107 protein-coding genes, 1 tRNA gene and 1 CRISPR repeat array (2 of these 109 cut by a window edge) are annotated in these 114505 nt (G+C 66.1%); of the genes, 66 read left to right on the top strand and 42 right to left on the bottom strand.

Annotated features, from left to right (window positions below; translation table 11 throughout):
• The 21 genes from rpsN to N825_RS15715 form a co-directional block, all read left to right on the top strand.
• Nucleotides 1-56 carry the 3' portion of a 30S ribosomal protein S14 gene (rpsN, locus tag N825_RS15815; protein WP_037453579.1) on the top strand. Its footprint begins 250 nt before the window's first position, so 56 of the gene's 306 nt are visible here — the last part of the coding sequence; its start codon lies beyond the left edge, outside the window; the stop codon is at nt 54-56.
• A 14-nt stretch (nt 57-70) separates the two neighbouring features.
• On the top strand, nt 71-469 hold the full coding sequence (gene rpsH, locus N825_RS15810) for a 30S ribosomal protein S8 (protein ID WP_037453576.1): 399 nt from the start codon (nt 71-73) through the stop codon (nt 467-469).
• 9 nt (nt 470-478) lie between these two features.
• Nucleotides 479-1015, top strand: a complete 537-nt coding sequence (rplF, locus tag N825_RS15805; protein WP_037453574.1) for a 50S ribosomal protein L6 — start codon at nt 479-481, stop codon at nt 1013-1015.
• Nucleotides 1016-1026: 11 nt separating this feature from the next.
• Nucleotides 1027-1389: a 50S ribosomal protein L18 gene (gene rplR, locus N825_RS15800; protein ID WP_037453570.1), complete on the top strand. Its 363-nt coding sequence runs from the start codon at nt 1027-1029 to the stop codon at nt 1387-1389.
• A gap of 14 nt (nt 1390-1403) precedes the next feature.
• Nucleotides 1404-2006, top strand: a complete 603-nt coding sequence (gene rpsE / locus N825_RS15795; protein WP_037453567.1) for a 30S ribosomal protein S5 — start codon at nt 1404-1406, stop codon at nt 2004-2006.
• Between the two features lie 2 nt (nt 2007-2008).
• Nucleotides 2009-2206 (top strand): 50S ribosomal protein L30, encoded by a 198-nt coding sequence (gene rpmD / locus N825_RS15790; protein ID WP_037453564.1) that lies wholly within the window; start codon nt 2009-2011, stop codon nt 2204-2206.
• A 25-nt stretch (nt 2207-2231) separates the two neighbouring features.
• Nucleotides 2232-2723 carry a 50S ribosomal protein L15 gene (rplO, locus tag N825_RS15785; protein WP_037453561.1) on the top strand — a complete coding sequence of 164 codons (492 nt, stop codon included), beginning with the start codon at nt 2232-2234 and terminating at the stop codon, nt 2721-2723.
• Between the two features lie 94 nt (nt 2724-2817).
• Nucleotides 2818-4161, top strand: coding sequence for a preprotein translocase subunit SecY (secY, locus tag N825_RS15780; RefSeq protein WP_037453558.1), 1344 nt, complete (start codon nt 2818-2820; stop codon nt 4159-4161).
• Nucleotides 4158-4814 carry an adenylate kinase gene (locus tag N825_RS15775; protein WP_037453556.1) on the top strand — a complete coding sequence of 219 codons (657 nt, stop codon included), beginning with the start codon at nt 4158-4160 and terminating at the stop codon, nt 4812-4814. The genes secY and N825_RS15775 overlap by 4 nt, the downstream gene beginning before the upstream one ends.
• Nucleotides 4815-5000: 186 nt before the next feature.
• Entirely contained in the window at nt 5001-5369 is a 369-nt protein-coding gene (rpsM, locus tag N825_RS15770) for a 30S ribosomal protein S13 (protein WP_037453553.1), read from the top strand.
• A 21-nt stretch (nt 5370-5390) separates the two neighbouring features.
• Nucleotides 5391-5789, top strand: coding sequence for a 30S ribosomal protein S11 (rpsK, locus tag N825_RS15765; protein WP_037453551.1), 399 nt, complete (start codon nt 5391-5393; stop codon nt 5787-5789).
• A 237-nt stretch (nt 5790-6026) separates the two neighbouring features.
• Nucleotides 6027-7043 carry a DNA-directed RNA polymerase subunit alpha gene (locus N825_RS15760; RefSeq protein WP_037453549.1) on the top strand — a complete coding sequence of 339 codons (1017 nt, stop codon included), beginning with the start codon at nt 6027-6029 and terminating at the stop codon, nt 7041-7043.
• A 123-nt stretch (nt 7044-7166) separates the two neighbouring features.
• Nucleotides 7167-7589, top strand: a complete 423-nt coding sequence (rplQ, locus tag N825_RS15755; protein ID WP_037453547.1) for a 50S ribosomal protein L17 — start codon at nt 7167-7169, stop codon at nt 7587-7589.
• Between the two features lie 512 nt (nt 7590-8101).
• On the top strand, nt 8102-9523 hold the full coding sequence (locus N825_RS15750; RefSeq protein ID WP_037453545.1) for a DegQ family serine endoprotease: 1422 nt from the start codon (nt 8102-8104) through the stop codon (nt 9521-9523).
• On the top strand, nt 9520-10821 hold the full coding sequence (locus N825_RS15745) for a replication-associated recombination protein A (RefSeq protein ID WP_037453542.1): 1302 nt from the start codon (nt 9520-9522) through the stop codon (nt 10819-10821). Before N825_RS15750 ends, N825_RS15745 begins: the two co-directional genes overlap by 4 nt.
• Nucleotides 10818-11699 (top strand): hypothetical protein, encoded by an 882-nt coding sequence (locus N825_RS15740; protein ID WP_037453539.1) that lies wholly within the window; start codon nt 10818-10820, stop codon nt 11697-11699. The genes N825_RS15745 and N825_RS15740 overlap by 4 nt, the downstream gene beginning before the upstream one ends.
• 68 nt (nt 11700-11767) lie before the next feature.
• Entirely contained in the window at nt 11768-12160 is a 393-nt protein-coding gene (gene crcB / locus N825_RS15735; RefSeq protein WP_037453536.1) for a fluoride efflux transporter CrcB, read from the top strand.
• Nucleotides 12157-13143, top strand: a complete 987-nt coding sequence (locus N825_RS15730; protein ID WP_037453533.1) for an RluA family pseudouridine synthase — start codon at nt 12157-12159, stop codon at nt 13141-13143. The genes crcB and N825_RS15730 overlap by 4 nt, the downstream gene beginning before the upstream one ends.
• 82 nt (nt 13144-13225) lie before the next feature.
• Nucleotides 13226-13942 (top strand): HAD-IA family hydrolase, encoded by a 717-nt coding sequence (locus tag N825_RS15725; protein ID WP_037453531.1) that lies wholly within the window; start codon nt 13226-13228, stop codon nt 13940-13942.
• 3 nt (nt 13943-13945) lie between these two features.
• Nucleotides 13946-14641, top strand: coding sequence for an ATP12 family chaperone protein (locus N825_RS15720; protein ID WP_037453529.1), 696 nt, complete (start codon nt 13946-13948; stop codon nt 14639-14641).
• Complete coding sequence (locus N825_RS15715) at nt 14638-14991, top strand: SCP2 sterol-binding domain-containing protein (protein WP_245613132.1); 354 nt, start codon at nt 14638-14640, stop codon at nt 14989-14991. Before N825_RS15720 ends, N825_RS15715 begins: the two co-directional genes overlap by 4 nt.
• On the opposite strand, the gene N825_RS15710 is transcribed toward N825_RS15715, so the two are convergent.
• The gene (locus tag N825_RS15710) at nt 14963-15919 is read right to left on the bottom strand and encodes a LysR family transcriptional regulator (RefSeq protein WP_037453527.1); all 957 of its coding nucleotides are present in this window, start codon (nt 15917-15919) and stop codon (nt 14963-14965) included. The two genes, N825_RS15715 and N825_RS15710, sit on opposite strands and share 29 nt — an antisense overlap.
• A 161-nt stretch (nt 15920-16080) precedes the next feature.
• Between N825_RS15710 and N825_RS15705 the strand changes: the two genes are divergently transcribed.
• The 4 genes from N825_RS15705 to N825_RS15690 all read left to right on the top strand — a co-directional run bounded on the left by N825_RS15705 (nt 16081) and on the right by N825_RS15690 (nt 19460).
• On the top strand, nt 16081-17424 hold the full coding sequence (locus N825_RS15705) for a CitMHS family transporter (protein ID WP_037453525.1): 1344 nt from the start codon (nt 16081-16083) through the stop codon (nt 17422-17424).
• 34 nt (nt 17425-17458) lie between these two features.
• A complete protein-coding gene (locus N825_RS15700; protein ID WP_037453522.1) occupies nt 17459-18793 on the top strand; it encodes an acyclic terpene utilization AtuA family protein in 1335 nt (444 codons plus the stop codon).
• Nucleotides 18790-19110 carry an AtuA-related protein gene (locus N825_RS15695; RefSeq protein ID WP_037453519.1) on the top strand — a complete coding sequence of 107 codons (321 nt, stop codon included), beginning with the start codon at nt 18790-18792 and terminating at the stop codon, nt 19108-19110. Before N825_RS15700 ends, N825_RS15695 begins: the two co-directional genes overlap by 4 nt.
• A 116-nt stretch (nt 19111-19226) precedes the next feature.
• Nucleotides 19227-19460 (top strand): hypothetical protein, encoded by a 234-nt coding sequence (locus N825_RS15690; RefSeq protein ID WP_157619261.1) that lies wholly within the window; start codon nt 19227-19229, stop codon nt 19458-19460.
• A gap of 27 nt (nt 19461-19487) precedes the next feature.
• Here N825_RS15690 and N825_RS36570 read toward each other — a convergent pair whose 3' ends face one another.
• Complete coding sequence (locus N825_RS36570; protein ID WP_051512428.1) at nt 19488-23036, bottom strand: PAS domain S-box protein; 3549 nt, start codon at nt 23034-23036, stop codon at nt 19488-19490.
• Nucleotides 23037-23268: 232 nt separating this feature from the next.
• Here N825_RS36570 and N825_RS15680 point away from each other — a divergent pair, with 232 nt between their 5' ends.
• Complete coding sequence (locus tag N825_RS15680; RefSeq protein WP_037453515.1) at nt 23269-25185, top strand: glycosyltransferase 61 family protein; 1917 nt, start codon at nt 23269-23271, stop codon at nt 25183-25185.
• Nucleotides 25186-25203: 18 nt separating this feature from the next.
• Here N825_RS15680 and N825_RS38925 read toward each other — a convergent pair whose 3' ends face one another.
• From N825_RS38925 to N825_RS15655, 6 genes are all read right to left on the bottom strand, one after another.
• Nucleotides 25204-25344: a hypothetical protein gene (locus tag N825_RS38925; RefSeq protein ID WP_157619259.1), complete on the bottom strand. Its 141-nt coding sequence runs from the start codon at nt 25342-25344 to the stop codon at nt 25204-25206.
• A 37-nt stretch (nt 25345-25381) separates the two neighbouring features.
• Nucleotides 25382-26257 carry a YihY/virulence factor BrkB family protein gene (locus N825_RS15675; protein ID WP_198038346.1) on the bottom strand — a complete coding sequence of 292 codons (876 nt, stop codon included), beginning with the start codon at nt 26255-26257 and terminating at the stop codon, nt 25382-25384.
• Nucleotides 26258-26364: 107 nt separating this feature from the next.
• The gene (locus tag N825_RS15670) at nt 26365-27372 is read right to left on the bottom strand and encodes a YsnF/AvaK domain-containing protein (protein WP_051512426.1); all 1008 of its coding nucleotides are present in this window, start codon (nt 27370-27372) and stop codon (nt 26365-26367) included.
• Between the two features lie 36 nt (nt 27373-27408).
• Nucleotides 27409-27834 carry a YsnF/AvaK domain-containing protein gene (locus N825_RS15665; RefSeq protein WP_037453513.1) on the bottom strand — a complete coding sequence of 142 codons (426 nt, stop codon included), beginning with the start codon at nt 27832-27834 and terminating at the stop codon, nt 27409-27411.
• A 13-nt stretch (nt 27835-27847) separates the two neighbouring features.
• On the bottom strand, nt 27848-28075 hold the full coding sequence (locus N825_RS15660; protein ID WP_037453510.1) for a hypothetical protein: 228 nt from the start codon (nt 28073-28075) through the stop codon (nt 27848-27850).
• 372 nt (nt 28076-28447) lie between these two features.
• Nucleotides 28448-28723, bottom strand: a complete 276-nt coding sequence (locus N825_RS15655; RefSeq protein WP_037453506.1) for an HU family DNA-binding protein — start codon at nt 28721-28723, stop codon at nt 28448-28450.
• Nucleotides 28724-29068: 345 nt separating this feature from the next.
• Here N825_RS15655 and N825_RS15650 point away from each other — a divergent pair, with 345 nt between their 5' ends.
• The gene (locus N825_RS15650) at nt 29069-29371 is read left to right on the top strand and encodes a hypothetical protein (RefSeq protein WP_198038345.1); all 303 of its coding nucleotides are present in this window, start codon (nt 29069-29071) and stop codon (nt 29369-29371) included.
• Between the two features lie 30 nt (nt 29372-29401).
• On the opposite strand, the gene N825_RS15645 is transcribed toward N825_RS15650, so the two are convergent.
• Nucleotides 29402-30637, bottom strand: coding sequence for a lactonase family protein (locus tag N825_RS15645; protein WP_084164774.1), 1236 nt, complete (start codon nt 30635-30637; stop codon nt 29402-29404).
• A gap of 493 nt (nt 30638-31130) precedes the next feature.
• Here N825_RS15645 and N825_RS15640 point away from each other — a divergent pair, with 493 nt between their 5' ends.
• Entirely contained in the window at nt 31131-31343 is a 213-nt protein-coding gene (locus N825_RS15640; protein WP_037453500.1) for a hypothetical protein, read from the top strand.
• A gap of 120 nt (nt 31344-31463) precedes the next feature.
• Here N825_RS15640 and N825_RS36565 read toward each other — a convergent pair whose 3' ends face one another.
• Entirely contained in the window at nt 31464-32474 is a 1011-nt protein-coding gene (locus N825_RS36565; protein ID WP_051512425.1) for a glycosyltransferase family 2 protein, read from the bottom strand.
• 1347 nt (nt 32475-33821) lie between these two features.
• Between N825_RS36565 and N825_RS15630 the strand changes: the two genes are divergently transcribed.
• Nucleotides 33822-35033: a GMC oxidoreductase gene (locus N825_RS15630; RefSeq protein WP_198038344.1), complete on the top strand. Its 1212-nt coding sequence runs from the start codon at nt 33822-33824 to the stop codon at nt 35031-35033.
• Between the two features lie 14 nt (nt 35034-35047).
• On the top strand, nt 35048-35431 hold the full coding sequence (locus N825_RS15625) for a hypothetical protein (RefSeq protein WP_037453497.1): 384 nt from the start codon (nt 35048-35050) through the stop codon (nt 35429-35431).
• Between the two features lie 49 nt (nt 35432-35480).
• Here the strand turns inward: N825_RS15625 and N825_RS15620 are convergent.
• A tRNA-Leu gene (locus N825_RS15620) sits at nt 35481-35566 on the bottom strand.
• An 86-nt stretch (nt 35567-35652) separates the two neighbouring features.
• Between N825_RS15620 and N825_RS39775 the strand changes: the two genes are divergently transcribed.
• Nucleotides 35653-35823: a hypothetical protein gene (locus tag N825_RS39775; RefSeq protein WP_198038343.1), complete on the top strand. Its 171-nt coding sequence runs from the start codon at nt 35653-35655 to the stop codon at nt 35821-35823.
• A gap of 41 nt (nt 35824-35864) precedes the next feature.
• Here N825_RS39775 and N825_RS15615 read toward each other — a convergent pair whose 3' ends face one another.
• The 4 genes from N825_RS15615 to N825_RS15600 all read right to left on the bottom strand — a co-directional run bounded on the left by N825_RS15615 (nt 35865) and on the right by N825_RS15600 (nt 39926).
• Nucleotides 35865-36113: a hypothetical protein gene (locus N825_RS15615; protein ID WP_037453783.1), complete on the bottom strand. Its 249-nt coding sequence runs from the start codon at nt 36111-36113 to the stop codon at nt 35865-35867.
• A gap of 96 nt (nt 36114-36209) precedes the next feature.
• Nucleotides 36210-36980 (bottom strand): competence/damage-inducible protein A, encoded by a 771-nt coding sequence (locus N825_RS15610; protein WP_037453495.1) that lies wholly within the window; start codon nt 36978-36980, stop codon nt 36210-36212.
• A 106-nt stretch (nt 36981-37086) separates the two neighbouring features.
• Nucleotides 37087-39261 carry a hybrid sensor histidine kinase/response regulator gene (locus N825_RS15605; RefSeq protein WP_157619257.1) on the bottom strand — a complete coding sequence of 725 codons (2175 nt, stop codon included), beginning with the start codon at nt 39259-39261 and terminating at the stop codon, nt 37087-37089.
• A gap of 44 nt (nt 39262-39305) precedes the next feature.
• Entirely contained in the window at nt 39306-39926 is a 621-nt protein-coding gene (locus N825_RS15600) for a response regulator (RefSeq protein WP_037453490.1), read from the bottom strand.
• A 142-nt stretch (nt 39927-40068) separates the two neighbouring features.
• Here N825_RS15600 and N825_RS15595 point away from each other — a divergent pair, with 142 nt between their 5' ends.
• The 14 genes from N825_RS15595 to N825_RS15530 all read left to right on the top strand — a co-directional run bounded on the left by N825_RS15595 (nt 40069) and on the right by N825_RS15530 (nt 54447).
• Complete coding sequence (locus N825_RS15595) at nt 40069-40587, top strand: mismatch-specific DNA-glycosylase (RefSeq protein ID WP_037453487.1); 519 nt, start codon at nt 40069-40071, stop codon at nt 40585-40587.
• A gap of 217 nt (nt 40588-40804) precedes the next feature.
• Nucleotides 40805-41128 (top strand): STAS domain-containing protein, encoded by a 324-nt coding sequence (locus N825_RS15590; protein ID WP_245613131.1) that lies wholly within the window; start codon nt 40805-40807, stop codon nt 41126-41128.
• On the top strand, nt 41125-41490 hold the full coding sequence (locus tag N825_RS15585) for a response regulator (RefSeq protein WP_037453484.1): 366 nt from the start codon (nt 41125-41127) through the stop codon (nt 41488-41490). The genes N825_RS15590 and N825_RS15585 overlap by 4 nt, the downstream gene beginning before the upstream one ends.
• A 7-nt stretch (nt 41491-41497) precedes the next feature.
• Nucleotides 41498-43696 (top strand): chemotaxis protein CheA, encoded by a 2199-nt coding sequence (locus N825_RS15580; protein ID WP_051512423.1) that lies wholly within the window; start codon nt 41498-41500, stop codon nt 43694-43696.
• A gap of 12 nt (nt 43697-43708) precedes the next feature.
• Nucleotides 43709-44251 (top strand): chemotaxis protein CheW, encoded by a 543-nt coding sequence (locus N825_RS15575; protein WP_051512422.1) that lies wholly within the window; start codon nt 43709-43711, stop codon nt 44249-44251.
• 26 nt (nt 44252-44277) lie between these two features.
• Nucleotides 44278-46992, top strand: coding sequence for a methyl-accepting chemotaxis protein (locus N825_RS15570; protein WP_063833821.1), 2715 nt, complete (start codon nt 44278-44280; stop codon nt 46990-46992).
• An 82-nt stretch (nt 46993-47074) separates the two neighbouring features.
• A complete protein-coding gene (locus N825_RS15565) occupies nt 47075-47983 on the top strand; it encodes a CheR family methyltransferase (protein ID WP_051512421.1) in 909 nt (302 codons plus the stop codon).
• Nucleotides 47980-48651 carry a chemotaxis protein gene (locus N825_RS15560; protein ID WP_245613130.1) on the top strand — a complete coding sequence of 224 codons (672 nt, stop codon included), beginning with the start codon at nt 47980-47982 and terminating at the stop codon, nt 48649-48651. The genes N825_RS15565 and N825_RS15560 overlap by 4 nt, the downstream gene beginning before the upstream one ends.
• Complete coding sequence (locus tag N825_RS15555) at nt 48651-49706, top strand: protein-glutamate methylesterase/protein-glutamine glutaminase (protein ID WP_281174365.1); 1056 nt, start codon at nt 48651-48653, stop codon at nt 49704-49706. Before N825_RS15560 ends, N825_RS15555 begins: the two co-directional genes overlap by 1 nt.
• Before the next feature lie 3 nt (nt 49707-49709).
• Nucleotides 49710-50924, top strand: a complete 1215-nt coding sequence (locus tag N825_RS15550) for a methyl-accepting chemotaxis protein (RefSeq protein ID WP_084164763.1) — start codon at nt 49710-49712, stop codon at nt 50922-50924.
• 60 nt (nt 50925-50984) lie between these two features.
• Nucleotides 50985-51290 carry an STAS domain-containing protein gene (locus N825_RS15545; protein ID WP_037453478.1) on the top strand — a complete coding sequence of 102 codons (306 nt, stop codon included), beginning with the start codon at nt 50985-50987 and terminating at the stop codon, nt 51288-51290.
• A 23-nt stretch (nt 51291-51313) separates the two neighbouring features.
• Entirely contained in the window at nt 51314-52036 is a 723-nt protein-coding gene (locus N825_RS36560; RefSeq protein ID WP_051512419.1) for an ATP-binding protein, read from the top strand.
• Complete coding sequence (locus tag N825_RS15535) at nt 52033-53265, top strand: fused response regulator/phosphatase (protein ID WP_084164762.1); 1233 nt, start codon at nt 52033-52035, stop codon at nt 53263-53265. Before N825_RS36560 ends, N825_RS15535 begins: the two co-directional genes overlap by 4 nt.
• A 3-nt stretch (nt 53266-53268) precedes the next feature.
• Complete coding sequence (locus N825_RS15530) at nt 53269-54447, top strand: PP2C family protein-serine/threonine phosphatase (RefSeq protein ID WP_037453475.1); 1179 nt, start codon at nt 53269-53271, stop codon at nt 54445-54447.
• On the opposite strand, the gene N825_RS15525 is transcribed toward N825_RS15530, so the two are convergent.
• From N825_RS15525 to N825_RS15515, 3 genes are all read right to left on the bottom strand, one after another.
• Nucleotides 54444-55253 carry a ferritin-like domain-containing protein gene (locus N825_RS15525; protein ID WP_037453472.1) on the bottom strand — a complete coding sequence of 270 codons (810 nt, stop codon included), beginning with the start codon at nt 55251-55253 and terminating at the stop codon, nt 54444-54446. The two genes, N825_RS15530 and N825_RS15525, sit on opposite strands and share 4 nt — an antisense overlap.
• The gene (cysQ, locus tag N825_RS15520) at nt 55250-56038 is read right to left on the bottom strand and encodes a 3'(2'),5'-bisphosphate nucleotidase CysQ (protein WP_051512418.1); all 789 of its coding nucleotides are present in this window, start codon (nt 56036-56038) and stop codon (nt 55250-55252) included. Before cysQ ends, N825_RS15525 begins: the two co-directional genes overlap by 4 nt.
• Before the next feature lie 100 nt (nt 56039-56138).
• Nucleotides 56139-58463: a xanthine dehydrogenase family protein molybdopterin-binding subunit gene (locus N825_RS15515; protein WP_037453469.1), complete on the bottom strand. Its 2325-nt coding sequence runs from the start codon at nt 58461-58463 to the stop codon at nt 56139-56141.
• Between the two features lie 199 nt (nt 58464-58662).
• Between N825_RS15515 and N825_RS15510 the strand changes: the two genes are divergently transcribed.
• Complete coding sequence (locus N825_RS15510; RefSeq protein ID WP_037453467.1) at nt 58663-59436, top strand: SOS response-associated peptidase; 774 nt, start codon at nt 58663-58665, stop codon at nt 59434-59436.
• Between the two features lie 453 nt (nt 59437-59889).
• A CRISPR array of direct repeats spans nt 59890-61112; the repeat unit is 32 nt; unit sequence GTTTCAATCCACGCCCCCGCACGGGGGGCGAC.
• A gap of 196 nt (nt 61113-61308) precedes the next feature.
• On the opposite strand, the gene cas2 is transcribed toward N825_RS15510, so the two are convergent.
• The 7 genes from cas2 to N825_RS15475 all read right to left on the bottom strand — a co-directional run bounded on the left by cas2 (nt 61309) and on the right by N825_RS15475 (nt 70435).
• On the bottom strand, nt 61309-61599 hold the full coding sequence (cas2, locus tag N825_RS15505) for a CRISPR-associated endonuclease Cas2 (RefSeq protein ID WP_037453464.1): 291 nt from the start codon (nt 61597-61599) through the stop codon (nt 61309-61311).
• A 7-nt stretch (nt 61600-61606) separates the two neighbouring features.
• Nucleotides 61607-62647 (bottom strand): type I-C CRISPR-associated endonuclease Cas1c, encoded by a 1041-nt coding sequence (gene cas1c / locus N825_RS15500; protein WP_037453461.1) that lies wholly within the window; start codon nt 62645-62647, stop codon nt 61607-61609.
• Between the two features lie 12 nt (nt 62648-62659).
• Nucleotides 62660-63283 carry a CRISPR-associated protein Cas4 gene (gene cas4, locus N825_RS15495; RefSeq protein WP_037453756.1) on the bottom strand — a complete coding sequence of 208 codons (624 nt, stop codon included), beginning with the start codon at nt 63281-63283 and terminating at the stop codon, nt 62660-62662.
• Between the two features lie 38 nt (nt 63284-63321).
• Nucleotides 63322-64269, bottom strand: coding sequence for a type I-C CRISPR-associated protein Cas7/Csd2 (gene cas7c / locus N825_RS15490; RefSeq protein WP_037453753.1), 948 nt, complete (start codon nt 64267-64269; stop codon nt 63322-63324).
• A 114-nt stretch (nt 64270-64383) separates the two neighbouring features.
• A complete protein-coding gene (gene cas8c, locus N825_RS15485; protein WP_198038342.1) occupies nt 64384-66300 on the bottom strand; it encodes a type I-C CRISPR-associated protein Cas8c/Csd1 in 1917 nt (638 codons plus the stop codon).
• Nucleotides 66297-66968, bottom strand: a complete 672-nt coding sequence (cas5c, locus tag N825_RS15480) for a type I-C CRISPR-associated protein Cas5c (RefSeq protein ID WP_037453456.1) — start codon at nt 66966-66968, stop codon at nt 66297-66299. Before cas5c ends, cas8c begins: the two co-directional genes overlap by 4 nt.
• 1184 nt (nt 66969-68152) lie before the next feature.
• On the bottom strand, nt 68153-70435 hold the full coding sequence (locus N825_RS15475; RefSeq protein WP_037453453.1) for a CRISPR-associated helicase/endonuclease Cas3: 2283 nt from the start codon (nt 70433-70435) through the stop codon (nt 68153-68155).
• 152 nt (nt 70436-70587) lie between these two features.
• Between N825_RS15475 and N825_RS36555 the strand changes: the two genes are divergently transcribed.
• Nucleotides 70588-71376 (top strand): hypothetical protein, encoded by a 789-nt coding sequence (locus tag N825_RS36555; protein WP_051512417.1) that lies wholly within the window; start codon nt 70588-70590, stop codon nt 71374-71376.
• On the opposite strand, the gene N825_RS15465 is transcribed toward N825_RS36555, so the two are convergent.
• The 6 genes from N825_RS15465 to N825_RS36550 form a co-directional block, all read right to left on the bottom strand.
• Nucleotides 71339-72628, bottom strand: a complete 1290-nt coding sequence (locus N825_RS15465; RefSeq protein ID WP_037453450.1) for an MFS transporter — start codon at nt 72626-72628, stop codon at nt 71339-71341. The two genes, N825_RS36555 and N825_RS15465, sit on opposite strands and share 38 nt — an antisense overlap.
• A 27-nt stretch (nt 72629-72655) precedes the next feature.
• Nucleotides 72656-74179: a SulP family inorganic anion transporter gene (locus tag N825_RS15460; protein ID WP_051512416.1), complete on the bottom strand. Its 1524-nt coding sequence runs from the start codon at nt 74177-74179 to the stop codon at nt 72656-72658.
• A 166-nt stretch (nt 74180-74345) separates the two neighbouring features.
• Nucleotides 74346-77474 carry an efflux RND transporter permease subunit gene (locus N825_RS15455; protein WP_037453447.1) on the bottom strand — a complete coding sequence of 1043 codons (3129 nt, stop codon included), beginning with the start codon at nt 77472-77474 and terminating at the stop codon, nt 74346-74348.
• Between the two features lie 39 nt (nt 77475-77513).
• On the bottom strand, nt 77514-78752 hold the full coding sequence (locus N825_RS15450; protein WP_084164771.1) for an efflux RND transporter periplasmic adaptor subunit: 1239 nt from the start codon (nt 78750-78752) through the stop codon (nt 77514-77516).
• A gap of 10 nt (nt 78753-78762) precedes the next feature.
• A complete protein-coding gene (locus N825_RS15445) occupies nt 78763-79488 on the bottom strand; it encodes a TetR/AcrR family transcriptional regulator (protein WP_084164761.1) in 726 nt (241 codons plus the stop codon).
• 142 nt (nt 79489-79630) lie between these two features.
• On the bottom strand, nt 79631-81022 hold the full coding sequence (locus N825_RS36550) for a fasciclin domain-containing protein (protein ID WP_051512414.1): 1392 nt from the start codon (nt 81020-81022) through the stop codon (nt 79631-79633).
• A 449-nt stretch (nt 81023-81471) separates the two neighbouring features.
• Between N825_RS36550 and N825_RS15435 the strand changes: the two genes are divergently transcribed.
• Both N825_RS15435 and N825_RS15430 read left to right on the top strand, forming a co-directional pair.
• Entirely contained in the window at nt 81472-83286 is a 1815-nt protein-coding gene (locus N825_RS15435; RefSeq protein WP_037453444.1) for a hypothetical protein, read from the top strand.
• Nucleotides 83287-83380: 94 nt separating this feature from the next.
• Complete coding sequence (locus N825_RS15430; protein WP_037453441.1) at nt 83381-84286, top strand: hypothetical protein; 906 nt, start codon at nt 83381-83383, stop codon at nt 84284-84286.
• Between the two features lie 58 nt (nt 84287-84344).
• On the opposite strand, the gene N825_RS15425 is transcribed toward N825_RS15430, so the two are convergent.
• Nucleotides 84345-85271, bottom strand: coding sequence for a LysR family transcriptional regulator (locus N825_RS15425; protein WP_037453439.1), 927 nt, complete (start codon nt 85269-85271; stop codon nt 84345-84347).
• Nucleotides 85272-85439: 168 nt separating this feature from the next.
• Between N825_RS15425 and wrbA the strand changes: the two genes are divergently transcribed.
• The 4 genes from wrbA (at nt 85440) to N825_RS15405 (ending at nt 88675) form a co-directional block, all read left to right on the top strand.
• Nucleotides 85440-86042, top strand: a complete 603-nt coding sequence (gene wrbA, locus N825_RS15420) for an NAD(P)H:quinone oxidoreductase (RefSeq protein ID WP_037453436.1) — start codon at nt 85440-85442, stop codon at nt 86040-86042.
• Between the two features lie 79 nt (nt 86043-86121).
• On the top strand, nt 86122-87069 hold the full coding sequence (locus N825_RS15415; protein ID WP_037453434.1) for a glutathione S-transferase family protein: 948 nt from the start codon (nt 86122-86124) through the stop codon (nt 87067-87069).
• Nucleotides 87070-87111: 42 nt separating this feature from the next.
• A complete protein-coding gene (locus N825_RS15410; RefSeq protein ID WP_037453431.1) occupies nt 87112-87816 on the top strand; it encodes a pirin family protein in 705 nt (234 codons plus the stop codon).
• A 79-nt stretch (nt 87817-87895) separates the two neighbouring features.
• Entirely contained in the window at nt 87896-88675 is a 780-nt protein-coding gene (locus N825_RS15405) for a protein phosphatase CheZ (RefSeq protein ID WP_051512413.1), read from the top strand.
• Between the two features lie 176 nt (nt 88676-88851).
• On the opposite strand, the gene N825_RS15400 is transcribed toward N825_RS15405, so the two are convergent.
• Complete coding sequence (locus tag N825_RS15400) at nt 88852-90357, bottom strand: ATP-binding protein (RefSeq protein ID WP_051512412.1); 1506 nt, start codon at nt 90355-90357, stop codon at nt 88852-88854.
• A 236-nt stretch (nt 90358-90593) separates the two neighbouring features.
• Here N825_RS15400 and N825_RS15395 point away from each other — a divergent pair, with 236 nt between their 5' ends.
• Nucleotides 90594-91007, top strand: coding sequence for a DUF423 domain-containing protein (locus tag N825_RS15395; protein WP_037453429.1), 414 nt, complete (start codon nt 90594-90596; stop codon nt 91005-91007).
• Between the two features lie 19 nt (nt 91008-91026).
• Here the strand turns inward: N825_RS15395 and N825_RS15390 are convergent, their stop codons facing one another.
• Nucleotides 91027-91365 (bottom strand): ArsR/SmtB family transcription factor, encoded by a 339-nt coding sequence (locus N825_RS15390; protein WP_037453427.1) that lies wholly within the window; start codon nt 91363-91365, stop codon nt 91027-91029.
• A 179-nt stretch (nt 91366-91544) separates the two neighbouring features.
• On the opposite strand from N825_RS15390, the gene N825_RS15385 reads away from it, so the two are divergent.
• The 8 genes from N825_RS15385 (at nt 91545) to N825_RS15350 (ending at nt 101011) form a co-directional block, all read left to right on the top strand.
• Nucleotides 91545-91787 (top strand): sulfurtransferase TusA family protein, encoded by a 243-nt coding sequence (locus N825_RS15385; protein WP_037453425.1) that lies wholly within the window; start codon nt 91545-91547, stop codon nt 91785-91787.
• 275 nt (nt 91788-92062) lie between these two features.
• Entirely contained in the window at nt 92063-92992 is a 930-nt protein-coding gene (locus tag N825_RS15380; protein ID WP_037453424.1) for a histone deacetylase family protein, read from the top strand.
• A gap of 117 nt (nt 92993-93109) precedes the next feature.
• Nucleotides 93110-93361 (top strand): exodeoxyribonuclease VII small subunit, encoded by a 252-nt coding sequence (locus N825_RS15375; RefSeq protein WP_084164770.1) that lies wholly within the window; start codon nt 93110-93112, stop codon nt 93359-93361.
• Nucleotides 93361-94275 (top strand): polyprenyl synthetase family protein, encoded by a 915-nt coding sequence (locus N825_RS15370; RefSeq protein WP_037453728.1) that lies wholly within the window; start codon nt 93361-93363, stop codon nt 94273-94275. The genes N825_RS15375 and N825_RS15370 overlap by 1 nt, the downstream gene beginning before the upstream one ends.
• A 28-nt stretch (nt 94276-94303) precedes the next feature.
• Nucleotides 94304-96232 (top strand): 1-deoxy-D-xylulose-5-phosphate synthase, encoded by a 1929-nt coding sequence (gene dxs / locus N825_RS15365; protein ID WP_037453422.1) that lies wholly within the window; start codon nt 94304-94306, stop codon nt 96230-96232.
• A gap of 108 nt (nt 96233-96340) precedes the next feature.
• Nucleotides 96341-98422: a hypothetical protein gene (locus N825_RS15360; protein WP_051512411.1), complete on the top strand. Its 2082-nt coding sequence runs from the start codon at nt 96341-96343 to the stop codon at nt 98420-98422.
• Nucleotides 98423-98462: 40 nt separating this feature from the next.
• Nucleotides 98463-99221, top strand: a complete 759-nt coding sequence (locus N825_RS15355) for a TlyA family RNA methyltransferase (RefSeq protein ID WP_037453419.1) — start codon at nt 98463-98465, stop codon at nt 99219-99221.
• Between the two features lie 110 nt (nt 99222-99331).
• Nucleotides 99332-101011 (top strand): hypothetical protein, encoded by a 1680-nt coding sequence (locus tag N825_RS15350; RefSeq protein WP_037453416.1) that lies wholly within the window; start codon nt 99332-99334, stop codon nt 101009-101011.
• A 6-nt stretch (nt 101012-101017) separates the two neighbouring features.
• On the opposite strand, the gene sppA is transcribed toward N825_RS15350, so the two are convergent.
• Nucleotides 101018-102787 carry a signal peptide peptidase SppA gene (gene sppA / locus N825_RS15345; protein ID WP_245613129.1) on the bottom strand — a complete coding sequence of 590 codons (1770 nt, stop codon included), beginning with the start codon at nt 102785-102787 and terminating at the stop codon, nt 101018-101020.
• 43 nt (nt 102788-102830) lie between these two features.
• Nucleotides 102831-103403, bottom strand: a complete 573-nt coding sequence (locus N825_RS15340) for a peroxidase-related enzyme (protein ID WP_037453413.1) — start codon at nt 103401-103403, stop codon at nt 102831-102833.
• 238 nt (nt 103404-103641) lie between these two features.
• On the opposite strand from N825_RS15340, the gene N825_RS15335 reads away from it, so the two are divergent.
• Nucleotides 103642-104280, top strand: coding sequence for an exopolysaccharide biosynthesis protein (locus tag N825_RS15335; protein ID WP_051512410.1), 639 nt, complete (start codon nt 103642-103644; stop codon nt 104278-104280).
• On the opposite strand, the gene N825_RS15330 is transcribed toward N825_RS15335, so the two are convergent.
• The 3 genes from N825_RS15330 to fabI all read right to left on the bottom strand — a co-directional run bounded on the left by N825_RS15330 (nt 104227) and on the right by fabI (nt 107918).
• The gene (locus N825_RS15330) at nt 104227-105825 is read right to left on the bottom strand and encodes an ATP-binding response regulator (RefSeq protein ID WP_198038341.1); all 1599 of its coding nucleotides are present in this window, start codon (nt 105823-105825) and stop codon (nt 104227-104229) included. The two genes, N825_RS15335 and N825_RS15330, sit on opposite strands and share 54 nt — an antisense overlap.
• 163 nt (nt 105826-105988) lie before the next feature.
• On the bottom strand, nt 105989-107065 hold the full coding sequence (gene aroC, locus N825_RS15325; protein ID WP_037453410.1) for a chorismate synthase: 1077 nt from the start codon (nt 107063-107065) through the stop codon (nt 105989-105991).
• Nucleotides 107066-107069: 4 nt separating this feature from the next.
• Nucleotides 107070-107918: an enoyl-ACP reductase FabI gene (gene fabI / locus N825_RS15320; RefSeq protein WP_037453714.1), complete on the bottom strand. Its 849-nt coding sequence runs from the start codon at nt 107916-107918 to the stop codon at nt 107070-107072.
• 125 nt (nt 107919-108043) lie between these two features.
• Here fabI and N825_RS15315 point away from each other — a divergent pair, with 125 nt between their 5' ends.
• The 3 genes from N825_RS15315 (at nt 108044) to N825_RS15305 (ending at nt 112241) form a co-directional block, all read left to right on the top strand.
• The gene (locus tag N825_RS15315; protein WP_051512408.1) at nt 108044-109363 is read left to right on the top strand and encodes a YihY family inner membrane protein; all 1320 of its coding nucleotides are present in this window, start codon (nt 108044-108046) and stop codon (nt 109361-109363) included.
• Between the two features lie 178 nt (nt 109364-109541).
• Complete coding sequence (locus N825_RS15310; RefSeq protein ID WP_037453408.1) at nt 109542-110003, top strand: (2Fe-2S)-binding protein; 462 nt, start codon at nt 109542-109544, stop codon at nt 110001-110003.
• Between the two features lie 3 nt (nt 110004-110006).
• Nucleotides 110007-112241, top strand: coding sequence for a xanthine dehydrogenase family protein molybdopterin-binding subunit (locus N825_RS15305; protein WP_051512407.1), 2235 nt, complete (start codon nt 110007-110009; stop codon nt 112239-112241).
• 30 nt (nt 112242-112271) lie between these two features.
• Here N825_RS15305 and N825_RS40790 read toward each other — a convergent pair whose 3' ends face one another.
• From N825_RS40790 to N825_RS15295, 3 genes are all read right to left on the bottom strand, one after another.
• Nucleotides 112272-112403, bottom strand: coding sequence for a hypothetical protein (locus N825_RS40790; RefSeq protein WP_281174364.1), 132 nt, complete (start codon nt 112401-112403; stop codon nt 112272-112274).
• 453 nt (nt 112404-112856) lie between these two features.
• Complete coding sequence (locus N825_RS36545; protein ID WP_051512406.1) at nt 112857-114101, bottom strand: sensor histidine kinase; 1245 nt, start codon at nt 114099-114101, stop codon at nt 112857-112859.
• Nucleotides 114102-114123: 22 nt separating this feature from the next.
• Nucleotides 114124-114505, bottom strand: the 3' portion of a protein-coding gene (locus N825_RS15295; protein WP_037453702.1) for a hypothetical protein. Its footprint extends 233 nt past the window's final position; 382 of the gene's 615 nt are visible here — the last part of the coding sequence; its start codon lies beyond the right edge, outside the window; its stop codon occupies nt 114124-114126.

The following is a 114505-nucleotide window of genomic DNA, read 5'->3' as shown; positions in this document are numbered from 1 at the left end:
TCCGTGACCTGGCCTCCAACGGCCAGATCCCGGGCATGACGAAGTCGAGCTGGTAAGGGGGATCGGAAAGATGTCTTTGAGCGATCCTTTGGGCGATATGCTGACCCGCATCCGCAATGGTCAGCGTGCCCACATGACCAGTGTCGACAGCCCGGCTTCGAAGCTTCGGACGAGCGTTCTGGAAGTGTTGAAGCGCGAGGGTTACATCCGCGGCTACTTCCAGGAGGAACTGCGTCCGGGTATCGCGCAACTCCGCATCGAGCTGAAGTATCACGAGGGTGAGCCGGTCATCAAGACCATCAGCCGCGTGTCCAAGCCCGGTCGCCGCGTCTACTCGAAGATCAAGGACCTGCCCCGCGTCTACAACGGCCTCGGGATCTCGATCCTGTCGACGCCCCGCGGTGTGATGTCCGACAACGAAGCCCGCGCCGCCAATGTTGGCGGTGAAGTGCTTTGCCGCGTGTTCTAAGAGGCAGCCATGTCACGAATTGGTAAACACCCCGTGCCGGTCCCGACTGGAGTTGACGTCGCCGTCAACGGCCAGATCCTGACGGCCAAGGGCAAGCTGGGTCAGCTCAGCTTGACCCTGATCGATGACATCGCGGCCACGCTGGACGAAGGCAAGGTCGTCATCAAGCCGCGCCACGCGGACAGCAAGCGTGGCAAGGTGATGTGGGCGACTTCGCGGACGCTCGTGGCCAACATGGTCAAGGGCGTGAGCGAGGGCTTCACGGTCAACCTCGAAATCAACGGCGTCGGCTATCGCGCGGCCGTGCAGGGTAGCGATCTGGTTCTCCAGCTCGGCTACTCGCACGACGTGACCTATCCGATTCCCGCCGGGATCACGATCAAGGCCGAGCGTCCGACCGCGATCTCCGTTTCCGGGGCCGACCGTCAGAAGGTTGGTCAAGTCGCAGCCGAAATCCGTCAGTTCCGGAAGCCGGAGCCCTACAAGGGCAAGGGCATCAAGTACTCGACGGAGACTCTGCTGCGCAAGGAAGGCAAGAAGAAGTAGGGGCACGGCCGATGAAAACGTCAAAAGAACTGAACGCACGCCGCAAACAGCGGGTGCGTACGCAGATCAGGAAGAAGGCGGGCGGCCGGCCCAGATTGTCGGTTTTCCGGTCCAGCAAGCACATCTATGTCCAGCTGATCGACGACAGCGAGGGCAAGACCCTCGCCGCCGCGTCGAGCATCGACAAGGATCTGCGCGAGTCGCTGAAGACCGGCGCCGACATCGAAGCCGCGAAGCTGGTCGGCAAGATGATCGCCGAGCGGGCCACCGCCGCGGGTGTCACGGAAGTCGTCTTCGATCGTGGCGGCTATCTCTTCCACGGGCGCGTCAAGGCGCTTGCCGACGCCGCGCGTGAAGCCGGCCTGTCGTTCTAAGGGGACCCGAGAATATGGCACGCAATGAAAGAGGCGGCGAGCGCGACCAGCGCGGCGGCGACAACCGGGGCCAGAACCGGGGCGGTGGCGACCGCGAAGAGAGCGATCTGGTGGAGAAGCTGGTTGGCATCAACCGCGTCGCCAAGGTGGTCAAGGGTGGCCGCCGGTTCGGCTTCGCGGCGCTGGTGGTGGTTGGCGACGCCAAGGGCCGCGTCGGCGTCGGATCGGGCAAGGCCCGTGAGGTGCCGGAGGCGATCCGCAAGGCGACCGACCAGGCCAAGCGCACGATGATCCGAGTTCCGCTCCGCGAGGGTCGGACGCTGCATCACGACGTGCACGGTCACTTCGGTGCCGGGCGTGTCGTTCTGCGGGCGGCGCCGACGGGTACCGGCATCATCGCCGGTGGTCCGATGCGCGCGATCTTCGAGGCGTTGGGTGTGCAGGACGTGGTGACGAAGTCGATCGGCACCTCCAATCCGCACAACATGATCAAGGCGACCTTCGACGCCCTGGCCCAGGTGGTCAGCCCGCGCGCGGTGGCCGCCCGTCGTGGCCGCCGTGTCAGCGACATCCTGGGCCGTCGCGACGCGACCGGCACCGAGATCAAGGAGGCTTGATCATGGCTGACGAGCAGAAGAGCACCGTCTTCGTGACGCAGGTCGGTAGCCCGATCGGTCGCAAGAAGGATCAGCGCGAGACCCTGGTGGGTCTCGGGCTCAACAAGCTGCACCGCACGCGGGAGCTGGAGGACACCCCTTCCGTCCGCGGCATGATCGCCAAGGTTCAGCATCTGGTTCGCGTCGAGAGCCAGGGCTGAGAACGGGCGAGGGGATATCCGAACTATGAAACTCAACGAGATCCGGGACAATCCCGGCGCCCGCAAGAACCGCACCCGGGTCGGGCGCGGTATCGGCTCCGGCAAGGGCAAGACCGGTGGTCGCGGCGTGAAGGGTCAGACCTCGCGCAGCGGCGTCGCGATCAAGGGCTTCGAAGGCGGTCAGATGCCTCTGCATCGCCGTCTGCCCAAGCGCGGCTTCGTCAACATCTTCGCCAAGGACTACTCGGTCGCCAATCTGGGCAAGATCCAGGAAGCCATCGAGTCCGGCAAGCTGGACGCCGCCCAGTTGATCACCGGGGAGATCCTGGTGGCGGCGGGCATCGCCCAGGACAGCCGGGACGGCGTCCGCCTGCTCGCCAAGGGTGAGTTGACGACCAAGGCCAGCTTCAAGGTGGCCGGCGCCTCGGCGTCCGCCATCAAGGCGGTCGAAAACTTCGGCGGCACCGTGGAAGTCACGGTTCCGAAGAAGGTTCAGGAAGCTCCCGCGACCGAGTGATCGATCGCGGACACCAATGGCCGGCGCCTCATTTCGGGGCGCCGGCCATATCTGTCACGACAAAGCTTCGCATGTGAGCGTCGAGGAATAGAATATGGCATCAGCGGCCGAACAGCTCGCCGCCAATATCAACTTTGGCGCCTTCGCGAAGGCTACCGAGCTGAAGAAGCGGATCTGGTTCACCCTCGGGGCCCTGATCATCTACCGGCTCGGCACCTATATACCGCTTCCCGGCATTGATCCAAGCATCATGGCCGACATCTTCCGCCAGAACTCCGGCGGCATCCTTGACATGTTCAACATGTTCTCGGGTGGCGCCCTGTCGCGGATGACCATCTTCGCCCTCAACATCATGCCGTACATCTCGGCGTCGATCATCATCCAGCTCATGACGGCGGTCTCGCCGACCCTTGAGACGATGAAGAAGGAGGGGGAGAGCGGCAGGAAGAAGCTCAACCAATACACCCGCTACCTGACGGTGCTGCTGGCGACTGTTCAGGCCTATGGCATGGCGGTCGGACTGCAGGGCATGACGGGATCGAGCGGACCCGCCGTCCACAGTCCCGGCGTCTTCTTCCTGGCGACCACCGTCATCACGCTGGTGGGTGGCACCGTCTTCCTGATGTGGCTGGGCGAGCAGATCACTGCGCGGGGCGTCGGCAACGGCATCTCCCTGATCATCTTCGCCGGCATCGTCGCGGAGTTGCCGCGCGCCTTGGTGGGAACGCTGGAACTGGGGCGCACGGGCGCGCTGTCGACCTTCTTCATCATCTTCCTGCTGCTGATGGCGGTCGCGGTGATCTTCTTCATCGTGTTCATGGAGCGGGCGCAGCGCCGGTTGCTGGTCCAGTACCCCAAGCGCCAGGTCGGCAACAGGATGTTTGGGGGCGAGAGCTCGCACCTGCCGCTGAAGCTCAACACCTCGGGCGTGATCCCGCCAATCTTCGCCAGCTCGTTGCTGTTGCTGCCGCTGACCGTGGCCGGCTTCTCGGGCGGGCAGGGGCCGGAGTGGCTGACGGCCGTCACGACATATCTCGGCCACGGCCAGCCGCTGTACATCCTGCTGTACGTCGCGCTGATCGTGTTCTTCTGCTTCTTCTATACGGCGATCGTCTTCAATCCGACGGAGACGGCCGACAATCTGAAGAAGTATGGCGGGTTCATCCCCGGCATCCGCCCCGGCAAGAACACGGCGGACTACCTGGACTACGTGCTCACCCGGCTGACCGTTGTGGGTGCGGCATATTTGTCCGTGGTCTGCCTATTGCCAGAAATCCTGATTTCGCAGTACGCCGTCCCGTTCTATTTTGGCGGCACCAGCCTGTTGATCGTCGTCACCGTCACGATGGACACCGTCGCGCAGATACATTCGCATCTGCTGGCGCATCAGTACGAAGGCCTGATCAAGAAGGCTAAGCTGCGGGGGAGGAGAGGATGAACTTAATTCTGCTGGGACCGCCGGGGGCCGGTAAGGGAACCCAGGCGAAGCGTCTCGAGGATCGGCACGGGCTCGTACAGCTGTCGACCGGGGACATGCTGCGCGCGGTCGTCGCCAGCGGTGCGCCGCTGGGCCAGCAGGCCAAGGAGATCATGGCCGCCGGCAAGTTGATGCCGGACGAGCTGATGATCGAGATGATCGCCGATCGAATCTCCCAGTCCGATTGCGCGGCCGGGTTCATCCTCGATGGATTTCCGCGGACGGTGCCACAGGCGGAAGCGCTTGACCGGATGCTGGCGGACAAGGGGCTGAGGCTCGACCACGTCATCGAGATGAAGGTGGACGACGCGGCCCTGGTCGACCGGATCACCGGGCGCTACACCTGCGCCAAGTGCGGCCGGGGCTATCACGACACGTTCCAGAAGCCAAGTGTCGACGGTGTCTGCGACGCGTGCGGTTCGACCGAGTTCACCCGGCGGGCCGACGACAACGCGGAGACCGTCAGCACGCGGCTGGCGGCTTACCACAAGCAGACGGCGCCGATCCTTCCCTACTACAGGGAGCGGGGAGTCCTGGAGACGGTGGACGGCATGGCCGACATCGACGAGGTGACCGACCAGATCGAGGCCCTGCTCAAAGACAAGGTGTCCTAGGACTAACCTGACGGTTGTGTGACAGACATCGGTTGACTCAAGGGGCGCGGTGAGTATACTCCGCGCTCCTTGGTTCCTGTGGAAACCGAGACCCAATACTCGTCCTGATTCGGCACGGCTGGACAGGACCGTGACCGAGACGGACGGCCCCTTACGGGCCACATATCAAAAGCTAAGGAGACGAGCGTGGCGCGTATTGCTGGCGTCAATATCCCGGCGCAGAAGCGCGTGGAGATCGGCCTGACCTACATCCATGGTATTGGACATTCCAAGGCCAAGGAAATCTGCGGTAAGGTCGCCATCCCGTCCGAGCGCCGGGTCAACGAGTTGACCGACGACGAGATCTTGAAGATCCGTGAAGTCATCGACAGCGACTATCGCGTCGAGGGTGACCTTCGTCGTCAGGTCGCCATGAACATCAAGCGGTTGATGGACCTGGGTTGCTACCGGGGTCTGCGGCACCGTAAGGGCCTGCCGGTCCGCGGCCAGCGCACGCACACCAACGCGCGCACCCGCAAGGGTCCGGCCAAGCCGATCGCTGGCAAGAAGAAGTAAGAGATAGGACGGACAGGACCCATGGCCAAGCCTTCTGCGGCATCCGCGCGCCTTCGTCGTCGCGAGCGCAAGAACATCACTTCGGGCGTCGCTCACGTCAACGCGTCGTTCAACAACACCATGATCACCATCACCGACGCGCAGGGCAACACGATCGCCTGGTCGTCGTCGGGCTCCCAGGGCTTCAAGGGCTCGCGGAAGTCGACGCCGTACGCCGCGCAGATGGCTGCCGAGGATGCGGGCCGCAAGGCCCAGGAACACGGCATGAAGACCCTCGAGGTCGAGGTCAAGGGTCCCGGTTCGGGGCGCGAGTCGGCGCTCCGCGCGCTTCAGTCGGTCGGTTTCGCGATCACGTCGATCCGTGACGTCACGCCGATCCCGCACAACGGCGTCCGTCCGCCGAAGAAGCGTCGCGTCTGATTTCCTGAGCGGATTTCTACGACGGACACTTTCATCGAAAGTGTCCTGGAGGCGTTTGCTACCGCGCCTCCGGTTGCCCGCCGTTCCGGGAAAATCGCCCATAGAGCCATCATGGGGGATCAAGCATGGGGACGGCGGCCGAGTTTGCCGAAACCCTTCCTGTCGAGGGAAGGGATTCGGCATCTCTGCGTTGGCACACCGGAATCGCGCGTCAACCCGATGGCATGAGGTCAAGACGTGATTCAGAAGAATTGGCAGGAGCTGATCAAGCCCAACAAGCTCGACATCCAGCCGGGGGACGATCCGCAGCGGACCGCCACCGTGGTTGCCGAACCCCTTGAACGCGGTTTTGGTCTCACGCTCGGCAACGCGCTCCGCCGCGTCCTGCTGTCGTCGCTTCAAGGCGCCGCAGTCACCTCGATCCAGATCGAAGGCGTGCTGCACGAGTTCTCGTCGATTCCCGGCGTTCGCGAGGATGTCACCGACATCGTCCTGAACATCAAGACCATGGGCCTGCGTCTGCATGGCGATGGTCCGAAGCGGATGCGCCTGCGCGCCGACGGCCCCGGCGAGGTTACCGCCGGCATGATCGAGACCGGACCGGACATCGAGGTGATGGACCCGGAACTGGTGATCTGCACCCTCGACACCGCCGCCCGTCTGGTGATGGAGTTGACGGTGGAGAGCGGCAAGGGATATGTCCCGGCCAGCCAGAACCGTCCCGAGGACGCGCCGATCGGCCTGATCCCGGTCGATGCGCTGTTCGCGCCGATCCGCAAGGTCTCGTACAAGGTCGACAACACCCGCGTTGGGCAGGTCACCGACTATGACCGGTTGTCGATGCAGGTCGAGACCAACGGCGCCGTGTCGCCGGAGGACGCGGTGGCCCTGGCCGCCCGCATCCTGCAGGACCAGTTGCAGCTCTTCATCAACTTCGAGGAGCCGACCCACGCGGTCGCCGAGGAGCGTGGCGAGGAGCCGCCGTTCAACAAGAACCTCCTGCGCAAGGTGGACGAACTGGAACTGTCGGTCCGGTCGGCCAACTGCCTGAAGAACGACAACATCGTCTACATCGGCGATTTGGTCCAGAAGACCGAGGCGGAAATGCTCCGCACTCCCAACTTCGGTCGGAAGTCGTTGAACGAGATCAAGGAAGTCCTGTCCCAGATGGGTCTCCACCTGGGCATGGAAATCCCGAATTGGCCGCCCGAGAACATCGAGGAACTGGCCAAGCGTCTCGAAGAGCCGTACTAAGCGTCACCCATCGGACGTTCGTTTTTCGTCGGCCGTACCGGCACCCGCCCCAAGCGGGCCGGGCGGTCGATATCACCATCGGTCCCGTGAGCGGGGCCAAGCCAGAGGAAGGAGTACGCAACCATGCGTCACGGTATGAGCGGCCGGAAATTCAATCGGACCTCCAGCCACCGGAAGGCCATGTTCAGCAACATGGCGGCCGCGCTGATCAAGCACGAGCAGATCAAGACCACCCTTCCGAAGGCGAAGGACCTGCGTCCGATCGTCGAGAAGCTGATCACGCTCGGCAAGAAGGGCGGCCTGCACAATCGACGTCTGGCCTACGCGCAGCTGCGTGACGACGCCATCGTCGCCAAGCTGTTCGGCCCGCTGGCCGAACGCTATGCCGGCCGTCCGGGCGGCTACAGCCGCGTTCTGAAAGCCGGCTTCCGCTATGGCGACGCCGCGCCGTTGGCCTTCATCGAATTGGTCGAGCGGGACACCGCCGCCAAGGGCTTGGATAGCGGCCCGGTGATGATCAACGACGAGGACGAAGCCGAGGGTTGATCGGTTCAGTCCCAAGGTGAGAGAAACGAAAGGCAGCCTCCGGGCTGCCTTTCGCGTTTACGCCAACATCGTCCCGTCCTTCGGAGTGCCGGTCATGGTGTCAAAGTCGAATTCCATGCGTCGCGTCGCCCTGGCGCTCTGCTGCCTGGTCTTGGCGGCATGCGGCACCCCCGATCGCCCACCCCGCGGGGAGGCGTCGCCGCCACCGCCTCGCGGTTCCGGGATGCCCGTTCCGCAGCCCAATGGCGGGACGTGGGCCAATCCCCAGGGAGATGACTCGCGGGCGAACTCCACACGGGACGACCGCTATTCCTGCAGACGAGCCTGTGAGCGTGACTACTCCATCTGCATGGATACCGAGGCGGCGAGCCGGGGCGGCCTCACCGGCACCTCATCCTACGCCGCCCAGACCTGCGAGCGGCGGCTTGGCATGTGCAACGTTCGATGCAATTAGCGCGGAGCCAGTCTCCAGCCTCTTCCTCAAGGCGAGGCGAATACCCAGATCTCGGTTCATGATGCCGCAGCTTTTCCTTTCCCGTTTCGTCCTCGCAATGGTGGTGTGCTTGGGGTTCGCCAGCCCCACGATCGCCCAGCAACGCGCCATTCCCGACTCGCGTCAGCAGATCTCGCTGTCCTTCGCGCCACTGGTCAAGCAGACGGCACCCGCCGTGGTGAACATCTATACCCGTAGGGTGATCCAGCAGCGCGCTTCCCCCCTGTTCGACGATCCATTCTTCCAGCGATTCTTTGGCCAGTCCGCGCCCCGGGGACTGCCCCGCGAGCGGGTGGAGCGGTCGCTGGGCTCCGGCGTCATCGTGGCGCCGGACGGGCTGATCGTCACCAACGACCATGTCGTCAAGGACAGCGACCAGATCACGGTCGTCCTCGCCGACCGGCGCGAGTTCGAGGCGCGGGTGGTGTCCACCGATGGCAAGACCGACCTGGCGATCCTCAGGATCACGCCGCCGCGCGGCGAGCGGCTGCCCTTCCTGGCGCTGCACGACAGCGACGAGTTGGAGGTCGGCGATCTTGTGCTCGCGATCGGCAATCCGTTCGGCGTTGGTCAGACCGTGACCAGCGGCATCGTCTCCGCCTTGGCGCGGACGGCGGTGGGGGTCAGCGATTTCAATTTCTTCATTCAGACCGACGCGGCGATCAACCCCGGTAATTCCGGCGGTGCCCTGGTGGCGATGGATGGCCGGCTGGTCGGCATCAATTCGGCGATCTACTCGCGCAGTGGCGGATCAATCGGCATTGGCTTCGCGATCCCGTCGAACATGGTCCGCACCGTCATCGACGCGGTCAACAGCGGTGGCAAACTGGTGCGGCCCTGGCTGGGTATCGATGGCCAGCAGGTCACCGGCGACATCGCCAGTTCATTGGGGCTGGCCCGCCCCGCCGGCGTCCTGGTCAACGCGATCGATCCCAAGAGCCCCGCGGCACAGGCGGGACTTCGAGTAGGCGACGTCATCTCGGCGATCAACGGCCGCGAGGTCGACGATCCCGACTCGCTGCGCTTCCGCGTCGCGACCCTGCCGGTCGGCAGTCAGGTCGCCTTGACGGTGGCCCGCCGGGGAACCAACCAGAGCGTGGCCTTCAAGGCGATAGCACCCCCGGAGAACCCGCCGCGCGACACGACGCCGCTCGGCGGACGTCAACCGCTGGCCGGCGCCACCGTCGCCAACCTCTCGCCGGCCCTGGCGGAGGAGATCGGCTTCTCCGGGGTGGCCCAAGGTGTCGTGATCCTGGAGGTGGCGCGCAACAGTCCGGCGGCCCGCGTCGGCGTCGAACCCGGTGACGTGGTGCTTCGGATCGATGAGCGCGAGGTCTCCAGCGTCAGCCAGTTGGGCAGATTGATCGCGCGCCCGCAGCAAACCTGGAAGGTGACGGTCCGGCGGGGTGACAAGGTGCTGACATCGACGGTGGCGGGATGACGCTGTTCTCGGCGTCCGCCCCACGTCCGCTGGCCGACCGGCTGCGCCCCAGGACCTTGGCCGAGGTCGTTGGACAGGATCATCTGCTGAAACCGTCCGGGCCAGTCGGCCGGATGGTCGCCAGCCACCGCTTGGCGTCGATGATCCTGTGGGGGCCGCCGGGCTGTGGCAAGACGACGATCGCGCGCCTGCTGGCCGATCAGACCGAGTTCCATTTCGAACCGCTGTCGGCCGTTTTTTCCGGTGTCGCCGACCTGCGGAAGGTGTTCGACGCCGCCAAGCAGCGGCGCGGCGCCGGGCGCGGCACCCTGTTGTTCATCGACGAGATCCACCGCTTCAACCGCAGCCAGCAGGACGGCTTCCTGCCCTATGTCGAGGACGGCACCGTCACGCTGGTTGGCGCCACCACCGAAAACCCGTCGTTCGAACTGAACGCGGCGCTGCTGTCGCGCGCCCAGGTGTTCGTGCTCAATCGGCTCGACGACGCGGCGCTCGAACTGCTGCTGACCCGTGCCGAGGCGGAGACCAGGAAGAAGCTGCCGCTCGATCCCGACGCGCGGCAGGCGGTCAAGGCGATGGCGGACGGTGATGGACGGTTCCTGCTGAACCTGTGCGAGGAGTTGTTCGCGCTGGCTCCGGACAAGCCGCTCGACACGACGACCTTGATTGGCACCATCCAGCGGCGGGCTCCCCTCTACGACAAGTCGCAGGAGGGCCATTACAACCTGATCAGCGCCCTGCACAAATCGGTGCGCGGGTCCGACACCGACGCGGCGCTGTATTGGCTGGCCCGCATGCTGGCCGGCGGCGAGGACCCGCGCTTCATCGCGCGGCGCTTGGTCCGGATGGCGGTCGAGGACATCGGTCTCGCCGATCCGCAGGCGCTTCCCCAGGCGCTCGCCGCTTGGGAGACCTATGAGCGGCTGGGGTCGCCCGAGGGTGAGTTGGCCTTGACCCAATGCGTGATCTACATGGCGACGGCGCCCAAATCCAACGCCGCCTACAGCGCTTCCAAGGCGGCGATGCGGTCGGCTAGGGAGACCGGGTCGCTGATGCCGCCGATGCACATCCTCAACGCGCCGACCAAGCTCATGAAGGGATTGGGTTACGGCAAGGGGTACGAGTACGACCACGACACGCCGGAAGGTTTCAGCGGCCAGAACTACTTCCCCGACGGCATGCCGCGCCAGAACTTCTACCGGCCGCCCGAGCGCGGCTTCGAGCGGGAAATCCGTAAGCGGCTGGATTACTGGAGCAAGCTGCGCGCCCAGAAAGCAGCCGATCCGGATGCGGAATGACGGGCAGCTTCGATAGCTTCATCGGCATCGACTGGTCTGGGGCCACCGGCAAACGCTACCAGGGCATCGCCGTCGCCGAATGTGGGCGCGGCAGGGCGGCTCCCCACCTCATCCGACCCCCCACGGCCGGACGGGTCTGGACACGGACCCAGGTGCTGGATTGGCTCGACCAGCGCGTCGATCAGGGTGGCAGGCTATTGATCGGCATCGACTGTGCCTTCTCCCTGCCATTCGATACGGCGGCGGCATGGTTGCCCAGGGGTGCGGGCGATGTCTTCGCGTTGTGGGATCTGGTCGAGCGGGCGTGCCAAGCCGATGCCGATCTGTTCGGCGGCGCCTTCCCGCGCGATCCGGCCTACGCGGCGGGTTACTGGACGGCTGGGCCCCGGGTCGAGAGCTTCCACCTCGGCCGCAGGGCCACGGAGGACGCTTGCCGAGCGGGTGGGTACGGCTCGCCGGAAAGTCCGTTCAAGCTGATCGGGGCGAAGCAGGTGGGGAAGGGTGCCCTGGCCGGCATGCGCTTGCTCCGGGCGCTCCGGGCGCGTCGGAACGATGTCAAGGTCTGGCCCTTCGAGCCGCCGAGCAGCGGCGCCACCATCGTGGAGATCTATCCGCGCTTGTTCCTGATGCGGGTCGGCTGGGGCACGCGCAAGGTACGCAGTTGGGCCGACCTGAACGCTTGCCTAGATCGTCTCGATACCGATCCAATCGAGGACAACCAGTCACAGCCCACCGATCATGAAACCGACGCCCTGGTCTCCGCCGCTGGGTTGCGGGCTTTGTCCCACGACCCTCGGGTCTGGGCACCTCCGGGGCTGAACGATCGCGCGCGCCGCCAGGAAGGCTGGATCTTCGGTGTTGGACAGTCGAAACGTTAACCGCCATCGCTTGCCGTGGGCCCTCCGTCCGGCTACGGTGCGCCCCTTCACTGAGGAAAACGGGTCGCATGACGTTCTCTCCAGCCCTGCTGCTCGCGGTCGCCGCTGGTGGAGCCGCGGGATCGGTCGCGCGCTTCATGGCCCTGATGGTGATCGGCCGGTGGCTCGACGGAGGGTTTCCCTTCGGCACGCTGGTGGTCAACGTCATCGGCTCGTTCGTCATGGGCGTGTTGGTCGAACTGTTCGCGCTGGCCTGGAACCCCTCGATGGAGATACGGGCGTTCCTGACCATCGGGGTGCTTGGCGGGTTCACGACCTTTTCCACGTTCTCGCTGGATGTCGCGGTGCTGATGCAGCGGGGCGAACTGGCGTCCGCCGCGCTCTATACGGTCGTTTCGGTGTTGTTTTCGGTCGGCGGATTGTTCGCCGGCTTGTATTTGATCAGGGGCATTGTCGGGTGAGCGAAGTCGAAACACGGATCGTCCAGGCCGAGGAGTCGGAGATCCGGCTCGACCGCTGGTTCAAGCGGCATTTCCCGCAGGTCAACCACGGTCACTTGGAAAAGCTGCTGCGCACCGGGCAAGTCCGCGTCGACGGCAAGCGGGCGAAGGCCAATGTCCGGCTGGAGACCGGCCAGTCGGTCCGTGTCCCGCCGCTTGGCGACCTGTCCGACGACGGGCAAACCAGCGCGTCGAAGCCCAAGGTCAGCCGGCGCGACGCCGCCGAGATCCAGGGGCGCGTGCTCTACCGCGACGCCGACGTGCTGGTGATCGACAAGCCGCCGGGGCTGGCGGTCCAGGGCGGCACCGCGACGCCAAAGCATCTCGACGCCATGCTGGACGCGCTCCAGTTCGACGCGGACGAGCGGCCGAAGCTGGTCCACCGACTGGACAAGGACACCTCGGGCGTCCTCGTGCTGGCCCGCAACACCTTCGCGGCGGCCAAGCTGGCCGCGTCTTTCCGTGGCAAGGACGCGCGCAAGTATTATTGGGCGATGACCGTCGGTGTGCCTCGGCCGTTCCAGGGCAAGGTGGACGCTCCCCTGGCCAAGGAACCGACCGGACGGGGCGAGCGGGTCGCGGTCGACGACGAGGATGGCAAGCGGGCCGTCAGCCTGTATCAGGTGATCGAGCACGCCAACAAGAAGGCGGCTTGGGTCGCCCTGTGGCCGTTGACCGGCCGCACCCACCAGCTTCGCGTCCACATGCAGGCGATCGGCACGCCGATCCTTGGCGACGGCAAATATGGGGGACCCGAGGCCTTCCTGGAAGGTTCGGGGGTTTCCGGCAAGCTCCACTTGCATGCCCGGCGCCTGATCCTGCCGCACCCGCGGGGCGGCAGGATCGACGTCACGGCACCGCTGCCCGATCATATGGCGCAGACTTGGGACTACTTCAGCTTCGACAAGGAGAACGACGGCGATCCCTTCGCCTCGTATGAATGATCCGCGTTTTCGTGCCCCCGTTTTCGTATTGAAGGTTTCGTGCTATGGGACGGCACGACGAAAATCAAGAAGTGCGGCCACCATGTCCCTGAGCGTCTCGAAGCGTTTGCGCCTGGCCCTGTTCGACTGCGATGGAACCCTGGTCGACAGCCAGTTCGCGATCGTCGCCGCGATGAACGCGGCCTTCGTGGGCATGGGGTTGCCGGCCCCGGATGCCGCCTCGGTGCGGCGCATCGTCGGCTTGCCGCTGGTCCACGCGATAGCCGTGCTGCATCCAAGCGGCCAGGAGCGGCTGCACCGGGCGCTGGCGGATCGTTACAAGCTGGCCTTCGCGGACGCCCGCAACAGGGGCGTCCACGACGAACCGCTGTTCCCCGGCATCCGCGAGGCTTTGGCCGCGATCGAGGACGCTGGCCTGCTGTTGGGAGTGGCGACCGGCAAATCCAGGCGTGGCCTCGTCGCCACCCTGGACCACCATGGCCTGCTCGACCGGTTCACGACGCTCCAAACATCCGACACCGGGCCGGGCAAACCGCATCCGGACATGGTGTTCCGGGCACTGGCCGATACCGGAGTGGACGCCGCCGACACCATCGTCATCGGCGACACGAGTTTCGACATGCTGATGGCGGGCAGCGCCCGCGCGGGTGCCGTGGGGGTGGCTTGGGGTTATCACGAGACGGCGGAGTTGACGAAAGCCGGGGCGCTGCGCATCTGCCAGACGGCGGACGAACTCCCTGCCGCGATCCTGGCGCTGCTCGACCGCGAAACCGCCGATCAGGCGCAATGGGTGAAGTGAGAGATGAAGCGGTTCTACAAGGAAGTCACGGTCGCGGAAACCGAGGCCGGACACGAGGTCCGGCTTGATGGAAGGCCCTTGCGCACTCCCGCCAAGGCGCCGCTGGTGCTGCCCAAGCCCGATCTGATGCGCGCGATCGCCGAGGAGTGGGACGGGCAGGTCGAACATATCAAGCCGGCCCAGATGCCGATCACCCAGCTCGCCAGCACCGCGATCGACCGGATCCCGGCGCAACGGGACGAGATCGTCAAGGCCGTCGCGGCCTATGGCGCGACCGACCTGCTGTGTTACCGCGCCGATCAGCCGATCTCATTGGCGGAGCGGCAGGCCACCGTCTGGCAGCCGCTGCTGGACTGGGCCTCCGTCCGCTATGGCGCGACTTTGCACGTCCATGTCGGCATCATGCCGCGGCCCCAGCCGGAGGACGCTTGCGTCCGGCTGGCGCGTGAGGTCGAGAACCTGGACGACCTGATCCTGGCCGGAGTGCAGAACGCCACGTCCGAGTTGGGGTCGCTGGTGCTGGCCCTTGCCCTTCTGGAACGCAGGGTGTCCGCCGAGGAGGCCTATGCCGCGGCCCAGCTAGATGAGACCTTCCAGATCGAGCAGTGGGGCGAGGATCGGGAAGCCATGATCCGGCGCGCCAACTTGAAGGCGGACATCATCGCGACGCGCCGCTATCTGGATCTGGTCCGGGCGTGAATGGTATCATCCCGAACCAGTTATCACCGGACAGGCTGACGGCGACCATGACACTCGACCAGATCGAAGCCAAGATGCGGAAGCGGCTGTCCCAGTTCCGGGCGTTCAACGGCGCCGCCAAATTCGACTTCGGCAAGGATGGGCTGCTCAGGCTCGACGCCAGCAAAAGCCCAGCGACACTACATCGCGAGGACGGCGAGGCGGTCTGCACCATCCGGATGACACTGGACAACTTCGACAGGATGCTCGACGGCGAGCTGAACCCGACGCTGGCTTTCGCGACCGGCAAGCTGAAGGTCCAGGGTTCGATGGGTTCCGCGCTCAAGCTGGCGGCCCTGCTCGAGGAGTGAGGCGTGGCGCCCGAGCGTTGTTTTCCGCTGATTCGGGTTCCACCGCGGCCCGTTCCAGCAGGAAATCGCGGAACGTCGCCGCCGCCGGGGGCGGGGTGCGCCCCGCCTTCAACACCAGGGTGATCGGCCGGCGCAGTCGCGGCTCGACGATGGGGAGCGCTGGGATCGCCGGTTCCAGGCGCAGCTCGATCGCGGTGGAGGGCAGGATCGCGATGCCCAGCCCGGCCCGCACCAGGCCCAGGGCGGTGCTCATATAGGTCACCTCATAGGCCGGTTTCGCCAGATGGCCCAAGTCGGCGAAGGCCCTGTCGGTCAGGCGCCGCACGCTGCTCCCGACATCCATCAGGATCAGCGGTTCCCCGGCCAGCCGCTCCAACCGGACCTCCCGTTCCGAACACAGGGGATGCCCGACCGGGACGACCGCCCGCATCTCGTCCTCGAACAGCGGCGCCATCCTCAGATCGGCTTCGGGTTCCAGATCGGCGCCGATGCCGAGATCGACCACTTCGTCTCGGACCATGGCGTTGATCCGATCAACCACCGAATCCCGCACCGTCACCCGAATATGGGGATGGCGCTCCTTGAAACGGGCGATCAGCGGCGGCAGCACCGTCGCGGCGACGCTGGGCAGGGCGGCGATCCGGACCACGCCGTACCGCATCGCCGCGATTTCCCGGGTGCCGGAGACGACGGCGTCCATCTCGCCCATCAACCGCGTCAGGACGGGCAGCAGTTCGCGCCCCATCCGCGTCAGATCGACCGACCGCGTGTTCCGGTCGAACAGCTTGACGCCCAGCGCCTGCTCCAGCTGGCGGATCTGAACGGTCAACGCCGGCTGCGATAGGTTCAAGAGGTCGGCGGCCCGGGTGAAGCTGCCGAAACGCGCCACGACGATGAAGGCTCGGATCTGGCGAAGCTCCATATTCATTAAGAGATTTTATCACTGAGATCAAAAAGTTTCAATTCACCTATGGCTGCCGAGTCTTTATCAAAACCGCCAATAAATCGGGTGCCCTCAGCCAGACCAAGCATCCTGGACCAAGCCGCCGCTGAAGAGCCGCTGATCAACGATAAACAAAAGGAGAGGAAATGTTAGCCGCCCTTGGCTTCGCGACCATCACCATATTCCTGATCGCGATCATGACGAAGCGCGTGTCCGTGCTCGTCGCCCTGGTTCTGATCCCCGTCGTGTTCGGCTTGCTTGCCGGCGCCGGTCCCGATCTGGGCAAGATGATGCTCGACGGTATCATCAAGGTGGCGCCGGTCGGCGTCATGATCATCTTCGCCGTGCTCTATTTCGGATTGATGCTCGATGTCGGGCTGTTCGATCCGATGGTTTCCGCCTTGCTGAAGGCGGTCAAAGGCGATCCGGTCAAGGTGGCGCTCGCCACCGCAGCGCTCGCCATGATCGTCTCGCTGGACGGCGATGGCGCCACCACCTTCCTGATCACGATATCCGCGATGCTGCCGCTCTACCAGCGCCTTGGCATGGACCGCCTCGTGCTGTCGGGCATCGTCTGCCTGGGAGCGGGTGTCATGAACATCCTGCCGTGGGGCGGGCCGACCGTCCGCGCCATGGCGGCTCTCAAGGCCGATAGCTCGGTCGTGTTCAATCCCGTGGTTCCGGCCATGCTCGCCGGCATCGCCTGGGTCCTGTTCGTGGCATTCATGTTCGGCCTGCGCGAGCGGCGGCGGCTCGGCGTGGTCACGCTCCACCAGCCGGTCAGTGTCGGCGCCGCCGCCACTCCGGCGTCTCGGCTGGGCGGCGATGCCGGGGACCCGCCCGGCGACTTGGATGGCAAGAAGATCGCGTTGGGCAATCCGCTGCTGTTCTGGTTCAACGTGGCGCTGACGGTGGTTTTGATCATCGGCCTGCTGATGTCGTTGCTGCCCCTGCCTGTCCTGTTCATCCTGGCCTTCTCGATCGCCCTGCTGGTCAATTATCCCCGTTGGGAGGACCAACAGAAGCATCTGGTGTCCCACGCCTCCAGCGTCGTCACCGTGTCGACCATGATCTTCGCGGCCGGCATCTTCACCGGCGTGCTGACGGGCACCAAGATGATCGAGGCGATGGCCTCCGCCACGGTGTCGGTCATTCCCGACGCGGCGGTGGGCTACCTGCCGATCATCGTCGCGGTCCTCAGCATGCCGCTCAGCCTCGTCTTCACGCCCGACGCGTTCTACTTCGGCGTGCTGCCGGTGCTGGCGCACGCCGCGTCCACGCTCGGCCTCGATCCCGTCCTGATCGGCCGCGCCGCGATCCTGGGTCAGATGACCACCGGCTTCCCGCTCAGCCCCCTGACGGCGTCGACCTTCATCCTGATCGGCTTGAGCGGCGTCACCCTTGGCGACCATCAACGGTTCATCTTTCCCTGGGCATTCGGCACCACGCTGGTGATGACCGCCGTCGCCTACGCCACCGGCGCGATCTGATACGCCACCGGCGCGATCTGAGGAGACTATCGACATGGTACGCATCGGCTGCGGCGCCGGCTTCGGCGGCGACCGTCTGGAACCCGCCGTGAAATTGCTGGAGGAGGGCGGCCTCGACTACCTCGTGCTGGAGTGCCTCGCGGAGCGGACGATCGGGCTTGGGCAGAAGCGCCGGATGCGCGACCCGGAAGCGGGATTCGATCCGCTGCTGGAGCGGCGCCTTCGTCCCCTGCTGCCTTTGCTGAAACGCCACGGCACGCGGATCGTCACCAACATGGGGTCGGCCAATCCCCTGGCGGCGGGGCACCGGATCGTGCGGCTGGCGGAGGAGGCCGGCATCGCCCTGACGGTGGCCGTCGTCACCGGCGACGATGTCCTCGACATCCTCGATCCGCGGGTGCCGTCCCTGGAGACCGGCAGGCCGCTGGCCGATCATGGCCGTATCCTGTCGGCCAACGCCTATCTCGGGGCCGACGCCTTGATGCCGGCGCTCCAATCCAGCGCCGACGTGGTGATCACCGGTCGGGTCGCCGACCCGTCGCTGGTGGTGGCGCCACTGGCCCATCATTTCGGCTGGGATCTCGGTGATAGCGACAGGTCCGGCGGCGACAGGATCGGGCAGGCGACGGTGATCGGCCACCTGCTGGAATGCGCCGGGCAGATCACCGGCGGCTACTTCGCCGATCCTGGCCGCAAGGACGTCGCGGGCTTGGCGGACCTGGGCTTCCCCTTCGCCGAGGTCGGCGCCGACGGCCACTGCGCGCTCGGCAAGCTGCCGGGAACCGGCGGGACCATCACGGTTGCCACCGTCAGGGAACAGTTGCTCTACGAGGTGACCGATCCGTCCGGCTACATCACGCCCGACGCCATCGCCGACTTCCGGAATGTCAGGATCACCGCCACTGGCCAGGACCGTGTCGAAGTCACCGGCGGCACGGCGCGGCCCCGTCCCGACACGCTGAAGGTCAGCGTCGGCTATCATGCCGGCTTCGTGGGCGAGGGGGAAATCTCCTACGCCGGCGCCAACGCGCTCGCGCGCGCCAGATTGGCCGGCGAGATCCTGCGGGACCGGCTGAAGCCCCTTTTCCCCGATTTGGCGGTCGAATGCCTCGGTGGCGAGGCGTACCGCCACGGCTTCCTCGATGGACAAGCCCCCACGGTCGAATACCGACTACGGCTGGTCGGCCGGGCCGCCAGCGGCGAGATCGCCGGCGAGATCGGACGCGAGGTCGAGGCGATGCTGACCAATGGTCCCGCCGGAGGTGGCGGTGCCCGCAAGCTCGTTCAGGAGACGGTCGGCATCGTCTCCACCCTGGTGGACCGGTCGAGGATCCGCCCCCAAGTCACCGTCCTGGAGAGCGCCCGATGAGGATTCGCCTGCACGAGATCGCCCATTGCCGCGCCGGCGACAAGGGCGACACCTCCACCCTGTCGCTGTTCGCCTTCGACGAGGCGGACTATCCGCTGCTGTGCCGGGAAGTCACGGGCGATCGGGTCAAGCGCCACCTGTCGCGCACCATCAAGGGTGACGTCGCCCGATTCGAGATGCCGAACGTCTCGGCGCTTCAATTCGTCTGCCAGCACGCCTTGCGCGGCGGTGTCACGACCTCCCTGGCGATCGATCCCCACGGCAAGTGCCTGAGTTCAGAGCTGTTGGAGCTGGAGATCGACGTGACGGATTCCTGACGTCCCAGATGACGGCGACCGCGACGGATGCGCCAGATTAACGTTAATGTAATATGAAGGCGGGATGATCGTTCAGCGCCGGATGTTTGGGCCGGCGGATGTTGCAGGAGGTTGCCGTGACGATCGAGGTCGGCCAGTGCTTCGTCAAGACCGGTGCCGCGTATCCCGATGTCTGGCAGGTGGCCAGCATCGCAGAGCCTCCCGGCTTCGTCGCCCATGCCCGGCTGGTCCGGCTGGCGAACCCCGACGATCGCAAGACGCTGTCCCTGGTCGCCCTGGGGGACCGCCGCCAGTTCGTTCCGCACCATGGCGGCGAGATCCTGAAACGGCGGCTGGGCAACTTGGCCTGACACCCGCCGGGAGAGGGGACCGGCGCGTCAGGCGACGGGGTTCAAGGCGTCCAATGTCGCCGCCAAGGCCGCTTCCAGGCTGTTCAGCAGTTGCGCCGAATACTCCGGCGAATGGCTGGTGTCCTCCAGCATGTGGGCGATCGCCTGGATCCGTGTGGCGCCGAAGCTGGCGGCCACCCCTTTCAGCGTGTGGGCGGCCCGCCGTGAGGTGACCGCGTCCCCGGCGAGCAGCCCGGCACGCAGGGTGTCCAACTCCTCGCGCACCGACTCCGGGAACATCTGTATCATCAGGTCATAGCTGTCGCCGATCGACGCCCGCAATTCCTCCAGCCTACCGATATCGACCAACGGTAGCCGCACCAGCAGGTCGGTACCCGGCGCCGCATCCGCGCACGCCATCACGGGTATGGCGGACACCGGAGACCGCGCGCCGCCGTCCTCCGCCCGCCCGGCGCCCCCGTCAAGATCCCCGTCGCCCGCCAGGGCATCGATGGCCGATGCCAAAGCGGTCCAATCGATCGGCTTCGTGAAGTATCCGTCCAGCCCGGCTTCCAGATGGCGTTGCCGATTGCCCGACGCCACGTCGGCGGTCAGCGCCACGATCGGAACCCGGCCGGCGGCACCGGGAAGCCTCCGGATTTCGCGCGTCGCCGACGCGCCGTCGAGCACCGGCATCTGCATGTCCATCAGGATCATGTCATAGCCGCCATGACGGGCCGCTTCCACGGCCGCCTGGCCATCCTCCACCGCCGTGGCGGTATGGCCCAGCCGCTCCAGCATCTTGACCACCAGCAGGCGATTGACCTCGTTATCCTCCGCCAGCAGGATCCTTACACCCCGCTTCGCGGCAGCCGGAAAGGTCATCACGGGCTTCGCGGGCGGTGGCTCGGCGTGCCCCCTGGTCAGCCGCACCGTGAAATGGAAGGTCGATCCAGCACCGGGAGCGCTCTCGACCCCGATCTCACCCCCCATGGCCTCGACCAGCCGCTTGCAGATCGCCAGCCCCAGTCCCGTGCCGCCGAATCGCCGGGTGGTCGTGGTATCGGCTTGGACGAAAGCCTCGAACAAGCGCGAGCGTTGTTCCTCGGTCAGTCCCATCCCAGAATCGCTGACCTCGAAGCGCAGCGATACCCCATCGTCGGCGTCATCGGTCCGATGCCCGGCCAGACGGACCTGGATGCCGCCCGTCTCGGTGAACTTCAGCGCGTTGCCCACGAGGTTGAACAGAACTTGGCGGAGCCGGGTCGGGTCGCCGCGCACCACCCCGGGAGCGTCCGCCGGGACATCGGCGGTCAGCGTCACGCCCTTTTCGACGGCCCGGCCGGAGAACAGGTGGAGCACGTCGTCGACGATCCGGCGCAGGTCGAAGTCAATCTCCTCGATCAGCAGATGCCCCGCTTCGATCTTGGAGAAATCCAGCACGTCGTTGAGGATCGTCAGCAGGATGCCGGCCGACGCGCCCAATGTCCTGACATAGCCGCGCTGTTCGTCCGACAGCGGCGTTCCGTTCAGCAGGTCGACCATCCCCATGACGCCGGTCATGGGAGTCCTCAGCTCATGGCTCATCATGGCGAGGAACTGGGATTTGGCGTCGCTCGCCTGCTCGGCGATCCGGCGGGCCACGTCCAGGTCGACCGCCAGCTTCCGCAGTTCGACGGCTTGGGCCGCCAGCCGGTCACTGGCTTCGCGAAGCTCCTGCTCATAGCGGATTCGTTCGGTCACCTCGCGCATCGAGGTCAGTATCCCGGCCCCGTGGTCACGCGTGCCCTCCAGCCTGCCGGACACGCTTTCGAACCACAGCCAGCGCCCATCCCGGTGGCGCAGGCGGAACACGGCCGATCCCGCCGGCCCGACCCGTTCGCCCGACCGTGTCAACTCGGCCACCGGTAGGTCGTCGGGATGGACGAATTCCTCCAGCCGCCGACCGATCATGTCATTTGGCTCGATCCCAAGCTGCGCTTGGCACGACGGCGACACGTAGATCATCGTCGTGTCCGGCGCGTGAAGCGAGATGATGTCGGTTGCGCTGTCGGCCAGCAGCCTCATCCTCTGCTCGCTCTCGACCAGGGCGGCCTGGGTCCGCTTCCGGTCGGTGATGTCGCGCAGGATGCCGGTGAACAGCGAGTCGCCGCCGGCCACGGCGCTGATCGCCAGATCCAGATCCACCAGCTTTCCGTCGGATCGGCGACCTTGGACCTCGCGGCCGACCCCGACGATGCGGTTGACGCCGGTCGCGACATGGGCATCGATGAAGCCTTGGTGCGCCGCCGCCATGTCGACGCTCATCAGCATCTCGATGCTCCGGCCGATCACCTCGTCGGCCAGGTATCCGAAGATCGCCTCCGCCGCCTTGTTGAAGTCGCGCACGGTGCCGCGCCCGTCGATCGTGATGATCGCGTCGGCGGCCGTGTCCAGGATCACCTTGAGCCGCCTCTCGCTTTCGCGGATCTTCGCCTCCTGCTCGCGCAGGCGCGTGATGTCGGTCTGGATGCAGACGACGCCGCCGTCACGGGTGCGCCGCTCAGATACCCGGAAATGCCTGCCGTCCGCCAGCCGCTGTTCGGCCGGTGTATCGGGCGGGAAGCGGTGCGCCGCCACCCGCTCCGCGATCCACGCCTCCCGGTTCGCTATCGCCCGCCCATCCAGGAGTCGCCGGCTGTCCAAGCCGGCGCGCAGGATGTCCTCGAAGGTCGCTCCGGTCGGCGTGTCGAAGGCATCCAGGTGCGGCGTGTTGGCGGCGAAGTTCTCGTTGTACAACACCAGCCGATCGTCCGCGTCATAGAGGGCGAAACCTTCGGAGATGCTGTCGATCACCTCGCGCAGGCTCCGCTGCGCCGTCCGCATGCCTTCCTCGGCCAGCTTGCGGTCGGTGATGTCGGTGCCGACGCTTTGATAGCCGACGATGCGGCCGCCCTCGTCGGTCAGGGCAACGTTGCGCCAGCGGATCCAGCGCTGTTCGCCCGATGGCGTGACCACGGCGTTCTCGTTGACGAGTTCGATCGGCTCGCCTTCCACCTTCTCGCCCAGATGGTCGAACAGCGCGGTCACCCGCGCGCGGTCCGAAGGCGTCAGGGCGTCGGCGAACCTCTGGCCCAGGATGGCTTCCGGAGGAACGCCCAGCAGGCGGGCGTAGGCGTCGTTGACATAGGTCAGGGTCGTGTCGGGTAGGAACCGCGATATCAGGTCCTGCTGCTCGTCCAGCACGCCCTGATAGAGTGCCCGTGTCCGTTGGGCCTCCCGTTCGGCGGCCCGGCGCGCCGAGACGTCGGTGGCTGTGCCGAGCAGGCGGGCGACCCCGCCGGTCTCGTCGAACAGGGGAACCAAAGTGATTCGCGCGGAGCGGGCGCGCCCGTCATCCAGGAAGTCGCGGTCGAATTCCACCGCTTCCCCGGTATCCAGGCACGCGAGACAATGATCGCTGAAATCCGCCGACAGCGCGGCGAAGAACGCCGTCGAACGCTGGTTTCCGCCGATTTGTCGGAAAGACCGGTCTTTCCGCGCGTCGATCACGAATGTCGGGGTGCCGATCCCTTCGATGATCCGCCGCAAGTCGGTCTCGGCACAGGTCGCGAGCATCGGTGCGTCTGGTCTTTCCCGGTTCGATCGACGCGGAGCGTCGAGCCGACGCGCGCACTCCAAAAGGGTCATGCCATGGCGCGGACCCCTCCGATGTATAGAAAGCTTCTCCCTTTCGTCAATTCGGACGTGCCGTCGCTTCAAATCGGTCGCAGCGCGCCGGCGCGCGTCGTAGTGTCATGGGGTATCGTGGAGGGGTATCGAGGATGGGAGTACGGGTGGCGGGAAACCGATGGATGAGATGAGGGATCTGGCTGGCTTGGGCTCGAAGCCCTTGTTCGAGCGCGCCCGCGAGCGCCTTCTGGCGGGCGATCTCGATGCGGCCGACACGCTTCTCCAGCGGGGGCGTTCCTTGGCACCCGACGACGGGGCCATGGCGTATCTCCATGGTCTCTGCCTCATGCGGCGCGGTGACGGCGCCGCGGCCGCCACCGCCTTCACCATCGCCAGCCGCGCCGATCCCCGGGATGGCCGGGCCGTCCTGATGCTGACCCGAGCCTTGCGTGACATCGGGCACACCGCCGAGATGGGCCGCCTGCGGGCCGAACTGGCGCGTGACCATCCCAACGATGCGGCCCTCCTGGGCGAAATCGCCTCGGATCTGCTGGAGGAGGGCGACGAGCCCACCGCCGCCGCCCTGCTCGAGCGCGTGATCGAGGTGGCGCCGGACGACCCCGGAGCACTCCACAACCTCGGCGTCGCCTGCGCCCGTCTGGGCAGCCTGGAGCGCGCCGAGACCCTGCTGCGCCGTGCCTTGGCGAAGGGGGACAGGGGGAAGGAAGGCGGCCAGTCGCGGCGGCGAGACGCGTCGGAAGCGGTCTTGGCGGGCGTGCTGGCGACGCGCGGCTTTGGTGACGAGGCCACGACGATCGCGAGGGGACTGCTCGAACGCGGCGCCGAGGTCGTCCACGCTTGGACGGTTCTCGGCACCGTGGCGGCGAGGCGACGGCGGTTCGGCGAAGCGGTCGATGCCTTGCTGGAGGCGGAGGCGCTCGCCCCCGATGATCCCGGCGTCCTGTCCAATCTGGCGGGCGCGCTCGATGACGGTGGCCGCCGGATCGAGGCGCTGGAGCGGTGGCGCCGCCTGGCGGCGACGGGTCACGCCGATGCCGCCGCTCGGGTCCGGCTGGCGACGCGGACACCCGCGGTCGGCGAGGCTATCCGGCGGCTGTTTCCACTGTCTGGGCGGATCGTGGCCGAGAACGGTGGAGCTGGGACCGGTACGGTGGAATTGGACGAGGTCGATCTATGCGCCGATCAGTGGCACTTGATCGATGGCGACGGACTCGCGCTCGACCTCGTGTTCACGCCGCCGCTGGGCCGGGACAACTTCGTCGTCTCGGCGGATGGCGAGGGGAACGTGCTCGTCCGCGACGACCTCGAGCGCCGCCGGATGGACGACGCCGTGGTGTTCCTCGGCGGCACCACCAACTACTATCATTGGCTGCTCGACACGCTGCCCCGGCTGGCGGCGATCGAGGGGCTCGACGGCCCCTTGCTGGTGAACTCCGCTTTAACGGTCTTCCAGACGAGGACGCTGGACCTGATGGGCGTCGAGCAGTCCCGTCTGATCGTGTCGGACCCCGCCAGCCTGACCCGGTTCCGCCGGCTCACGGTTCCGGGGCTGGTTGCGCGCCCGCGGCGCGTCGATGGTCAGATGGATTGGATGCGACCCTCGGTCGGTCGGGCCGCCGCCGGATGGGTCCGGGACCAGCTGCTGGCGGGCGTCGGGGGAGGAGCATCCAAGGCGCGCCGCATCTTCGTCTCGCGCGAGGGCTCGTTGTTCCGGCGCTGCGACAACGAGGCCGCCGTCCGCGCGGTGGTGGCACGCCATGGATTCGAGACGGTGCGGCTGGAGGATCTGTCGTTCGACGAGCAGGTGTCACTGTTCGGTGGCGCCGAGATCGTCATCGGCGTCCATGGCGCCGGTTTCACCAACATGCTGTTCGCGCCGCGAGGCGCGCTGCTGATCGAACTGCACCCGGCTCACCACCTTCCGGAGTTCTACCGTCACCTGACAGGTTTGATGGGGCAGCGGCACAAGGCCATACCGGGCGTCCTCACCCAGGCCTTGCGGCCCACCCTGGAATACAACTGGAATTTCCGAATCGATCCCGCCGACGTGGACCTTTGTCTCGCCGCCCTGTGAGGCGGAGCGGCCCGTCAGTCACCCATGGGAAATCGTCGAGACCAGGAGGAACAGCACGAACGCCCCGTAGGCGCACCAGCCGATCCGGGTGAATCGTCTCCGAACGGCGGGGAAGAGGACCGCGAGGACGGTCAGGATCAGCAGGGTCTTGAACAGCATGGGGCTTTGTGCGCCGCGGGCGCGGAAACCGCAAGGCTCAGCGCGCGGGAACCCGCTGGGCGTGCCGGCGGGCCCGGCTGCCGTGGGTCAGCGAGAAGGCCCAGGTGATCTCCGCGCCGAACAGGAAGATCTGCGCCGAGTAGTAAACCCACATCAGCACGATCACCAGGGCGCCGGCGGCGCCATAGGCGGACGCGATGTTGCTGCCACCGAGATACAGGCTGATGAGAAGCTTGCCGATGGAGAACATGACGGCCGTGATGAACGAGCCGAACCAGACATCGCGCCAGGGGATCCGGGCGTCGGGCAGCAACTTGTAGATCATCGCGAACAGCGAGGTCACCACCGCCAGCGAAATGACCAAGTTCAGGACCTGCATGACGATATCGAGCCCCGGCATGATGCCGGCGAGAAAATCGCTGAGGGCGGTCAGCCCCGCGCTGACGACCAGCGACACCAGCAGCAGGAAGCCGATCGCGCCAATCAGCGATAGGCTCAGCAACCGGACCTTGACCAAACCGACGACGCTGGAGCCCGGCGGAGGCTCCGCCTTCCAGATCACGTTCAAGGAGGACTGCAACTCGGCGAACACGGTGGTGGCGCCGACGATCAGGGTGACCACGGCGACCACGGTGGCGATGACCCCGGACACCGGTTGGCCGGCGCTGGCGATCATCGCCTGCAGCGCCGCGGCGCCCTCGCGACCCATCATGCCTTCCAACTGCCCCATCAGAGCGCCGCAGGCGGCGTCCGGGCCGAACACCAGACCCGCGACCGCGATGATCAGCAGGAGCATCGGCGCCATGGAGAACAGGGTGTAGAAGGCTATGGCCGCCCCCATGCTGGCGGCGCGATCCTCCAGCCACCCATTGAAGGCGGCGACCAGGACACGCCATGCGCTTCGGAAAGGCATGTCGGACAGACCTTTCATCTCGATCGTGCTCAAGGAAAAACCGGCGGCGCCAGAAGCGCCGCCGGGGATTGCCGGTTTCGGACCAGTGCTCAGTCGAGCGACCGGGTTCAGATGTCCCGATCGCGGTCGACGCCGGTCTTCAGGGTGCGGTTGGTATCCGCCGCCCTGTCGATGTCGACCTCGGTGCGGCGCACCGTATCGGATACCTGCTCGATCCGCTCGTTGACGTCCTTGCTGATCACGACCTCTTCGGTGACGCGAGCCGTCTTGGAAACGACGGCCTCCTCCGAGGTTTCCCTCATGTCGATGGTCCGTTCGCGGAACGCGTCGGTGGCGGCGTCCACCGGTAGGTCGACCTTGCGACGCTCGACATGCACGGATTCGTCACGCAGCCTGACGCTCTCTTCGACCGGGGTTTCAACGACATAGCTGCGGACCCGCACCGTGCCGCCCTCGACCTCGCGCTTGCCGACCGCGATCTGCTCCTCCACGATCGGGATCACGGTCTCCTCGTCGCCATGAATCCGGTCACCGGTCAAGCCGGTCGACGCGGTGGATGTCGTCGAGGCGGTGGACGCCGTGTTGACGCCGCGCATGGATGTCGCCGCGTCGGTCAGCCCGGTGCCTCCATAGGGGCCAGCACTCTCGTCATAGCTGGACCAACCCTCGGAGCGCCAGCTGGAGCCACGCTCATCGATATCGACCGGACGGTGATTGCTCATGATCTCCAGCCCACGATCGACGTTGTCGTCAGCCAAGCGGGCGATCACCAGCGCGCCGCCGCGGCGGACGCCTTCGGCGTAGACATGGGACTCGTCCTCGGGAACGCCGGAGCGGCGCAGACGCCCCAGGATTCCGTCGGATACCGCGCCGGACGCGGCGGGCGCCATTCCGACCGATGACTCGGCGCCAAGAGGGGAACCCAGGATACCGCCTGCGGTACCGGTCGTCAGGGACGCGTCGGTCACGGAAGTGTCCGAGAACGAACCGCTGGTGGAGCCGAGCGAGGCGTGATCGACGATCTCGGTATCGGTGAAGCCAGCGGTCGAGAGTTCGGCGCTGACGGTTTCGGCATCGGTGGCGCTGTCATAAAGGGCGACGACGGTCTTGGTCATGATGGTGGATTTCCTTCCCTTGGGGAACTGGATCGATCAGTCGGAACGCTCCGAAGCGGCGTCGTCATCGCGTTCGACGACGACGTCCTGGGATCGGAGCGTCACGGTTTGTTGGAAGCGGGTTTCGGTCCGGCGCCGACGCACATGGATCTCCTCACGGAGAAACAGCCGTTTTTCGACCACCAAGCGTTCCTCCACGACGGGGATGACCATGGTCTCGCCATCGTCGCGGACCTCGGGAGCCACTTGGATTTCGCGGCCGATCGGTATCCTCTCGACATCGACGTCCAAGGACGCCAAGGCTTGGTCGATCACCCGCTCGGTCTCGTGGGTGACGGTCCTGATCCTGACGCGGCCGGTTTCGACCTCGCGGATACCGACAGTCAATTCCTCCTCGATGACCGGGATGGCTTGATCCCCGCTCACGCGGGGACGCGTCGACTCGTCCGGTTGGTCAGCCATGGGTTACGGCCGGTCAGAACAAGTAGAGCAAGGCCACGATGATCAGGACCACCACCACGGCGGGGATGATCCATTTGGCCGGGGAGGCCGCGGTGGAGGCGCTCGCCCTCCGATTCGCGTCGCCCGCCATGGTGCTGGCCGTCGACATCTTGCTCGGCGCGGCCGTGTCGGAACTGGTGGAATAGACACCGATCTTCTCGGGGTCGGCACGCCCGGTCGAGGTGTCGTCTGTGTTCGTCATGGGACGCGAACCTCTTTTGATTGTCCAGACTAGTGACAACCACAACAGCCCCTGTCGGTATTCATCTCGCGGTCCGAAGGTGTAATTTAGATTTATCCCATGGGAGAGACATGGCGTCCTCTTGATCCGACGGAGGGTGGTGCCAGTCGCCTTCTCCAATGGACAAAGAAAAACGCCCCGGAAGCGTTCGCTTCCGGGGCGTTTGTCCGCGGCTTTCTGACCCGCCTTCCGTCGTTTGGGAGAAGGCGTCCCGGAACGCAGGAAAAAGCGGAAAGATGGAGGGACGCTGGGGTTCAGCGCCTTTCCGACGCCAGCGCCACGAGGACGAAGCCCCGTGGCGCGAATGGAAAATCCGCCGGCTTCTCCTGGGGATCAGCCGTTCAGAGTGTCTTTCAGGCCTTTGGCCGCCGAAAACTTCGCCTGCTTCGAAGCTGCGATGGTGATCTTCTCGCCGCTCTGCGGATTGCGGCCCTCACGGGCGGCCCGCTCGGCTACGCTGAAGCTGCCGAAGTTTGGAACCTTGACCTCGTCACCGGACGCCAAAGCCTGCGTGATGACAGTGAAGGCGGCATCCACCGCTTTGCCGGCATCCGCTTTCGTCTGCCCCGTCTGGTCGGCCACGGCGGCCACGAGTTCGGCTCGATTCATGGTGCTCCTCGATAGTCACTGGTTTCGGATCTTGGAAAACGTCGGGCGTCTATAAGCCACGATCACTAAGAGGTAGTGAAGAAGGGCGTCTGTCCAGCGCTTTCCCGCGCCTCCTGTCCATTGGGGCGGAGATGTCACAACGCTGCATCACCAAAACCCCTCTTTTGGGGTGGAAACCGCGTATATCCAACGGGGAACGCACGCGGTTCACCGGAAATCAAGCGGCAACTTTCAGCTTTCGCATCGTGTTTCCAGCGCTTCGGGATTCGGTGGACCGCACGGTCCCGGATGGGATTTGTTGGCTTGCGTGCGGAGGTGCCTGCACAAGGCGGAAGGGAATTGATGATGACCAGCGATGATGTGGATCAGGGCGGCGGCGCCACGGGCCGGACCGAGGCGGTTCCGCCCAAGGTGCCGTCGGCGGACGACAGCGGCGTTTCGTCGTGGCGGCCGGGAACGGCGGCCGGCGCCCCGCCGGAGACCCCGATGCCGCCCTCTGGCGCGGATATTGGGGGAGGCATCGGAGGGGAAGGGGACATCACGGCTGTCCGTGAGCGCATCGAGGAACTGCGCCGCGAGATCGACCGTCTGTCGGCCCTGGTCGACGGTGCGGTCGGCAAGCTGTCGGCGGAGGATGGCGGCGGCTGACCGCCGCCATCCTCCGGTCCGGCGCTCACCTCACGCCGTCTTGAAGACGACGCAGACGGGACTGCCGGTCTGGACCGCCGGCTCCAGGGCCGTGAGCGCGCCGGTCGCCGCGTCCACCTGGAATCCGACGATGGTGTCGGTCGTCTCGTTCGCGGCGTAGAGGAACCGCGCCGACGGATCGAGCGTGATGAAGCGCGGCATCTTACCGCGCGTCGGCTCCCAGCCGGCCGATTGGAGCAGGCCCGTCCGGGGATCGACCCCGAAGATGGCGACGTGATTGTGGCCGCGATTCGTGGCGTGGAGAAAGCGGCCCGACGGCGCCATCACGATGCCGCCGGCCCTGTTCTCGCCGGTGAAGGTCGCCGGCAGCGTGCTGAGGATTTGCAGCGGCTTCAAGGACGCGGCGGAGGCGTCGTAGGCGTAGGTCGTGACCGTCGAGTCCAGTTCGTTGACCACATAGGCGTGGGTCCCGCTGGGACCGAAAGCGATGTGGCGGGGCCCGGAGGTCGAGCGCGCGGTGACCGATCCCGCTCCGGCGGGGACCAGCTTGCCCTTCTCCGCGTCCAGGCGGAACGTGAAGACGGCGTCCAGGCCCTTGTCGGGCACGGCGAGCACATCACGCGTCGGATCATAGGCGACCTGATGGGGGTGGGAACTCGCCTGCTCCACCTTGTGGGGACCCGGAGTGCCGGCCAGGGGCACCAAGTCGACGATGTCGCCCAGTTTCCCATCGGCGCCGATCGCCAGCGTGGCGACACCACCGGTCGCGTAGTTCGCCACGATCAGGAACCGTCCGCTGGGGTCGGTGGTGAGATGGACGGGGTTCTTGCCGCCGGACGACGCCGTGTTGAGCAGGGTCAGTTCGCCGGTCCGGTCGTTGATGGCGAACGAACTGACCTCGCCCTGGTCGCCGTGGACCGTGTAGAGAAACCTTTGGGTCGGATCGAACGCCAGGAACGAGGGATTGACCAGATCCTTCAGAAGCTGCACCGGTGCCCAGGCGCCGGTGCTGGCGTCGACCTGATAAACGCCGATGCCTTCTCCGCGCGCGTTGCGTTCCTTGGTCGTCCTGCACCCGACATAGGCGAAACGCGGTTTGGCCGATGGGGTGGTGCCGGCCGGGATCGCGCTCTCCGCCGCCCTGGTCCCACCGGGAAGCAGGGCGGCCGCACCCACCGCCGCCAGGCCTACGGCGCCTTTCAGGTAGGCTCGACGGGATAGGTCGGCATCGCCGCACCGCGTGCCAATGGTTGGATCCTTGGTCATCTCGATCATCTTTCTCGTGCTTATCCGCGAGGCATTCTCTCGTGGGATGTGTTGAGCCGGTGACGGCTCCGAAAAAGATATCAGATGAGCTTTGAACGAGGACGTCTTCGGCTGGCGCAAAGCGTCGCGGCCAAGTGTTTAGCAAAATAAAAATGTTAAATTATAAGTTTCACATGAAGATTGTCAAATTCCTATTGACCCGGTCGGGTTTGTCGGCAAGGATCGTCTCGGACCCTCGGGTCCCGCGGGCATTTGACGAGTTCCGCTTGCGCCGCGTCATCAAACGCTAAAGCGCCACGACCGATTCCGTGGCTCGAACTTGAGGATTTGAATGATGGTAAAGGTCCATATCACCACCCAGGCCGCACCCGGCTCCGGGGCATCGTCGATGTGTTGTCGCTGACCATGACGACATCATCGCATTCCCCTTACAGGTCCGAATGCGGTCCCCAGCCAGCGGGCCTCTTTCCGACCGTGCCATCGGAGCCATTCCATGACATCAGCGCGCGCATACGCGATCGAAGTACAAGGTGACCAAGCCGGCGTCGTCGTCGCCGAAGCCAACCGCTATATCTTCTTCGCCGCCGATTGGGCTTACGGCGCCCTCGATCGAAAATCCTTCCGCAGCCCCGCACACGCCGAGCGTGCCGCCCGTGACGTGATCCAGCGGCGCCGACCCTTTGACAACCGAGGAGCCGAACTATGACCGATATCGGGGAGATGGTCCGGGACTTGTCCCTCTACTCGGCCGGCATGGGCCTGCTCTGTCTCGCTTTCCTGCTGGTCGTCCAGGCGTTCTGATCGACCGGAAGGCCGGGCCCGTCGCCTAGCCGGCGGGCCGGTCGCCTTCCCCGGCCGTCAGGGATATGCCTCGGCCACCGTCGCGGGTCAGGTCGTTCAAGCGCCGCCTGACCCCGCGCGATATCCAGCCATACACCCGTCCGGACGATGAGACGGGCTGTAGGACCACCGCCAGCACACCGGTGCCGAGGGCTTTCAGCAGTCGACGCTCCGCGAAGTGGATGACGGTGTTCTTGTAGTATTGGCTGCCCCGCCCCGCGATGTCCTCATGCAGTCTCCGCAAGGTGGAGCGCGCCGCCAGCCTCGCGAGATGAGCGTCGAAATCGAGGTCATGGCCACCGAGCCTCGCGATGTTGCGCTCCTCGATGAAGGCGAACATGATCCGTTGGCGGGCGGAGCGGCTGGCGGTGATGCTCTTTCCGTGGATGCGGTAATGGGTCAGTATCTTCGGCAATGTCAGCGTCGGACCCAGATCCGCCAGCCGGTTCAGCAAATCGATATCCTCCGCGCCGTCGAAGCGTGGATCGTAGCCTCCGACCCGCAGCGCCGCGTCGCGCTTGAACATCACGGTGGGTCCAATGATGTAGATGACCTTTCCGGTCCGGCGCAACTCATCGAATTCCGCCATGTCGACCGGACCCAGTTGCGCTCTCCGCAACTTCCGGCCGTCCCGGCTGATCATTCGGGATCCTCCCCCCCAGCAGACCACGTCCGGATGCCGTTCCGCCGCTTTGATCTGCGTTTCCAGGCGGTCGGGAGCCGCGATATCGTCGGCGTCGAGCCGGGCGATCCACGGGAACCGGGCTTCCCGCAGACCGACGTTGCAGTTCCGGCTGACGCCGCCATGCTGGTTCCGGATCAGTCGTATCCGGTTGTCGACGCGTGCCAACTCCTCGACGATCGCGATCGTGTCGTCGGTCGAGCCATCGTCGCAGACCAGCAATTCGAAATGCGGGAAAGTCTGGGCGGTGATGCTGTCGATGGCTTCGCGAATGAAGCCGGCTGAGTTGTAGGACGGCATTACGATGCTGATCATATCGCTCACAGGACGCTTTGTGACGCTCGACGGGGAACAGGCGTCAGGATGACGATGACGCCTTCGGCTGAAACCACCGCTTCCGATAAGTGCAAGGGGCGGTGATTTGAAAGGTTGCAACGGGGACTGTGTTGGGCCTCGATCGCCATCAAGTTTCCCAATGAATTCGCGAACAAGGAAGTTGTGGCATCTTGGAGTTACTTGCAACCTAAGCTTTGTATGAGCGGTTGGCGTGGCGCGCCCGCTCCCGATGTGTGTCGTTGACTGTCCACTCAATGCCATTCGGCGTCAAACGATAAAGTGTTTTAGACCGATCGGAACCACAGTCGAGCGTTGGCGAGCCAATAGAAATAAGTGTGCTTCATGAACATCCTATATAATGGCTGTTTTTATAGTTGGTCCAATGGACATGAACCATTGCGCTGTTCAATTCACGTTTGATTGCCGATGTCTATGATCATCGTATCGATCCGACTAAGCCTTGAAGTGATTCCAGGCGTGTTGTCTGCCTCGATTGATAAAATCAACGTTTACCAAACAATACCGCGAGGTTTAATTTCAAGGAATTATGGGGTAAATTTTAGGATCTCGATACGACATTCGATGGCTGGGTACGGGAAAACCGGAACTGAGTGCGCCGGACGATTTCACATCGCAAGATTTGATCGACGCCGCACACGTGTGTGTCACGAATTCACCACGATATTGGCTTGGATATGTCAAGAATGCTTTTGGTTTCCGTTCGAATACCAATATGCTTTCGATATCATGTTTTATTTGTGTCGGGGCAAATCGGGACGATTTTCTTTTACGAGTGATTCGCTGGGCCTACGAACAACTACTTAGATTGTCAAATAATCCGGCTGGTTATCCAAAAGAGCCTCTGGACTTTTACGTGTTTCGGAATATGTAATGTTCCAACCCACAAATAACTGCTTTCGAAAAAGTTGGATAAGTAATTCTATGATTACAGATCTTCGTGGCATACCCGACGGCACGGTAATTGACGCTGATGTTTGTATCGTTGGCGGTGGTGCAGCTGGTATAACTTTGGCCATGGAGCTTCTTGGTCACGATTTTCGTGTCTGCCTTTTGGAGAGTGGCGGGCTGGAATTCGAAGACGATATACAAGCCTTGAACGATGGGGATTGCATCAGCGAGAACCAAGTTGATCTACTATGGAGTCGGCTGCGCTACTTTGGCGGAACGACTGGTCATTGGGGCGGCAATTGTGGTCCGCTCGATCCGCAAGACTTCGAGGAGCGATCTTGGGTCCCGGACAGTGGCTGGCCTTTTTCAAAGGCCGAATTGGATCGACACTATCCGAAAGCCTACGAGTACTGCCAGTTGCCGTCGGACAATTTCTCGCCGGATTACTGGGCGGAGCGGTCACCCGATTTTCGGGAGCGGCGGCTGGCGCTGACCGGCAATCCGATCGGCGAGAAGATCCTGCTGAAAAGCCCGCCAACCCGCTTCGGTGAGGTTTACCGGCCCGCCCTCGCCCAGCCGGACAACCACTGCGACGTCTACCTCCACGCCAATGTCGTTGAGATCGAGACGGGGGAGGAGGCGAACACCGTCACGGCGCTGAGGACCCAAGGGCTGGATGGGCGGACCCGCCGGTTCCGCGCCAGCGTCTATATCCTGGCTTCGGGCATGGAGAACGCGCGGCTTCTCCTGCTGTCCAACAAGGTGCGGCCGCAAGGCCTCGGCAACGACCACGACGTCGTCGGCCGGTACTTCATGGCGCACACCACGCTCCGGACCGGCCGCGCCATGCTGTCTCTGCCGGAAGGCACGGCGAGCTACTACGCGACGCTCGGCTGGGAAGCCCGCTTCCTCAGCGAGATCAACCCTTTCATCGACGCGCTCCAGCCGAGCAGGGCGGCCCAGGAGCGGGAGGGTATCCTCAACAGCGCGGTCTTCTTCGAAGAAAGCTACATGGGGGAGCGCACTCCCGGATTCGTCGCCATGCGGCGGATCGCCAAGCAGATCGTCTATGGCAGGGTGCCGCCCAATCTGCTGCACGATCTGGGCGTGGTGATCGGCGACTTCGACGAGGTGGTCAAGGCGCTCTATGCCCGAAGCTTCGGCGACCAGGACTACAAACTGCTCCAGACCCGTTATTTCTGCGAGCAGGCGCCCAACCGCGACAGCCGCATCATGCTGGGGGCCGACAAGGACGCGCTGGGATATCCCAAGATGGTGCTGGACTGGCGTTTCCAGGACCTGGACAAGCGGACGATCCTGCGGACCCAAAAGCTCTTGTCGGAACAATTCGGCGCTCTTGGACTGGGACGTATCCAAGTCGAGTTCGAAAACGAGTCCGATCCGTGGCCGCGCGGAATCGACAGTTCGGCCCACTTCATGGGCAGCACGCGCATGAACCTGGATCCTCGCCGGGGTGTCGTGGACGGCGACTGCAAGGTTCATGGCATCGACAATCTCTACGTGGCCGGCGGCTCGGTCATGCCGACCTCCGGCGCCACCATGCTCACCGTCAACATCGTGGCCCTGGCGGTGCGCTTGGCCGAACATCTGCGGACAAGATTGAGTTGACCGGGAGAGGTACCATGAACCGACGTGAACTGCTGGGTACCGTCGCCGCGACGGGGTTGATCGCCGCCATTCCCACGCATTCCGGCGCTACCGGGCTGGCCGGAGTGGCGGCCGTTCCGCCTCAGGCGGACCAGCTTTTGGGATTGTTGCGCTCGAGAGCGGCCGCGCGCCGGATCGGCCGCGCCTATCTGGAAACCGCGTCGCACGAGGCCGACGCCGCCCAACTCGTGTCGCTGATCCTGGGCGATGACGCGGTGGGCGTGGATCGGGTCGGCGACCTGCGCCACCGCGTGGCGGAACTCCAGCGCGCCGACTTCACGGCCGGGCGAACCGTCACGCTCGACGGTTGGGTGCTGTCCCGGACCGAGGCCCGCCTATGCGCCCTGGCCGCCGTTTGACCGCTTGAATTCGATCGCCCCACCCGCCGCCGGGAGTGGCGGGATCCCGTGGTGCCCGCTGCCGGAATCGAACCGGCACAACCAAAGGTCGAGAGATTTTAAGTCTCTTGCGTCTACCTGTTCCGCCAAGCGGGCCCGGGGATTGCCCAGCACCCTAATCCGCGCGGGCGCGTGTCGCAAGCGCCTTGCCGAACGGGTTCGCGATGAGCATCTAGCGGGCCATGGAAAACGTCAATTGGCTTGGTTTGGTCTCCCTGCTGCTCGTCGCCCTGCTGGTCGGCCCCGCGGCGTTCCGCATGAACCGCGGCGGCCGGTGGTTGCCCAAGGTGGCTGCCTGGCTCGCGGTGTTGGTGGGACTGATGTTCGTCTATCAGACCTTCGGCCCGTTCTGATGGCGTACGGAGATCCGGGACAGCCGTCACCCGCCCCGGCTTCAGTCCCGCTCGATCACCCCGTTCATCGTCATGATCCCGATCGCCATCGCGACGGCCCCGAATGTCGCCATCAGTCCGACGAACAGCAGCAGGATGGCGATCATGCCGCCATCGCTCTGGCCCATTAGGGTGCGCAGGCTGGCGATATCGAGGATCAGCAGCCCCAAGCCCAGCACTCCACCGCCCGCCATGCCGCTGCTGGCATGTTTCAGGAGGAAGAGTGGCAGGTGCTTTTCGAAGGACCTCATGACCATCAAGATGGGGCGGACTGTCCCCGCGGCAAAGCGCCGCCCTCCCCAAATCGCCGGACCTAACCTTAAGGGCGTGTCCCGACGCCCAGGACCTCACGCGTAGCCGATGGTGATCGACGGTTCGCCCCCCAAATCCCGCACCAGTCGCGCGACGGCTTGGGTCGCCTCGTCCAGCCGGGCCTCCTCGGTACCCCGCAGAACCAAGCTGACGCCGTACTTCTTGTTCCGCAGGTATGGATAGCTGCCGATCTCGATCTCGGGATACCGACCCTGCGTGGCGCCTAGTCCCTCGGCGAGCGTGCCCTCCGCCAGATCGCAGCTGACGGTGCGCGCCAGCATCGGGGCGCCGCCGCGCAGGCGGGGGAGCAGGCTCTCCAGCATGCCCTGCATGATCATCGGCACTCCCGCCATCACGAAGACGTTGCCGATCTGAAAACCGGGAGCCTTGCTCACTGGGTTGTCGATCAGGATGCCGCCGGCCGGTATGTTGGCCATTCGCAGGCGCGCCTCGTTGATTTCCGTGGTCTGGTAATGCGCCTGGAGCCGGCCGACCGCCTCCGGATTCCTTTCCAGCGCCACGCCGAACGCCTTCGCCACGCATTCCGACGTGATGTCGTCATGGGTCGGGCCGATGCCGCCGGTGGTGAAGACATAGGTGTATCTGGCGCGCAGCGCGTTGACCGCGTCGATGATCTCCGCCTCGATGTCGGGCACCACACGGGCCTCGCGCAGCCGTACGCCGATGCCGTTGAGCTTCTCCGCCAGGAACGGCAGGTTGGCGTCCTTGGTTCTGCCCGACAGGATCTCGTTGCCGATGATGAGCAAGGCGGCGGTGACTTCCGCCTCCTCGGAAAGCTGGGTCATGGTCGCCGCTCTTCCCTGATTTGTCGTTCTGGTCCGATGGTTGGGAAGGAGACAGTTGGTGATCGGGCCCCGAAAGGCAAGCGGCTCCCGCGGGGGGAGGGAACGGTCAGCGCTGATCCAGCATCTTCCGGACCGTCTCGGCCAGATGGCCGGCCTCAACCGGCTTGATCAGGATCTGACCGATCTCCGGATCCAGCCCGAACTCGGCCACCGGGTCGCCATAACCGCTGCACAGGATCACCGGCAGGCGCGGATGATCGGCGCGGAGGCGTTCCGCCAGCTCCTGGCCGGACATTCCAGGCATCATCTGGTCGGAGATCACCATATCCCAGGCGCCCGGCTCCTCCGTGATGACGCTCAGCGCCTCATCGGCGCTGACGCAGCACGCCACCTCATAACCCAGCCGCTCCAGCCCTTGCGCGACCACGCTCGACACCATGTCCTCGTCGTCGACGATCAGGATCCGCTCGGTACCGCGCGGCGAGTTGGCGGCCGACTGGGCCTGCTCGATGACGGCACCCTCGAGCGTCGGCAGGTAAACCTGGAACCGCGTTCCCTCGCCCGGCACGCTCTCGATCATCATCGCGCCGCGATGGGAGCTGACGATGCCGTGGACGGCGGCCAAGCCCAGCCCCGTCCCCTTGCCGACTCCCTTGGTGGTGTAGAAAGGTTCGAGCATCCGCTCCATGACCTCGAGCGGCATGCCGGTCCCCGTGTCGCCCACGGTGATCCTGACATAGCGGACGCGCAATTCCTGGTTGATCGGCAAGACGCCGACCCACATGCGGGTGGAGCCGGGCCGTTCCCCGGGGCCGATCCTCGCCGGGATCAGGTCGCCCCTCAGGTCCAAGGCCGCCCGCAGCCCATCCGCGTAGCCGCCGTCCAGCGACGGCATGTCGATCTCCAGCGACAGCTCGCCCGGCCCGCCGCCGATCGCGTCGGCCGCGTTGACGCACAGGTTCATCAGCACTTGGCTCATCTGCGTCGGGTTGGCGTGGACGAGGGCTGAGACCGCGTCCACGCGCGAGACCAGATTGATCGACTTGGGCAAGGTCGCCCGCAGCAGCGCCACCGTCTCGTCCAGCACGGCGATCATGTTGACGGTCTCGCGCTCGATTCCCTCCGACCGGCTGAACGCCAGGATCTGCTGTACCAGCCGCTTGGCACGCTCGCCCGCCACCATCAGTTGCATGGCGAACTCGTGTTCGGGGGCGGCCGGGTCGAGGTCCTCCACCAGGAAGGAGGCGTAGCCCATCATGGCGGCCAGGATGTTGTTGAAGTCGTGGGCTATGCCGCCGGCCAGCCGGCCGATAGCCTCGAGCTTCTGGGCCTGATGGAACTGTTCAGTCAACCGCGCCCGCTCGACCTCCGCCCGTCGGCGCTCGCTGATGTCGCGCACGATATAGACCATGCCGCCGTCGTCCAGTCCGGTCAGCGTCAATTCCTGCGCGAAGGTGCCGCCGTCGCGCCGCCGTCCGATCGCCTCGCCGCGCCAGCGACCCTCGTCGATCAGGCGGGGCAGGGCATCGGCCTTCAGCCGCGCCCGCTCGGCGGCGGAATAGAGCGATAGCCAACTCCGGCCCATCACGTCGCGGGCGCCGTCGAAACCATGCATGCGCGCGTGGCTGTCGTTCAGGTAGGTGAACGCTCCCGCCTGATCGAGGATGGCGACGCCGTCGATCGAGGCCTCGAGCGCCGTCAGCCGGTGTCGTAGCAAGTGTTCGGCCTGCTTCTGCGCGGTGATGTCGGTATAGACCCGCACCACTCCGCCATCGCCCGTGCGCCGGCGGTCGACCAGCAGCACCCTGCCATCGCGCAGCGTCTCCTCCCAGGGGGAGTCCTCCTGGTGGTTTTCCGGACCGCTCACGATGGTTTCCCCAGCGGTTTCCCGGATGGCTTCCAGGTCCGGGTGGAACCGGCCATACCCGGTGCTGGCGAATACGACCTTGCCATCGCGATCCCGCAGCACGAAGCCTCCCGGGACAGAATCGATGGCGCGCCGGAGCCGTTCCAGCGACGCCGTGACCTCGGCGCCATCCCGCTTGGCGGCATCCCGCTCCGATCGGGTTAGGGCCAGCGCCCGTGCCAGCGGCACCGCCACCAGAACGGCGACGCAGAGGCCCAGTCCCAAGCCGGATCCCGCGGCCGTGATCCAGTCGCTCATGGCGGGTGCCGTCATCAGGCCAGTTGCCACCGTGGCGATCACGGCCGCCGGCAGGAGTGCCGGAGCCACCCGCCGCCATATCGGCAAACCCACCATCGGTCCGTCGGAATCGCTCACCTGTCCACCCAATCGCCAGACGCGCCCACAACGATGGAGTTCCCTTATGATCGGCGCGCCTCTTGCGCCCTCAAGGCCGCTTGGGTCCTGTTCTTGGCGCCCAATTTCCTGCAGATCCCGCGGATGTGGAGCTTGATGGTCACCTCCTGAAGCTCGAGCGCCCGCGCGATCTCCTTGTTCGACCACCCTTTCTCGAGATACTGGAGGACTTCGCGTTCGCGCTGGGTCAACGGCGCGTGGCCGTCCATCGCGTTGGGCTCCACCGCCGGGGCGTCAACCGCTCCGAACGGCACGAACTTCTCGCCCGCCAGGATCAGGCGGATGGCGGATACCATCGCCGGTCCCGTCAAGGTCTTGGGCAGGAACCCTTGGGCGCCGAGATCGATCGCGGTTCGGACATCCTCATGGCTGGCGCCGCCCGACATGATGACGACGGGAACATCGGGAACGCGTTCCCGCATCCGGCGCAACCCATCCAGTCCGTCCATGCCGGGCATCTTGAGGTCCAGGATGACGAGGGCGAGAACGCCCCCTTCCTCGACGGCGTGAAAAGCCGTGGTGAAACTATCGGCCGAAACGATCTCCGCGCTCGGTTCCAGCCGCTCGATGTAGCTTTTCAGCGCATCCCGAACCATGTTGTGGTCGTCGGCGAGCAGAATACGCATGCTAAGCAATCCCGAGGTACGAGTTGAGTCAGCTATACCATAAAAAGTTATTCAAACCTTACCTGGATGGTTATGTGAATATCCGAAAGATTGAGTTAGCCCAAGCCGTCAATGATCGGCCTGGGGATTTTCGGCACTTCCCGTGATTCTGCCCGATGTCCTGGCTCCCGATCTGGACCTGGTGCTGTGTGGCACCGCACCCAGCCGCGCGTCGAAGCAGGCCGGTGCCTACTACGCCAAGCCTGGCAATAAATTCTGGCCGACGCTCCATCTGGTCGGCCTGACGCCACGCCTGATGAGACCCCATGAATACGCCGACGTCCTGAACCACGGCCTGGGTTTGACCGATCTGTGCAAGACCGAATGGGGCAGCGATCACGAATTGACCAAGCAGGCCTTCGACGTCGCTGGATTCACGGAGAAGATCGCCAGGTATCGGCCCGCCGCCGTAGCCTTCGACAGCAAGAACGCCGGCAAGACCTTCTTCCGACGCGCCACCGTCGCTTATGGCCGTCAGGAGGAAACCCTATGCGGCGCGGTCATCTTCATCGTGCCATCGCCATCCGGGCGGGCCTCGGTTTTTTGGGACGAGGGACCCTGGCGCGAGTTGGGCGACTTCGTCGCTCGACGCCGCGTCCTCCGAGGCGCGTGGAGCGGCTGAGTCAAAAGCCGCGCCTTCATTGGATATACATCTTTTGGGTTATTTGATGGTGGACCTACGCCAAACGTTCTGGTAACAGGTCAGCCGGATGAATGTCGGCACACATCTCAGGGTTTAATGAATTTTGAGATAAATTGATTTTCGCGGATCGCCAGTGACTTTGGCCCGATCGTGGATCGGACCGGATGTCACGACCGCGCCAGGGGGTAGATGAGACGTGGCGGATTTGTTGCCCCTGATCCATTCGGAGAACGAGGCTGGCAAGGCCACCCTCAGCTTGCCGGACGATCTCGATCTTCCCGTGGCGGCGTCCCTGGTGGAAAGCCTGCGGGCGGCTTTCAGCGAATATTCCGACATCGTCGTGATCGCCGCGACGGTGGAGCGGGCGAGCACGGCCGCCGTCCAGGCGCTCGTGGCTGCGACGGCGCACGCGGACCGGTCGGGGCAGCGGTTCGCCATCGCGGCGCCGTCCGACGTGTTGACCGACATGTGCGCGGATCTGGGCCTGTCCGGCTGGCTTAAGGAGTGGAGCCTGAAATGAAGAAGACGGTCCTGACCGTGGACGACTCGCGGACGATGCGCGAGATGGTATCCTTCACCCTGCGTGGTGCCGGCTTCGACGTCGTCGAGGCGATCGATGGGCAGCAGGCGCTGGTCGTCCTGGCGAGCAACAAGGTCGATCTGATACTGGCCGACCTCAACATGCCGAACATGGACGGCATCAGCCTGATCAGGAAGGTTCGGGCCGGCGGTGGCCATCGCACCGTGCCGATCCTGATGCTCACGACCGAATCGGACGACGCCAAGAAGCAGGAAGGCCGCGCCGCCGGGGCGACCGGCTGGATCGTGAAGCCGTTCAACCCGGGAAAGCTGATCCAGGTCGTGCAAAAGGTCATGGGCTGAGCCGGCCATGACAGGCTCGTACGTGGACGATCTCGAACGGTTCAAGGTCACGTATTTCGATGAATGCGGGGAACTGCTCGCGGTCGCCGAAGCGGGCTTGCTGCGCCTCTCGCCCGAGAACATCGATCTTGACGAGATCAACGCGGTCTTCCGCGCCGTGCATTCGATCAAGGGAGGTGGAGGCACCTTCGGCTTCTCGGCGCTGGTGACCTTCACCCACGAGTTCGAAGCCGTGATGGACCGGCTCCGGTCCCAGCAGATCGGCCTCACGACCGAATTGGTCGATGTCCTGATCCGGGCCAACGATGTCATGGCGCGCCTGCTGACCTGCGCCCGCGATGGCATCGCGGTGCCGCCCGGGCTGGCCGACGCGTCGGCGGCCGAACTCGCGGGGTTTCTCCAGAAGAAGCCATCGACCGCCGCGCGGCGGGTGTTGGAGGAGCCGGCCAAGCCCACCGTGACGTCGGCGCCGGCCGAGGCGAAGCGCAGCTTCGTCGTCCACTTCATGCCCAAGAGCGACCTTCTGCTCAGTGGCAACGAGCCCGCCTTCCTGCTGCGGGCCTTGAAGCGCCTCGGCCACGCCGAGATCGTCTGCGACACGGGCCGGGTTCCCCCGCTTTATGACCTGGACGGCGAGAGCCTGTACCTGTTCTGGCAGATCGCGCTGACGGGCGCCATGGACGAAGCGGCGATCCGCGACGTTTTCGAGTTCGTCGTGGACGATTGCCAGATCGACATCGTCGAGACCACGGGCGTCGCCGATGGTGGCGAGGACGAGGCGTTTGGCCTGTTCGCCGAGAACATGCCCTATGTGCCGCCCGGTCAGTTGACCATCTACGGCGCTGGCGCCGGCGGCGTGCCCGGCGGTGTTCCCGATGGCGCGGACGGCGCCCAGACGCCCGCCATCGCCCTTCCGGGTGCCACCGAGGGGAGCGGCGCCGGTGGTGGTGGTTCCGGTGGCGGTGGTTCCGGTGGCGGTGGTTCCGGTGGACTGGGGGGCCACAGCATCCGGGTCGATCTCGACAAGGTCGATCGGCTGGTCAACCTGGTCGGCGAGATGGTCATCACCCAGGCTATGATCACCGAACAGCTCCGCGACCTGCCACCCGGCACGCTCCAGCAGCTGGTGGCGGGACTGGAGGAGTTGGGCCGGCATACCCGCGAGCTTCAGGAAAGCGTCATGGCGATCCGGGCGCAGCAGGTCCGTTCGGTGTTCGCCCGCATGCCGCGGCTGGTGCGGGAGGTGGCGGCCCAGACCGGCAAGGAGGTGCAGCTCGCCACATCGGGGGAGACCACGGAGGTCGACAAGACCGTGGTCGAGAACCTGGTGGATCCGCTGACCCACATGATCCGCAACTCCATCGATCATGGATTGGAGACGCCGGACGAGCGCGAGGCGATCGGCAAGCCGCGGGGCGGCACCGTCCATCTCTCGGCGCGGCACAGGTCCAGCCGGATCGTGATCGAGGTCGCGGACGACGGACGGGGCATCAACCGGCCGCGCGTGCTTCAGAAGGCGATCGAGCAAGGGCTGGTCGCGGCCGGCGCCAGCCTGTCGGACGAGGAGATCGACAACCTCATCTTCCTGCCGGGTTTCTCCACGGCGGACGCGGTGTCCGCGATCTCCGGGCGCGGGGTCGGCATGGATGTCGTCCGCCGCAACATCGCCAGCCTGGGCGGACGGATCGTCGTGCAGTCGACGCCCGGTGTCGGCACGCGCTTCGTCCTGTCGCTGCCCCTGACGCTCGCCGTGCTGGACGGCATGGTGATCTCGGTCGGCTCGCAGCGCTTCGTGCTGCCGCTGACCAACATCATCGAGAGCCTGCGGCCGCGCAAGACGGACCTGCAAAGCGTCGCCAACCAGTGCGACGTCATCATGGCCCGCGGCGACTATGTCCGGCTGGTCTATGTCGACCGGCTCTTCCGCATCGACGACGCGATCGGCGATCCGACCAGGGGTCTGGTCGTCCTGGTCGAGACGGAGGAGGGCGGCCGCCTGGGGCTGGTCGTGGACGAGGTGCTCGGCCAGCAACAGGTCGTCATCAAAAGCCTCGAAAGCAATTTCCAGCGTCTCGATGGGGTCTCCGCCGCCACCATCCTCGGTGATGGCCGGGTGGCGCTGATCCTCGACATCGCCGGCCTCCAGGGCATGAGCCGCCAAACCAGCAACCGCGTGGCCGCCACAGCGGCGCTACCCGCCGCCTAGGATTCGACAGAGATGGAAAAAATCCCCTCGGCCGCCCCGCCGGCCGTATCGAGACACCCGGCCGGACCGATCTCGGCCGAGGAGCAGTACGTCACCTTCACGGTGGGCTCCGAGGAATACGGCGTCAACATCCTGTCGGTACGCGAGATCCGCGGCTGGACGATCGAAACCAAGCTGCCCAACATGCCCGACTACGTCCGGGGCGTGGTCAACCTGCGTGGCATCATCATCCCGATATTCGACCTGCGCGCGCGTTTCGGCGGAGGGCGGACCGAGGTCACCAAGCGGCACGTCGTCGTCGTCCTCCAGGTCGGCGAGCGCACGCGGGGCGTCCTGGTCGACGCCATCTCCGACATCCTCACGGTCGCCCACGACGCCGTCAGGCCGCCGCCGGACATCGACGGCGGCCTGATCGAACAGCAATACCTCAGCGGTCTGGTGATCGCCGAGAACCGGATGGTGACCCTGCTGGACGTCACCCGGCTGTTCGCCGGCGACGCCGTCGAAGAGCTCTCGTCCAACCATATCCAGATCCCGCATCAGGCCCTGGCCTGAGCGGAGCCGCGAAGGGATCATCTTTCATGTCCTCCAAGAACAAGGAACCCGTCATGGCTCGGCTCGGCATCATGAAGCGTCTGTGGCTCGCGTTCGGACTGATGGCCGCGCTCCTGCTCACCGGGTTCGGGTTTGGTGGTTTCAGCCTGCTGTCGACGCGGGACGATGTCCACGCGATCGGCGAGATCGCCAACGAAGCCAGGCTGGCCAAGGAGATCGAGACCGCGATGGCCAACCTGCGCATCCTGGCGCGCGACTACGCCCATGCCGGCGATCAGACGCTGCTTCCACGGATCCACGAACTCGAGCGGGTCCTGAGCGGCAGGATCGCCGAAGCCAAGCAGGTGGCCGGCGATCCGGTCCGGCGGCGGCTGGTGACCGAGATCGAGGCCCAGACCTCCAGCTATTTCGTCAGCTTCGAGAAGCTGACGGAACTTCGAACCCGGCAGGACACGCTGCTGCGCGACAGGATGAAACCGCTGGCGGCGAGGATCTTCGGCCACTTCACCGAGATCAAGGACACCTCCGCCGCCGCAGGGGCACTGCCGGCGTCGTTCGCCGCCGGCGAGGCGGAGGAGCATTGGCTGGTCGCCCGCTTGGTGGTGAACCATTTCCTGATCACGGGCGATCAGGGAGCCAAGCGCGAGTTCGACGATAACGTCGCCCAACAGCGTCGGCATCTGGAGGACCTCGATCCCCTGTTGACCAACCCGAAACTCCGGGAAGCCAAGATGGCGCTGGAGGACGGCATCAAGCTGTATTCCGCCGATTTCTCCGAGATCGTCGCCAGCAACACCGAGATCCTGCGGTTGAGGGACGACGTCCTGCTGGCCGCCGGCGCGGCGACCTCGACCAAGGCCAACGAGATCGTCCTCTCGGCCCAGCGCGGCCAATCCGAGGTCGAGGCCGCCACGGCGGCGGCGGTCAAGCGGGACCTGACGATCACCATCGTCTTCGGCGCCGTGTCCCTGTTGATCGCGATGACGGCGGCCCACCTGATCGCGCGCGGCATCGTCAATCCGATCAACGCGCTCCGCAAGGTGATGGTCGATCTCACCGACGGCGATCTGGCGGTCGTGGTGCCCCACACCACCGGCAAGGACGAGGTGGGGGAGATGGCCCGCGCGGTCGACGCCTTCAAGACGGTGGCGGTGGCGGCGGTGCGGACCCGGATCGGCCTCGACAACGTCAGCGCCAACATCATGATGTCGGATGCCGACGGCAAGATCGTCTATTGCAACCGCGCGATCAGCGCCATGTTCGCCGCTTGCGAGACCGACCTGCGAAAATCCCTGCCGCACTTCGACTCGAAGAACCTGATCGGCACCAATATCGACGTCTTCCACCGCGATCCCTCCCACCAGCGCCGCCTGCTCGGTGGCCTGACCTCCAGCCACAAGGGCATCGCCAAGGCCGGCGGTCACACGTTTCAAGTCAACGCCCATCCGGTCAGCGGGCAGCGTGGCGAGCGTCTCGGCACCATCATCGAGTGGCGCGACCTGACCGAGGAGCTGCGGATCGAGGAGGAGATCAGTGGCATCGTGGCTGGTGCCGTGCGTGGCGATTTCTCGGCTCGGGTCGACCTCAAGGGCAAGACCGGCTTCTTCCTGACCGTGAGCGAGGGCATCAACGATCTGGCGGAGAACGTTTGCGCCGTCGCCGAGGATCTCGCCAACGTGTTGCGGTCGCTGTCGCACGGCGACCTGACCCAGCGGATCGAGAAGGATTACGAAGGCGTGTTCCAGCGTCTCAAGGGCGACTTCAACTCGACCGCGGAGAAGCTCTCGGACATCGTCAGCCGGATCAGCCAATCGACCGCCGCCATCTCGGAGGCGGCCCGGGAGGTTTCCGCCGGAAGCCTCGATCTGTCCGAACGGACCGAGCAGCAGGCGTCGAGCCTGGAGGAGACCGCCGCCAGCATGGAACAGTTGGCGGCCACGGTTCGCAGCAACGCCGAAAACGCCAAACAGGTCAACGAGTTCGCCTCGACCGCGCGGACGGCCGCCGACCGGGGTGGCAAGGTCGCCGGCGACGCCGTGGACGCGATGCGCCGGATCGAGGGGTCCAGCCAGAAGATCAGCGACATCATCGGCGTGATCGACGAGATCGCGTTCCAGACCAACCTGCTGGCCCTCAACGCCGCTGTCGAGGCCGCCCGGGCCGGTGACGCCGGCCGCGGTTTCGCGGTCGTGGCGCAGGAGGTCCGCACGCTCGCCCAGCGGTCGGCCCAGGCGTCCAAGGAGATCAAGGCGCTGATCATCGACAGCAACACGCAGGTCAGGGATGGCGTCGATCTGGTCGGGGCCGCGGGTGGCGCCCTGTCCGACATCGTGGCGGGCGTCAGCCGCGTGGCGGATCTGGTCGCCGAGATCGCCCGCGCCACCGCCGAACAGGCGAACGGCCTCGACGAGATCAACGGCGCCGTCGCGCAGATGGACGAGATGACCCAGAAGAACGCGGCGCTGGTCGAGGAAAGCTCGGCCGCCGCCCGCTCGATGGAGGGGCAAGCCCATGATCTCGGGTCGCTGATCTCCTTCTTCAGCGTCAGCGGTGGGCTTGCCCACGCCGAAAGCGGCGGTTCATCGCGGCCGGCGCCCATCGTCGTGCGGAAGGCGGCTTCGGTGGGGCGGGTCGCCACCCGCCCAGCCAGCCGTCCGGCCGAGCCGAAGCGCGCCGCGGCCCACGCGACCACGTTGCGCAGGGTCGAGACCAACGACGATCCCGACTGGAAGGAGTTCTGAGATGGGGCTTTCCGGTCTTCGGATAGCGGCATTTCATGACATTCGCTGACATGCGCGGGGGCTCCCTGGCGGGAGGGGTGGGATGACCGAAGTGGGCAAAAGGAGCGCGCCGGCTGGACGCGGCCGGGAACGAACACTGTCCCGGTCGACCGGCGAGCGGGAGTTCCACTTCACCCGGACGCATTTCGACCAGATCGCGGCGCTGCTCCAGCGTCTGACCGGCATCCACTTGGCGACCCACAAGGTTGAGATGGTATATTCCCGGCTGGCCCGGCGGCTTCGGGATCTGGGCATGGCGGACTTCGACGCCTATTGCGCCTTCCTGTCGAGCGAGGCCGGAACCAGCGAGATCAGCCTGCTGGTCAACGCGCTGACGACCAACCTCACCCGCTTCTACCGCGAACCGCATCACTTCGAGCACCTCGCCGCGGAGGTGTTGCCCCAAATCCAGCGACGACGGGCCGGTGAGGGCAAGCCGCGGCTCCGCATCTGGTCGGCCGGCTGTTCCTCGGGCGAGGAGCCGTACACCATCGCGATGACGGTGGCGACGACGCTTCCCGACATCACCCGGTGGGACGCGCGCATCCTCGCCACCGACATCGATACCCACATGGTGGACACCGCGCGGCGCGGCATCTACCCCGCCGACGCGGCCAGCGCCATTCCACCGTCCATCAAGGCGAAGCACACCACGGAACAGCGGCAAGGCTCGCGCTCGATGCTGGTGATGGGGGACAGCCTGCGCCGGATGATCACCTTCAAGCCGCTCAATCTGCTCGAGGAGTGGCCGATGCGCGGTCCATTCGATGTGATCTTCTGCCGCAACGTGCTGATCTACTTCGACAGGTATGGTAGGTCCGAGGTCATAGGCAAGTTTCATCAACTGCTGGGTGAGGACGGTCATCTGTACCTCGGTCACTCGGAGAGTCTCTACGGCGTCTCGGATCAATTTCGGCAGGTGGGGCCGACCAGCTATCAGGTGGCGCCGTGAAGCATGTCGCGAGGCGTCTCTCCAGTTCGACGGTACCCAGCCCGCGGTTGAAGGGCCAAGCCGTGCTGGAGCACGATCCGGGGGAGCCGAACGAGGGCTACTTCCATCCGGCGTTCCAGGCCCGCGCTGTCAAGGTTCTGCTGGGCGATCACAAGATCAGCCAGCGTCCCGACGAGATGCTGGTGACGACGCTCGGGTCGTGCATCTCGGCGTGCATCCGCGATCCCGTGCTGGGGCTGGGCGGCATGAACCACTTCCTGCTTCCCGAGGCGCCGGGCGGAAGCGACGGGGGATCGGCCGCCGCCCGCTATGGCGGCGTCGCCATGGAGCGCTTGATCAACGAGATCCTGCGGCGGGGCGGTCGGCGGGACCGGCTCGAGGTCAAGGTGTTCGGGGGAGCCAAGGTGATCGCCAGCAGCAACCCGATCGGGCGCCGCAACGCCGAGTTCGTGCTGGCCTTCATCGCGGCCGAGGGGCTTGGCCTGGTGGCGCAGGACCTGGGCGGCATGCTGGCGCGCCGCATCCACTATTTTCCCGCCACCGGCAAGGTGATGCGCCGCCTGCTGCGTCAGGAGGCGGTCGAGGACACCATCCGCGGCGAGATGAGGTTCATGTCCGACCTGCGAAACAAGCCGGTCGAAGGCGATATCGAGTTGTTCGGGGATTGATGATGGGCAAGCCGATCCGGGTCGCGATCGTGGACGATAGCGCGTTGATGCGCCGGATGCTGACGGAGGCGCTCGCCGCCGAGCCGGGCTTCGAGGTCGTCGGGCACGCGGCCGATCCATTCGAGGCGCGCGAGATGATCAAGCGCGCCAATCCCGATGTCCTCACGCTGGACGTCGAGATGCCGCGGATGGACGGTCTGACCTTCCTGGAGAAGATCATGACCCTGCGGCCGATGCCGGTGGTCATGGTCTCGACGTTGACCCGCGAGGGGGCGGACGCCACCGTCCGGGCGCTCGAACTGGGAGCGATCGATTGCGTCGCCAAGCCCAACGGCGCCGAGGGCGAGCGGTTCGTCGACTTCCGGGACGAGTTGATCGGCAAGCTGAAGGTCGCGGCCAATGTCCGTCTGGGACCGCCCCGCGCCAAGCCGGCCAAGGCGAAGCCGGTTCCGCGGGGTGCCACCAGCCGCCTGATCGCGCTAGGGGCCTCGACCGGTGGGGTGGAGCGCATCCGTGACATCCTGGAGGTCCTGCCCGAAGGGTCACCTCCGATCCTGATCGTGCAGCACATGGGGGCCTTCTACCTGCCGAGCTTCGCGGCCCGGCTCGACCGGCAGTCGGCGCTGACCGTCAAGATCGCGGAGTCCGGCATGCGGGTGACGGCGGGCGAGGTCCTGATCGCGCCCGGCGACCGCCATCTGGCCGTGCGGAAGGACGCGTTCGGCTATTCCTGCGAGATCGTCGATGGGCCGCCGGTCAGCGGTCATCGCGCGTCGGTCGATGTGCTGTTCAACTCGGTCGCCGAGGTCGCGGGAGCCAACGCGGTCGGGGTGATCCTGTCCGGCATGGGCCGCGACGGTGCTTCGGGCATGGCGGCGATGCGGGCGGCCGGGGCCTGGACGATCGGCGAGAACGAGCAGAGCTGCGTCGTCTATGGCATGCCGCGCATGGCGAAGCTCGCCGGCGGCGTCGCGGTCGAGATGGCACTGGGCCAGATACCTGCCGAGATGCTGCGCGCCGCCGCCGCTCCCGTGGCACCGCACGGGAAGGGGTGAGCGATGGCGTTCGGATTGTTGAGGAGCATCGCCGGTGGCCGCGCTGGTTCGCCTTCGCCGGTGAGCGGGCTGACCCCGGGGGAGGCCGCGGAGCCGGGGAACTCGGCATGGGATACCGCCGCCCGGGATGACGCCGCCCACGGTGAGTTGCTGGCGCGTTGGCTTGGCTTCTCCGAGTTGCAGAACCATTGCCTGGACGCCCTGTCGATCGAGGTTCGGCGGACCAGCGACCTCGTGGAGTCCAGCACGCTGGAGATCAGCTCGCGCTTCCGCGATCTGGCGAATTCGGCGCGGGAGCAGACCAAGCGGGTCGAGGACATCATCGCGGTCGCCAACTCGGTCACGATCGAGGGCGAGGCCATTCCGCTCGACCGCGTCGTCGCGACCATGCAGAACATATTGGTTGAGATGGTCAACAACATCGTCAACCTGTCCAAGCAGGCCATGACGATGGTCTACGTGTTGGACGATGTCGTCCGCGATGTCGGCGAGGTCGAGAAGAGCATCGCCGACATCGACACCATCAACCGGCAGACCAACTTCCTCGCCCTCAACGCGACGATCGAGGCGAGCCGCGCCGGCGAGGCCGGCCGGACCTTCGCCGTGGTCGCCAACGAGGTGCGTCATCTCTCCAAGGCGACCGGTGACTTGGCTGGGCGCATGCGCGAGAAGGTCGGCGCGGTCGTGGTCGGGGTCAGGCGCGGCCATGAGATCCTGCGCGACATCGCCAACACCGACTTGTCGCCGCAGATGCTCGCCAAGGACCGCATCGACATGACGATGATGAGCCTGGTGGCGCAGAGCCAGCACTTCCAGAGCGTCCTCCAGGACGCCGCGCGGGTTTCGACCGAGATCTCGGCGCATATCAGCCAGGTCATCACCCGGATGCAGTTCCAGGACTTGGCGAAGCAGCGCCTGGATCATGTCATCGACGGCATGACGGTGATGTCAACCGGGCTCGGCGAACTGGGCGAAAGGACCAAATCGGCTTTGCCGCCGGGGACGCCGGTCGATTTTCCCCAGGAGTGGGTCGACAAGCTGCTGTCGGGCATGACGCTGAGCGAGCTTCGGCAGCGCTTCGTCCGGCGCATGCTGATGGAGGGCACGGCCCTGGACGCCCATGGCGCCCTGGATCACGACACCCTCTTTCCAGCCGCGGCGATGCCCGATCCGGGAATGTCGGACGGCTTCGATGACGACAACGTGGAATTGTTCTGAGCGACCATCGGATTACCAGCGGTGACAGCGCTTTCTGCCATGAATGGAGCGGTTTGAAAAATGGATTACCGTATCGAGACAAGTGATCTGGAAGCCCGGATTTTCATCAGCGGCCGCCTGACTTTCAACGATCACGGCAAGGTTCGCTCCATGATCCAGGAGATGATCCACAGCCGTGCCGAGCGTCTGATCCTGATGATCGGCGGGCTGGAATTCGTGGACAGTTCGGGCCTCGGGATGATCCTGGTCGCCCGCGAGGAGGTGGCTCAGGTCGATAAGCGGCTGGTGCTCCGGGGCGCGCAAGGGCAGGTCAAACGCGTCCTGTCGGTGGCGCAGCTCGACAAGATCGTGGACATCCAGGACTGACGCCCGGATCGGGCGACCAGACAATGTGCCCGCGCGCGCTTTATGGCGTCGGCGTGACCGTCCGCCAGCTCGAGGAGATCGCGGCGCTCGGCGGCCGCGCCGGGTGCCCGGTGGTCGTCGGTCTTCCGGGGGATGGCGACCCTCCGCTGGGGGGCGCCGCCGTGATCGCCGTTGGTTTGGACCAGGAGAGCCTCCAGGAGATAGTGCGTCGGGGAGCCGGTGCCTGCGTCGAGCTTGGGGGACTGGACCCGTCGGACGTCGCCGATACCGTGCGGCGGGCGCAGGCCTGCACCTTGCTGCTGTCGCTGACAACCGCCACCGCTTATCAACTTCCAGTTGCATACACGGTTGTCGAGGCGGTCGACAGGGCGGTGCCCCAATCGCGGGAGCGGCGCGACGACATGGAACTGGCGCTTCAGGAAGCCGTCAGCAACGCTGTGATCCACGGCAACCTCGCCGTGTCAAGCCTGCGCGACCCGACCCTTGCGGCGCTGAACGCCTTTTCCGCCCAAGTCAGCGAGCGACTGGCCGATCCGGCTCTGGCCAACCTTCGAATCCAGGTGGCCGTGACGATCCGGGACGAGGACATCACCATCGATGTGACCGACCAGGGTTCCGGCTTCGTGCCCAAACCCAAGGCCGCGGCCACGGCGAGCGGGCGCGGCATCGGCTTGATCGGGACGCTGTGCGCGGCGTGGCAGTTGCTCGACGACGGCCGGCGCATCCACATGCGGTTCGCCCGATGAGCGGCGACGCGCGTCCCGGCGTTCCCGGCCTGACGGAGATCCGGCAAGTCGGCATCTTCGACTGCCTGATCCTGGTCGTGGACGACACCGAGTTCAACCGCACATTGATCTCCGCCATGCTCCGGCAAGCGGGGTTCCGGCGCATCCAGCACGCGGTGGATGGCTTCGACGCCCTGCGCAAGATCGATGACGAGTTGCCGGATCTTGTCATCCTGGACATCGTGATGCCGGGGCTGGATGGGTTCGAGGTGTGCCGGAGGCTGCGCGCCGATGGCCGGTTCGCCGATCTGCCGGTGCTGGTCCAGACCGCGCTGTCCAATACCGAGGACCGCAACAAGGCGTTCCAGCTCGGCACCACCGACCTGATCACCAAGCCGATCGACCGCCATGAGTTGCTGGCCCGGGTCCGCATCCATTTGGAGAACAGGATGCTGATCCAGGATCTTCAACTGTACCGCGCGCGGCTGGAGAACGAGCTTGGCATGGCTCGCGAGATGTACGATCACCTGTTGCCGACCGCCGCGATGTTCGATCGGATCCGCCACGACAGTGGGGTCCACATCCGGCACCACCGCGCCGTGTCGTCGGAACTGGGCGGCGATATCTGGGGTGTCATCCCGTTGCCGGAGGAACGCTTCGGCCTTTATCTGCTCGACATGACGGGCGCCGGAGTGTCGGCCGCCCTGAACGCGTTCCGCATGCATACCGTGCTCCATGAGTTGTCCACGCTGGCGACGCAGCCCGCGCGGTTCCTGACCGAGGCGAATGCCCGCGCCGTAGGATTGTTCGATTCCGGCGAGCGGGCGGCGATGATCCACGGCGTCGTCGATCCGAACGCGGGAACCTTCACCTACGCCACCGCCTCGTGCCGCCGCCCGATCCTGGTGCGGCGCGGCACTCCGGACGCCATCCTGGGGCACGCCGATGGCGCGCCGGTCGGGGAGGCGGCGGGCAGCGTCTATCGCTTGCGGACGCTGCCGTTCGGGCCGGGAGCGCGGCTGATGCTCTACAACAAGGCCGTGCTGGCGGCCCTGCCCGTGACCGGCCCCCGCTCGGCGGAGCGCTTGCTGGCCGAACTGGCGGCCATCGCCTTGCAGGCCCCCGTGCTGGACGACGCGCGGGACGCCATGATCGCGGCGCTGGTCGAGGCGGTCGGCGACCGGCCGGGGCAGGACATGACGCTGGTCTTCCTGGGCAAGGACGTCCGCGAACCGTTGGGGGCGAGGTAGCGCATGGCCGGATCATCCCTGGCACCGGTCAATATCAGGAACTCCCGGATCCTGGTGGTGGACGACAACCGGGTGAACCGCCACCTGCTGACGGCGGTGCTTCAGCGCGGCGGCTTTCCCCATGTCGAGATGGCGGAGGACGGCATCGACGCCCTGGCCAAGATCGAGGCGCAGGCGCCGGATCTGATCCTGCTGGACCTGATGATGCCCCGGATGGACGGGTTCGAGACCTGCCGCCGGGTGCGGACGGATCCCAACCGGCGCGATCTGCCGATCCTGGTCCAGAGCAGCCTGTCCGGGTCGGAGGACAGGACGCGGGCCTTCTCGGTCGGCGCCACCGACTTCGTGACCAAGCCGATCAACGCGACCGAACTGCTGTCCCGTGTCCGCATCCACCTGGAGAACCAAGCGCTGCTGCGCGACCTGCAAGGCTATCGCCGGCGCCGACAGGGGGAGCTGGCGCTGGCGCGGAGCATGCAGGAGCGGCTGCTGCCGGCGCCGTCCCGGCTGGTTGAGACGGAGGCCGACCTCGGGTTGAGCATCGCCGCCCATTTCGAGCCGTCGTCGGAACTGGGCGGCGACTTCTGGGACTTGCGGCGTGATGGGCTGGGACGGCTGATCGTCTGGCTGGTGGATTTCTCAGGCCATGGCGTCGGCGCGGCGCTGAACACCTTCCGGTTGCACGCGATCCTGCGCCAGATGGACCTGACCAATTTCGATCCTGCGGACCACCTGCGTGATGTGAACGGACGAGTCTGTCCGCTGCTGCGGAATGGCCAGTTCGCGACCGTGCTGGTCGGCGTGATCGATCCCGCGACCAATACCTTCCATTACGCCTCCGCCGGAGCGCCCGCCCCGATGGTCTGGGTGCCGGGCGACGCGGTGCCGGCGTTCGGCGACAGCAGCGGGCTCCCCGTCGGCATATTGCCGTCCGCCCGCTACGAGAACCGCGACCTACCCCTGCCGGTGGGCGGCCGCCTGTTCCTGTACAGCGACGGCGCCAGCGAGCTTTGGACCAGCCAGGACACCGTCCTGGGGGAGGAGGGCCTGCTCGACCTCGTCCGGCAACAGATGCGCCAGGAGGAGGATGCCGGCTTCCTCGCCGGCCTGCTCGGCGCCCTGGCCGCGCTGGGCAATTTCGACGACGACGTCACCGCCTTGGTGCTGACCCGCCGCGCTTAAACCTGTTCGTCCGCGAGAGGTTCGTAGAAGGCGGCGGCGAAGCCCGCCTTGGTCCGGCTCTCCTCGTTGAACGGACGCTTCAATCCTCCCTTGAAATGGGTACGAACCAGGTTTTGCCAAGTCGGGATCGGTTCGACGGCCAGTTTGTCGCAGACGTGCTCGAACCAGCGGCGGCCGGCGGCGACATGGGTGATCTCGTCGTCGTGGATGATCTGGAGCGCGTCGGCGCTGGCGTCGTCGCCGACCCGGCGGAGGTTCAGGATCATCGCCGGCGTCACGTCCAGCCCGCGCGCCTCCAGTACCAGCGGCACGATGGCGAGACGGGCGGCGAGGTCGTGGGCGGTGATCTCGCTGGCCTGCCAGAGACCGTCATGGGCGGGCAGGGCGCCATAGTGGCTGCCGAACTCGGCCAGCCTGCGGCACAACATGTCGAAGTGGCGGGCCTCGTCGTCGGCGACCTGGACCCAGTCGTCGCTGAACGCCTTGGGCATGCCGGCGCCGAAGCGGGCGACGATGTCCCAGGACAGGTCGATGGCGTTCAGCTCGATATGGGCGAGCGCGTGGACCAGGGCGATCCGCCCGGAGACGCTGCCGGCCTTGCGGCGCGGCGGCATGTCGCGCGGCAGGCGAAGCTCCGGATGGTCGGGACGCGCCGGCCGGAGCGGCGGCGCCATCCCATCGGCATCATCACCAATCCCGGCGATCGCGCCGCTCCGCCAGTCCTCGGCGAAGCGGCGGGACAGGCGGACCTTCTCCGCCGGGTCGGCCGTGGTCAGGACGGTGATGGCGGCGGCGCGGAGCGTCATTTGCGGCCGTAAGCGATGAATTCGCCATTGAGGTACCGCGGCTTGCCATAGGCGAGGGACTGGCCGTCCGGCGTCTCGATCGAGCCGCCCGCCGCCAGCAGGATAGCGTGGCCGGCGGCGGTGTCCCATTCGCAGGTCGGGCCGAACCGGGGGTAGATATCGACCTCGCCGCGCGCGATCAGGCAGAACTTGAGCGCGCTGCTGGAATGGCGGTGCTCCTTGACCAGTTTCCCTTCCAGGAACTTGTCGAGCCGCTCGCGGTCGCCGTGGCGGCGGCTGGACAGCACGACCAGACCGTCGGCCGGAACCACCCGGCAGGAGATCGGGACGTCGTGGCGGGCACGCGCGCCATACACGGCGGTGCCGGGGCCGGCGGCGGCGTAGGTGTCGCCATCGACAGGCAGGTACATGACGCCGAGCACGGGCACGCCGTCCTTGATCAGGCCGATGTTGACGGTGAATTCGCCGGTGTGCTCGATGAAGCCCTTGGTGCCGTCCAGCGGATCGACCAGCCAATAGGTGCCGTGATCGCCCGGTGGGGACTTGCCGGCGGCGTGCTGCTCCTCCGAGATGACCGGGATGTCGGGCGTCAGGTGGTGCAGCGCCGGCAGGATGACGGCCTCCGCCGCGTTGTCGGCGGCGGTGACCGGACTGCCGTCCGCCTTGACATGGGCGGTGACGGTATCGGTGTAGTACCGGAGAATGACCTCCCCGGCCTCCCGCGCGATGCCGCGGACGGCCGGCAGAAGTTTGACGATGCCCTGATCCAGGCTCTGATCGGCCATGAGTCCCCCAAAGATCACAAGGAACGGAGCATACGCCGTCCCGTGACCCTTGGGGAACCCCCGCCGGTCTTTATTCGGCGGCCTGTTACTCGCCAGTCGCTTACTCGGCGGCCAGGGCGGGCTGTTCGGACTGGATCAGACGCCAGACCCGCTGCGGCGTCGCGGGCATGTCGACGTGGCGGATGCCATAGGGCGACAGGGCGTCGACCACCGCGTTGATCACGGCGGGCGGAGCCCCGATCGCCCCGGCCTCGCCGGCGCCCTTCATGCCCAAGGCGTTGGTCGTGCTGGGCACCTCGTTCAGCTTGAACTGGACGAACGGGATGTTGGCGGCGCGCGGCATGCAGTAATCCATGAACGAGCCGGTCAGCAACTGGCCCGAATCGGGATCATAGACGCATTCCTCGTAGACCGCCTGACCGATGCCCTGACCGACGCCGCCATGGACCTGACCGGCCAGCATCATCGGGTTGAGCACCTTGCCGAAGTCGTCGACCACGGTGTAGTTGATGAACTCGATCCCGCCGGTATCCGGATCGATCTCCAACTCGCAGATGTGGCAGCCGTTGGGGAACGTCGCGGCTGGCGGCGTCCAGCGGGCCTCCTCGTCGAAGGCGAAGCCGGCGTCGGAAGGCGCGCTGGCGGCGGCGACCTCCTGGATCGTCATCTTGCGGTCGGTGCCGACGATGGTGAAGGTGCCATCCTCGAACCCGATATCCACCGCGGCGGCTTCCAGCAGTTCCGCCGCCTTGGCCTTGGCCTTCTCGATCACCCGCTCCGCCGTGTCGGACAGGGCGGCGCCGCCGACCGGGATCGAGCGCGAGCCACCGGTGCCGGAGCCGAAGCTGATCCGCGCGCTGTCGCCCTGGACGATCTCGATGTCCTCGGCAGGGATGCCCAGGCGGTCGGAGACGATCTGGGTATAGGCCGTCTCGTGCCCCTGGCCGTTGGACTGCGAGCCGATCAGGACGGTGACCTTGCCCGACGGCATCATCTGGATGGTCGCCTGCTCCGGCCCGCCGCCCGAGCACGCCTCGATATAGGTGGACAGGCCGATGCCACGCAGCTTGCCCTTGGCCTTGGCAGCCGCCCGGCGCGCCTCGAAGCCGGCCCAGTCCGACAGCTCCAGCGCGTCGTCCATGTTGCGGGCGAACTCGCCGGTGTCATAGACGTGGTCCAGCGCCGTCTTGTACGGCATGGCCTCCGGCGGGATGAAGTTGCGCCGGCGCAGCTCGCCCGGATGCATGCCAAGCTCGCGCGCCGCGGCATCAACCAGGCGTTCCAGCAGATAGGCGGCCTCGGGCCGTCCGGCGCCGCGATAGGCGTCGACCGGGTTGGTGTTGGTGAAGACGCCCTTGACGTGGACGTGGATCGCCGGGGTGGTGTAGACGCCGGCCAGCATGGCGGTGCCGGCGTCGGTCGGGATGTAGGGACCGAAGTTGGACAGGTAGGCGCCCAGGTTGGCGACCGTGGAGACCCGCATCGCCAGGAACTTGCCGTCGGCGTCCAGCGCCAGATCGGCGTGGGAGACGTTGTCGCGGCCGTGGTCGTCGCTGAGGAAGGCCTCGCCCCGCTCCGACGTCCACTTGACCGGACGGTTCAGCTTGCGCGCGGCGAACAGCGACAGGACGTATTCCGGATACATGAAGATCTTCATGCCGAACCCACCACCGACATCGGTGGTCAGGATGTGGAACTTCTCCTCCGGCTCGTTGAAGATCTGGGTCGCCAACTGGGTGCGCAGCCCGTGGACGCCCTGGCTGGAGACGTAGAGGACATAGCGGTCGGTGTCGTCGATCGAGGCGAGGCAGGCCCGGCCCTCCATCGAGTTCGGCACGATGCGGTTGTTGACGACATCGACGCTGACGACCTTGGCGGCCTTGGCGAATCCGGCCTCGGTGCCCGCCTTGTCGCCCTTTTCCCAGACGAAGCTGAGGTTGCCGGGCGCCTGGTCCCACACCTGCGGCGCGCTGGAGTCCAAGGCTCCGACCGTGTCGGCGATGGCCGGCAGCTCGGAGTAGTCGATCATCACCAGCTCGGACGCGTCGCGCGCGGCGTCCAGCGTCTCGGCCACGATGAAGACGACGGGATCGCCGACATGGCGGACGCGGTCCTTGGCCAGCGCCGGGCGCGGCGGCATGACCAGCGGCTGTCCGTTGGCCTGGACCAGGGGGACGTTGCAGGGGATCGGGCTGATGCCGGCCGCCTCGAGGTCGTCGACGGTGTAGAGGCCGAGCACGCCCGGAGCCGCCCGCGCGTCATCCAGATCGATCGAGACGATCTTGGCGTGGGCGTGGGGAGAGCGCAGGACATAGGCGTGGGCCTGTCCCGGCAAGGTGATGTCGTCGGTGTAGCGCCCGCGGCCGGTCAACAGCCGGGCGTCCTCGGTGCGGGGCACCGCCTGTCCAATTCCAAACTTGGCCATGTTCTCTCTAACCCCCCTGAAGGTCCTGTGCCGACGGATCATTGTCCGTGATTGATTGGACCACTGAGTTTATGCGCGTAACGCCGTATGACAAACCCCGGAAGTGATCGGGGCTGGCATGTCTCCGAAAGATGCTTGGCGCTGTCGATTTGGACCTTATGTTCCAATAGAGTGAACGGTCTGGGAATTTTTTTGAACCATGTGCGGACGCTACACCCTGGCGACTCCGGTCGCCGAGATGAGCCGGATGTTCGGCTTTCCCGAACTGCCGAATCTCCCGGCCCGCTACAACATCGCCCCGACCCAGGATGTCGCGGTGGTGCGCTGGCTGGAGGAGGAGAAGCGGCGCGAACTGGCGCTGCTGCGCTGGGGGCTGGTGCCCCATTGGGCCGACGATCCCGGCATCGGTAGCCGCATGATCAACGCCCGCTCCGAATCGGTGGTGGAGAAGCCCTCGTTCCGGACCGCCTTCGCCCGCCGCCGCTGTCTGGTGGTGGCCGATGGCTTCTATGAGTGGCGACAGCACGCGCCCAAGGGCACCCCCAAGGACGCCAAGAAGCAGCCGTTCCGCATCCGCCGCCACGACCACAAGCCCTTCGCCCTGGCCGGCCTGTGGGAGACCTGGAAGGGCCCCAAGGGGGGCGAGCCGCTGGACAAGCCGCTGGAGACGGTGACGATCGTGACGACAACGGCCAACGCCGTGCTGAAACCGCTGCACGACCGGATGCCGGTGATCCTGTCGGCGGACGACTACGCGGAATGGCTCGACCCCGCCACGTCGGTGGAGGCCGCCGAACGCCTGCTGCGCCCCTGCCCGGAGGACTGGCTGGAGGCCTATCCCGTCAGTACGCGGGTGAACAGCGTGCGGAACGACGACGCGTCCCTGGTGGAGCCGGTGGCGATTCCGGGGGAGGGAGAGGCGCCGGCCGCCGAGACTGGGAAGAAGACGGAGCGGCAGGCGAGCTTGTTCTGAGGCGCGATGCTTACACCCCCCTTGGCGTGGTGAAGCGACAGCAAATGTCATCATTTTGACGAGGGCGGTTTGCCAAGGCGCTGATTTTGCTTGGAATGAAGGCATTCCTGCTCAATGGATCCCCTGATCGAGTCCGGGGATGACGATAAAGGAGTGGTTCGGCCCTATTCTATCTACAATTCGTCATCCCCGGACTTGGTCCAGGGGATCCATTGAGCAGAAGATTCGCCTCGGCATGGTCTTCGATTGTCAAAGATCCGACGTCGAAACGCGAGGGGCACTCTAACGCGAAATAGTAAAGGATTACTTTCCTGTGTGTCTGCAAGGAGATAGGCTGGAACCGAGCCCGGCGGCGCTTGCCCATCCCCCTTGGAGATGGCGTTCGACCACGATCCACTCCCTCGCACGGGGGGCGACCGCGAGATTGGGCAGGAATTCGCCCATGACGTCGGAGTTTCAATCCACGCCCCCGCACGGGGGGCGACCGTTACGGCGATGCTGGCGTGCCTGCCCGTCAGCGTTTCAATCCACGCCCCCGCACGGGGGGCGACTCGGGTGACTACGCCTATGTCGCGTGCGCTGCCAGGTTTCAATCCACGCCCCCGCACGGGGGGCGACCACCACCAGCGCGACGTTCCCGGTCACCATCCAGTTTCAATCCACGCCCCCGCACGGGGGGCGACCACCGTGCGATGTCTAAAGCCAGATGACCGATCCAGTTTCAATCCACGCCCCCGCACGGGGGGCGACCAGACGCTGGGTTCCGCGTCGTTCCGGTGGAGCGGTTTCAATCCACGCCCCCGCACGGGGGGCGACGCGACATAGGCGTAGCCACCAGAGACTGTGACGGTTTCAATCCACGCCCCCGCACGGGGGGCGACCGCTGATCAGGTACGCGGCGCATATGACATTCACGTTTCAATCCACGCCCCCGCACGGGGGGCGACGCGTCCAACGTCGAGCCCGTGCTGATCGACCCGGCGTTTCAATCCACGCCCCCGCACGGGGGGCGACCAGGCTCAACGCGAAGAGGCCGCTTATAACGAGGGTTTCAATCCACGCCCCCGCACGGGGGGCGACGAGGGGTTCGGCGGGGCCGAGGTCGGGGTGGTCGAGTTTCAATCCACGCCCCCGCACGGGGGGCGACGAGACAGTCGATCTCGCCGCGATGCGCGCCCGCGTTTCAATCCACGCCCCCGCACGGGGGGCGACATGGTCCGTAAGATTGAGGACCAGACGGATACCAAGTTTCAATCCACGCCCCCGCACGGGGGGCGACCCCCGTGGATTACGCATTGGGAAGAGATGGCGAAGTTTCAATCCACGCCCCCGCACGGGGGGCGACAGGCTGCGCTGGTAGTCCATGAGGCCATGCAACGGTTTCAATCCACGCCCCCGCACGGGGGGCGACTGGCTATCAGCGTCAACTGGCGCATCGATCCGTCGTTTCAATCCACGCCCCCGCACGGGGGGCGACCCCGGCGCCTTCGTGGCTGCCGGGGCTTTCTCCGGTTTCAATCCACGCCCCCGCACGGGGGGCGACGTCTGGATTTCGTCGCGGCACTTGAGTATCAGCAGGTTTCAATCCACGCCCCCGCACGGGGGGCGACGCCCTAGCGATGTGGGGACACAGTACACTTTCATGTTTCAATCCACGCCCCCGCACGGGGGGCGACTGCTTCAGTCTATTCTATTGTCAAATAACGCCGATTTCCCGGTCCAGCGCGAACCCATCGCGTTAATCAAGCCTCGGAAGGGCGATGCCTGCCGAACTTTGACAGCATGCGTTGAAAATGCAAGGTAATTCACCCGCGCGAACCTCCCAGGGAATCTGGAACCGCTTGGGGTTCGCGCGACGGACGGAAAGGTCTGTCAGAAGATGAGCGGCGCGTCGAAATCCTGCGCGGGTTTCGCGCCGACGTGTTCGATCCTCCACTTGGCGTTGGCGCCCAAATTGTAGAAGCGGAGGCTGTCGGTCGCCGGGTCGATCTCGCCGATCAGGCGGGCTCGGAGCGCCGTCCATTGGGCCGGGTCCAGCTCGCATTCGAACACCGAGAATTGGACGCGCTGGCCGAAGTCCAGGCAAGCCCGCGCGACACGCCGCAGCCGGCGGCGGCCCGCCGTGTCCTCGGTTCGGACATCATAGGTGATCAGCATCAGCATGGGGATCTCATTTCCACAGGAAGGGCGGGTAGCCGTCGAGGTCGCCGCGCAGGTGGCGGGCGAGCAGGCGGGCCTGGATGTGCGGCACCAGCCCGAGCGTCAGCTTCTCGTCCAGGAACGGGTGAAGGATCTCGTCGCGCTTCCGTTCCTGATAGGCGGTCAGCACGGTCTTGCGCGCGTCGTCGCGCAGCATCACGGCGCCGCCTTCCTTGTACTCGAAATCGGCCGCCGTCACTTGCTGGCGGTTGATCAGGCTGAGCGCCACCCTGTCCGCCAGGATCGGGCGGACCTCCTCCATCAAGTCGAGCGCCAAGCCCGCCCGGCCGGGCCGGTCGCGGTGCAGGAAGCCGACTTGGGGGTCAAGGCCGACGGTTTCCAGCGCGGATCGGCAATCGTGTCCGACGATGGCGTAGAGGAACGACAGCAGGGCGTTGCAGGCGTCCAGTGGCGGGCGGCGGTTGCGGGTCTTGAAGCGCATCGCCGGATCCTCCACCCGGATCAGCAGATCGAACACGCCGAAATAGGCGCTGGCACCATCGCCCTCGTGCCCCCGCGCGGCATCGGTGCCGGGTGCCTCCATGACAAGGCGCGCGACATCCGCCAAGCGGCGCTGGGCGTCGTCCAGCCGGGCTTGGCTGGCGGGGTCCAGGCTGTCGCCGTAGTCGCGCAGGGCGCGGCGCAGGACGGTGCGCTGGTTGGCGGCCTTGCCGGCGACAAGAGCGCGCGCGATCACGGCGCAAGCCGCGTCGTCGTCGCTGGCGCGGTACTGGCTTCGGCGAAGCAGCACGTTGCCGCTTACCGGTCCCTCGACACGGGCGACGAAGCGGCCATGCTCGCTGAGGAAGGAGACCGCGATGCCCTGTTCGGCGCAGAAACCCATCAGGGGAGGCGACATGCCGACGCGGCCGAAGCAGACGACGCCGCCCATCATGTGGGCCGGGACGCGGCCGATCTCGGCCTGTTCGACCTCGACCACGATGTTGGCGCCGTCTTTCTTGAGCCAAGCGCCTTCGCTGGTGACGAACAGGGTGTTGAGGTGCTGGCGCATGGTCGGATGCCCTCATTCGGCTTGAAGCTGGCGGAGCAGCCAGTCGGCAACCGCCGGTGGCCGCGACAGGCGCTTGGGCTGGCACAGGTCGGCCAGCGAGCACTGGCCGCACTTGCGGGGAGCGTGGTCGGGGGGAGGCGTGACGCCGGACGAGATCATGGCGCGGGCGGCTTCCGCCACCCGCTCGGTCAAGGCCCGGAGGTCAGGATCGAAGGCGACCGCGGTTCGGCGGCGGCTTTCGCCATAGAACAGCGCACCCTCGGGGATGGTGGCGCCGAACATCTCCTCCAGGCAGAGCGCCTGGGCGCAAAGCTGGACCTCGTCGGCGCGGTGCGACTTGGGCTTGCCGCGCTTGTATTCGACCGGGTAGGGCTGGCGGCCGGGGCCGCGCAGTTCGACCACGTCGGCCACACCGCCGATGCCGAGACGATGGCAGCGGAGCGGCATGGAACGAACGGTGCGAACCCCGCGCGGGGTGGACTTGCCGCCCAAATCCACCCGCTCGTGCAACACGCGCCCTTCCGCCGTGAGGCGGTTTTCGGCCCATTGCCGCTCGACATGGATGAGCGCGCATTGACGCGGGCAGAACAGGTAATGCTGGAGGGCGGAGAGGGGCAGCGGGTCGGTGTCTTCCATGGCGGTTCGTTCCCCCTTTCCGGTCCACTCCTTGTCGGTCACAGGCGATCGATGATCTGGACGCCGGCGGGGAGCCCCTCGCGGTCGATCGACACGGCGTAGTCGGCGAAGCCGCGCGCGGGGGGCAGGTTGTGGGTGCCTGGCGAGCCCAGTTCATAGGTCTCGTTCTGGAACAGGCGGGAGACCTTGACGCGGTCGAACAGCTTGGGCGCCGGCGCGTTGCCCAGCGCGCTGTCGTGGCGGAACACGATCAGCTTGCGGCTGCCCATCTCGCCGCGCGCGGCGGATCGGTCGTGGTCGAACATCTGTTCCAGCGCCGACCACAGCAGTTCCAGGTCGTCGTCGCCGAACCCTGTCCATTCCGCCAACTTGGCCGAGATATAGCCGTGCCCGCGATAGAGGCCATAGGGGATGATGTGCTTCCGCCCCATGGTGCGGTTGTCGCGACGCGCGTCGTCGCCCTCCGCCGACTTCTTCGCTTCCGCCTCGTTGGTGGCGGCCATGCGGGTGATCGAGATTTCCAGGGGCATCACCGGCTCGACCGATTGGGCGAAGTTGAACTGGACGGGGCCGCGCACCTGACCGCAGTTGACGCCGGTGCTCATGACCGCACCGAAGGTGCGGACATCGAAGAAATTGCCGCACATGAAATCGCGGATGGCCTTTTCCTCGGGAGCGTTCTTGGGCGACAGCTTGGCGGCGGTATTGACCTTGTCGTCGTCGGGACGGACCTTGCGATAGGCCTCGCGGTGCGTGTCGTTGAGGATCGAGCCTTCCTTGACATAGATGCCCAAGCCGGGCGTGGCGTCGTGGAACATGCCGACGAAGTTGCGGATCTTGCGCTTGAGGCAGACATCGGTGACCAAGCCGTGGTTGGTCTCCGGGTCGAGGCGCGGCAGGTTGCCGGCATCGGGGTCGCCGTTGGGGTTGCCGCGGGTGACGTCGAACAGGAAGACGAATTCGTAGCGGTTCTGGATGGCGGTCATGGCTTTGGTCCTCTGGCGGGCGCGCGTGGCCTCGCGGCTCAAGGGGCTGGGGCGGATCGGCGCCGGGGATTGGTGGCGCGGTCGGGATTGGTGGTGTTGATCAGGTGGAGGCGATCAGGCGGCGGTCGCCTCGTCTTCCGCCGGGGGTGGCGCCGCGGTGTCGTCGTCGGTCTTGCGCGCGTTGCGCTGGTGGTAATAGCCGACGACGAACCGGCCCTGGTCCTCCAGCCGGAGGTGGCGGGGGAGGTCCATCGACAGCTTGTCGACGATCTCGCCCATCTCGCGCTCGAACCAGACCGCGAGGCCGCCGGCGTCGCTCTTCTTGCGCAGCACGGACAGATGGTGGTTGGCGCCACGCAGCAGCAGCGGGAAGACGCTGGCGGGCGTGGCCGACGCCGCGCCGAAATAGCGGTCGCGGATGCTGGCGTTGACTTTGCCGAGGGCGGCGCGCTGGACGCTTTCCAGCACCGCGAACAAGCGCCCCATCAGATAGGCCGGGTCGGTCTGGTCACGATCGAGACTCACGAGATTGTCCTCCTGTTCCGGGATTCCGGCTTGTTCGTTTTCAAAGCGGGTATGTCGGGCGAGCCACGCCTTGCAGATCGCGGCGCGGCGGCCATTGATCTTTCCGTCGGCGCGGATGCGCTGGAGCGTCGCCGACAGCAGCAGCCTGGGATAGCGGCCTCCCGTGAGGATGGCGCGCATCAGCTCGCCACCGAGCAGCTTGGGGATGTTCTCCGCCTTGCGCTGGAGCGCCGTCTCAAAGAGCAGCGCCTGGGCGGATGGCTGGGCCTTCCAGGCGGCGGGCTCGATCCGCATGTCATGCCAGTGCTGGTCGAAAGTGCGGACGAAGGCGCCCAAGGTCGTCTCGTGCCAGAAGCGGACGGAGACGCGGGCGACATTGGGTGATAGGCCGAGCACGAAGAAGCGGGTGCCGAGAACGACATCGGGGGTGATCGACCGATCGGGGCGCCCGGCGGAGATGCGCTCGAGCGAGTCCTTGAGGCGGTAGGTGTCGCCGGCCTCGTCGCTGGGGTCGTCTTCCTCTTCCTCTGCCTCCTCCTCGGGGTCGTGGTCGGCGTCGCCGTCTTCCGCGGTCTTCCCTTCGAAGGGGGGATTGATCCTCTCGGCGGCGATGGCCTCCGCCAGTTTGGCGGCTTCCTCGCCGCAACGGCTGGCATCCACCCAGAACACGACGGAGGCGTCGCCGACTTGGACCCTGTTGTCGCTGGCGCGCGCCAGCAGGGCGTTGAGCGCGGTGCCATAGCCGAAGGCGGCGGCTTCCGAGACGGGGGAATTGTCGCCTTGCTCCTTGCCGTAGGATTCGAAGGCGTCGAGGTTGAAGGATACCAGGGACGCGCCGGAACTTTGCGCGCCCCAAACGCCCTTGATCGAGGGATGCAGGCGGACGGTCGGCGCCTGTTGTCCGGTGATCAGGCAGGTTCCGCTGGCGCCGGTCGCGGCGGCGAGTTGCCTTTGCCAGATCTGGCGCGCGGCGGAGGATTGGTGCAGGAAGCGGACGCCGGGGCTGGACGCGTTGTCAGGCGCGTATGAGAACGCGACGTTCTGGTCCAGCACTTGGGCCACGACTTGATCGGTGAACACGTCGGGCGGCAAGTTCTCGGGGGCCCACGACTGGAGGAAGGCCAACAGGGCGAGCAGGGCCGGCTCGTCGGTGCCGGACAGCGCCTGTTCGTGCAATTCGCGGAACGCGGCGAAATGGGCGGGGTACCGGGCGGTTTCCCCGGTGGTCTTGTCCTTGCCGAGCCCCAGCGCGAACTTGGTGTTGTCCCACAGGAAATACGCGCGGGGCGTGACGCCGGGACGCTTGAAGGATCGCGGGACATCGACCGGCAGCGGCAGGCGCTTCTTGCCGGAGGGCTCGCGCAGGTCTCGCACGCTGGATACCGAGCCGTCCGGCTGGAGGATGATGGCGAAACCGATCCCCTCGGTGGAGTATCCATATGATGGTGCCGCGTCGCGGTCCGCCAGCCGGTCGTAATGGAGGTTGAGGGCGGCCAACATACTCATGACCGGATCTCGGGCGCGTTGAGGCTTGGCACGGCCATGACGCCGTCCTTCAAACTGGCGGGGAAGAACAGCGGGACGCGATCATTGGCGTGGTCGATGTCCAGCAGCATCCAGCCCAAGTCCCGGTTCCGCTGATCCTGGGGGAGCGTGCTGGAAGGCAAGTCGTCCTCCACCAGTTCGAAGTCGGCCGGGAATTCGCGGGTGCCGAAATAGGGTTGGTGAAAGCACTGGCCACTGGCGGCGCGGCGGATGAAGATTTCGCGATGCTTGGTCGCGTTGTCGCAGGCGCCGGCTTTCGCCGTCATGTCGAAATGCGCCTCGATGATGTAATCGACTTGATGGAGGATGGTCGCGGCGCGCTGCTGGCGTTCGTTCTCCACGATCAGGCGCAAGCCGTCGAGGTCGCCGGACTTCATGGCCTTGCGGACGTTGGAGACGGGTGCCCGGGCGCCGACCTCGTTCCGGCGGATCGACTGGAAGCGGATCGGGGCCAAGACATGGATGCGGTCGATCATCCAAGTGATCGCAGGCTTCCAATGGATGGCTTCCAGGATGCCGCGAGCCGCCGACGGCGTCATAACATCGTATGACACGCGCTCCACTTTCATCTCAGGCCGCGTGAAGCAGGCCCGCTGACCGCGAACGCGGAGTTTTACTCCGAAAGACATGACTCCTCCTATCAGCGGAAATCCCGCTGTTGAACCGATGGGCTGGGGTGCGATTCTTAACTCTCTCTGATGCGAATGATTATTTTTGAGTCTCGACAATTATACTTATGCCATCGGCACTGAACAATGACCGGTCGAACAGTTGTTCTCGTAGGTCGGGTAGAGCGCAGCGGCACCCGACACCAACTCGCCTGATTGTCGGGTGCCGCTGCGCTCTACCCGACCTACGGTTACAATTCCATCCATTGGTTTCTTCATACCGAAGCGGCAGCCGACCTACCGTTGGACGTTCGTTAGAAACCGATTATTGTTCAGTGCCGGTCGTATTACTTATGTGCGGTGTAATTTCAGCCCCAACCGGGTAAGATATCCCAGCATGGCGTGATTTTAGGTCTGTGGGGATTTCGATGGTGCAAACTTGCTTCGGATCAAAGTGTATTTATGCGTACTTGGAAGTTTATATGAATACTCAAAAATATTTCGCGTAAACGGACAATGCATCAGGTGATTAATGATGATGTTGATGTGAGCTAATATACGCTGCGGCAATGTGTATGACTATCCGCTGTTGAGGTCATCGAAGGGATTTGCTTGCGTTGAATAATCAGGTTGCCACGGCGACCAAGTTAAGGGGTCGTGGCAACCTGACTATCAAGTTGTGAATCGTGGCGTGAAGTCTGCCAACGCTTTTTGCTGGCGGAGGACTGGCGCCGATGTTATCTTCTGGGTCGAGTCTGCCACACCGTGAACCTCCAATCTGTCTGCGAGTTGCGATGTGGTGCTTGCCAGGGTATCGGCGCTGGTACCGCCGATACCCCTTTCGGGTGAGCACGATCGGATAGTGTCATATCCCAATAAGCTAGGTCAACAGGTTTTTTTAAACATTGTATATGTCTGCCCAATTTACGTCTGAGGGAACGATGGCTTCAGATACAGGCATTCGGTGAACATTTCAGCGAAGCTTTGGGCAAGGAACTCGTGGCTCGACGCTGGGTGAATTTCCAGGATCGAAGCGCTTTTGTCCACGCTTGATATCCAGCCGAAAATCTGGTAGAAGTGCATATCGTCACCTCATCTAGAGGTTGTGGATTGAAACCCTCAAACGTTGATCGAAGCAGATCATGTACAGTGTTAGGGGCGGACCCATTCATGGGTCCGCCCGGCACTCCGCGCCGATGCTTCGGTCAGCCGCCGCAAATCAGGCTTTTGGCGTCCATGTAGGTTGGATCATCCCAATCCAAGCCTTCGATATCATCGTACAAGTGCCCGTTATCCAGGACCGCGAATTGATCGCCGAATTCTTCGCATCGGATCAGCCGGACGGCTCCCGCGGCGGTCAGTTTTCGGCGCGAGTCACGCGGAACCTGGACGATGTATTGCTGGAGGGCGCGCGCGATGGCTCCGGGACGCTTCACGTAATTCAAATCATTCAGTAGCTTGTCGATGTCATCTTTCGCGGGCTTGTAGGGGACGATGATCGGAGCTTGCGAGTCCTTGATGATTTGGAACGCGTTGGCGATGTCGGCGAACGGGAAGTTCAGGCTCTTGCAGGTGACGTCCAGGCTCTTGAGGATTTTGGCGGCGTCCAGTCCGTCATGGGCTGTGCGCAGCCAGTATAGTTCTTTGAAGTAGTCCTCGATGGCGGCGAGGGAGAGCGGATCGTCGTGCTTGTCGAGGATCAGGCCGGCGGTTTTGGCGAATTCCGACAGTTCGGGCGGCGGTTTGTGGTTCTCGTGGTCGGCTGGCTTGAAGATCAGGACCTTGCCGAGTTCGGGCGCCAACTCGCCCTCGCGGTTGCAGCGGCCGGCGGCCTGGGCGATCGACTCGATGCCGGCTTCCGCGCGGAGGACAACGGGAAAGCTGATATCGACTCCGGCCTCGATCAGCGAGGTGGCGACCAAGCGCACCGGCCTTCCTTCAACGAGATCGGCCTTGATGTCAGCGAGGATGGCGCGGCGGTGGGCGGCGCAAAGCGAGGTCGTCAGCAACCGGGCGCCGGGTTGATCCTGGATCGCCCGGTGCAGGTCGCGGGCGTGGCGGCGGTTGTTGACGATGCAGAGGATTTGGGGCTCGGTCCTTAGCCGGGCGGCCAGCGCGTCGACCGTTTGCGGTTCCTTGATCCGGGTGAGGGTGACGCGCTTCAGTTCCTGGTAAAGGGCGAGCGGGTCGGGTGCCAGCTCGCGGACGTTCTCCAAACCTTGTTCGAATTGAAGACGCTTGAGGATGGCGGGTTGGGTCGCGGTGCAGAGCACGATCGAGCACCCGTAATGGGTGGCGAGTTCCCGGATGGCTTCCAGGCAGGGCAGCAGGAACTTGACGGGCAGCGTCTGCGCTTCGTCCAGCACGATCACCGAGCCGGCGATGTTGTGGAGCTTGCGGCACCGCGATGGCCGGTTGGAGAACAGGCTTTCGAAGAATTGGACCGCCGTCGTGACCACGATCGGCCAGTCCCAGTTCTCGGTCGCGAGTTGCAGTTTGTGGACGCCGTCCTTGCCCTCGTCATCCTCGCCTTTGCTTGGGAAGTTCTTCGGATCGAAGTTGCTGTGATGCTCCAGCACCGCGTCGTGCGGGGCCAAGGCTTTGCGGAATTCGCCGGCGGTCTGTTCCACGATCGAGGTGAAGGGGATGACGTAGACGACCCGGCGGAGGTCATGTTCCTCCGCGTGTACCTCCGCGTGTTTGAGCGCGAAGGCCAGCGACGCTAACGTCTTGCCGCCGCCGGTCGGGACGGTGAGGGAGAACAGTCCAGGTGGCAGCGTCGCCTTCTCCAGGACCGAGTCCAGCACCCGCGCCCGCAAGGCGTTGACCGGGGCGGGAGGGGTGCCGAGCTTCTGGGTGATGCCGCTCAAGTAGCTGGTCAGGCTGGCGCGGAGGGTCGCCAGTGGGATCGCGCAACCGCGATCGACGGGCTCGCCCTTCGCCTTCGCCGTGTAGGCTTCGGTCGCCAGACGGTCGGCGTCGATCAGGCAGGCGAACAGCATCCGCACCAGGAACGCCCGGCTGAAGCCGCCATACCCGCTGATCCGCTGCCACGTGGCCGGTAGAGCGGGGAGTTCAACGCCGGCTGGCAGGGCGGGGACGGGCTTGTCCCTCAGCCGCTCGGTCAACGGCGTGAGGCCGCCGCCCATGGCGAGACCGTTGGCGAGCCCCGCGTGGTGGCCGGCGATGGCGAAGGCCATCAGGCGGCCGACCTTCGCGCCGCAGTGCTTGGCGGCGTAGACCGCTCCGGCGGTGGAGTGATCGACGCTGACGCCCTTACCCCGGATGTAGCGTTGGAAATCGGGGTGGTTCTTGCCGATGTCGTGGAGCAGGCCCAGAGCCTCGGCGACTTCCGGGTGGCCCATTCGCTTGGCGCAGCCGGCGGCCAGGGTGCCGACCTTGATGAGGTGCTCGGCCAAGGGTTCCCATTCCCCCTCCACCCCGTCTGGCGGGGAGTGGGCGAAGACGGTGTGTTCGTTCTGATCCATGGCCGGGAAGGCTACTCCCTTCGCGTGTAATAAATACACTTTTTATATACATTTTAGCGATAGACCGATCCCCGAGGCGTCCGCCGGGTAGCGGGGACGCCTCCGGATCGGCTCGATTCCGTGCCGGCCGATTTTCGCGCGGAGGCACGGATATGAACAGGTGCGTTGGGGTTCGCAGGGGGCTGGCGCTGGGGCTGGGCTTGGCGCTATTCGGCATGGGCGCCGCGGTGGCCGCCACCTTGGATCCGGTGGACCCGGCGAAGCGGTATGTCGACGCGATCTCCGACGCGGCGGTGCCGACTCCGGCCGAGATCGACGATCGGCTGGTTTCCATTCGGCGCGACAACGCCTTCCTGCGGTGGGAGAGCGACGCCGCCGACGCCAGGGTCAAGGTGGTGTCGTGGATGTCGGAAAGCGCGTTCCAGCGGTTCTACTCGCAGCCGGAGGAGTTGCCGACCGACAAGTCGGCGCCACCGACCTGGGGCACCATCATGTGGGTCACGGCGGTGCCCCAGGTGCGGGACTTCTGCCGCGCGCTGGGGACGCGCGACGTGACGGCGATCTCCAATCGACTGCTCCAGCTGTTCGGGCTGCCGCCGACGGGGCAGAACGCGCGGTTCGTCGAGATGTGGGTGTCGCCCAAGGACATGCTGCGGCCTTGCCCGGACCGCGAGATCGACGACAGCCGGTGCGAGGTCAACGCGGCCAGCGACGTGGACGATTACCGCACCTGGTTCGTCGGCAACTACGCCAATTCCTATAGCGAGAAGGGGTTCCCGTGGACCCGGCTGGGCTACACCTACGACTGGGCTCCCGCCTCGGACACCGCCAACCCGAACAAGCCCCACGGCGCCAGCGAGTTCATCCTCCGCCCCGGCACGCCGTACACCATCACCGGCCGCTTCACGACGGCGGAATACTGCGGCCGCCCGGCGCGGTGAGGGAGTGGCGGCGCACCGCGGCCAGCGTCAGCAGCGAGGCCGCCAGCACTCCGGCGGCGCTGCCGGCGGCGATGCCGTCGAAGCTGCCTTCGTGGTCGATCAGCCAGCCGAACAGGCCGGGTGACAGGGCTGTGGATAGGACGCTGATCGAGACCGAGAGGGAGCGGATGGCTCCCAGGTGGCGGGTGCCGTACAGCTCGGCCCAAACGGCGGCGGTGATGATCGCGCTGATCCCGGCGGTGACGCCGGCCAGCGCCATGAAGCTGGCGGCGCCCAAGGGGTTGGTGGTGGCGGACAGCACGGCGAGCGCCGCCGCCAGGGGCAGCAGGTAGACCGGCATTAGGCGGACGGCTCCGACGCGGTCGATCAGCGGGCCGGCGGTCAGCGAGGTCGCGATGGTGGTTCCGGCGTAGATCGCGAAGGATGCGGCGAACAGGGTCGGCGCCCAGCCCTTGGCCTCTACCAGCGCGATCTGGTGGAAGAAGACGCCGGTGTTGATGAAGCCGGGAGCCAGCAGGGCCGGCAGCAGCAGGTAGAAACGCGGGTCGCGCAGCACCTCGGCGCGGGTCCAGTCACGCGGTGCGATCGGGCGGGAGATGGCGGCGGGAGAGGTGGCCGGGTCGGTTTCCGGGGAGTTGGCGGTGGCGGCGGCGATTTTCGCGGCGGTGGCTCGGGCGTCGGCGCGGAGCAGGGCCAGCAGCGACGGCACCACCACCACCAGCAATGCCGCGGCGCAGATGATCCAGGCGCTCCGCCAGCCCAGCACGGCCAGCGCCGCCACCATCAGGGTGGGGAGCAGGGCCTCGCCGGTCGGGTGGCCCAGGGCCACGAGGCTCAGCGCGGTGCCGCGTCCGGTGTCGAAGCGGCGGGCCATGGTGGTGAAGGCGGTGTGCGGCATCAGGCCTTGTCCCGCCAGCCGCAGGCCGAAGATCGCCAGCGCCAGGAAGACCGGATGGCCGGCCGTCGCCATGCCGACGCAGGCGAGGGTCAGCGCCAGGACGACGGCGGTGACGTAGCGGGGCAGGGCGACGGTGTCGATCCAGCGGCCGGCCCAGATCAGCGCCGTGGCGCTGCCCAGGGTGGCGATGGAGTAGAGCAGCCCGAACTCGCCGTTGGACAGGGCGAAGTCCTCGCGGATGTGTCCGCCGGACAGCGAGATGAAGAAGGTCTGGCCGAAGCTGGAGAACAGCGTCAGCAAGAAGCCGAAGGCGAGCATCCGCCCGTGGGCGGCGATGAAGGCGAGATAGCCCACGGGGCGGGGGTTCCTGGTTCTTCGGTTCTAGTGGCCGGCCGCGAGGTCGGCCGTGTCCTTGTCGTGGATAGCGATCTGGTCGTGCAGGGTGGCGCTGGCCTGGTTGAGGCCGATGACGCGCGCCTCGATCCCGGCGCGGCGGAACTTCAGCACGATCTTGTCGATGGCGCCGACCGAGGTGATGTCCCACAGGTGGGCGTGGGTCAGGTCGATGTCGACCCGCTCAAGTTCGGGCGCGTGCTCCTTTTCGCGGAAGTCGAAGGCGCTGGTGAAGCGGTCGGACGAGGCGAAGAAGATCTGGCCCCGCACGGTGTAGGTCCGGACCGTGCCGTCGGCGCCGAGCGCGCTGGTGACGGAGACGAGGCGGGCGACCTTGCGGGCGAAGAACAGCGCGCTCAGCAGCACGCCGATCAGCACGCCCAGCGACAGGTCGTGGGTGATCACCACGGTCGCGGTGGTCGCCAGCATCACCAGCGTCGAGCTGGTCGGGATGGTGCCGATGTCGCGGATCGACTTCCAGCTGAAGGTGCCGATCGACACCATGATCATGACGGAGACCAGCGCCGGCATGGGGATTTGCTTCACCCAGTCCTGCAGCACCAGGATCAGGAACAGCAGCACCGTTCCCGCCGTGAAGGTGGAGAGCCGGCCGCGGCCGCCCGATTTGATGTTGATGACGGACTGGCCGATCATGGCGCAGCCCGCCATGCCGCCGAACAGGGGAGAGACGATGTTGGCGATGCCCTGGCCGCGCGTCTCGCGGTGTTTGTCGCTGCCGGTGTCGGTCATGTCGTCGACGATCGAGGCGGTCAGCAACGATTCCAGCAGGCCGACGATGGTCATCGTGATGGCGACCGGCAGGATGATCCGCAGCGTTTCGAGATTGAGCGGCACGTTGGGGAAGGCGAAGGCGGGCAGGGCGTTGGGCAACTCGCCCATGTCGCCGACGGTGCGGACGTCGGCTCCCGTCGCGATGGCGACCGCCGTCAGGACGACGATGGCGATCAGCGGCGAGGGCAGCGCCTTGGTTACCAGTGGCAGCAGGTAGATGATGGCGAGGCCGGCCACGACGATCGCGTAGGTCTGCCAGCCCATGCCGATCAGCTCCGGCAATTGAGCCATGAAGATCAGGATCGCCAGCGAGTTGACGAAGCCGGTCATGACCGAGCGGGACACGAACTTCATGTAGCGGCCGAGCCGGAGCAGGCCAACCGCGATCTGCAGCACTCCCGTCAGGAGGCTGGCGGCCAGCAGGTAATCGAGCCCGTGCTCGCGCACCAGGCCGAGCATCAGGAGCGCCATGGCGCCGGTGGCGGCGGAGATCATGCCAGGCCTGCCGCCCACGATCGAGATGGTGACCGCGATGCAGAACGAGGCGTAGAGGCCGACCTTGGGATCGACGCCCGCGATGATCGAGAAGGCTATGGCTTCGGGAATCAGCGCCAGAGCCACGGCGATGCCGGCGAGAAGGTCGCCTCGGATATTGCCGAACCATTCGGCACGGAGGGTCGGGAGCCATCCGGCTCGGGAACTGGAAACTCGGGTTGTCATGGGTATGCCGGGTGGTGCGGCCGGGTTTCCACCCGCGTCGAGCGGGGAAACAGGGCGGTTCTGGACAGGGCGGGACGGAGCTTCGCCTGCTGTCAGGGCGGATTGTCATGGAACGGCATGACCGGCTTGTAACACCGATCATGCCATCGGACAACCCGCCGGTGCTTTACTCGGCCGCGTGGCGGTAGGGCGGCGAGGGCGCCTTGACCGCCGTCGGCTGGTGGGGATCGTCGTCCTCCTCCTTGGGGCCGACGAAGCGGCCGAGGAAGCCGCCGACCCGCTCGGAGACGCCTTCCATGATGGTGTAGAAGCTGGGCACGAAGATCAGGGACAGCACGGTCGAGACCAGCAACCCGCCGATCACCGCGATCGCCATGGGGGCGCGGAACTCGCCACCGTCGCCGGCTCCCATCGCGCTGGGCAGCATGCCGGCCGCCATGGCGATGGTCGTCATCACGATCGGCTGGGCGCGCTTGCGGCCGGCGTCGATGATGGCGTCGATCCGGTTCATGCCCTTCCGTTCCTGCTCCACCGCGAAGTCTACCAGCATGATCGCGTTCTTGGTGACGATGCCCATCAGCATCAGGATGCCGATCACCACCGGCATGCTGATCGGGTTGCCGGTCAGCAGCAGGGCGATGATCACGCCGCCGATCGACAGCGGCAGCGACAGCAGGATGGTGATCGGCTGGAAGACGTTGTGGAACAGCAGGATCAGCACGCCCAGCACCATCAGCAGACCGGCGCCCATGGCGGCGGCGAAGCCGGCGAAGACCTCGCCCATGATCTCGGCGTCGCCGCTCTCCTGGATGCGGGTGCCGGCCGGCATGTTCTGGACCTCCGGCAGCGCCTTGATCCGCGCCAGCGCGTCGCCCAGCGTCAGGCCACCGGTCAGGTCGGCGCCGATCAGTACCCGGCGCTCGCGGTCGTAGCGCTCGATCGAGGACGGACCCTGGCCGAACGTGACGTTCGCCAGCGACATCAGCGGCACGGCGTAGCCCGCCGAGTTGGGCACCGCCAGCGTCTCGATCAGGCGGAGGTCGTGGCGGGCCTGGGTGTCGAGCTGGACCCGGATCGGGATCTGGCGGTCGCCCGCGTTGAACTTGGCGAGGTTGGCGTCGACGTCGCCGATGGTGGCGACCCGCACCGTCTCCGATATCGTCTCGGGCGAGACACCGAAGCGGGCGGCCTCGTCCAGCCGGGGCGTCACGCGGATCTCGGGACGGTCGAGCCCGGCGCTGGCGGCGGCGTTGGAGAATCCGGGCTGGCGCCGCATCGCCGCCTCGATCGAGGCGACGGCCTCGCTCAGCGCGTCGCCGTCGTTGCCCATCACGGTGATCGACAGCTCGCGCTCGCCCCGCTCGTTGACGTACCAGGCGCGGATGTCCGGGATGTCGGCGAGCCGTTCGGAGATCTGGGCCTCGACCTGCTTTTGGGTCAATTGGCGCTCGCCCTTGGGCGTCAGCATGACGTAGAGCGCCGCCTTGCGGATCTCGCGGTTGCCGGTCGGCGTCGTGCCGCCCATGGTGAAGACCGACTTGACCTCGGGCATCTGGCGCAGCGTCGCGGCGATCCGGTCGGTGGTCGCCACGGTGTCCTGGAGCGTGGCGCCGGGGGGCAGCTCGACCGAGACGACGGTGCGGGCGGCGTCCTCCGCCGGGATGAAGCCGGTGGGCAGCAATCCCGTTGCCCAGATCGACGTCGCGAACAGCCCCATGCCGACCAGCAGGGTCAGGAAGCGGAAACGCAGGGTGACGCGGAGGAAACCGGTATAGGCCCGCATGATGGCGCCGTCGCGCTCCGGCCGGGGCGGGTGCGGCCGCATCAGGTAGGCCGCCATCATGGGCGTTATCAATCGGGCGACCAGCAGCGAGAACAGCACGGCGACCGCGACGGTCAGGCCGAACTGCTTGAAGTACTGGCCGGGGATGCCGCCCATGAAGCTGACCGGGGCGAACACCGCGACGATGGTCAGGGTGATCGCGATGACCGCCAGGCCGATCTCGTCGGCGGCCTCCATGGCGGCGCGGTAGGGCGACTTGCCCATCCGCATGTGGCGGACGATGTTCTCGATCTCGACGATGGCGTCGTCGACCAGGATGCCGGTCACCAGCGTGATCGCCAGCAGGCTGACCAGGTTGAGGGAGAAGCCCATCATGCTCATGACCCAGAAGGTCGGCACCGCCGACAGGGGCATGGCGATGGCCGCGATCAGCGTGGCGCGCCAGTCGCGCAGGAAGATGAACACGACGACGACGGCCAGCGCGGCGCCCTCCAGCAGGGTGCCCATCGCGGCTTCGTAGTTGCCCTCGATGTAGTCGACCGTGTCGTCGATCAGGGTATAGGTCACATCGGGCTGGATCGCGGAGATGCGGGCGAGTTCCTCCTCCACCACGCGGCCGACCTCGACGTTGCTGGCGCCCTTGGAGCGGAACACGGCGAAGGAGACGACCTGCTGCTGGCCGTTCAGCTTGCCGAAGGCGCGCGGCTCCTCGTAGCTGTCGACCACCTCGCCCAGGTCGGACAGGCGCACCTCGCGCCCGCCGGGCAGCACGATGCGGCTCTGGCGCAGGCTCTCGATGGTGCGGGCGCCGGCCAGCGTGCGGATCGCCTGCTCCTGGCCGCCCAACTCGCCGCGTCCTCCGCCCAGGTCGATGTTGGTGGCGCGGAGCTGGCGGTTGACGTCGGCGGCGGTGATGCCGAGCGACATCAGCCGGTCGGGGTTCAGCTGGACCTGGATCTCGCGCTCGACGCCGCCGATCCGGTCGATCCGGCCGACGCCCTTGAGGCCCTGCAGCTTGCGCTTGACGACATCGTCGACGAACCAGGACAGCTGTTCCAGCGTCATGCCGGGCGCGGAGGCGGCGTAGCTCTGGATCGCCTGACCCTCGACATCGACCCGCTCGACGATCGGCTCGTCGATGGTGCGCGGCAGGTCGGTGCGGATCTTGGCGATGGCGTCCTTGACGTCGTTGACCGCGCGGTCGGTGTCGACCTCCAGCCGGAACTCGATCGCGGTGACGGAGCTGCCGTCGGTGACGGTCGAGGTCACGTGCTTGACGCCGGTGATGTTGGCGACCGCGTCCTCGATCTGCTTGGTGACCTGCGCCTCGATCTCGGACGGGGCGGCGCCGGATTGCGTCACCGCGATCGAGACCACCGGCACGTCGATGTTGGGAAAGCGCGTGATCGGCAGCGACTGGAACGAGACGATGCCGAGCAGCATGACGACGGCGAAGAAGACCAGCGCCGGGACCGGACTGCGGATCGACCAAGCGGAGATGTTGAGCGACATGACGCGGGGGCTCCGGCTCTTATCTTCTCAGGGGGCTTCTCAGGGAACGCTGCTGGTCTGGACGGGGAGCGCGGTCGGCGGCAGCGGCACCGGCGTCACCCGGTCGCCGTCGCGGACGAAGGTGCCGGAGATGGCGATCACGTCCTCGCCGGGGTTGAGCCCGGTGCGGATCTCCGCCTTGCCATCGGCCTTGAGGCCGACGGTGATGGCGCGTGTCTCCACCACGCCGTCGCGGACCACCTGGATGACGGCGCCGTCGTTGCGGTTGAGCACGGCGGACAGCGGCACCAGCGTGCCGTCGCGTCGGTCGACCTCGACGGCACCACGCGCGAAGGCGCCGATCGCCAGACCGGGAACGCGCTCCACCGAGACGCGGATGCGGCCGAGACGCGAGGTCCGGTCGATCTCGGGCGAGACCAGCCGGACGCGGCCGGGCACCAACTCCTCCATCCCGGCCGGGCGCACCTGGGCCGGCTGGCCGACGCGCAGGCGGGCCAGAGCCGTCTCGGGAACATCGGCCTGGACCTCGATCGTGCCGTTGCCGATGATCTTGAACAGCGGCTCGCCGGCGGAGGACACCAGCGCTCCCAGCCGGGCGTCGCGCCGGCTGACGATGCCGGCGGCCGGCGCCTTGATCTCGGTGCGGCCGATGCGGACCTCGATCTCACGTTGCTGGGCGTCGGCCAGTTCCCGGTCGGCCTGGGCGAGGCGCAGCGCGTCCTCCGCCACGGCGACGCGGGCCTTGGCCACCAGCGCCGCCGCCTCGCGCTGCTCCAGGGCTTCCAGCGAGGCGTTGCCGCGGTCCTGGAGCGTGCGGACGCGGTCATAGGCGAGGCTCGCCTGACGGGCGTTGGCGTTGGCCTCGGCGATCTGGTTGCGCGCCTGGGCGATGGCGGCGGCGGCGCGGGAGATCGCGGCGGCGTTCTGGGCCGCCTGGGCGTCCAGCATGTCGCGCGACAGGCGGGCGAGCACTTGGCCGCGGGCGACCTCGTCGCCCTCCTCGGCCAGAAGCTCGATGATCGCCAGCCCGTCGATCTCGGCGCCGACCATCACCTCGTCGCGGGGAACCAGGGTGCCGGTCAGCAGGATGGTCTCCACCAGGGTGCCGGGCTCCGCCTTGATCACGCTGACGCTGGGCGGCTTGGGAACGGCGGCGGCGGCGGGGCTTTCCGCCTGGGCCGGGGCCGCGAGGGGGAGCGGCGACAGGGACAGGCCGAGCAGGGCCGCGCCCAACAGCAGCTTGCCAGTCAACCAGAGGCGATCGGGTGCTCGGAACATGGTCAAGGCCTTATGCGGAAGGGGTCGGCTGGAGGGAAGGTAGCGTGTCCGCGTTACCGGTGTAGGCTTTTACGGCCGTTGCCGCCCGTGCCGCGGCGGGAGGCCGCAGGAAGCGTTCCAGCAGGGTGTCGAGCGCCGTGTCGACGCGGTCGTCGGTCATGAAGTCGGCCATCGGCCGGTGGGCGATGATGCCGTCGCCCAGCGCCATCAGCAGACGCACCGTGACGTCGACATCGATCCCAGCGTCGACGAAGCCGCGCTCGATCCCGCGCCGGAGCGCCGCGGCGCAGGCGGCGTGGGCCTCGTTGATGTTGCGCTCGAACATGGCGCGCATCTCCGGATTGCGCAGGCTCTCGGCGATGATCTCGGTGCACAGCGCGGGGGCGTCGCGGCCATGCATGTCGCGGAGGAAGGCCCGGGCCAGGCAGGCGAGGCCGCGCACCGGGTCCTCCGTCCGCTCCAGGATCTCGAAGACGGCGGCGTTGCGGACGCGGTCGGCCTCCGCGATGGCGGCGATGATGGCTTCCTTGCTGCGGAAGTAGCGGTAGAGGTTGCCGGCGCTCATGCCGGCGTCGGCGCAGATGTCCTGCATGCTGGCCTTGTGGAAACCCGACCGCGCGAAGCATCTCATCGCGGCGGCGAGGATCCGCTCGCGCTGAGCTTCCCGCGCGTCCACCGGTGCCGCGATCTCGTCCCTGACGCCCTGAACCATTACCGTCGCGCTGTCCATGTGCATGAGAGTGAACGTTCATTCACTCCAGATCTACGCCGATGGCCACGGAGCGTCAAGCGGGATGATGGGCATACCGGTGAATGGAAAAAGGCCGGCGCCTGGGGCGCCGGCCTGGATAGGGGTCGTACTTTGACTGAAGCGCCGGTTACTGGGCCAGCGCTTCCTGGACGCTTTCCGGCACGAGCACCTGATCGATGCCGTGGATGAAGCCGTTCCCGGTGCGGATATCGCCGACCGTGATCGCGGCGGGGGTCATCTCATGGCGCTCGGTGGTCCGGGCCTGTGTGGTGGTGGGCGTGGTCGTGGTGGTTGGCGTGGCGGACGGAGTGGTCGTGGCCGTTTCCGCCGGGGTCCCAGCCATCGTCGTCCCGCTCATGGTGGTTTCCGACTGCCGCAGCGGCAGCAGCGCGTCGTTGACGGCAAGCTGGGTGGCGCTGCGGTCGTTGGCCTGCGCCGCGGTTCCGGCTCGGCCCAATGCCGCGTTCGCCCGCTCCAGCGGCTCGCGGTTGGGAGCCTGCGCCTGGGCGAGGGCCCTGTTCAGCGCCTCACGCGCGGTGCCGATCTGCTCCTGGACGGCCTGCATCTCCTGATTGTCGCCGCGCAAGGCGGTGTCGGCGTTCTCCAGGGCGACGCGGGCGTCGCGCAGGTCGGTCGACGGGGTGGCCATGGACCCTGACGCCGGGGTCGCCGGTGCCGGGGTCGCGGCGGTCTGCGCCGGGGTGTCGGCGACGGTGCGTGATTCGACCGGCGTCGTGCTGGCGGGCGCCGAGGCGGTCGAGCTGGTGCCGGTCTGGCTGTGGGCGGGCGGCAGCGGATCGCCGGTGTGCAGGCGCGGCCTCCCGTTGGTCATCGACACGTCGATCGGGTCGCCGCCCATCGCCTTGATCTCGGACGGGATCTGGTTGGAGGCGATGCTCTGGTTCTGGACCACGTGCTGGGCCAGGATGGCGCGGAGCTGGTCACGGCCCTCGTCGCTGTTCAAGCGGTCGCGGACGCTCTGGGGCAGGTGGTCGAACGCGGCGTTGGTCGGCGCGAAGATGGTGTAGGGGCCGGACTGGCTCAGAGTCTCGACCAAGCCGGCGCGCTCGATCAGCCCGACCAGCGTGCTGAACTGCTTGTTCTCGCGCAGCGCCGCCACGACGTTGTCCGCCTGGATGGGAGCCTGCCGGGGATCCGCGCTGGTCCGCGCCGTGGCGCTTCCCTGCCCACTGGGACCACCGAGGAAGGCCGGCGCGGGCGTCACCTTGGTGGTCTGCTGGCCGCCGGGGATCTCGCGCTCGATCTCGACGAGGGTCTGGCGGCAGACGGAGATGTTGCCGGCGCTTTGCGCCTCGCGGGCGCGCTCGATCCTCAACTCAAGCTCGGCCTTGCGTTGGGCGTTCTGGATCTTGTCGACCCGATTGGCGACCTCGCCGACGTCGAGCTGGGTGCAGGAGGCGGGCTGGAGCGGCTGGCTGGAGGAAGTTTGAGCTTGAACCGAACCCATGGTGCCGGTGGTGAGCGCGATCACCGCCGCGCCGAGCATCAACCTGTTCATATCCTCATCCTTCGCGATTTGTTTCTTGACAAATATCGAGCCTTCAGAACGAGACAACACTTGGCGGACGGGGGGAGTTCCGCCGTTTTGGTTGTTAACGACGAAATTTGATCAACCGAATTGTTCCCGAGCGGCCTCGATTTTGTGGAGTCGGCATGTCCAGGACGTGTCAAACCAGGGTTGGCTGAAGGTAAAGAACATCAAAGCGTGCGCACTGGTCCGTCGATTTCGAATTAAACGCGATGACAGGCATATGATCGTAAGCTAAAGAATTACATTATTTACACAATTAAATTTCTAATTGATCCGTTCGGGCGGCTGGGCGGTTATCGACGCCGAGGCCGAGATTTGAGAGTGGTCCTCCCCCCGCGCTCCGCTGGATCCGCCAGGTAACCGCGGGAACCAATGCTCCGAACCCATTCGCCGCCGTCTTCGGCCAAAGGAGAGTCATGTCCGAAATCGTCAAGTATGACGTCGTCAAGTTCGACCCGGCCACCAACGAGGTCGTCTTAAGCCACAAGGGGAAGTCCGAGACGGTCGTCATCGACAAGGAACCCGGTTCCACGTCCGCCCTCGTCGTCCAGGGGCGGGTCGAAATCCTCCAGGATCTCAATCTCGACACGGTGCTGACCAACCTGGAGCGGACCGGCGACCTGCTCAACCTCGCCTATAACGGGGTCGCCGGCTACAAGGCGGGCGTCCTCCAGGCCAAGGTTTCCCGCCTGCTCTATGACCTCGCCGGCGTGTGCAGCGACTGCGCCAACACCATGCTGACGTTCCAGGCCAAGTCGAACCTGATCCTGGGCAACACGCTCAAGACCTATCGCTATCTGCTGAGCGGCAAGGAAACGCTCGCCATGAAGCAGATCGAGCATTGCTGCGCCGCCGCCGACGAGATGGCACGCTACGCCGACAAGCTGGCGAAGACCTTCGACAAGATGGCCGACGACACCCAGACCGTCCTCGAGGACACGCTGATGGCGCGCGGCGAGGAGTTCGAGAGGAACGAGGCGATCAAGCGGCAGCTGGCCACCATGGACACCGACCTGAAGGTCGTGAAAACCAAGCAGGCCGAACTGATCAAGGCCATCAAGAGCGCCCAGGACCTCTACAACGAGGCGAAGGAGAAGGAGGAGGTCGAATCGAAACGCGCCTTCGCGCTTCAGATCGCCTCGGTCGTGGTGTCCGGCATCGGCGCCGGCGTTTCCGCCTTCGTCGCCGTCAAGAACCCGCTCGGCGCGGTGATGTCGTCTGGCGGGTCGAAGCCGGACACCACCAAGGATGACGAGGCGATCAAGGAGGCCAAGAAGGAGCTTGAGACCAAGCGCGAGGAATTGACCAAGAAGAACGAGGAGGTCGAGAAGACCCGCGTCGAGGCGGAGCAACTCAAGACCGCCAGCGCCACCAAGCGCAGGAAGGCGAACAAGCTGAAGGCGGAACTCGCCGCCGCCGAGAAGGACACCGGCGTCAAGCCGGAACAGACCGCGAAGCTGAAGGTGGAGGCCGAAGCGGTCGAGGAGGACGCGAAGGAATCCGAGACCAAGGCCGCCACACGCGAGAAGGACCTCGAACGGCTCCAGAAGCAGGTGGAGAACCTTCAGCAGGCTGCCGAGAAGACCGCCGACCGGCTGGCCCAGGCGGGCGACAAGACGCAGGCGAGGGCGGACGCCGCCCGGTCCGAGAAGCTCAAGGCGCTGGACAACAAGCTGGACCTGGAGGAGCGCAACCGGCAGGCCCTGGTCTCCATGGTCGAATACGCCGAGAAGATCAAGAACACGGAGATCGACAAGCAGACGGTGGAGGCGGCCGTCGCCTCGCTGACCACCGCCATCGGCGCGCTGAAGCAGATCGCCGTGGCGCTGATCACGGCGCGCGACTTCTGGAATTCCATGGCGGAGTATTGCCGCCGCACCATGGAGGGCGAATACATTCAGAGCGTGCGCGACTACATGGATACCCTGAGCAAGGAGGAGCGGCTCGAGATGTACCGCGATCCCGAATTCATTGGTCAGGCTGTGATCTACGCCGCCCGCTGGAAGTCGCTGGAATTGGTGTGCGGCGAATATTACGACGCGGCGACCCGCGCCAAGCTCAAGGTCCACGGACACATGGAGGCCAATCCCACCATCGAGGAGTCGCGCCGGCTCGCGGCCGGGATGGCCGGGACCTTGAAGAAGGACGCCGAGGCCGACATCGCGCGCATCACCGAGAAGAAGGCGCGGATCACGGTCGAAAGGCAGCTCACCGAGGCGCGCGCCGCCTGAGCTTTGACCTGATCCGCCAGCCGCGCGGCGGCACCGGCCGATCCGGGCCGGTGCCGCCGACCGTCGGCCCACAACCCATCACGGGAAAGACACCATGGGGCAAATCATCACCGAACAGGGGAATGGCTATCGCAAGGCCGTCGCCGTCATCGTCCAGGACGTGCTCAAGGCGCACGAACTCCTGACGCGGCAACGGCGCCAGGAGGCCATCGACACGCTGGCGAGCCTGCGTTCGCTGATCGCCTCGGTGGCCGACGCGGCCGAACTCGGTCGCGCCCAAGCGAAGCGCGATCACGAGATGCTCGAACACCAGAAGGAGGAACTGATCCTCCGGTCCAACGCCCTGTTCGAACAGGAGCGCGAGACCCTGCGGGCGATCGCCGACCTGAAGCGGCAGATCACCGTCGACCAAGCCAACCAGCAGATTGTCGAGAAGGACGAGTACGCCCTGAAGGTGCGGATCGCGGAGGTGAGCCAGCGACTCAACACGGCGCGGGAGCACGCCGACGAACTCAAGAAGTGGTTCTGGGTCCCCGGTTACGGCACCTATTTGGCCGCCCGGACCGTCATCGAGGGGGATGTCCAGGTGCTCATATCGTCCCAAGGGGAATGGGAATCGCTGATCCGGGCCGACGAGGATCTCCGCAAGGTCCTGGCTCGGCTGGAGCAGGCGTTGATCAAGCTGGAACGCGAACTGGTCGAGACGGAGGACCGCGTCCAAGCCTTGGCCAAGATCCGGCAGGACATCGACCTGCGAAAGGGTGAGGCCAGCCGACGCCTGGTGATGATGATGAAGGTGGATGACCTGTTCGCCCGGCTCGAAGTCAGGATCTCGGATATCCAGTCCAAAGTCGTCGATGTCGCCGATGTGGTCGAGCAACTTCAGGGGAACATCGTCCTGTCGGTGGACCCCGACGGGCGCGAGGTCCTGCTGTCCATGCGTGCCGCCTTGGATAGCTTCGCCACCGCCCTCGATCAGGGGGGCACGCCGCGCCTGTGATCCAGACCGTCCGTAGCCGCGGCTCCGATCCCCCGCGCCGGCAAGGCGATGACGCCGCTCATCCGCCGGACAGGACGTGAAGCGAGGCGTCCCAGTAGGGTACCGGGCCGAAGCGGCCGGCCAGGAAGTCGACGAAGACGCGGACCTTGGGCGACAGGTGGCGGCCGTGCGGATAGACCGCGTGGACGGCGCTGTCGCCCGCCGCGAAGTCCAGCAGGGCCACGTCCAGCTGGCCGCGCGCGATCTGCTCGCCGATGATGAAGGTCGGCAGGACCGCGATACCGAGGCCGGCGACGGCGGCCTCCCTCAGCACCTCGCCGTTGTTGACCCGGAGCGAGCCCGTCACCTTGACCGAGCGGGTGGAGCCTCCGACGGTGAACTGCCATTGATCGGCCAAGGGCGCGTTGGTGTAGAGCAGGCAGTTGTGGCCGGTCAGGTCGTCGGGATGGCTGGGCCGGCCATGGGATTTGAAATAGGCGGGACTGCCGACGACGACCATGCGATTGGGCGCCAGCCGGCGGGCGACCAAGCTGCTGTCGCGCAGGCGTCCGATGCGGACCGCGACATCGTAGCCCTCCTCGATCAGGTCGATGTAGCGGTCGTTCAGGTCCATGTCGATCTCCACCGCGGGGTGGCGGCGCAGGAACTCGGCGATTGCGGGGGCGATGTGCATCATGCCGAACGACATCGGCGCGTTGATCCTGAGCGTTCCACGCGGCAGGGCGTGAAGGTCGGCGACGGAGCGCTCCGCCTCCTCCACGTCGGCGACGATCCTGGCGCAACGGTCGTAGAAGGCCCGGCCAACCTCGGTCAGGCTGAGACTGCGGGTCGTGCGGTTGAGCAGACGCGCCCCTAGGCGATTCTCCAGATCGGAGACGCGGCGGCTGACGGCCGACTTGGACAGGCTCAGGCGATCGGCGGCCTGTGTGAAGCTGCGCGCCTCCACGACGCGTATGAACAAGACCATGTCATCCAGCCGGTCCATGGTTCGGTCGCCCCATCCTGGTGTCTGACGGCTATTGTTGCGTTGGAAAGAACAATGAAGTGAGAATGTCAGGGATTATCAGGGCGGGCGCAACGTCCTAAATTCCATCCAGTCAAGACGGACCACCCCGGGATCATCCCTCGGGATCACATGGCAGGGAGACGAGACATGGCTAAGGTTCTGGTACTCTATTACAGCACGTACGGCCACATCGAGACGATGGCGGGCGCGGTCGCCGAGGGCGCCCGGTCGGTTCCGGGCACCGAGGTCACGATCAAGCGCGTGCCCGAGCTGATGCCGCCGGATGTCGCGGCCAAGGCCGGCGTCAAGATGGATCAGGTCGCCCCGGTCGCGACCCCGGCCGAACTGGCCGATTACGACGCCATCATCTTCGGCACGCCGACCCGTTTCGGCAATATGGCGTCGCAGATGCGCAACTTCCTTGACCAGACCGGCGGGCTGTGGGCCCAGGGCAAGCTGATCGGCAAGGTCGGCAGCGTCTTCGCCTCGACAGCCACGCAACACGGTGGCCAGGAGAGCACCATCCTGTCGTTCCACACGACGCTGCTGCACCAGGGCATGGTGATCGTCGGGCTGCCGTACAGCTTCGCCGGCCAGACCCGGATGGACGAGATCACCGGCGGCTCGCCTTATGGCGCCACCACGCTGGCGAGCGGCGATGGCTCGCGCCAGCCGAGCGCCAACGAGCTGGACGGCGCCCGCTTCCAGGGTCGCCACGTCGCGGAGATCGCGTCGAAACTCCACGGCTGATGTTGAAGGACCGTGCCGCCCGCTTCCCCGGAAGGGGAGGGGGTGGCGCTGGTTCCCGCACACGAGAGGAGATGGTTCCATGGGTTTGCTGATCGAGGGACACTGGCACGACCAGTGGTACGACACGAAATCGACCGGCGGCGCGTTCAAACGCCAGGAGAGCGCGTTCCGCGACTGGGTGACCGCCGACGGATCGTCGGGGTTCAAGGCTGAGCCGGGACGCTATCACCTCTATGTGTCGCTCGCCTGCCCCTGGGCGCACCGGACATTGATCTTCCGCAAGCTGAAGAAGCTGGAGGACGCCATCTCGGTGTCGGTGGTCGAACCGCTGATGCTGGAGAACGGCTGGGAACTGGCGCCGGGCGCCGACCCGGTCAATGGCAAGAGCTATCTGTATCAGGTCTACACCGAGGTCAAACCGGACATGACCGGCCGGGTCACCGTACCGGTGCTGTGGGACAAGCAAAAGCGGACGATCGTCAGCAACGAATCGGCCGAGATCATCCGGATGCTCAACAGCGAGTTCAACGCCTTTGGCGATGGCTCGACCGATTACTATCCGGCCGACCTGCGCGGCGCGATCGACGAGATCAACGCCTATGTCTACGACCGGGTGAACAACGGCGTCTACAAGACCGGTTTCGCGACGGAGCAGGCGGTCTATGAAAAGGCTTTCGACCAGCTGTTCGAGGCGCTGGACACGCTGGAGGAACGGCTGGGCGGCCAGCGGTATCTGGTCGGCGACCGGCTGACCGAGGCCGACTGGCGCCTGTTCACCACGCTGGTGCGGTTCGACGCCGTCTATGTCGGGCACTTCAAGTGCAACCTGCGGCGGATCGCGGACTATCCGAACCTGTCGAACTACCTGCGCGAGTTGTACCAGATCGATGGCGTGGCCGAGACGGTCAGCTTCGAGCACATCAAGCGGCACTACTACGGCAGCCACAAGACCATCAACCCGACCGGCATCGTGCCCAAGGGCCCGGCGCTGGATCTCGACGCGCCCCACGACCGCCATCGGTTCTGACCGGACCGGCCCCGGAATTGGCACCAGACAGGATCTTCCGCGATGATCAACGTCATTCCCTTCGACTCTCTGGGCCAGTTCCAGAACGATTGGCTGGCCGCCCGCTATCACTTCAGCTTCGCCAATCACCATCATCCGGACCGAAACGGCTTTGGTCCGCTGCTGGTGTGGAATGACGACGCGATCCAGCCCGGCACCGGCTTTCCCCGCCACGGCCACCGCGACATGGAGATCATCACCTATGTCCGCGAAGGCGCCATCACCCACGAGGACCACCTGGGCAACCAGGGCCGCACGGTGGCTGGCGACATCCAGGTGATGAGCGCCGGCAAGGGCATCCTGCACGCGGAGTTCAACCGTGAGTCCGAGGTGACCCGGATCTTCCAGATCTGGATCATGCCGGACGCCGCCGGGCATTCGCCGCGTTGGGAAACCCGCGCGTTCCCGAAGGGCGAGGCGGCGGGCCGGCTGGTGACGCTGGCGTCCGGCCGGGAGGCCGACAAGGGCTCCGGCGCCCTGTGGATCAACCAGGACGCGGCCTTGATCGGCGGCACCCTGCCGGAGGGCGCCACCGCCGCGTATGACATCGAGTCGGGCCGGCGGGCCTATCTGGTGGTCGCGAAGGGCCGCTTGCGGGTCAATGGCGTCGAGGTCGGCGAGCGGGACGGTGCCACGATCGAGGGCGTGGACAGGATCGAGATCGTCGCGGCGGCGGATGCCGAGGTCCTGATCGCCGATCTACCCTGAGATATCGAGGGATTTGGTGCGCCGCGGTGATTCGGATCCCGCCTGTTAACTTTCGATAAAGCGGATACGTCGATACTCCGTGAAGTTGTCCCGCATCAGCTTCGCAGAGATCGACGGCATGTCGGCTAAGCCTTTCACCGCAGAACTGCAACGTCGTGGCCTGCCATTCCGGCAGGGAGCGCTGGCCGAGGCCGAGTCCGCCGAGGCTCCGGTTTCCGCCGCCAATCCGCTTCCCACCGCGACGCCCGCCGAGTTCATGGAGGCGATCGTCCGCATCGAACGCCGGTTGGACGAACTGGCGGCGATCCAGCCCCAAGTGGCGCAGGTCGTGGCGGCGGAAGTCGCCGATCCAGATGGTCCGGATGTCGCCGACCTCCAAAAGCGCATCCAGGCGACCCAGATCGAGATCGCGGCGCTCCGCCATCCCAAGGCCGAGCAGGACCGGCTGGTCGTCGCTGGCGAGGAACTGGCCGCCATCGTCAGCGCCACCGAGCACGCGACCAATGGCGTGCTGAGCGCCGCCGAGCTGATCGAGAAGACGGCGGTCAAGCTGAAGGCGCGCACCAGCGACGCGGGGGAGAAGGCTGATCTGGACGGCATCATGGACGCCGTCGTCAGCATCTTCGAGGCTTGCAACTTCCAGGACATTACCGGCCAGCGGATCGGCAAGGTGGTCCGCACGCTCGACTTCATCGAGGAGCGGGTCGTCAACATGATCCAAACCTGGGGGCCGGAAGCCTTCGCCAACCTGCACACCGCCGTCGAGGTGCCGGTCGCCGAGGAGGCGAAGCTGCTGAACGGGCCGCAGCTTCAAGGCAAGGCGATCAGCCAGTCGGAGATCGACGCGCTGTTCGGCTGAGGCGGGGCGCGGTTCTTAAGCCCGCTTGTCGAGCGTCAACTCAACAGCATGCAACCGTAGGTCGGCTAGAGCGAAGCGGCAGCCGACGCCACCCCCGACGCGCCGGCTTGTCGGCTGCCGCTTCGCTCTAGCCGACCTACGGTTGATTTTCAGCTTTAGAAAACAGTTTTTGGGACTCACTCCGCCGCCAGCGGCATGCAGCCCGCCAGGACGTCGATCAGGTCGCGTTTCTGGAAGGGTTTGACCAGCACGCCGGTGGAGCCGGCTTCAAGCCAAAGCAGCTTCTCCGCCAAATCGGCGTGGGCGGTCATGCCGACGATCGGCATCGTCGACGGGGCGCATCCGAGCGCGCGGATCGCCGAGGCGACGGACGGGCCGCTCATGTCGGGCATGGTGGTGTCGAGCAGGACCACGTCGAACGGCTGGCGCCGCACCTCTTCGATGGCGTCGGCTCCACTGGTCACGGTCCGCACGTGATAGCCGGCCCGCATCAGCATGAGCCTCGTCACCAGCTTGCTGGCCTCGCCGGCATCGGCCAGCAGGGCGCTTGGCCGGGTTCCGGTGACTTGATCCTCAGCAGCCTGATCCTTCTCCGGTTTCGGCGCGTCGGCCGATGGCAGGCTCAGGTGCAGGCGGAAACTGCTGCCCTGGCAAGGCACGCTCGTCCATGTCAGTTCGCCGCCCAGGGCCGCCGCCAAGCGGCTGGCGATCGCGAGGCCGAGACCGCATCCTCCATGACGCCGGTGTGCCGAACTGTCCTCCTGCGAGAAGGCGTCGAACACGTTGGCCCGGTAGTCGGGATGGATGCCGATGCCGGTGTCGTTGACCGCGATCACGAATGACGTGAGACGGTCCCGCGCGACCCCGACGCGCTCCACCACGGCGGAGACGCCGCCTTGGTCGGTGAACTTGACGGCGTTCTCCAGCAGGTTGCGGACGATCCGCGCCAGCTTCTGACGGTCGCCATGGAGGGCTTTCGGCAAGTCGGGGTCGATCCTGAAACTCACCCGCAGGTTCTTGGCCCGCGCCGCCGGAGCGACCCTTTCGACCTCGGTCGCGATCAGGTCGGCAAGCTCGAACCGGCTGTTCCGGAGTTCGACCGGTCCGGCCTCCAGCTTGGTGAAGTTCAGGATCTCGTCGACCACCTGGGCCAGCGCGCGGCCCGAATTGCGGGCCGTTTCAAGAAAGTAGTCGCGATCCTCGCGTGACGCGCCGTCGGCGAGCAAGTCCAGCGCGCAGACGACGCCATTCAGGGGGGTGCGGATCTCATGGCTCATCAGCGCCAGGAATGTCGCCTTGGCGCGGTCGGCCCCGTGATCGTCGGCGAGGGTGTGGCACGCCTGGTCCCGGACGGAGCGACGGAAGGTCAGCGCCACGCCGTCATTCGCCGGGACGGCCGAGTACTCCAGCAAGCCCACCGTTCCGCCGGACGACGCCTCGAAGCGCGCCGCCACGCCGGTTTCCGCGACGGCGGCCAGGCGGGCGAGGAGGCGGGTGTCCGAACCTGGCGGAAGGGTCGCCAGCAGCGGCATGCCGATCAGGTCGGCGGTCGACCGGTCGAGCAGCCGACCGCCTTCCTCGTTGACCATCAGCCAGCGGAAATCGACGATTCGACCATCCTCGCCGGTGATCGCCCCCAGCAGGGCCATCCCGTCGAAGGCCGACGCGAGGAGCGTCCCCAAGGCTCCGTCAATCCACCGCGATTCGGGGACGCCGCACTTCGATGCTGGCGGAACGCGCGATGGATGGGGCATGTTCTGCGAAGTCCGGAGTATCGAGTTGCAAAATGCGAAGCAGCTTGCATAAACCGAAGGATATAGGTCACCGCGCTGTTCCGCTTCATGGGTCACAGCAAGCGCCGGGCCAAATTCTCCGGCGCCGGGCGTGTTTCCGCTGAAATGTGTGGGAGAATAACCGAATGTCGCGGCGGATCACGGGATTGTGGCTGGTGCTGGCCGCTTTGAGCGGTGGGGTGGCGGTCGCGACCGGCGCCTATGCGTCCCATGGTCTGGGCGACCCGCGCGCCGTCGAGCTTTTCCGGATCGCCGGGCAGTATCAGATGTGGCACGCGCTGGGCCTCGGCGGTGTCGCGGCGCTGGCTCGGTTCGGGGCCGGCGAGGGCAGGGCGGGGTGGCTGCTGGCCGTCGCCGGATGGTGCTTCGTGGCCGGGACGGTGCTGTTCTGTGGCGCGCTTTATCTGCTGGCGATCCAAGGGCCGAGTCCGCTGGGAGCCGTGGCTCCCGTCGGGGGCATCGCGTTCATGGTCGGCTGGCTCGCACTGGCGGGGGTCGGGGTTCGGTGGATGGCCGGGCCGGCGCGGAACGGGGGGTGACGTCGGAGGAAGGGGATGATCAGGCGGTGGCCGGCACGGGCGACGGGTTCTTGCGGGTGAGCTTCGGCGCGCAGTAGAGATCGTGCAGCACCTTCATCACGGCGGCCGCCTCCTCTCCCTTCAGGGAATAGTAGATCGTCTGCGCCGATCGGCGGGTCCGGACCAAGCCGTCACGGCGCAGGCGGGCCAGATGCTGGGACAGCGCCGACTGGCTCAACTCGACCAGCGATTCCAGTTCACCGACCGATTTCTCGCCCAGGGCCAAGTGGCACAGGATCAGCAGGCGCCGCTCGTTCCCCATGGCTTTCAGCAGCTTGCTCGCGTCATGCGCGCTTTCACGAAGATCATCAATAGTCATGCTGACGCGATTCTTTCGATACCATCGGCCAATACCACCGGCCGTCCCGCGTTCACCCTGGAGGAACCGGGAAGCAGACCACCATTATATCGGCTATCCAATTGTCAGCGTAAAGATTTTTCGATTTTCCAACACCCGATGCCCATGACCGGGCACCGGGACTTCAGACGGGGGTCGCCATGACAATCCAAAAGACGACAGTCCACAAGCTCGACGCCAAGGATCTCACCTGCCCCTTGCCGGTGCTGCGCGCCCGGAAGGCGATGAGGCACCTCGCTCCCGGCGACGTGCTGGAGATCGAGGCGACCGATCCGGCGGCGCTCAAGGATTTTCCGGCCTTCTGCGAGGCGACCGGCAACGAGCTGGTCTCGGTCGAACAAGCCGGGACCGTCCACATCTTCAGGATCAGGAAGCCGGCCTGAGTCCCCGCGCGACCCCCTGGATGCCGATCGCCTGAATTCGGACGGGGGCGCGGCAAGATGGCGCTCCCGCCCGGCGGGAATAACCGCGGCGCGGTCTCGAACGTTGGCGGATACTCCGAGGCGCCTGGCTTCGAGCCCTGGGGAGGCCGCCTCGGGGATCGCGAAACCGGCTTGAGCCGTGAGGCGTGGCGCAGCAGATTCCCGATGCATTCCGCCGGGTGATCTGTGACCATGCCCTCACGCGGGGAAACGCACAGAAAAAAGAAGAAGCCGTCATGTACACCTCCCTCTTCAGCCACCCCTCCTGCATCGACCACGACACCGGCATCGGCCATCCGGAATGCCCCGAGCGGCTCAAGGCCGTCCTGGCGGCGCTGGAAGGCGAGGCGTTCCACTTCCTGGACCGACGCGTGGCGCCGCGCGCCGAGGTCGAGCAGCTGGCGCGGGTCCATCCCGCCGACTACATCGAGCGCGTCCTGGCGGCGATCCCGTCGGAGGGGATGGTCGAGCTGGACAACGACACCATCCTGTGCCCCAGTTCCGGCGAGGCGGCACTGCGCGCCGCCGGCGCCGTCTGCGCCGCCGTGGACGCCGTGATGTCGGGCGAGGCGCGCAACGCGTTCTGCGCCACGCGGCCGCCCGGCCACCACGCCGAGCGGGAGCGGGCGATGGGCTTCTGCCTGTTCAACAACGTCGCGGTCGGTGCCGAGCAGGCGCGCAAGGTCCACGGCATCAGCCGCGTGGCGGTGATCGATTTCGACGTCCACCACGGCAACGGCACGCAGGATATCTTCCAGGACGATCCGGGACTGTTCTACGCCTCGACCCACCAAGCCCACCTGTATCCCAACACCGGCCTGCCGGAGGAGCGGGGTGTCGCCGACAACATCGTCAACGTCCCCCTGCCCGAGATGGCCGGCAGTCCGGAATTCCGGCATGCCATGATGACGAGGGTCTTTCCGGCGCTCGAGCATTTCCAGCCCGAGCTGATCATGATCTCGGCCGGGTTCGACGCCCACACCCGCGATCCGCTGGCCAGCCTGCATCTGGTCGACGACGATTATGTCTGGGTGACTCGGAAACTGGGCGAACTCGCGCGCGAGTACTGTGGTGCCCGCATCGTATCCACCCTGGAAGGGGGGTACGACATTCGCGCTCTTGCCTCGAGTTGCGCGGCGCACGTACAGGAGTTGATGGCGGCGTGATCATGCCTTTCGATTCCGGGGAATGAGCGCGCCACGTGGTCAGGGTCCCAACCCGGACTTGCGGATGGCAAGGCGACCGCCCTAAAGTCGCCAAGGTACCCTGGTGACGGTAGGATGATGGCAGAGCCCGCAATACCCCCCGATGTAGCGGCGTTGAGTTTCGAGGATGCCCTTGGCGAGCTGGAGCGCATCGTGCGCCAGCTCGAGGAGGGGCGCGCCAAGCTTGATGACGCGATCTCGTCGTACGAGCGGGGCACGTCGCTCCGCCGCCACTGCGAGGCCAAGCTTCGCGAGGCTCAGGCCAAGGTCGACCGCATCACCGTCGCGGCCGACGGATCGATCGGCGCCGAACCCGCGCGGATCGAATGATGGCCCCGGACTCCCAAGCGAATTCCCAAGCCGCCCTCGCCACCGCGATGGGCGAGGCGGCGGAACTGGTCGAACAGGAGATCGACCATCTCCTGCCGATGTCCGAACTGACCGAGGCCAAGCTGTTCGAGGCGATGCGCTACGCATGCCTGGGCGGCGGCAAGCGGCTTCGCCCCTTTCTGGTGCTGAACAGCGCCGGCTTGTTCGGCGTCGCCCGCGACTGCGCCGCGCGCGTCGCGGCGGCGGTCGAGTTCGTCCACTGCTATTCGCTGGTCCATGACGACCTGCCGGCGATGGACGATTCCGACCTGCGGCGCGGCCGTCCGACCGTCCACAAGCGGTTCGACGAGGCGACGGCAGTGCTGGTCGGCGACGGGCTGCTGACCTTGGCGTTCGAGGTGCTGGCGGACCCCGCCACCCACGAGGACCCCAAGATCCGCTGCGCGCTGGTGGCGGCTTTGGCCAAGGCGGCTGGGATGCACGGCATGGTCGGTGGCCAGATGCTGGACCTGATCGCCGAGACCACCGAGTTCGACATGGGTTCGACCACCCGGCTGCAACGGCTGAAGACCGGCGAGATGATCGCCTTCTCCTGCTGCGCCGGGGCGATCCTGGGCCGCGCCTCGCAGCCGCAGGCCCAAGCCCTGCACAATTACGCTCACGACTTGGGGCTGGCGTTCCAGATCGCCGACGACCTGCTGGACATCGACGGCGACCCCGCCGTCACCGGCAAGCCGGTCAAGCGGGACGCCGCCGCCGGCAAGGCCACTTTCGTTTCGATTCTGGGGGTCGAGCGCGCGCGTGATCAGGCCCGCCTGCTCGCCGACCAGGCCGCCCGCCATCTCGATATCTTCGATGGCCGGGCGGATATGTTGAAAGCCGTCGCAACCTATGTCGTTGAGCGGCGTCAATGAGCGGCGCGCCTGACCAGAGGAGGTTGTATTGACCGCACCCAGCAAGACCCCGTTGCTCGACCGCTGTGGCGTCCCGTCCCAGATCCGCAAGCTCAAGCCGGACCAGTTGCGCCAGTTGGCGGATGAGTTGCGCGTGGAGACGATCGACGCGGTGTCGGTTACGGGTGGCCATCTGGGCGCCGGCTTGGGCGTGGTCGAACTGACCGTGGCGCTGCACCACGTCTTCGACACGCCGAACGACCGGCTGATCTGGGATGTCGGCCATCAGGCCTATCCGCACAAGATCCTGACCGACCGCCGCGACCGCATCCGGACGCTGCGCCAGGGAGGCGGCCTGTCCGGCTTCACCAAGCGGTCGGAGAGCCAGTACGATCCGTTCGGCACGGCCCACAGCTCGACCTCGATCTCGGCCGGCTATGGCATGGCGGTGGCGAACCGGCTGTCGGGCAAGAATAACCACGTGATCTGCGTGATCGGCGACGGCGCGATGAGCGCCGGCATGGCGTACGAGGCCATGAACAACGCCGGCAGCGACGACAAGTCGCGCCTGATCGTGATCCTGAACGACAACGACATGTCGATCGCCCCGCCGGTCGGCGCCATGAGCGCCTATCTGTCGCGGCTGATCTCGTCCAAGCCCTATATCAGCCTGCGCCACTTGGCCAAGGACATCGCCGAGCGGTTCCCCCGCCCGTTGAAGCAGGCGGCGCGCCGGGCGGAGGAATACGCCCGCGGCATGGTGACCGGCGGCACCCTGTTCGAGGAGATGGGCTTCTACTACGTCGGCCCGATCGACGGCCACAACCTGGATCATCTGCTGCCCGTGCTGCAGAACCTGCGCGACAGCGAGGACACCGGCCCCGTGCTGGTCCATGTCGTGACCCAGAAAGGCAAGGGCTTTCCGCCCGCCGAGGCCTCGGCCGACAAGCTGCACGCCGTCTCCAAATTCGACGTGGTGACGGGTGCCCAGGCCAAGGCCAAGTCCAACGCGCCGACCTACACGCGGGTCTTCGCCCAGGCGCTGATCAAGGAGGCCGAGGCCGACGACAAGATCATCGCGGTGACCGCCGCGATGCCGTCGGGCACCGGGCTGGACCTGTTCGACAAGCGCTTTCCCGAGCGGATCTTCGACGTCGGTATCGCGGAACAACACGCGGTGACCTTCTGCGCCGGCTTGGCGACGGAGGGCTACAAGCCGTTCGCCGCGATCTACTCGACCTTCCTGCAGCGCGGCTACGACCAGGTCGTCCATGACGTGGCGCTGCAATCGCTGCCGGTCCGCTTCGCGATCGACAGGGCCGGGCTGGTCGGCGCCGACGGCGCCACCCACGCGGGGGCCTTCGACACGGCCTATCTGGGCTGCCTGCCGAACATGGTCCTGATGGCGGCGTCGGACGAGGTCGAGCTGATGGACATGGTGGCGACGGCGGCCGCGATCGACGACCGGCCCAGCGCGTTCCGCTATCCGCGCGGCGAGGGCGTCGGGCTGGACATGCCGGAGCGGGGCCGGGTGCTGGAGATCGGCAAGGGCCGCGTCGTCCAGGAGGGCTCCAAGGTCGCCTTGCTGAGCTTCGGCGCGCGCCTCCAGGAGTGCCTGATCGCCGCCCAGGATCTGGCGGCGCGCGGCTTGTCGACCACGGTGGTCGACGCCCGCTTCGCCAAGCCGCTTGACGAGGACCTGATCCGGCGGGTCGCGACCGAGCACGAGGTCGTCATCACGATCGAGGAGGGCTCGGTCGGCGGTTTCGGCAGCTTCGTCCTGCATTTCCTGGCCGGCGCCGGCCTGTTGGACCAGGGGCTGAAGATACGGACGATGGTGCTGCCCGATACCTTCCTCGACCATGACACCCCCGCCAAGCAGTACGAGGAGGCCGGCCTCAGCGCCCGCCACATCGTCGCGACGGCGCTGAAGGCGATGGGTATCGACGTCTTGGCCCAAGGGGTGGCCAGGGCCTGACCTTCAGGGCGGCATCCGCCTGGAACACCGCCACGCGCGCCGGGAGCGAACCGGCGCGCGGGCGCGCCGACTTAGAGCCGGCGCGCGGATTGGGAGAGACCTGACTTAATGTTCAAATCCGTTGGCGCGAGCCGGCTCCTGTGGCTGCTCGCCTTGTCGCTCTCCGTCGCCGCCGTTTTCCAACCGCAACTCTCCACCGGCTTCGCCTTCGTCACCGGCGACCGTTTCGACGGCTTGATCGAAATCAGCATCCTGGAACACTGGCACAACGTGTTCCGCGGTTTGGCGGCGTGGGACACCACCAACTACTTTTTCCCCTACGACGGAACGCTGGCCTATAACGACGGCTACTTCCTATTCGGGGTTTTCCATTCGATCTTCCGGGCGATCGGCGTCGATCCCTTCCTGTCGGCGGAGATGGTCAACATCACCTTCCGGGTGATCGGTTTCGCCTCGACCTATCTGCTGTCGCGGCGGGTGCTGGGGCTCCGGGCGGGCTGGTCGATCCTCGCCGCGATCCTCTTCACCATCGCCTCCAGCACCTTCCAGCAATCGAGCCACGCGCAGTTGCTGACGGTCTCGCTGGCGCCGCTGACGCTGTGGCTGGCGGCGCGGTGCGCCCTGGCGCTGGCGGCGGGCGGCCGGGGGGAGGCGCTGGGCTGGGGCGTGGCGACGGTCTGCCTCTACGCCATGTGGCTGCTGACCGCCTTCTACATGGCGTGGTTCCTGGCGTTCTACGCCATCCTGTGCGTGGCGGCGCTGCCGCTGACCGGCGGGTTCGGCGTGGCGCGCGAAGCGTCGCGGGTGGCGCTCCGACGGTTGCCGATCCTGGCGGTGATCCTCGCCGTGCTGGTCGCGGCCCTGATTCCGTTCCTGATCCTGTATCTGCCGAGGGCGTCCGAGACGGGCATGCACGACTTCAGCGTCGTCTGGCCTTATCTCGGCACGCCCTGGGACTTCGTCAACACGGGGCCGAACAATGCGGTGTTCGGCGGCGTGATGGGCTGGCTGAACGCCAACTTCCCGACGCGCTTCCCGGCCGATGGCGAGCGTGTCGTAGGCTTTCCCCCGGTGATGCTGGCGTGTTTCGCGTTGGCATCGATCTGGTGCTGGCGGCGCGTCCCGCTCCTGCGGGCGCCGATCCTGGCGGTGGCGATCTTCTGGCTGCTGACGCTGAAGGTCGCCGGCGTCTCGCCCTGGGTCCTGGTCTATCACTGGGTGCCCGGCGCCAAGGCCGTCCGCGTCGTGGTCCGCTCCTACATCTTCTTGACCTTGCCGATCACCCTGATCACCGTGGTTGGGCTGGCGGGCATGCTGCGGAGCCGGTCCCCGGCGCTGGCGGGCGTGCTGGCGCTGGCCCTGGTGCTGGAGCAACTGAATTCCGGAACCGTGGCGTTGATCGACCGCCGGGAGGAGAACCGCCGGCTGGCCGCCCTGCCGCCGCCTCCCGCGGAATGCCGCTCCTTCGCGGCGATGGTCTCCCGCGAGGGTGGCCAAGCCGGGCTGCCGGATGTGATCAACCGGTACAGCCACAATGTGGACGCGATGCTGGTGGCGGAGGTCGTCGGGTTACCGACGATCAACGGCATCTCGTCGTTCAATCCGCCCGACTGGGACTTCTCCAACACGTCGCACTTCGATTATGGGATCCGGGTGTCCGACTACGCCCGGCGCCACGACATCGAACAGGGCTTGTGCGGACTGGATCTGGCGGGGTCGCGGTGGGACGTCAAGCCGAGGACGGTGTCGCCCATTCCCTCGACGCCCCTGTCGGAGATGGTTTCCGTCGCGGCCGGGCAGGCCGGCGCGGTGTCGCTCGGGGCGGACTGGTGGGCGCCGGAACCCTGGGGCGTCTGGGGGCAGGGACGCTCCACGCTGTGGCTGAATCCGCCGCCCTCGGAAACGGCCGGCGACCGGTCCTTCAGGCTGACGGTCGTGACGCGCGTCTTCACCCGTCCGCCGGATCCGACCCAGCGGGTGGTGGTTCACGCCGATGGCGTGCGGGTGGCGGTCTGGGACGTCTCCGCCGCTACTGGCGAGTTCACCGCCACCGTGCCACGATCGGGCGACCGGCCGGTCAAGGTGGAGTTCGAGGTCGAGCGGGCGGCCAGTCCCGCCGCGCTGGGCCAGAGCATCGACGGCCGGGTCCTGGGGCTGGGCCTGACGGGGTACAGGCTGGACCCGATGTGAGCCGCGACCCGTCACCGCCAGCACAAGGAAGTCATCGCCGATGAGCGATTCACGTCAGCGGTCCCGAACCCGTGTCGACACTCTGCTGGTCGAGCGCGGCTTGGTGGAGAGCCGCGCCAAGGCGCAGGCGCTGATCATGGCTGGGCTGGTCTATTCCGACACCCTGCGGATCGACAAGGCGGGCCACACGCTGGCGGACGATGCGCCGCTGTCGGTCAAGGGGCAGGATCACCCGTGGGTGTCGCGTGGCGGGCTGAAGCTGGTCGAGGGGTTGGATCATTTCGGCATCGATCCGACCGGGCTGACCTGCCTGGATGTCGGCGCCTCGACCGGCGGCTTCACCGACGTCCTGCTGGCGCGCGGTGCCGCCAAGGTCCACGCGGTCGATGTCGGCCATGGGCAGTTGGCGTGGAAGCTGCGGCAGGACCCGCGCGTCGTGGTTCTGGAACGGACCAACGCGCGCCACCTGACGGCGGCGGAGATCCCGGAACCGGTCGATCTGGTGGTGTGCGACGCCAGCTTCATCAGCCTGATGACCGTGCTGCCGGCGTCCCTGGCGCTGACCCGTCCGGGTGCCCGTCTGGTGGCATTGATCAAGCCGCAGTTCGAGGTCGGCAAGGGCAGGGTCGGCAAGGGCGGAGTGGTGCGTGATCCGGAGCTGCATCGGGAGGTTTGCGACACCGTCTCGGCGTGGCTGTCCGGATTACCCGGCTGGCGTCCGCTCGGTATCGCCGAAAGCCCGATTCTGGGGCCGGAGGGCAACAAGGAATTCCTCATCGGGGGAGTCCGGGACGACTGACGGGTCACTCCCCTTGCGTACCCCGTGTCACACAATGAGCAGCGACGACGAATCACACATTAAAGGTAAATGAGGCGGCAAACTTCCGAAGAACCAGTACCGGAAAATCCATGACGGTCCAGACAACCACAGGCGGAAGAAACCGCGAGAAGGGCCGCCAGGAGATCCAGGGAAACGTCCTGTTCCGCCATCTGAACTCGGCCATTCCGATTCTCATCTGGATGTCGCCTTTGATGTCGGGCCTCTTGTCCTTGCACATGGGCAAGAGCATGGCCTGGGACCTGCTGCACTATCATTATTACAACGGCTACGCCTTCCTCAACGGCCGGCTGGGCGTCGACATCCTGCCGGCCGTCTTCCACACCTTCCTGAACCCGGTGCTGGACATCGCCTTCTACGCTGGGGTCGAGACGCTGCCGGCCCGCGCCGTCGGCTTCATCCTGGGCGTGATCCACGGTTTCAACATCGTGCTGCTGTTCCACTGCGCCCGGCTGGTGCTGGGGCCGCGGGTCAAGGGCAGCGTGGCGCTGCCCAACCTGCTGCCGGCGTTCCTGGCCGCCGCCGGCTTCGGCGGCGCCGCGGCGATGGGCACGCTGGGATCGTGGCATCACGACCTGATCGCCAGCCTGTTCTTCCTGGGAGCTTTGCTGATCCTGCTGTCGCCGCCGATCGGCCCGGCCAAGCGCCACCCCTGGCTGCGTCCCGCGGGCGCCGGATTGGTGGTGGGGATCGGTCTGGGGCTGAAGCTGACCCTGGCGCCATTCGTGCTGGCGATCGTCGTGGCGCCGCTGGCGTGCAAGGGTCCCGTCCGCGATCGCTTGCTGTACTGCGTCGCGGCGGGTTGCGCGTCCGTCGTGGGCCTGCTGGCGTCGGGCGGCTTCTGGATGCTGCGGATGCGGGAGGAGTTCGGCAACCCGTTCTTCCCCTTCTTCAACCGGCTGTTCAACTCCCCCTTCGCCGCCGCCGGCGATGGGCGGGACCTACGCTACCTGCCGACCGACCTGCTGGAATACCTGATCTATCCCGTCATCTTCAGCTTTGACGGCGACCGCATTTCGGAGGCGCCATGGCGCGACTACCGGCTGTTGAGCGCCTTCGTCGTGGCGGCGCTCCTGCTGGTGGTACTGCCGGTACGGCGGATGGTCCGCTGGCGGCTGGATGGCGGCACCTTCACCGGCCCGAACGCCCGCATGATGCTGTGGACGGCCCTGGTCGGCTATGGGGGCTGGCTGGTGCTGTTCTCGATCCACCGATACGCCGTGCCCCTGGAAATGATGGCGCCGCTGCTGCTGTGCGTCATGCTGGTGGCGCTGCTCGGCACGCGGCTGGGTGTGACCGCGACGGTGGCGTGTTGTCTGGTGCTGGTGGTGACGACCGCGAAGTCGGATTTCGCCCGCAAGGACTGGGGCGACGAGCCGTTCGTCGGCGCAGCCGTCCCGGCGCAGTATCGCGGGTTGCGCGACGCCGTGATCCTGATGGCGGGCCGCGGCGCCGACGCGCATTTCATCCCCGCCTTCGACCCATCCAACCGGTTCCTGCGGCTGGACGGCTTCGACTATGTCTACCGGGCCGACAATCCGTTCACGCGGCGGGCGGCGGCCATCGTGTCGGGCCACGAGGGGCCGGTGTACGGCATGTTCCGCCGCGACCGCCGCGGGCAGGGGGTCGAGGCGGCCTTCCGGTCGTTCGGCTTCGCCATCGACGACGACAGCTGCGCCAAGGTGGAGTCCACCGTCCGCCCGCCCGAGCCGACATTCCTGTGCCGGCTCGTTCCCACGGCGGCGCGCTGAGTGGGTTCAGCGCGTCAGGCCGGTCGGCGGCATGGTCAAGGTTTCGGCGGCGGGATCGCGAACCAGCGGAGCCAGTTCCCGGAGCAGCGGCTGGAATCGGGCCAGCATCGCCTGTGTGGCGGCGGCCGTCCGCGCTTCCGACGCGCCAGTGACCAGATCGACCACTTGGCGGAACGGTGAATCCGGCTTGGGGAAGATCTCCACGGTCACCGCGGCGTCCTGGGCCAAGCCGGCGGCTTGCCGCGCGAAGCCCAGCGCCGTGTCCATGTCGCCCAACTCGTCGACCAGACCCAGCGCCTTAGCCTGCGCTCCCGTCCAGACGCGGCCCTTGGCGATGTCGCGGACGGACGTGACCGGCAGCCGGCGCGCCTCGGCGACGTTGCGGACGAAGGCTCCGTAGATGTCGTCCAGGATGGCGTCGAGCCGCTGGGATTCGGTATCCGAGTAAGGCGTGAGCGACGACCACATGGAGGCGTGGGCACCCTTGGAGATTTCCCCCCATTCGATGCCAAACCGGTCCCACAGCCCTGATGTGACCATCTTGCCGGCGACGACGCCGATCGAGCCGGTGAGGGTGCCGGGTTGGGCGACGATCCTGTCGGCGTTCATGGCGATCCAGTAGCCGCCGGACGCGGCGGCCTCGCCCATCGACACGATCACCGGCTTGCCGGCCTCGCGCGCCTTGACCAGGGATCGGCGGATCGTCTCGGAGGCCACGGCCGAGCCGCCGCCGCTGTCGATCCGGAACAGGATGGCGCGGACCTGGGGATCGGCGGCGGCCTTGTCGAAGGCCTCGACCATGTCCTCCGACCCCATCGACGTGCCGCCGGACAGCGGATCGACCCCGGTCTTGCCGCTCTGGATCGATCCGGTGCCGTAGATGACCGCGATGGTCGGCCCCGAGACATGGGGGCGCCCGGCGGAGCGCAGGTAATCGGCGCCGTCGATCAACTCCGCCCCGGCCCCGGCGCGCGCCAGCGCGGCGCTCCGGACCTCGTCGAAGTAGCCGATCTGATCGACCAGCTTTGCGGCGACCGCCTCGCGATCCAGGAAAGGTCCGCGATCGATCAACTGGCGGAGCGCCGCCGGGTCCATGCCCCGTCCCTGGGCGATGCCGCTGACCAGTTGGCCCTCCAGGTCACCGATCAGGGCCTCCATCATCTCGCGGTGGGGCTCCGTGAATCCCTTCTCGGTGAAGGTGTTCATGAAGCTCTTGTATTCCTCCCGGTGCCGCAGCTCGGGCGTGATGTTCAACTCGTCCAGCGCGCCGCGCGCGAAGGGAACGGAGGCGCTGACGCCGGTGAGTCCAACCAGGCCGACGGGTTGCAGCCAGATCCGCTCGAACCCGCTCGCCATGTAGTACGACCGGTCGCCCGGCCCCAGCTCGCCGAAGGAGTGCGAGAAGGCGAAGGCGAAACGGTCGCTGGCGCGGAACCGCTCGACCGCCGCCCTGATCTCCTGCGCCTTGCCCGTACCGATCTGGTCGCCGCCGAGTCGGGCGACGACGCCCTTGACGCGGGGGTCCATGCGTGCCCGGTCCAGCGCGTCCACCACGTCGCGCAGGCTTTCCGTACGCGCGAACAGCGCCTCGGACAAAGGGTCGGCGGGCACGTACTCGGCGAGGTCCTGGTCGAGATCCAGGTTCAGGACGATGGTGTCGGAGACTGGTTCCTCGCGGTCCCAGGCCTTGTACGCCAGGTACCCGCCGCCGGCGGCCACGACGACGACGATCAGGCCGATCAGCGCGAACAGCCCCCTGAAGAAGCGATACATCATGACTCCCGGTTTCGCTCGGCCGCGTCCCGACCGCATCATTCGCCTATCTGTCCATCTGGTGGTACTCGGGGTTGGGCATCATATCAACCGCCGAAGCGACCCGGTTCGACATGTTGTAGAAGCCGGCGACATCGGCGATGTCGAAGATGTCGGCGTCACCGAAGCCGGCGTCGCGCAGCGCCCGCCGGTCCGATTCCCCCATCAGATGTGGTGTTTCCGTCAGCTTCCAGGCGAAGTCGAGCATCGCGCGCTGGCGCGGCGGCAGCGGGGCGACACGGTAATTCATCACCAACATCTCGCCCAGTTGGGGATCGCCCGAGAGTTTCCGGACCGCTTGGCCGTGGGCGGCGAGGCAGTAATAGCAATGGTTGGCGGAGGAGACGACGACGGCGATCATCTCCCGTTCCAGCTTGGACAAACCGCTGTCTCCCAGCATCAGTTCGTTGTACAGCTTGATGAACGTACGCAGCTTCTCCGGTCGCGAGGCGTAGGAGCGCAGCACGTTGGGCACCAGGCCCAGCTTGTCCTGGCACTTGGCGAAATACGTCTTGAGGTCGTCGTCCAGGGTGTCCGCGTCGGGTACGGGCAGGGCCATCGCGTGATTTGGCTGTGGCAAGTGTGCGTCCTCCTGTGATCTGGCGGATCTTCGATGATCCGTCTATTGTACGCTGCTGATACAGTCTTATGTGTGCGCTGGGTTGGCAACCCCAACCGTCGCCGAATGCTGGAACCGACCCCAGCCGGTTTCGTACGTCCTTAGAAACGACATCGGACACCCCGTTCCAAATGTTATCGTTCCAAGTCGTGGCTCAACCGTTGGCCCAACCCGCGACCGGTACCGTGGTCGTGCCCAAATGACCGCCCTGGCCGACGGCGAAGTGATTGGCGATGGCCGCCGGATCACCGATCTGCTCAGCGAGTTCCGGGAGAACTTGCCCCCGGACCGCGTGACCTTGGCCGATCTGGTCGACGCCCTCAGTCATCGGGCGTTTGGCGGATTCATGCTGGCGATGGCGTTGCCCACCTTGCTGCCGCTGCCGATCGGCATGGCGATCGTTTTCGACCTGCCGCTGGTGATCCTGTCTGTTCAGCTGATGCTGGGCCGGCAATCGGTTTGGCTGCCGCGCGGCCTGCTGAAGGGGAGCGTCAAGCGCGATCAGGCCGCGCGCATGCTGGACAAGTTGATCCCCAGGATGCGCAAGCTGGAAGGTTTCCTGCGTCCCCGCATGCTGTGGATGACCTCGGCGTTCGGCGAGAGGCTGATCGGAACGCTGTGTGTGGCGCTGTGCGTCGTGTTGATGACACCCATCCCATTGCTTGGCTGGTTCCCCGCCATAGCGCTCTGCGTCATCTCGCTTGGGCTGGCGGAGCGGGATGGCATGATGCTGCTGGCTGGCTTCGGCTTGAGCGTGGCGACCGTCTTCGTGTCCGCCGCCATTCTAGCCGGGGTGGTGCAAGCGGGAGAGGCCTTGTTCCCATTCATCGGCCTTTGAGGCCGAAATCGCGGATGCGGGCCGCGCCTGGTTGAGGATGTCCTGGACGACGCGGCGCAACTGCTCGGCTTGAACCGGCTTGTGCAACAGGTGGCTGCCATTGGCGCGGGCTTCCCGCAAGCGCTCGGGTGCCGTGTCGCCGGTCATGATGATGGCGGGAAGATCGCCGCCGATCCGTTTCCGCGCCAGCGCCACGGCGTCGGCGCCGGTGGCGCCTTCCGGCAGCCGATAGTCGGCGATGATGAGTGATGGGGAGCCGGCGACTCCATCGAGGACGGCTCCCAGTTCGTCCAGCGATTGGGCGTTCATCACCCGCAAACCCCACTCCTCCAACAGCATGGACATCGCTCCCAGGACGGCTGGATCGTCCTCCACCAGAAGGATCTGGTGGCGCTGGTCCATGCCCGTGCCGGCGCCGTTCGCGATCGAAGCGGCCGGCGTCTCGGCGACGCTGGGACGTGGTTCGGCCAGCGGTATGGTTATGGAGAAGGTCGAGCCCTTGCCTTCCGTCGAGCGCAGTTCCACCGGGTGGCCGAGCATGTCGGCGATCCGCCGGACGATGGCGAGACCGAGGCCGAAGCCCCGGCTGCGGTCGCGCTCCGGATTGCCAACTTGATAGAATTCCTCGAAGATCTTGTGCCGTTGCGCCATTGGGATGCCGGCACCGGTGTCGACCACCTCGACCCGGATCGCTTGGCCATGGCGCCGGCAGCCGAGCAGCACGCGGCCGGACGCGGTATGGGCCACCGCGTTGGCGAGCAGGTTGCGCAGGATGCGGTTCAGCAGGTCGGGATCGGTGGCGACGTCGTGATGGCAGGGAACGCAGCGCAGCGTCAGGCCCTTCAACTCGGCTTGGGGGGCGAATTCGGCGTGCAGGCTTTGCAGGATCGCGCCAATGGGGACCGGCTTCCGCGTCGGCTCGATCAACTCGGCGTCCAGCCGCGACAGGTCCAGCAAGTCACCCAGCATGCCATGGACGGCGTCGATCGAGGATCGCACCCGGTCCAGCACCTCCCGCGCCTTGGAGTCATCGATCCTGCCCTCCAGCACGCCCAGGAACAGCGAGGCGGCCTGGATCGGCTGGCGCATGTCGTGGCTGATGGCCGCCAGGAACTGTGATTTGGCGCGGCTGGCGCGTTCGGCCTCTGCGTTGGCGGCGGCGAGTTCCTGCTCGCTCCGCTTGAGCCGCGTCACCTCGGTCGAGATGCCGCAAACGTAATATTTGCCGTTCCGCTCGTCCCGGACGCGGAACTTGCGGGCCAGGAAGTCCTTGGTCTCGCCGTTGACGATGGCGGTCTCGTCGAAGGTGAGGGTCTGGCCCGTTTCCAGGACCATCAGGTCGTTGGAACGGAAATGATCGGCCAGTTCCGGTGGAAAGAAATCCGCGTCGGTGCGGCCACGCGCGTCGGCGTCGCTGATGCCGAAAGTGCGCTCGCAATGGGGATTGATCTTAACGTAGCGGCCATCGGCGTCCTTGATGTAAAGGATCGCCGGGACCTGATCGAAGAAGGCCCGCAGGAAATGGCTGAGGTTGACGTCATCCATTCCGTCCCGGGAGGAGGCCGTCCCGGTCTTTTCCTCCGCTTCGGCAGGCCCTTCGCCCATGGTCATTCTGAACCGTTCGCATCAGTGTCGGAGAGAAACGCATGCTGACTTGATTCGGCCCAACCTGAATTTGAATATACTACATCAGAGGTTGCTGGTCACCTCATCCGCCGCACTGCGCGCGATGACGCATCATGTGGTCGGCCAGAACGCAGGCCATCATCGCCTCGCCGACCGGCACCGCCCGGATACCGACGCAGGGGTCGTGGCGCCCCTTGGTCAGGATCTCGGTTTCGTTGCCGTCGATGTCGACGGTCTGGCGCGGCGTCAGGATCGAACTGGTCGGCTTGACCGCGAAGCGCACCACGATGTCCTGTCCGGTCGAAATGCCACCCAGGATGCCTCCCGCGTGGTTGGATAGAAATCTAACAGAACCATCCGGATTGATCCGCATCTCGTCGGCGTTACCCTCGCCCGACAGTTCGGCCGCCGCGAAGCCGTCACCGATCTCGACGCCCTTGACCGCGTTGATCGTCATCATGGCGCGCGCCAGATCGCTGTCGAGCTTGTCGTAGAGCGGGTCGCCCCAGCCCACGGGAACGCCCGACGCCACCACCTCGATCACCGCGCCGACGCTGGAGCCACTCTTGCGCACCTCGTCAAGGTAGGTCTCCCACCGTGCCGCCGTCTCGGCGTCGGGGCAGAAGAACGGGTTGGCGTCGGTCTGGGACCAGTCCCACCGGTTCCGGTCGATCGCGTGGGGGCCGACCTGGACCAAGGCGCCCCGGATGGTCACGCCGTCGCCGAGGACCTTGCGGGCGATGGCGCCAGCGGCGACCCTGGAAGCGGTCTCCCGCGCGGATGACCTGCCGCCGCCGCGGTAGTCGCGGATACCGTATTTTTCCTGGTACGTGTAATCGGCGTGGCCGGGCCGGAACTTGCGCGCGATGTCGCCATAGTCCTTGGACCGCTGGTCCTGGTTCTCGATCATCAGCGAGACGGGCGTTCCGGTGGTCAGGCCCTCGAACACGCCGGATAGGATGCGAACCGTGTCCGGCTCGCGCCTCTGGGTGGTGAAGCGCGACTGGCCGGGCTTCCGCCGGTCCAGGTAGCGCTGGATGTCCTCCTCGGTCAGCGGCAGCCGCGGCGGCACGCCGTCCACGACGGCGCCAATGGCGATCCCGTGGCTCTCGCCCCAGGTGGTGAACCGGAATGCCGTGCCGAAGCTGTTGCCCGCCATGACCTCAGCCCTTCGCCGCGCTACCGGTCAACCCTTGCAGGAGTTGCGCCGTCTCGGCCGCCGAATCGACCGCGACCATGCCGACGGTGTGATAGCCGGCGTCGACGTGGTGGACCTCGCCGGTGACACCGCTGCCCAGATCGCTCAACAGGTAGAGCGCCGAGCCGCCGACCTCGGAGATCGTGACGTTCCGCTTAAGCGGCGCGTTCAACTCGTTCCACTTGAGGATATAGCGGAAGTCGCCGATGCCGCTGGCGGCCAGCGTCTTGATCGGTCCGGCCGAGATCGCGTTGACACGGATGTTGTCGCCGCCTAGATCGACTGCGAGGTACCGTACGCTCGCCTCGAGTGCCGCCTTGGCGACGCCCATGACGTTGTAATGGGGCATGACCCGCTCGGCGCCATAGTACGACAGGGTGACGATGCTGCCGCCGTCGGTCATCAACGGAGCGGCACGCTGGCAACAGGCGGTGAACGAATAACAGGAAATATCCATGGTCCGCGCGAAGTTGCCGCGCGAAGTGTTGAGATACTTGCCGTCCAGTTCGTTCTTATCCGAGAAGGCGATCGCATGTACCAGAAAGTCGAGCTTGCCCCACTGGTCCTGAATGGCCTTGAAGGTGGCGTCGAGGCTCGCTTCGTCGGTGACGTCGCAGGGCACCACGATCGGGGATTTGACCGATTCCGCCAGCGGCTTGACCCGCTTGCCGAGGGCGTCGCCCTGGTAGGTGAACGCGAGTTCGGCGCCGTGCGCGGCGAGCGCGCTGGCGATACCCCAGGCGATCGACCGTTCGTTGGCCACGCCCATGACCAGGCCACGCTTGCCGGCCATGAGTTGGGAGGATGTAGACATCGAGGCCTCGTTGATGTGCTGTCGGCGCTTGAAAACGGGCCGCATCGTACACGAAAGATAAGGGCGGTCAAAGGCGGGATGACCGGTGTTGGGACGAGACCGGCGCCGCGTCGGGGGAGCGCGTGATGGAGTTCCGGCTGAACCGCCAGTCCGAACGGGTCAAGGGGCTGCCGCGGCGCCTGCGCGACTTCGCGAGCTTCGTCCAGTACCTGTTCAAGCGGTACTTCGAGGACGACTGTCTGACCACCTCGGCGGCGCTGACATACACCTCGCTGCTGGCGGTGGTGCCGCTGATGACGATCGGGTTCGCGATCTTCCGCGCGTTCCCCGCCTACGAGATGCTTCAGCAGCAGGCGCAGGCGCTGATCCTGCACAACATGGTGCCGGAGGTCGGCGACGCCATCCAGGAGACGATCACCCAGTTCGCGGGCAACGCCGGGCAGCTGACCGCCTTCGGCATCGTGGGATTGGCGGTCACCTCGGTCATGCTGTTTTGGACGATCGAGGGTTCCTTCAGCGCGATCTGGCGGGTGTCCGAGCCGCGCTCGCTGGTGACCCGCCTGCTGGCGTTCTGGACCATCCTGACCCTGACGCCGCTGCTGTTCGGCGCCAGCCTGTCGTTCTCCAGCTACCTGCTGGCGACGTTCCGGCTGAACACCGAGGACCAGTTCCTGCGGACGTGGCGTCTGATGCTGCCCGGCATGTTCGAGTGGATCGGCTTCACCCTGATCTACCTGCTGATCCCCAACCGCGCCGTCCGCTGGCAGGACGCCGTCCTGGGGGCGTTGGTCGCCGCGATCGTGCTGGAATTGTCCAAGGGGCTGTTCGGCTGGTACATCACCCAGTTCCCGGCGTACCGGACGATCTATGGCGCGTTGTCGACCATCCCGATCTTCCTGCTGTGGCTGTACATCGCGTGGTCCACCGTGCTGGTCGGCGCGCAGATCGCGGCCGCGCTGCCGGAGTGGCGGGCTGGCAAGATCACCAAGATCGGACCGGAGGGACTGTTGCCGGCCCAGCGCGTCGCGGTGGCCCTGGCCGTGCTGGCGGAACTGCTGCGGGCCAGCCACCTGGGCGTGGGCATGCGGCGACACACCCTGATCGGTCGGGTGCCCGTGGGCGGCGCCGTGATCGACGGCATGCTGGAGCAATTGCGCCAGAGCCACTGGGTCGCCCGGACGAGCCAAGGTGCCTGGGTGACGACCCGCGATCTCAGCTCCTCCACGCTGCACGATCTGCTGAAGGGGCTGGGCATCGGCCTGCGCGGCACCGTGCGGGGGGTGGGAGCCCTGGACGCGCCCTGGCAGGAGCGGTGCGCCAAGCTGCTGGAGGCCGCCGACGAGTCCGAGAAGGACCTGCTGTGCATCTCCATCAAGGATCTGCTGTGCCCGCCGCACGATACCGCCAGCTTCCTCGACTACGGCCGGCGCCGGGCCGGGGAATAGCGCGGCAGCGGGCTGGTGCGGGGAATAAGGCTGGATCATGCAATAAATCGTCCCGATATCGCCCCCTGATAGTCGAAATGCGGCCATGATGCAGTGACGGCGCTCACTGCCGGATCACTCCCGCTCTGCGAGGGGTACGGCTCGAGACCAATACAGGGTATGGTTCAGGGAGAGTGTGATGGCGGTTTCGTTTAAGCTGAATGGCAAGCCGGTCACCTTGGAGGTCGACCCGGAAATGCCGCTGCTATGGGCGGTCCGGGAGTTCGCCGGATTGACCGGAACCAAGTTCGGCTGCGGCATGGCCCAATGCGGCGCCTGCACGATGCATGTGGAGGGCCAGCCGACGCGGTCGTGCTCCATGGCGGTGGGCGATGTCGAGGGCCAGTCGGTCACCACGATCGAGGGTCTTTCCGGCAAGGCCGCGACCGCGGTGCAGGCGGCGTGGGAGAACATCCAGGTACCGCAATGCGGCTATTGCCAGTCGGGTCAGATCATGTCCGCGGTCGCCTTGCTGGAGCAGACGCCCAAGCCCAATGACGAGGACATCAACGCGGCGATGAGCGGCAACATTTGTCGATGCGCCACCTATGTCCGCATCCGCGCGGCGATCCATTCCGCTTCCGACATGATGGAGGGCTGAGCGATGCTCAAGGATTTCGCGAAGGGTTTCGAGGCGAACGATTTCGGTGTCGAGACGAAGCCGAGCCGGCGCCGCTTCCTCCAGGGTGGCGCCGCGGTCGCCGCCGGACTGACGATCGGCTTCCACTGGAACGCCGGGATGCCGAAGGTTGCCCTGGCGGCGGCTGGCACCGGCACCGACAGCGCGGGCGGTTTCGTGCCCAACGCCTTTATCCGGGTCGGTACGGACAACACGGTCACGGTGCTGTCCAAGCATTTGGAGATGGGGCAGGGCGTTTATACCGGCCTCGCCACCATCGTCGCGGAGGAGCTGGACGCCGACTGGTCGCAGATCCGCGTCGAGGGGGCTCCGGCGGACGCGGCGCGCTACAACAATACGGCGTTCGGCCCGGTCCAGGGCACCGGTGGCAGCTCGTCGATCGCCAATTCCTATGATCAGCTGAGGATGGCGGGTGCCACCGCCCGGGCCCTGCTGGTGGACGCGGCCGCCGTGGACTGGAATGTCGATCGCGGTGGCATCACGGTGGAGAAGGGGGTCGTGTCGCACGCGGCGTCCGGTAAATCCGCCACCTTCGGCGATCTGGCGGCCAAGGCGGCGGCGATGCCGGCTTCGGTGGCGTCCACGGTGACGGTCAAGGATCCGTCGAAGTTCACCCTGATCGGCACGTCGGTGCCGCGGGTGGATGGCAAGTCTAAGACCAACGGCACGGCGCAGTTCGCGCTCGACGTCGTGTTGCCCGGCATGGTGACCGCCGTGATCGCCCGGCCGCCGGTGTTCGGCGGAACGGTGAAGGCGGTGGACGACAAGGCGGCGCTGGCGGTTCCGGGTGTGGTCAAGGTCGTACAGGTTCCCTCTGGCGTCGCGGTGGTCGCGACCAACTTCTGGGCCGCCAAGAAGGGCCGCGAGGCGCTGGCGGTCGAGTGGGACCGATCCAAGGCGGAGACCCGCGGCTCGGCCGAGTTGCTGGCGGAATACAAGGCGCTGGCCGAAAAGCCGGGCCTGCCCGCCCGCAAGGACGGCGATGTCGCCAAGGCCCTGGCGGGTGCCGCCAAGACGGTGACGGCATCGTTCGAGTTCCCCTATCTGGCGCACGCTCCCATGGAGCCGCTGGACTGCGTCGTCAGGCTGGACCAGACCGGCTGCGAGATCTGGGCGGGCGACCAGTTCCAGACGATCGATCAAGGCAACGCCGCGGCCGCGGCCGGCTTGAAGCCGGATCAGGTCAGGATCAACACGCTGATGGCGGGCGGCAGCTTCGGCCGCCGTGCCAACATCGTCTCCGACTACATTGTCGAGGCGGTCCACATCGCCAAGGCGCTGGACAAGGGGACGCCGGTCAAGCTGGTCTGGACCCGGGAGGACGACATCCAGGGTGGCCGGTATCGGCCGATGTATCACCACACCCTGACGGCGGGTCTGGACGCGTCGGGCAAGCCGGTGGCTTGGCAACACCGGATCGTCGGCCAGTCGATCGTCGACGGGACACCGTTCGAGGCCGTCATGGTCAAGGATGGCGTCGACGGAACCTCGGTCGAGGGGGCTTCGAACCTGCCCTACGACATCCCGAACATGCTGGTCGATCTGCACACGACGAAAGTTGGCGTGCCGGTCCTATGGTGGCGGGCGGTCGGCAGCACGCACACGGCCTATTCGACCGAGGTCTTCGTCGACGAGCTGGCCCATGCCGCCGGCAAGGATCCGGTCGAGTTCCGCCGGGCGATGCTGACCCATCATCCGCGCCACTTGGCGGTGCTCAACCTGGCGGCGGAGAAGGCTGGCTGGGGCAAGCCGCTGGCGGAAGGCAAGGCGCGTGGCGTCGCGGTGCATGAATCATTCTCGACCTTCGTGGCGCAGGTCGCCGAGGTCACCATGCGACCGGACGGATCGGTCAAGGTCGACCGGGTCGTTTGCGCGGTCGATTGCGGCGTCGCCATCAACCCGGATGTCATCCGGGCACAGATGGAAGGCGGCATTGGCTTTGGCCTAGGGGGTGTGATGTATGGCGAGGTGACGCTGGACAAGGGGAAGGTGGAGCAATCCAACTTCCACGACTACCGCGTCCTGCGCATCGAGGAGATGCCCGCCGTCGAGGTCCACATCGTCCAGTCCAACGCGGCACCCACCGGCGTTGGCGAACCGGGTGTTCCCCCGATCGGGCCGGCGGTCGCCAACGCGGTGTTCGCCGCGACCGGCCGGCGCATTCGGAACCTGCCGTTCACCCGCGACATGAACGTGTGATCACGCGCCGCCGCTGGTGGGTGGCGGCGCTCAGGTGACGACGAAGAACGCGATCACCAGCGCGACAGCGGCGAGCACGAAGGAGATGGAGAGGACATAGCGTCCAACCCCCTCCTTCGTCGCCTGCTTCGCGTCGACCGAGTTCACTTGCTTTTCCGCCATGGTCAAATCGCTCCGGAGTTCGAAAGGTTGGTTGTCATCGTCGGGACTGGCCGCTCCGTGGGGAGATCCGGTTCCGGCGACGGTGCTGGAGGCACATCGGGCGGCCCTGGATTGGGCAAATCCTCGTTGGGCAGCGGCGCCCTGTCTGGCGGGAGTGGCTGCGGGGGAATCATGATCGGCCTCCACTGGAATTGCGTATCCACCACTAACAAGTGAAACCGCATTTCCGCCCTCTCGGATGGTCAAGTTCGTGGCGGCGGGGGCTCGAAAGGTTTGGTGATAGTTGACGTATCGCCATCCGGTGGCGATCGGTAGGTCGTGAAACTTGAAATCTCGTGGGTTCGTAGGTCGGGTAGAGCGAAGCGGCACCCGACAAGCAGGCGAGTTGGTGTCGGCTGCCGCTTCGCTTTAGCCGACCTACGCCCAATCGATGGTTTTATTAAGAAAATACTTTTACAAACCCGCGCTGGTTTCATCCAGCACCCGGGATTTCGGCAGCAGGACCGTCACGGTCGTGCCGACATCGACCTCGCTGGCGATGGTCAGGGTTCCGCCGTGTAGTTCGACGAAGTTCTTGCTGATCGTCAAACCCAGGCCGGTGCCGTCGTACTCGCGGCTGAAGCTGCCATTGGCTTGCTGGAACGGTTCCATCACCAGCCCGATCGCCTCTTCCGGGATGCCGATTCCGGTGTCGCGGACATGGATCGCGATGTCGCCTGCGGGATCGATTCCGCCGGAGATGGTGATCACGCCGCCTGAATTGGTGAACTTGACCGCGTTGGATAGCAGGTTCAGCAGGATCTGGCGGAGCGTCCGCTCGTCGGCCATGACCAGGGGGAGGTCGTCGGCCAGAAGGGTTTCCACGATCAGCCCGCGATCCGCGGCCTGACCGCCGACGATGGACAGGGCGGTACGGGTCACGTCGCGGATATCGACGGCGGTCTCGAACAGCTGGTACTGCCCGGCCTCGACCTTCGACATGTCCAGCACGTTGTTGATGATCTGGAGCAGGTGCTGGCCGCTGTCGTGGATGTCCTTGGTGTAGCTGGCCTGCCGCTCGCTGAGCGAGCCGCCATAGCCGGACTCCAGCATCTCCGAGAAGCCGATGATCGCGTTCAGCGGAGTGCGCAGCTCGTGGCTCATATTGGCCAGGAATTCGGATTTGGCGCGGTTGGCCCGCTGGGCGTCGTCGCGGGCGGTGCGCAGGCGCCGGGCCATCTCCTCAAGGTCGCGACCCTGCGTTTCCAGCCGCGTCTTGGTCTCCTGGAGTTCGCGGATCTGGCCGCGCAGATGCTTCTCGCGCCGGACCGCGCTGGAAATGTTCTCGATCTGGATCAGGCAGCGCCGGGTGCCGTCGTCCGAATCGAGGGCCCTGACCAGGCAGAGCTGGTCGATCGGGTCTCCAAAACGGTCGCCGGCCAAGCCGCGCAGGGGGAATGGCATCGGGTTGAAGGCGTGGGATATGAAACCCGCCCGGCCGTGGTGCAACGCGTCGCGGATGGCGCCGTGGGCGCGCGTGCCGGAGACCTCCGGCCACAGATCCGTCAGCCGGGCGCCGAGCGCCGTCGTCTCGGCGATGCCGGAATGTACGGCGAGCCACCGGTTCCAGACGACCACCCGCTCGTACCGGTCGATCACCAGCAAACCGAAGTCGCTGTTATGGACAATCAGATCGGAAAGACCCGCGGGAATTGACATGAAGGACTCGTTCCCCGACCAGTCAGCTGTCCATACTGGCCAGGAAGGCGCGGACCGCCGCCTGCAAGGCCTGGATCGACGCGATGTCCTGGAGGAACAGCACGTGACCCTCGATCAACTTGGCGAACAGGCCGAAGTCGACGCGGATGATCAGCACATAGGAGTCCACGGTGACGCCATTGGCCGAGCCGATGATCTCCTCCGGCCGGCCGATCTGGTAAACCGGGATCTCGGTGCGGATCTCCGCGTGCAACAGGTTCGCGAAGCTGGCGAGGCAGTGGTTGAGGATGACATTGCCGACTTCCGTCAGCGCCTCCTCCTCCAGGTCGGTCATGTCGCCCAGGGGAGGGCTGTCGGGCATCAGCCGGCGCACCAACTCCAAGCTGCTTCCTTCAGGGAAGATC

The sequence above is a fragment of the Skermanella stibiiresistens SB22 genome, from assembly GCF_000576635.1.
Lineage (GTDB): Bacteria > Pseudomonadota > Alphaproteobacteria > Azospirillales > Azospirillaceae > Skermanella > Skermanella stibiiresistens.
Note: the sequence above shows the minus strand (reverse complement) of the source record. Positions and strands in the feature narration are given on the sequence as shown.

Bases quoted from the DNA above. Each gene is read 5' to 3' on its own strand.
- N825_RS15610 (WP_037453495.1), bottom strand. From the start codon at position 36,980: ATGACCCAGCTTTCCGAGGAGGCGGAAGTCACCGCCGCCTTGCTCATC.
- N825_RS15650 (WP_198038345.1), top strand. From the start codon at position 29,069: ATGACCAGCGATGATGTGGATCAGGGCGGCGGCGCCACGGGCCGGACC.
- N825_RS15680 (WP_037453515.1), top strand. From the start codon at position 23,269: ATGGATGAGATGAGGGATCTGGCTGGCTTGGGCTCGAAGCCCTTGTTC.
- N825_RS15565 (WP_051512421.1), top strand. From the start codon at position 47,075: ATGACCGAAGTGGGCAAAAGGAGCGCGCCGGCTGGACGCGGCCGGGAA.
- N825_RS15725 (WP_037453531.1), top strand. From the start codon at position 13,226: ATGTCCCTGAGCGTCTCGAAGCGTTTGCGCCTGGCCCTGTTCGACTGC.
- N825_RS15705 (WP_037453525.1), top strand. From the start codon at position 16,081: ATGTTAGCCGCCCTTGGCTTCGCGACCATCACCATATTCCTGATCGCG.
- N825_RS15615 (WP_037453783.1), bottom strand. From the start codon at position 36,113: ATGAGGTCCTTCGAAAAGCACCTGCCACTCTTCCTCCTGAAACATGCC.
- N825_RS15455 (WP_037453447.1), bottom strand. From the start codon at position 77,474: ATGTCGCTCAACATCTCCGCTTGGTCGATCCGCAGTCCGGTCCCGGCG.
- N825_RS36565 (WP_051512425.1), bottom strand. From the start codon at position 32,474: ATGATCAGCATCGTAATGCCGTCCTACAACTCAGCCGGCTTCATTCGC.
- N825_RS15460 (WP_051512416.1), bottom strand. From the start codon at position 74,179: ATGACAACCCGAGTTTCCAGTTCCCGAGCCGGATGGCTCCCGACCCTC.
- N825_RS15740 (WP_037453539.1), top strand. From the start codon at position 10,818: ATGACGGGCAGCTTCGATAGCTTCATCGGCATCGACTGGTCTGGGGCC.
- N825_RS15330 (WP_198038341.1), bottom strand. From the start codon at position 105,825: ATGGATGACGTCAACCTCAGCCATTTCCTGCGGGCCTTCTTCGATCAG.
- N825_RS15515 (WP_037453469.1), bottom strand. From the start codon at position 58,463: ATGGCCAAGTTTGGAATTGGACAGGCGGTGCCCCGCACCGAGGACGCC.
- cas1c (WP_037453461.1), bottom strand. From the start codon at position 62,647: ATGCGCCAGCACCTCAACACCCTGTTCGTCACCAGCGAAGGCGCTTGG.
- N825_RS15665 (WP_037453513.1), bottom strand. From the start codon at position 27,834: ATGGCTGACCAACCGGACGAGTCGACGCGTCCCCGCGTGAGCGGGGAT.
- N825_RS36570 (WP_051512428.1), bottom strand. From the start codon at position 23,036: ATGCTCGCGACCTGTGCCGAGACCGACTTGCGGCGGATCATCGAAGGG.
- N825_RS15660 (WP_037453510.1), bottom strand. From the start codon at position 28,075: ATGACGAACACAGACGACACCTCGACCGGGCGTGCCGACCCCGAGAAG.
- N825_RS15535 (WP_084164762.1), top strand. From the start codon at position 52,033: ATGAGCGGCGACGCGCGTCCCGGCGTTCCCGGCCTGACGGAGATCCGG.
- N825_RS15700 (WP_037453522.1), top strand. From the start codon at position 17,459: ATGGTACGCATCGGCTGCGGCGCCGGCTTCGGCGGCGACCGTCTGGAA.
- N825_RS15625 (WP_037453497.1), top strand. From the start codon at position 35,048: ATGAACCGACGTGAACTGCTGGGTACCGTCGCCGCGACGGGGTTGATC.
- N825_RS15315 (WP_051512408.1), top strand. From the start codon at position 108,044: ATGGAGTTCCGGCTGAACCGCCAGTCCGAACGGGTCAAGGGGCTGCCG.
- cas7c (WP_037453753.1), bottom strand. From the start codon at position 64,269: ATGACCGCCATCCAGAACCGCTACGAATTCGTCTTCCTGTTCGACGTC.
- cysQ (WP_051512418.1), bottom strand. From the start codon at position 56,038: ATGGCCGATCAGAGCCTGGATCAGGGCATCGTCAAACTTCTGCCGGCC.
- N825_RS15350 (WP_037453416.1), top strand. From the start codon at position 99,332: ATGACGGTCCAGACAACCACAGGCGGAAGAAACCGCGAGAAGGGCCGC.
- N825_RS15390 (WP_037453427.1), bottom strand. From the start codon at position 91,365: ATGACTATTGATGATCTTCGTGAAAGCGCGCATGACGCGAGCAAGCTG.
- N825_RS15600 (WP_037453490.1), bottom strand. From the start codon at position 39,926: ATGCGTATTCTGCTCGCCGACGACCACAACATGGTTCGGGATGCGCTG.
- N825_RS15375 (WP_084164770.1), top strand. From the start codon at position 93,110: ATGGCAGAGCCCGCAATACCCCCCGATGTAGCGGCGTTGAGTTTCGAG.
- N825_RS15640 (WP_037453500.1), top strand. From the start codon at position 31,131: ATGACATCAGCGCGCGCATACGCGATCGAAGTACAAGGTGACCAAGCC.
- N825_RS15415 (WP_037453434.1), top strand. From the start codon at position 86,122: ATGGGTTTGCTGATCGAGGGACACTGGCACGACCAGTGGTACGACACG.
- rplO (WP_037453561.1), top strand. From the start codon at position 2,232: ATGAAACTCAACGAGATCCGGGACAATCCCGGCGCCCGCAAGAACCGC.
- N825_RS15750 (WP_037453545.1), top strand. From the start codon at position 8,102: ATGATGCCGCAGCTTTTCCTTTCCCGTTTCGTCCTCGCAATGGTGGTG.
- N825_RS15775 (WP_037453556.1), top strand. From the start codon at position 4,158: ATGAACTTAATTCTGCTGGGACCGCCGGGGGCCGGTAAGGGAACCCAG.
- N825_RS36555 (WP_051512417.1), top strand. From the start codon at position 70,588: ATGAACAGGTGCGTTGGGGTTCGCAGGGGGCTGGCGCTGGGGCTGGGC.
- wrbA (WP_037453436.1), top strand. From the start codon at position 85,440: ATGGCTAAGGTTCTGGTACTCTATTACAGCACGTACGGCCACATCGAG.
- N825_RS15580 (WP_051512423.1), top strand. From the start codon at position 41,498: ATGACAGGCTCGTACGTGGACGATCTCGAACGGTTCAAGGTCACGTAT.
- N825_RS15570 (WP_063833821.1), top strand. From the start codon at position 44,278: ATGTCCTCCAAGAACAAGGAACCCGTCATGGCTCGGCTCGGCATCATG.
- rplF (WP_037453574.1), top strand. From the start codon at position 479: ATGTCACGAATTGGTAAACACCCCGTGCCGGTCCCGACTGGAGTTGAC.
- sppA (WP_245613129.1), bottom strand. From the start codon at position 102,787: ATGATGTATCGCTTCTTCAGGGGGCTGTTCGCGCTGATCGGCCTGATC.
- N825_RS15720 (WP_037453529.1), top strand. From the start codon at position 13,946: ATGAAGCGGTTCTACAAGGAAGTCACGGTCGCGGAAACCGAGGCCGGA.
- N825_RS15450 (WP_084164771.1), bottom strand. From the start codon at position 78,752: ATGTTCCGAGCACCCGATCGCCTCTGGTTGACTGGCAAGCTGCTGTTG.
- cas8c (WP_198038342.1), bottom strand. From the start codon at position 66,300: ATGAGTATGTTGGCCGCCCTCAACCTCCATTACGACCGGCTGGCGGAC.
- N825_RS15710 (WP_037453527.1), bottom strand. From the start codon at position 15,919: ATGAATATGGAGCTTCGCCAGATCCGAGCCTTCATCGTCGTGGCGCGT.
- N825_RS15575 (WP_051512422.1), top strand. From the start codon at position 43,709: ATGGAAAAAATCCCCTCGGCCGCCCCGCCGGCCGTATCGAGACACCCG.
- N825_RS36550 (WP_051512414.1), bottom strand. From the start codon at position 81,022: ATGAACAGGTTGATGCTCGGCGCGGCGGTGATCGCGCTCACCACCGGC.
- N825_RS15655 (WP_037453506.1), bottom strand. From the start codon at position 28,723: ATGAATCGAGCCGAACTCGTGGCCGCCGTGGCCGACCAGACGGGGCAG.
- N825_RS15305 (WP_051512407.1), top strand. From the start codon at position 110,007: ATGCTCAAGGATTTCGCGAAGGGTTTCGAGGCGAACGATTTCGGTGTC.
- N825_RS15385 (WP_037453425.1), top strand. From the start codon at position 91,545: ATGACAATCCAAAAGACGACAGTCCACAAGCTCGACGCCAAGGATCTC.
- N825_RS15555 (WP_281174365.1), top strand. From the start codon at position 48,651: ATGATGGGCAAGCCGATCCGGGTCGCGATCGTGGACGATAGCGCGTTG.
- N825_RS15435 (WP_037453444.1), top strand. From the start codon at position 81,472: ATGTCCGAAATCGTCAAGTATGACGTCGTCAAGTTCGACCCGGCCACC.
- N825_RS15550 (WP_084164763.1), top strand. From the start codon at position 49,710: ATGGCGTTCGGATTGTTGAGGAGCATCGCCGGTGGCCGCGCTGGTTCG.
- N825_RS15355 (WP_037453419.1), top strand. From the start codon at position 98,463: ATGAGCGATTCACGTCAGCGGTCCCGAACCCGTGTCGACACTCTGCTG.
- N825_RS38925 (WP_157619259.1), bottom strand. From the start codon at position 25,344: ATGCTGTTCAAGACCCTGCTGATCCTGACCGTCCTCGCGGTCCTCTTC.
- N825_RS15545 (WP_037453478.1), top strand. From the start codon at position 50,985: ATGGATTACCGTATCGAGACAAGTGATCTGGAAGCCCGGATTTTCATC.
- N825_RS15695 (WP_037453519.1), top strand. From the start codon at position 18,790: ATGAGGATTCGCCTGCACGAGATCGCCCATTGCCGCGCCGGCGACAAG.
- N825_RS15370 (WP_037453728.1), top strand. From the start codon at position 93,361: ATGGCCCCGGACTCCCAAGCGAATTCCCAAGCCGCCCTCGCCACCGCG.
- N825_RS15335 (WP_051512410.1), top strand. From the start codon at position 103,642: ATGACCGCCCTGGCCGACGGCGAAGTGATTGGCGATGGCCGCCGGATC.
- N825_RS15380 (WP_037453424.1), top strand. From the start codon at position 92,063: ATGTACACCTCCCTCTTCAGCCACCCCTCCTGCATCGACCACGACACC.
- cas2 (WP_037453464.1), bottom strand. From the start codon at position 61,599: ATGCTGATGCTGATCACCTATGATGTCCGAACCGAGGACACGGCGGGC.
- cas4 (WP_037453756.1), bottom strand. From the start codon at position 63,283: ATGGAAGACACCGACCCGCTGCCCCTCTCCGCCCTCCAGCATTACCTG.
- N825_RS36545 (WP_051512406.1), bottom strand. From the start codon at position 114,101: ATGTCAATTCCCGCGGGTCTTTCCGATCTGATTGTCCATAACAGCGAC.
- rpmD (WP_037453564.1), top strand. From the start codon at position 2,009: ATGGCTGACGAGCAGAAGAGCACCGTCTTCGTGACGCAGGTCGGTAGC.
- N825_RS15360 (WP_051512411.1), top strand. From the start codon at position 96,341: ATGTTCAAATCCGTTGGCGCGAGCCGGCTCCTGTGGCTGCTCGCCTTG.
- crcB (WP_037453536.1), top strand. From the start codon at position 11,768: ATGACGTTCTCTCCAGCCCTGCTGCTCGCGGTCGCCGCTGGTGGAGCC.
- N825_RS15530 (WP_037453475.1), top strand. From the start codon at position 53,269: ATGGCCGGATCATCCCTGGCACCGGTCAATATCAGGAACTCCCGGATC.
- N825_RS15430 (WP_037453441.1), top strand. From the start codon at position 83,381: ATGGGGCAAATCATCACCGAACAGGGGAATGGCTATCGCAAGGCCGTC.
- N825_RS36560 (WP_051512419.1), top strand. From the start codon at position 51,314: ATGTGCCCGCGCGCGCTTTATGGCGTCGGCGTGACCGTCCGCCAGCTC.
- rplQ (WP_037453547.1), top strand. From the start codon at position 7,167: ATGCGTCACGGTATGAGCGGCCGGAAATTCAATCGGACCTCCAGCCAC.
- N825_RS15425 (WP_037453439.1), bottom strand. From the start codon at position 85,271: ATGGACCGGCTGGATGACATGGTCTTGTTCATACGCGTCGTGGAGGCG.
- rpsK (WP_037453551.1), top strand. From the start codon at position 5,391: ATGGCCAAGCCTTCTGCGGCATCCGCGCGCCTTCGTCGTCGCGAGCGC.
- N825_RS15395 (WP_037453429.1), top strand. From the start codon at position 90,594: ATGTCGCGGCGGATCACGGGATTGTGGCTGGTGCTGGCCGCTTTGAGC.
- N825_RS15525 (WP_037453472.1), bottom strand. From the start codon at position 55,253: ATGACGCTCCGCGCCGCCGCCATCACCGTCCTGACCACGGCCGACCCG.
- N825_RS15310 (WP_037453408.1), top strand. From the start codon at position 109,542: ATGGCGGTTTCGTTTAAGCTGAATGGCAAGCCGGTCACCTTGGAGGTC.
- N825_RS15670 (WP_051512426.1), bottom strand. From the start codon at position 27,372: ATGACCAAGACCGTCGTCGCCCTTTATGACAGCGCCACCGATGCCGAA.
- N825_RS15475 (WP_037453453.1), bottom strand. From the start codon at position 70,435: ATGGATCAGAACGAACACACCGTCTTCGCCCACTCCCCGCCAGACGGG.
- N825_RS15510 (WP_037453467.1), top strand. From the start codon at position 58,663: ATGTGCGGACGCTACACCCTGGCGACTCCGGTCGCCGAGATGAGCCGG.
- N825_RS15675 (WP_198038346.1), bottom strand. From the start codon at position 26,257: ATGCCTTTCCGAAGCGCATGGCGTGTCCTGGTCGCCGCCTTCAATGGG.
- N825_RS15585 (WP_037453484.1), top strand. From the start codon at position 41,125: ATGAAGAAGACGGTCCTGACCGTGGACGACTCGCGGACGATGCGCGAG.
- N825_RS15410 (WP_037453431.1), top strand. From the start codon at position 87,112: ATGATCAACGTCATTCCCTTCGACTCTCTGGGCCAGTTCCAGAACGAT.
- rpsH (WP_037453576.1), top strand. From the start codon at position 71: ATGTCTTTGAGCGATCCTTTGGGCGATATGCTGACCCGCATCCGCAAT.
- cas5c (WP_037453456.1), bottom strand. From the start codon at position 66,968: ATGTCTTTCGGAGTAAAACTCCGCGTTCGCGGTCAGCGGGCCTGCTTC.
- N825_RS39775 (WP_198038343.1), top strand. From the start codon at position 35,653: ATGGAAAACGTCAATTGGCTTGGTTTGGTCTCCCTGCTGCTCGTCGCC.
- N825_RS40790 (WP_281174364.1), bottom strand. From the start codon at position 112,403: ATGGCGGAAAAGCAAGTGAACTCGGTCGACGCGAAGCAGGCGACGAAG.
- N825_RS15445 (WP_084164761.1), bottom strand. From the start codon at position 79,488: ATGCACATGGACAGCGCGACGGTAATGGTTCAGGGCGTCAGGGACGAG.
- aroC (WP_037453410.1), bottom strand. From the start codon at position 107,065: ATGGCGGGCAACAGCTTCGGCACGGCATTCCGGTTCACCACCTGGGGC.
- N825_RS15645 (WP_084164774.1), bottom strand. From the start codon at position 30,637: ATGACCAAGGATCCAACCATTGGCACGCGGTGCGGCGATGCCGACCTA.
- rpsE (WP_037453567.1), top strand. From the start codon at position 1,404: ATGGCACGCAATGAAAGAGGCGGCGAGCGCGACCAGCGCGGCGGCGAC.
- secY (WP_037453558.1), top strand. From the start codon at position 2,818: ATGGCATCAGCGGCCGAACAGCTCGCCGCCAATATCAACTTTGGCGCC.
- fabI (WP_037453714.1), bottom strand. From the start codon at position 107,918: ATGTCTACATCCTCCCAACTCATGGCCGGCAAGCGTGGCCTGGTCATG.
- N825_RS15745 (WP_037453542.1), top strand. From the start codon at position 9,520: ATGACGCTGTTCTCGGCGTCCGCCCCACGTCCGCTGGCCGACCGGCTG.
- rplR (WP_037453570.1), top strand. From the start codon at position 1,027: ATGAAAACGTCAAAAGAACTGAACGCACGCCGCAAACAGCGGGTGCGT.